Annotated in this window: 105 protein-coding genes and 1 tRNA gene (2 of these 106 running past the window's edge); 42 read left to right on the top strand and 64 right to left on the bottom strand. The window is 68.9% G+C overall.

Features of this window, described 5'->3' with window-relative positions; genetic code table 11:
- Positions 1-452, top strand: partial view of a 1,9-bis(guanidino)-5-aza-nonane synthase gene (locus K8P63_RS03105; RefSeq protein ID WP_223798420.1) — the 3' end only. It extends 598 nt beyond the left edge of the window; the window shows 452 of its 1,050 coding nt (coding positions 599-1,050); its start codon lies off the left edge, out of view; its stop codon occupies positions 450-452.
- A gap of 92 nt (positions 453-544) precedes the next feature.
- On the opposite strand, the gene K8P63_RS03100 is transcribed toward K8P63_RS03105, so the two are convergent.
- The 6 genes from K8P63_RS03100 to xseA all read right to left on the bottom strand — a co-directional run bounded on the left by K8P63_RS03100 (position 545) and on the right by xseA (position 5,539).
- On the bottom strand, positions 545-886 hold the full coding sequence (locus K8P63_RS03100; RefSeq protein ID WP_223798419.1) for a hypothetical protein: 342 nt from the start codon (positions 884-886) through the stop codon (positions 545-547).
- A 125-nt stretch (positions 887-1,011) separates the two neighbouring features.
- Positions 1,012-2,247 (bottom strand): aspartyl/asparaginyl beta-hydroxylase domain-containing protein, encoded by a 1,236-nt coding sequence (locus tag K8P63_RS03095; protein ID WP_223798418.1) that lies wholly within the window; start codon positions 2,245-2,247, stop codon positions 1,012-1,014.
- An 11-nt stretch (positions 2,248-2,258) separates the two neighbouring features.
- The gene (locus K8P63_RS03090; RefSeq protein ID WP_223798417.1) at positions 2,259-2,963 is read right to left on the bottom strand and encodes a 2OG-Fe(II) oxygenase; all 705 of its coding nucleotides are present in this window, start codon (positions 2,961-2,963) and stop codon (positions 2,259-2,261) included.
- Positions 2,964-2,965: 2 nt separating this feature from the next.
- A complete protein-coding gene (locus K8P63_RS03085) occupies positions 2,966-3,904 on the bottom strand; it encodes a M23 family metallopeptidase (protein WP_223798416.1) in 939 nt (312 codons plus the stop codon).
- Positions 3,901-4,098: a DUF2093 domain-containing protein gene (locus K8P63_RS03080; protein ID WP_223798415.1), complete on the bottom strand. Its 198-nt coding sequence runs from the start codon at positions 4,096-4,098 to the stop codon at positions 3,901-3,903. The genes K8P63_RS03085 and K8P63_RS03080 overlap by 4 nt, the downstream gene beginning before the upstream one ends.
- A 25-nt stretch (positions 4,099-4,123) precedes the next feature.
- Positions 4,124-5,539 (bottom strand): exodeoxyribonuclease VII large subunit, encoded by a 1,416-nt coding sequence (gene xseA / locus K8P63_RS03075; RefSeq protein ID WP_223798414.1) that lies wholly within the window; start codon positions 5,537-5,539, stop codon positions 4,124-4,126.
- On the opposite strand from xseA, the gene purD reads away from it, so the two are divergent.
- Entirely contained in the window at positions 5,538-6,803 is a 1,266-nt protein-coding gene (gene purD, locus K8P63_RS03070) for a phosphoribosylamine--glycine ligase (RefSeq protein WP_223798413.1), read from the top strand. The two genes, xseA and purD, sit on opposite strands and share 2 nt — an antisense overlap.
- 17 nt (positions 6,804-6,820) lie before the next feature.
- Positions 6,821-7,381 (top strand): hypothetical protein, encoded by a 561-nt coding sequence (locus tag K8P63_RS03065; protein WP_223798412.1) that lies wholly within the window; start codon positions 6,821-6,823, stop codon positions 7,379-7,381.
- Between the two features lie 100 nt (positions 7,382-7,481).
- Here K8P63_RS03065 and K8P63_RS03060 read toward each other — a convergent pair whose 3' ends face one another.
- From K8P63_RS03060 to dapB, 10 genes are all read right to left on the bottom strand, one after another.
- Complete coding sequence (locus tag K8P63_RS03060; RefSeq protein WP_223798411.1) at positions 7,482-8,774, bottom strand: hemolysin family protein; 1,293 nt, start codon at positions 8,772-8,774, stop codon at positions 7,482-7,484.
- Between the two features lie 143 nt (positions 8,775-8,917).
- Positions 8,918-9,088, bottom strand: a complete 171-nt coding sequence (locus K8P63_RS03055; RefSeq protein ID WP_223798410.1) for a hypothetical protein — start codon at positions 9,086-9,088, stop codon at positions 8,918-8,920.
- Positions 9,089-9,162: 74 nt separating this feature from the next.
- Positions 9,163-11,598, bottom strand: a complete 2,436-nt coding sequence (locus K8P63_RS03050; RefSeq protein WP_223798409.1) for a ligase-associated DNA damage response DEXH box helicase — start codon at positions 11,596-11,598, stop codon at positions 9,163-9,165.
- 112 nt (positions 11,599-11,710) lie between these two features.
- On the bottom strand, positions 11,711-11,989 hold the full coding sequence (locus tag K8P63_RS03045) for a GlsB/YeaQ/YmgE family stress response membrane protein (RefSeq protein ID WP_223798408.1): 279 nt from the start codon (positions 11,987-11,989) through the stop codon (positions 11,711-11,713).
- Positions 11,990-12,118: 129 nt separating this feature from the next.
- Positions 12,119-12,517 (bottom strand): hypothetical protein, encoded by a 399-nt coding sequence (locus K8P63_RS03040; protein WP_223798407.1) that lies wholly within the window; start codon positions 12,515-12,517, stop codon positions 12,119-12,121.
- Positions 12,507-13,304 (bottom strand): DNA/RNA non-specific endonuclease, encoded by a 798-nt coding sequence (locus K8P63_RS03035; RefSeq protein ID WP_223798406.1) that lies wholly within the window; start codon positions 13,302-13,304, stop codon positions 12,507-12,509. Before K8P63_RS03035 ends, K8P63_RS03040 begins: the two co-directional genes overlap by 11 nt.
- A gap of 115 nt (positions 13,305-13,419) precedes the next feature.
- Positions 13,420-13,496, bottom strand: a tRNA-Arg gene (locus tag K8P63_RS03030).
- A 53-nt stretch (positions 13,497-13,549) separates the two neighbouring features.
- Positions 13,550-13,927, bottom strand: a complete 378-nt coding sequence (locus tag K8P63_RS03025; RefSeq protein ID WP_223798405.1) for a hypothetical protein — start codon at positions 13,925-13,927, stop codon at positions 13,550-13,552.
- Positions 13,928-13,935: 8 nt separating this feature from the next.
- Positions 13,936-14,604: an endonuclease III gene (gene nth, locus K8P63_RS03020; RefSeq protein WP_223798404.1), complete on the bottom strand. Its 669-nt coding sequence runs from the start codon at positions 14,602-14,604 to the stop codon at positions 13,936-13,938.
- Between the two features lie 8 nt (positions 14,605-14,612).
- On the bottom strand, positions 14,613-15,329 hold the full coding sequence (gene dapB, locus K8P63_RS03015; RefSeq protein ID WP_263282706.1) for a 4-hydroxy-tetrahydrodipicolinate reductase: 717 nt from the start codon (positions 15,327-15,329) through the stop codon (positions 14,613-14,615).
- Between the two features lie 146 nt (positions 15,330-15,475).
- On the opposite strand from dapB, the gene K8P63_RS03010 reads away from it, so the two are divergent.
- From K8P63_RS03010 to K8P63_RS02990, 5 genes are read left to right on the top strand one after another with little or no spacing between them, the layout of a single operon-like run.
- Positions 15,476-16,372: a hypothetical protein gene (locus K8P63_RS03010; RefSeq protein WP_223798402.1), complete on the top strand. Its 897-nt coding sequence runs from the start codon at positions 15,476-15,478 to the stop codon at positions 16,370-16,372.
- A gap of 59 nt (positions 16,373-16,431) precedes the next feature.
- Positions 16,432-17,427, top strand: coding sequence for a hypothetical protein (locus K8P63_RS03005; protein ID WP_223798401.1), 996 nt, complete (start codon positions 16,432-16,434; stop codon positions 17,425-17,427).
- A 49-nt stretch (positions 17,428-17,476) separates the two neighbouring features.
- Complete coding sequence (locus K8P63_RS03000) at positions 17,477-20,014, top strand: ABC transporter substrate-binding protein (protein ID WP_223798400.1); 2,538 nt, start codon at positions 17,477-17,479, stop codon at positions 20,012-20,014.
- Complete coding sequence (locus K8P63_RS02995) at positions 20,014-20,793, top strand: ABC transporter permease (RefSeq protein WP_223798399.1); 780 nt, start codon at positions 20,014-20,016, stop codon at positions 20,791-20,793. Before K8P63_RS03000 ends, K8P63_RS02995 begins: the two co-directional genes overlap by 1 nt.
- Positions 20,790-22,382: a dipeptide ABC transporter ATP-binding protein gene (locus K8P63_RS02990; RefSeq protein ID WP_223798398.1), complete on the top strand. Its 1,593-nt coding sequence runs from the start codon at positions 20,790-20,792 to the stop codon at positions 22,380-22,382. Before K8P63_RS02995 ends, K8P63_RS02990 begins: the two co-directional genes overlap by 4 nt.
- Here the strand turns inward: K8P63_RS02990 and K8P63_RS02985 are convergent.
- A complete protein-coding gene (locus K8P63_RS02985) occupies positions 22,336-23,130 on the bottom strand; it encodes an inositol monophosphatase family protein (RefSeq protein ID WP_223798397.1) in 795 nt (264 codons plus the stop codon). The genes K8P63_RS02990 and K8P63_RS02985 overlap by 47 nt on opposite strands.
- Positions 23,130-24,350 carry a bifunctional glutamate N-acetyltransferase/amino-acid acetyltransferase ArgJ gene (gene argJ / locus K8P63_RS02980; RefSeq protein WP_223798396.1) on the bottom strand — a complete coding sequence of 407 codons (1,221 nt, stop codon included), beginning with the start codon at positions 24,348-24,350 and terminating at the stop codon, positions 23,130-23,132. The genes K8P63_RS02985 and argJ overlap by 1 nt, the downstream gene beginning before the upstream one ends.
- Positions 24,351-24,425: 75 nt before the next feature.
- On the opposite strand from argJ, the gene K8P63_RS02975 reads away from it, so the two are divergent.
- Together K8P63_RS02975 and K8P63_RS02970 are read left to right on the top strand one after the other, a co-directional pair.
- Positions 24,426-25,277, top strand: coding sequence for a sulfurtransferase (locus tag K8P63_RS02975; RefSeq protein WP_223798395.1), 852 nt, complete (start codon positions 24,426-24,428; stop codon positions 25,275-25,277).
- Between the two features lie 43 nt (positions 25,278-25,320).
- Complete coding sequence (locus K8P63_RS02970) at positions 25,321-26,304, top strand: CorA family divalent cation transporter (protein WP_223798394.1); 984 nt, start codon at positions 25,321-25,323, stop codon at positions 26,302-26,304.
- Positions 26,305-26,426: 122 nt separating this feature from the next.
- On the opposite strand, the gene K8P63_RS02965 is transcribed toward K8P63_RS02970, so the two are convergent.
- On the bottom strand, positions 26,427-27,050 hold the full coding sequence (locus K8P63_RS02965) for a peptidylprolyl isomerase (protein WP_223798393.1): 624 nt from the start codon (positions 27,048-27,050) through the stop codon (positions 26,427-26,429).
- 51 nt (positions 27,051-27,101) lie between these two features.
- Between K8P63_RS02965 and K8P63_RS02960 the strand changes: the two genes are divergently transcribed.
- Positions 27,102-27,746, top strand: coding sequence for a YbhB/YbcL family Raf kinase inhibitor-like protein (locus K8P63_RS02960; protein WP_223798392.1), 645 nt, complete (start codon positions 27,102-27,104; stop codon positions 27,744-27,746).
- 135 nt (positions 27,747-27,881) lie between these two features.
- Entirely contained in the window at positions 27,882-29,546 is a 1,665-nt protein-coding gene (locus K8P63_RS02955; RefSeq protein ID WP_223798391.1) for a hypothetical protein, read from the top strand.
- 248 nt (positions 29,547-29,794) lie between these two features.
- On the opposite strand, the gene K8P63_RS02950 is transcribed toward K8P63_RS02955, so the two are convergent.
- The 3 genes from K8P63_RS02950 to K8P63_RS02940 are packed head-to-tail and all read right to left on the bottom strand — an operon-like array spanning position 29,795 to position 35,688.
- Positions 29,795-31,225 (bottom strand): efflux transporter outer membrane subunit, encoded by a 1,431-nt coding sequence (locus K8P63_RS02950; protein WP_223798390.1) that lies wholly within the window; start codon positions 31,223-31,225, stop codon positions 29,795-29,797.
- Positions 31,222-34,407 carry an efflux RND transporter permease subunit gene (locus K8P63_RS02945; protein ID WP_223798389.1) on the bottom strand — a complete coding sequence of 1,062 codons (3,186 nt, stop codon included), beginning with the start codon at positions 34,405-34,407 and terminating at the stop codon, positions 31,222-31,224. The genes K8P63_RS02950 and K8P63_RS02945 overlap by 4 nt, the downstream gene beginning before the upstream one ends.
- An 18-nt stretch (positions 34,408-34,425) precedes the next feature.
- Positions 34,426-35,688, bottom strand: coding sequence for an efflux RND transporter periplasmic adaptor subunit (locus tag K8P63_RS02940; protein WP_317629342.1), 1,263 nt, complete (start codon positions 35,686-35,688; stop codon positions 34,426-34,428).
- 95 nt (positions 35,689-35,783) lie between these two features.
- Between K8P63_RS02940 and K8P63_RS02935 the strand changes: the two genes are divergently transcribed.
- From K8P63_RS02935 to K8P63_RS02925, 3 genes are read left to right on the top strand one after another with little or no spacing between them, the layout of a single operon-like run.
- Positions 35,784-36,458: a response regulator gene (locus tag K8P63_RS02935; RefSeq protein ID WP_223798388.1), complete on the top strand. Its 675-nt coding sequence runs from the start codon at positions 35,784-35,786 to the stop codon at positions 36,456-36,458.
- Entirely contained in the window at positions 36,455-37,822 is a 1,368-nt protein-coding gene (locus tag K8P63_RS02930) for a sensor histidine kinase (RefSeq protein WP_223798387.1), read from the top strand. Before K8P63_RS02935 ends, K8P63_RS02930 begins: the two co-directional genes overlap by 4 nt.
- A 50-nt stretch (positions 37,823-37,872) precedes the next feature.
- On the top strand, positions 37,873-38,484 hold the full coding sequence (locus K8P63_RS02925) for a TetR/AcrR family transcriptional regulator (RefSeq protein WP_223798386.1): 612 nt from the start codon (positions 37,873-37,875) through the stop codon (positions 38,482-38,484).
- A 66-nt stretch (positions 38,485-38,550) separates the two neighbouring features.
- On the opposite strand, the gene K8P63_RS02920 is transcribed toward K8P63_RS02925, so the two are convergent.
- From K8P63_RS02920 to K8P63_RS02910, 3 genes are read right to left on the bottom strand one after another with little or no spacing between them, the layout of a single operon-like run.
- Positions 38,551-40,722, bottom strand: coding sequence for an RNA degradosome polyphosphate kinase (locus K8P63_RS02920; protein WP_223798385.1), 2,172 nt, complete (start codon positions 40,720-40,722; stop codon positions 38,551-38,553).
- Between the two features lie 10 nt (positions 40,723-40,732).
- Positions 40,733-41,353 (bottom strand): HdaA/DnaA family protein, encoded by a 621-nt coding sequence (locus K8P63_RS02915; protein ID WP_223798384.1) that lies wholly within the window; start codon positions 41,351-41,353, stop codon positions 40,733-40,735.
- Positions 41,350-42,561, bottom strand: coding sequence for a heavy-metal-associated domain-containing protein (locus tag K8P63_RS02910; RefSeq protein ID WP_223798383.1), 1,212 nt, complete (start codon positions 42,559-42,561; stop codon positions 41,350-41,352). The genes K8P63_RS02915 and K8P63_RS02910 overlap by 4 nt, the downstream gene beginning before the upstream one ends.
- A 65-nt stretch (positions 42,562-42,626) precedes the next feature.
- On the opposite strand from K8P63_RS02910, the gene purM reads away from it, so the two are divergent.
- From purM to K8P63_RS02895, 4 genes are read left to right on the top strand one after another with little or no spacing between them, the layout of a single operon-like run.
- A complete protein-coding gene (gene purM / locus K8P63_RS02905; RefSeq protein ID WP_223798382.1) occupies positions 42,627-43,718 on the top strand; it encodes a phosphoribosylformylglycinamidine cyclo-ligase in 1,092 nt (363 codons plus the stop codon).
- Entirely contained in the window at positions 43,711-44,289 is a 579-nt protein-coding gene (gene purN / locus K8P63_RS20835) for a phosphoribosylglycinamide formyltransferase (protein WP_317629341.1), read from the top strand. The genes purM and purN overlap by 8 nt, the downstream gene beginning before the upstream one ends.
- Complete coding sequence (locus K8P63_RS20830; RefSeq protein ID WP_317629340.1) at positions 44,286-44,657, top strand: MmcQ/YjbR family DNA-binding protein; 372 nt, start codon at positions 44,286-44,288, stop codon at positions 44,655-44,657. Before purN ends, K8P63_RS20830 begins: the two co-directional genes overlap by 4 nt.
- On the top strand, positions 44,654-45,274 hold the full coding sequence (locus K8P63_RS02895) for a hypothetical protein (RefSeq protein ID WP_223798381.1): 621 nt from the start codon (positions 44,654-44,656) through the stop codon (positions 45,272-45,274). The genes K8P63_RS20830 and K8P63_RS02895 overlap by 4 nt, the downstream gene beginning before the upstream one ends.
- A 3-nt stretch (positions 45,275-45,277) precedes the next feature.
- Here the strand turns inward: K8P63_RS02895 and K8P63_RS02890 are convergent, their stop codons facing one another.
- From K8P63_RS02890 to ndk, 3 genes are all read right to left on the bottom strand, one after another.
- Positions 45,278-45,883, bottom strand: coding sequence for a TMEM175 family protein (locus K8P63_RS02890; protein ID WP_223798380.1), 606 nt, complete (start codon positions 45,881-45,883; stop codon positions 45,278-45,280).
- A 97-nt stretch (positions 45,884-45,980) separates the two neighbouring features.
- A complete protein-coding gene (locus K8P63_RS02885) occupies positions 45,981-46,301 on the bottom strand; it encodes a hypothetical protein (protein WP_223798379.1) in 321 nt (106 codons plus the stop codon).
- A gap of 88 nt (positions 46,302-46,389) precedes the next feature.
- Positions 46,390-46,812 (bottom strand): nucleoside-diphosphate kinase, encoded by a 423-nt coding sequence (gene ndk / locus K8P63_RS02880; protein ID WP_223798378.1) that lies wholly within the window; start codon positions 46,810-46,812, stop codon positions 46,390-46,392.
- A gap of 123 nt (positions 46,813-46,935) precedes the next feature.
- Between ndk and K8P63_RS02875 the strand changes: the two genes are divergently transcribed.
- Positions 46,936-47,781, top strand: coding sequence for a formate/nitrite transporter family protein (locus K8P63_RS02875; RefSeq protein ID WP_223798377.1), 846 nt, complete (start codon positions 46,936-46,938; stop codon positions 47,779-47,781).
- Positions 47,782-47,801: 20 nt separating this feature from the next.
- Here K8P63_RS02875 and pheT read toward each other — a convergent pair whose 3' ends face one another.
- From pheT to rpmI, 5 genes are all read right to left on the bottom strand, one after another.
- Positions 47,802-50,171, bottom strand: coding sequence for a phenylalanine--tRNA ligase subunit beta (pheT, locus tag K8P63_RS02870; RefSeq protein WP_223798376.1), 2,370 nt, complete (start codon positions 50,169-50,171; stop codon positions 47,802-47,804).
- Positions 50,168-51,265, bottom strand: coding sequence for a phenylalanine--tRNA ligase subunit alpha (pheS, locus tag K8P63_RS02865; protein WP_223798375.1), 1,098 nt, complete (start codon positions 51,263-51,265; stop codon positions 50,168-50,170). The genes pheT and pheS overlap by 4 nt, the downstream gene beginning before the upstream one ends.
- Positions 51,266-51,267: 2 nt before the next feature.
- Complete coding sequence (locus K8P63_RS02860; protein WP_223798374.1) at positions 51,268-51,615, bottom strand: GIY-YIG nuclease family protein; 348 nt, start codon at positions 51,613-51,615, stop codon at positions 51,268-51,270.
- Positions 51,616-51,801: 186 nt separating this feature from the next.
- The gene (gene rplT, locus K8P63_RS02855) at positions 51,802-52,179 is read right to left on the bottom strand and encodes a 50S ribosomal protein L20 (protein ID WP_223798373.1); all 378 of its coding nucleotides are present in this window, start codon (positions 52,177-52,179) and stop codon (positions 51,802-51,804) included.
- Positions 52,180-52,192: 13 nt separating this feature from the next.
- The gene (rpmI, locus tag K8P63_RS02850; RefSeq protein WP_223798372.1) at positions 52,193-52,396 is read right to left on the bottom strand and encodes a 50S ribosomal protein L35; all 204 of its coding nucleotides are present in this window, start codon (positions 52,394-52,396) and stop codon (positions 52,193-52,195) included.
- 155 nt (positions 52,397-52,551) lie between these two features.
- On the opposite strand from rpmI, the gene K8P63_RS02845 reads away from it, so the two are divergent.
- Together K8P63_RS02845 and ykgO are read left to right on the top strand one after the other, a co-directional pair.
- A complete protein-coding gene (locus K8P63_RS02845) occupies positions 52,552-54,705 on the top strand; it encodes an AsmA family protein (protein ID WP_223798371.1) in 2,154 nt (717 codons plus the stop codon).
- A gap of 87 nt (positions 54,706-54,792) precedes the next feature.
- On the top strand, positions 54,793-54,918 hold the full coding sequence (ykgO, locus tag K8P63_RS02840) for a type B 50S ribosomal protein L36 (protein ID WP_003046794.1): 126 nt from the start codon (positions 54,793-54,795) through the stop codon (positions 54,916-54,918).
- Between the two features lie 218 nt (positions 54,919-55,136).
- Here ykgO and pyk read toward each other — a convergent pair whose 3' ends face one another.
- Positions 55,137-56,582 carry a pyruvate kinase gene (gene pyk, locus K8P63_RS02835; protein ID WP_398288829.1) on the bottom strand — a complete coding sequence of 482 codons (1,446 nt, stop codon included), beginning with the start codon at positions 56,580-56,582 and terminating at the stop codon, positions 55,137-55,139.
- Between the two features lie 100 nt (positions 56,583-56,682).
- Positions 56,683-57,324: an alpha/beta hydrolase gene (locus K8P63_RS02830; protein WP_223798369.1), complete on the bottom strand. Its 642-nt coding sequence runs from the start codon at positions 57,322-57,324 to the stop codon at positions 56,683-56,685.
- Between the two features lie 169 nt (positions 57,325-57,493).
- On the opposite strand from K8P63_RS02830, the gene K8P63_RS02825 reads away from it, so the two are divergent.
- The 3 genes from K8P63_RS02825 to K8P63_RS02815 are packed head-to-tail and all read left to right on the top strand — an operon-like array spanning position 57,494 to position 59,924.
- Positions 57,494-58,471, top strand: coding sequence for a cysteine desulfurase family protein (locus tag K8P63_RS02825; RefSeq protein ID WP_263282705.1), 978 nt, complete (start codon positions 57,494-57,496; stop codon positions 58,469-58,471).
- A complete protein-coding gene (locus K8P63_RS02820) occupies positions 58,468-59,589 on the top strand; it encodes a cysteine desulfurase family protein (RefSeq protein WP_223798367.1) in 1,122 nt (373 codons plus the stop codon). Before K8P63_RS02825 ends, K8P63_RS02820 begins: the two co-directional genes overlap by 4 nt.
- Positions 59,586-59,924 (top strand): 2Fe-2S iron-sulfur cluster-binding protein, encoded by a 339-nt coding sequence (locus K8P63_RS02815; RefSeq protein ID WP_223798366.1) that lies wholly within the window; start codon positions 59,586-59,588, stop codon positions 59,922-59,924. Before K8P63_RS02820 ends, K8P63_RS02815 begins: the two co-directional genes overlap by 4 nt.
- Before the next feature lie 2 nt (positions 59,925-59,926).
- Here the strand turns inward: K8P63_RS02815 and K8P63_RS02810 are convergent, their stop codons facing one another.
- From K8P63_RS02810 to petA, 8 genes are all read right to left on the bottom strand, one after another.
- Complete coding sequence (locus tag K8P63_RS02810) at positions 59,927-62,695, bottom strand: [protein-PII] uridylyltransferase (RefSeq protein ID WP_223799702.1); 2,769 nt, start codon at positions 62,693-62,695, stop codon at positions 59,927-59,929.
- A gap of 47 nt (positions 62,696-62,742) precedes the next feature.
- Positions 62,743-63,495: an EF-hand domain-containing protein gene (locus K8P63_RS02805; RefSeq protein ID WP_223798365.1), complete on the bottom strand. Its 753-nt coding sequence runs from the start codon at positions 63,493-63,495 to the stop codon at positions 62,743-62,745.
- Between the two features lie 226 nt (positions 63,496-63,721).
- A complete protein-coding gene (locus K8P63_RS02800; protein WP_223798364.1) occupies positions 63,722-64,039 on the bottom strand; it encodes a hypothetical protein in 318 nt (105 codons plus the stop codon).
- Positions 64,040-64,089: 50 nt separating this feature from the next.
- Positions 64,090-64,770, bottom strand: a complete 681-nt coding sequence (locus K8P63_RS02795; protein WP_223798363.1) for an ion channel — start codon at positions 64,768-64,770, stop codon at positions 64,090-64,092.
- Positions 64,771-64,788: 18 nt separating this feature from the next.
- Positions 64,789-65,211 carry an EF-hand domain-containing protein gene (locus K8P63_RS02790; RefSeq protein WP_223798362.1) on the bottom strand — a complete coding sequence of 141 codons (423 nt, stop codon included), beginning with the start codon at positions 65,209-65,211 and terminating at the stop codon, positions 64,789-64,791.
- 96 nt (positions 65,212-65,307) lie between these two features.
- Positions 65,308-66,138, bottom strand: coding sequence for a cytochrome c1 (locus K8P63_RS02785; RefSeq protein WP_223798361.1), 831 nt, complete (start codon positions 66,136-66,138; stop codon positions 65,308-65,310).
- Positions 66,139-66,162: 24 nt separating this feature from the next.
- The gene (locus K8P63_RS02780) at positions 66,163-67,476 is read right to left on the bottom strand and encodes a cytochrome b (protein WP_223798360.1); all 1,314 of its coding nucleotides are present in this window, start codon (positions 67,474-67,476) and stop codon (positions 66,163-66,165) included.
- 12 nt (positions 67,477-67,488) lie between these two features.
- A complete protein-coding gene (petA, locus tag K8P63_RS02775; protein WP_223798359.1) occupies positions 67,489-68,079 on the bottom strand; it encodes a ubiquinol-cytochrome c reductase iron-sulfur subunit in 591 nt (196 codons plus the stop codon).
- 211 nt (positions 68,080-68,290) lie between these two features.
- On the opposite strand from petA, the gene hemF reads away from it, so the two are divergent.
- On the top strand, positions 68,291-69,136 hold the full coding sequence (hemF, locus tag K8P63_RS02770) for an oxygen-dependent coproporphyrinogen oxidase (RefSeq protein WP_398288318.1): 846 nt from the start codon (positions 68,291-68,293) through the stop codon (positions 69,134-69,136).
- The gene (locus K8P63_RS02765) at positions 69,127-69,720 is read left to right on the top strand and encodes a GNAT family N-acetyltransferase (RefSeq protein WP_223798358.1); all 594 of its coding nucleotides are present in this window, start codon (positions 69,127-69,129) and stop codon (positions 69,718-69,720) included. The genes hemF and K8P63_RS02765 overlap by 10 nt, the downstream gene beginning before the upstream one ends.
- On the opposite strand, the gene K8P63_RS02760 is transcribed toward K8P63_RS02765, so the two are convergent.
- Complete coding sequence (locus K8P63_RS02760; RefSeq protein WP_223798357.1) at positions 69,690-70,514, bottom strand: hypothetical protein; 825 nt, start codon at positions 70,512-70,514, stop codon at positions 69,690-69,692. The genes K8P63_RS02765 and K8P63_RS02760 overlap by 31 nt on opposite strands.
- Before the next feature lie 86 nt (positions 70,515-70,600).
- Between K8P63_RS02760 and lipB the strand changes: the two genes are divergently transcribed.
- Together lipB and K8P63_RS02750 are read left to right on the top strand one after the other, a co-directional pair.
- On the top strand, positions 70,601-71,257 hold the full coding sequence (gene lipB, locus K8P63_RS02755) for a lipoyl(octanoyl) transferase LipB (RefSeq protein ID WP_223799700.1): 657 nt from the start codon (positions 70,601-70,603) through the stop codon (positions 71,255-71,257).
- A gap of 97 nt (positions 71,258-71,354) precedes the next feature.
- On the top strand, positions 71,355-71,585 hold the full coding sequence (locus K8P63_RS02750; RefSeq protein WP_223798356.1) for a hypothetical protein: 231 nt from the start codon (positions 71,355-71,357) through the stop codon (positions 71,583-71,585).
- 198 nt (positions 71,586-71,783) lie between these two features.
- Here the strand turns inward: K8P63_RS02750 and K8P63_RS02745 are convergent, their stop codons facing one another.
- The 8 genes from K8P63_RS02745 to K8P63_RS02710 all read right to left on the bottom strand — a co-directional run bounded on the left by K8P63_RS02745 (position 71,784) and on the right by K8P63_RS02710 (position 84,882).
- Positions 71,784-73,007, bottom strand: a complete 1,224-nt coding sequence (locus tag K8P63_RS02745) for a L,D-transpeptidase family protein (protein WP_223798355.1) — start codon at positions 73,005-73,007, stop codon at positions 71,784-71,786.
- A 142-nt stretch (positions 73,008-73,149) separates the two neighbouring features.
- Positions 73,150-73,470: a thioredoxin TrxA gene (gene trxA / locus K8P63_RS02740; protein ID WP_223798354.1), complete on the bottom strand. Its 321-nt coding sequence runs from the start codon at positions 73,468-73,470 to the stop codon at positions 73,150-73,152.
- A gap of 54 nt (positions 73,471-73,524) precedes the next feature.
- Positions 73,525-76,968 carry a double-strand break repair helicase AddA gene (addA, locus tag K8P63_RS02735; protein ID WP_223798353.1) on the bottom strand — a complete coding sequence of 1,148 codons (3,444 nt, stop codon included), beginning with the start codon at positions 76,966-76,968 and terminating at the stop codon, positions 73,525-73,527.
- Entirely contained in the window at positions 76,965-79,889 is a 2,925-nt protein-coding gene (addB, locus tag K8P63_RS02730; protein ID WP_223798352.1) for a double-strand break repair protein AddB, read from the bottom strand. Before addB ends, addA begins: the two co-directional genes overlap by 4 nt.
- A gap of 47 nt (positions 79,890-79,936) precedes the next feature.
- Positions 79,937-80,830: a bile acid:sodium symporter family protein gene (locus K8P63_RS02725; RefSeq protein WP_223798351.1), complete on the bottom strand. Its 894-nt coding sequence runs from the start codon at positions 80,828-80,830 to the stop codon at positions 79,937-79,939.
- Positions 80,827-82,140, bottom strand: a complete 1,314-nt coding sequence (locus K8P63_RS02720) for an NAD(P)/FAD-dependent oxidoreductase (protein WP_223798350.1) — start codon at positions 82,138-82,140, stop codon at positions 80,827-80,829. Before K8P63_RS02720 ends, K8P63_RS02725 begins: the two co-directional genes overlap by 4 nt.
- Complete coding sequence (locus K8P63_RS02715) at positions 82,137-82,643, bottom strand: DUF3830 family protein (RefSeq protein ID WP_223798349.1); 507 nt, start codon at positions 82,641-82,643, stop codon at positions 82,137-82,139. The genes K8P63_RS02720 and K8P63_RS02715 overlap by 4 nt, the downstream gene beginning before the upstream one ends.
- 76 nt (positions 82,644-82,719) lie before the next feature.
- Positions 82,720-84,882 carry a prolyl oligopeptidase family serine peptidase gene (locus K8P63_RS02710; RefSeq protein WP_223798348.1) on the bottom strand — a complete coding sequence of 721 codons (2,163 nt, stop codon included), beginning with the start codon at positions 84,880-84,882 and terminating at the stop codon, positions 82,720-82,722.
- A 170-nt stretch (positions 84,883-85,052) separates the two neighbouring features.
- On the opposite strand from K8P63_RS02710, the gene K8P63_RS02705 reads away from it, so the two are divergent.
- Both K8P63_RS02705 and K8P63_RS02700 read left to right on the top strand, forming a co-directional pair.
- Entirely contained in the window at positions 85,053-85,526 is a 474-nt protein-coding gene (locus K8P63_RS02705; protein ID WP_223798347.1) for a MarR family winged helix-turn-helix transcriptional regulator, read from the top strand.
- A gap of 5 nt (positions 85,527-85,531) precedes the next feature.
- Entirely contained in the window at positions 85,532-86,839 is a 1,308-nt protein-coding gene (locus K8P63_RS02700; protein WP_223798346.1) for an EAL domain-containing protein, read from the top strand.
- Between the two features lie 3 nt (positions 86,840-86,842).
- Here the strand turns inward: K8P63_RS02700 and K8P63_RS02695 are convergent, their stop codons facing one another.
- Entirely contained in the window at positions 86,843-87,247 is a 405-nt protein-coding gene (locus tag K8P63_RS02695) for a response regulator (RefSeq protein ID WP_223798345.1), read from the bottom strand.
- Between the two features lie 231 nt (positions 87,248-87,478).
- Between K8P63_RS02695 and K8P63_RS02690 the strand changes: the two genes are divergently transcribed.
- Entirely contained in the window at positions 87,479-88,258 is a 780-nt protein-coding gene (locus K8P63_RS02690; protein WP_223798344.1) for an SDR family NAD(P)-dependent oxidoreductase, read from the top strand.
- On the opposite strand, the gene K8P63_RS02685 is transcribed toward K8P63_RS02690, so the two are convergent.
- The 3 genes from K8P63_RS02685 to K8P63_RS02675 form a co-directional block, all read right to left on the bottom strand.
- Positions 88,251-88,526 (bottom strand): hypothetical protein, encoded by a 276-nt coding sequence (locus K8P63_RS02685; protein WP_223798343.1) that lies wholly within the window; start codon positions 88,524-88,526, stop codon positions 88,251-88,253. The two genes, K8P63_RS02690 and K8P63_RS02685, sit on opposite strands and share 8 nt — an antisense overlap.
- A gap of 102 nt (positions 88,527-88,628) precedes the next feature.
- A complete protein-coding gene (locus K8P63_RS02680; RefSeq protein WP_223798342.1) occupies positions 88,629-89,954 on the bottom strand; it encodes an AmpG family muropeptide MFS transporter in 1,326 nt (441 codons plus the stop codon).
- A 60-nt stretch (positions 89,955-90,014) separates the two neighbouring features.
- Entirely contained in the window at positions 90,015-90,446 is a 432-nt protein-coding gene (locus K8P63_RS02675; protein WP_223798341.1) for a response regulator, read from the bottom strand.
- An 87-nt stretch (positions 90,447-90,533) separates the two neighbouring features.
- Here K8P63_RS02675 and K8P63_RS02670 point away from each other — a divergent pair, with 87 nt between their 5' ends.
- The 3 genes from K8P63_RS02670 to rsmD are packed head-to-tail and all read left to right on the top strand — an operon-like array spanning position 90,534 to position 93,042.
- Entirely contained in the window at positions 90,534-91,781 is a 1,248-nt protein-coding gene (locus tag K8P63_RS02670) for a dicarboxylate/amino acid:cation symporter (RefSeq protein ID WP_223798340.1), read from the top strand.
- Positions 91,778-92,506, top strand: a complete 729-nt coding sequence (locus K8P63_RS02665) for a pseudouridine synthase (RefSeq protein ID WP_223798339.1) — start codon at positions 91,778-91,780, stop codon at positions 92,504-92,506. Before K8P63_RS02670 ends, K8P63_RS02665 begins: the two co-directional genes overlap by 4 nt.
- Positions 92,506-93,042, top strand: coding sequence for a 16S rRNA (guanine(966)-N(2))-methyltransferase RsmD (gene rsmD / locus K8P63_RS02660; protein WP_223798338.1), 537 nt, complete (start codon positions 92,506-92,508; stop codon positions 93,040-93,042). Before K8P63_RS02665 ends, rsmD begins: the two co-directional genes overlap by 1 nt.
- Before the next feature lie 104 nt (positions 93,043-93,146).
- On the opposite strand, the gene K8P63_RS02655 is transcribed toward rsmD, so the two are convergent.
- On the bottom strand, positions 93,147-94,421 hold the full coding sequence (locus K8P63_RS02655) for an MFS transporter (RefSeq protein WP_223798337.1): 1,275 nt from the start codon (positions 94,419-94,421) through the stop codon (positions 93,147-93,149).
- Positions 94,422-94,505: 84 nt separating this feature from the next.
- Positions 94,506-94,817: a hypothetical protein gene (locus K8P63_RS02650; protein ID WP_223798336.1), complete on the bottom strand. Its 312-nt coding sequence runs from the start codon at positions 94,815-94,817 to the stop codon at positions 94,506-94,508.
- A 162-nt stretch (positions 94,818-94,979) separates the two neighbouring features.
- Here K8P63_RS02650 and K8P63_RS02645 point away from each other — a divergent pair, with 162 nt between their 5' ends.
- Positions 94,980-97,259: an ATP-dependent helicase gene (locus K8P63_RS02645; RefSeq protein ID WP_223798335.1), complete on the top strand. Its 2,280-nt coding sequence runs from the start codon at positions 94,980-94,982 to the stop codon at positions 97,257-97,259.
- 15 nt (positions 97,260-97,274) lie between these two features.
- On the opposite strand, the gene K8P63_RS02640 is transcribed toward K8P63_RS02645, so the two are convergent.
- Positions 97,275-97,955 (bottom strand): PEPxxWA-CTERM sorting domain-containing protein, encoded by a 681-nt coding sequence (locus K8P63_RS02640; RefSeq protein ID WP_223798334.1) that lies wholly within the window; start codon positions 97,953-97,955, stop codon positions 97,275-97,277.
- A 381-nt stretch (positions 97,956-98,336) separates the two neighbouring features.
- Positions 98,337-100,199, bottom strand: coding sequence for an ABC-F family ATP-binding cassette domain-containing protein (locus K8P63_RS02635; RefSeq protein WP_223798333.1), 1,863 nt, complete (start codon positions 100,197-100,199; stop codon positions 98,337-98,339).
- Between the two features lie 184 nt (positions 100,200-100,383).
- Between K8P63_RS02635 and K8P63_RS02630 the strand changes: the two genes are divergently transcribed.
- Positions 100,384-101,118, top strand: coding sequence for a PEPxxWA-CTERM sorting domain-containing protein (locus tag K8P63_RS02630; RefSeq protein ID WP_223798332.1), 735 nt, complete (start codon positions 100,384-100,386; stop codon positions 101,116-101,118).
- A gap of 43 nt (positions 101,119-101,161) precedes the next feature.
- Here K8P63_RS02630 and K8P63_RS02625 read toward each other — a convergent pair whose 3' ends face one another.
- Genes K8P63_RS02625 through K8P63_RS02615 form a run of 3 tightly spaced genes read right to left on the bottom strand, consistent with a single transcriptional unit; the run spans position 101,162 to position 104,070 of the window.
- Complete coding sequence (locus K8P63_RS02625) at positions 101,162-101,617, bottom strand: YaiI/YqxD family protein (protein WP_223798331.1); 456 nt, start codon at positions 101,615-101,617, stop codon at positions 101,162-101,164.
- Positions 101,614-103,293, bottom strand: coding sequence for a DEAD/DEAH box helicase (locus tag K8P63_RS02620; protein ID WP_223798330.1), 1,680 nt, complete (start codon positions 103,291-103,293; stop codon positions 101,614-101,616). Before K8P63_RS02620 ends, K8P63_RS02625 begins: the two co-directional genes overlap by 4 nt.
- Positions 103,294-103,332: 39 nt before the next feature.
- Positions 103,333-104,070, bottom strand: a complete 738-nt coding sequence (locus K8P63_RS02615; RefSeq protein WP_223798329.1) for a dienelactone hydrolase family protein — start codon at positions 104,068-104,070, stop codon at positions 103,333-103,335.
- Between the two features lie 151 nt (positions 104,071-104,221).
- On the opposite strand from K8P63_RS02615, the gene K8P63_RS02610 reads away from it, so the two are divergent.
- The 5 genes from K8P63_RS02610 to K8P63_RS02590 all read left to right on the top strand — a co-directional run bounded on the left by K8P63_RS02610 (position 104,222) and on the right by K8P63_RS02590 (position 110,351).
- The gene (locus K8P63_RS02610; RefSeq protein WP_223798328.1) at positions 104,222-104,788 is read left to right on the top strand and encodes a carboxymuconolactone decarboxylase family protein; all 567 of its coding nucleotides are present in this window, start codon (positions 104,222-104,224) and stop codon (positions 104,786-104,788) included.
- Positions 104,781-105,992: a DUF3734 domain-containing protein gene (locus K8P63_RS02605; RefSeq protein WP_223798327.1), complete on the top strand. Its 1,212-nt coding sequence runs from the start codon at positions 104,781-104,783 to the stop codon at positions 105,990-105,992. The genes K8P63_RS02610 and K8P63_RS02605 overlap by 8 nt, the downstream gene beginning before the upstream one ends.
- Positions 105,989-106,771, top strand: coding sequence for a 3-hydroxybutyrate dehydrogenase (locus K8P63_RS02600; RefSeq protein WP_223798326.1), 783 nt, complete (start codon positions 105,989-105,991; stop codon positions 106,769-106,771). The genes K8P63_RS02605 and K8P63_RS02600 overlap by 4 nt, the downstream gene beginning before the upstream one ends.
- 204 nt (positions 106,772-106,975) lie before the next feature.
- Positions 106,976-109,264 carry a GH92 family glycosyl hydrolase gene (locus K8P63_RS02595; RefSeq protein ID WP_398288305.1) on the top strand — a complete coding sequence of 763 codons (2,289 nt, stop codon included), beginning with the start codon at positions 106,976-106,978 and terminating at the stop codon, positions 109,262-109,264.
- 208 nt (positions 109,265-109,472) lie between these two features.
- Positions 109,473-110,351 carry an MBL fold metallo-hydrolase gene (locus tag K8P63_RS02590; protein WP_223798325.1) on the top strand — a complete coding sequence of 293 codons (879 nt, stop codon included), beginning with the start codon at positions 109,473-109,475 and terminating at the stop codon, positions 110,349-110,351.
- Positions 110,352-110,372: 21 nt separating this feature from the next.
- On the opposite strand, the gene dnaE is transcribed toward K8P63_RS02590, so the two are convergent.
- On the bottom strand, positions 110,373-113,518 hold the 3' portion of the coding sequence (gene dnaE / locus K8P63_RS02585; protein ID WP_223798324.1) for a DNA polymerase III subunit alpha. 349 nt of this gene lie beyond the right edge of the window; 3,146 of the gene's 3,495 nt are visible here — the last part of the coding sequence; the start codon falls outside the window, past its right edge; the stop codon is at positions 110,373-110,375.

Raw genomic sequence — 113,518 nt, 5'->3', positions numbered from 1 at the left:
TCGTCGACAGCTCGGCCGGCTTCGGGCTGGTCAAGCACCAGGTCGATCGCGCCAAGGAGGGCAAGCCCTACATGGTGCTCGACGCGATCGCCGACTTCCGCGAGCTGACCGACATCAAGATCAAGGCGGGCACCACCGGCCTGCTGATGATCGGCGGCGGCGTGCCGAAGAACTTCATCCAGGACACGGTCGTGTGCGCCGAGATCCTCGGCCACGACGACGTGCAGGTCCACAAATATGCGGTGCAGATCACTGTGGCGGACGTGCGCGACGGCGCCTGCTCGTCCTCGACGCTGCAGGAGGCCGCATCGTGGGGCAAGGTCAACACCGGCATCGAGCAGATGGTGTTCGCCGAGGCGGGCAGCGTGATGCCGCTGCTGGCGTCCGACGCCTATCATCGCGGCCACTGGAAGGATCGTGCGAAGCGCGCCTGGGGCAAGCTCTTCGCCTGATCCGTAACGGTCAGCGGCCATCGGCCGCTCGATCGGAGCCGGATTGACGTCAACGCGGAGGCGCGCGGCGCCCCCGCGTTGACGATCAGGCCCTAGTGGTGATGGCCGCCGCCACCGCCATGCCCGTGGAAGCCGGGGCCGCCGCGGAAATTGCCGGGACCATGGACCGGCTGGAAATTGCCCGGTCGGCCTGCGGGCCGATCGTGGAAGAAGTGGCCGCCGCGATCGCGTACGTAGCGATGGCCCGGCCCGCGCGAATAATAGAAGCTGTCGCCGGGGCCCCAATAGCCGTCGTAGAAGGCGCCATAGCCGCCGTCATAATAAGCATCGTAGCCGATCGGGCCGCCCGGCCCCGGACCCGGCCCATAATAATCGCCGACGCAGCCCGACAGGGACAGCGCAGCGCCGATCCCCAGGATAAGTTTCTTGTTCACGATCATACCTTTCGCGGCCGCTTTGCACGGTCGGAGAGGGAATGCGCGAGGATGGCCGAGGGTTGCGCCTTGCGGGCCTTGACCGCCGGCGGCGTCCCACCGGCACGACAAGCACGCCGCGTGGGTCAGCCCGCCAGCGCCGCCGTCGTCGCGCGGATCACCACCTTCTCGGCGTCGGTCAGATAGGGGTTCCACGCATCGATGATCAGGATGGCGCGCGGCGCGGCGCTGTCGTTCCACGCCTCATGCTCGATCGTGTCGTCGAAGCCCCACGCGACGCCCTCCTGCCATTCGCGCGTCTCGCCGCCGACGCGGAAGCCGCAGCCGGGCGGTACCACCAGAGGCAGGTGGACGGTGGTGCGGACGTTGGTGGTGCCGGTGTGCGCCGGAATGCGCGTGTGCGGCTCCAGCAGCGAGAACATCACGGTCGGCCCGCGCCCGGATATGTCGATCAGCGGCAGCCGCTCCATCACCGCCGCCGTCTGCGGGCACAGGTCGCAATTGGCGTCGAGCCGCGCGCCATCCTTCCACAGGAAGAAGGCGCCCCAATCGGCCGAGTGGTTGAGCGCCGCCCACTGGTTGACCGGCACGCCCGGCGCGAACTGGACGTAGGGGTCGAAGCGCCGGTCGCCCGCCTTGAGCGCGAGAAATTCGGCGCGGATCGCGGACGTCGCCGCCTCCAGCTCCGCGAACCACGGGAACAGCGCGCGATCGAAATATTCGCAGGCCGGCAGGAACGGAAACAGCTCGCCGGTCGGCTCGGGCCAATAGATGCGTCGTCGCCCCGCGATCGCATCGACATAGGCACGCGCGCGCGACGGCACGTCGATCGCGGCGACGGCGCCGTCGAGCACAGCCCCGCGCGCGGCATCGTCTTCCGCGATCAGCGCGCGGCCATGCGCCAGCGCGGCGCGCAGCTCGGGCGGCAGGCCCTCCTCGCTCGGCGTCGTCCGGGCAAGCGCGCGATAGAGCCGCACCGCCGCCGCACGCGCGCCGCGCCGCTCCTCGGCCTGCGCCTTGTGCAGCAGAGCGGGCAGCAGATAGGGATCGAGCGCGATCGCGCGATCGAGGCTGGCAATCTCCGCCGCCGGCCCCGCGCCCGCCGCCAGCTGCGCGCGCGCCAGCGCCAGCCACAAAGGCGGCGCCGCCGGATCAGCCTCGGCGGCCCGCGCCAGCAACGTCACCGCCGCACCGGGGCGGCCCTGCGCGAGATCGAGCTGGGCGAGCGCGTGGAGCGCGTGCGGGTCGCGCGGGCTCTGCGCCACCAGCCGCTCGAGCCGCGCGCGCGCGTCGGCGGCAGCCCCCTGCCGGAACGCTGCCATCGCGCCCGCAATCTCCGCCTTCGCCGCGTTCGTCGCCATGCCCCGCCCGTTCAGTCGCGCGCCGTGCGCAGCCAGCCGGTGATCGCGTAGCGCCGATAGGCGGCGGCCGGCGAAACCAGAGATACGCTGTGCACCTGCGGCACGTCAAAGAGGTCGAGGCAGTTGAAGCCCGGCGCCATGCCCTCGATCGCGCCACCGTCGCGGTGGAACAAGAGCAGCCCGCCCCAGTCGACCCGCCATTCGGCGGTGAGCCCCAGCACGTAGGCGGCGCGCCGATGCTTGCCCGCCACGGCGTCGTCGTGCGCGGTGAGGAAGTCGCCGGGCGCGTAGGCGGTCGCCTGCCCGTCGGCGAAGGCGATGTCGTGATGGCCGGTGATGTCGCGCAGCAGATCGCGCACGGGTCCACCCGACAGCCAGTGCGGCCACGCCGCCAGCCCCTCGCCGCCATCGCCGTCGCCATCGGCAAAGCGGATCGCCTCGTAGCGATGCTGGAAGCCGTCGCGCGCGCCGTTCATCACCGCCTGCTCCAGCGCGGCGGCCTGTTCGGCAGGCATCGAAGCGCGCGCGGCACGATCGAGCTCGAAGATCTTGGCGCCGCTGTTGAGAATCTGGCGCCAATCCTCGCGCCCGCGCAGCTCGGCCACGATCGCCGCGGCGACCGGCTCGGCGAGGAACGGCTGGATGCGAACGTGGCCGGTCTCGGCGAAGCGCCGGCGCAGCGCGACGCGATCGATCGTCGGCGCCAGCGCGAACATCGTCAGCGCGGCGCTGCGGCGGGCATCGGGCCGGCGAGCAGCAGCGGATCGATGCGCTGATCCTTCCACGTCATGCCCCAATGGAGGTGCGGCCCGGTCGCGCGGCCGGTCGCGCCGATCAACCCGATCTCCTGCCCCTGCCGCACATGATCGCCATTGTGCACCTCGATCGCCGACAGGTGCATCAGCGCGCTGATGAGGCCGAAGCCGTGATCGATCATCACCAGATTGCCCTCCAGCGTGAAGGCATGATCGGTCGCCAGCACCACCACGCCATCGGCGGGTGCGCGCGCAGGCGTGCCGGCGATGCTCGGCGCGTCGGGATAGCGGGCGATGTCGAGCCCGCCATGATATTGGCCGCGCACCCCGCCCTTGTAGATGCGTTGCGAGCCGAACAAAGTGCTGATCCGCCCGTAGGCTGGCCACGCGAAATGCTGGCGCCAGCCGTCGCTGTCGGCATTCGCCGCCTTGGCCGCGGCGATCTGTGCGAGCTCGGGCGCGCGCAGCCGCTCGAACGCCGCGCTGGGCGTGCCGCCGCCGAACAATGTGTCGATCGTCGAGATGTCCCACGCGCGCGGCGCGACCGTCAACGGTAGCCGCAGCAGACGCCCGTCCTGCATCCGCGCCTCCAGCAGAGCGGACGGCGCGGCATCGCGACCAAAGCCGATGAGGAAGCGGCCGTCGGCGGCGACGCGCACCGGCTGGCCGTCGAGCAGCAGCAAGGCGGTGCCCTGCGGCGCGAGGCCCGTCAGCAGCGCGCCCTGGCCGGGCGTGCCCTGCAGCCCGAACATCGCCATGCCCACCATTGTCGACGGCGGCGGCGCGATCGGCTGGCCGGGCGCCGGCGGCGGGGTCGGCGGCCCAGGCGGCACGGCACGCCGCGTCGGGGCGACGCAGGCGGTGGCGAGCAGCAGCAATGCCACCGAACGGAGTGGCTTCAACCCTTGCGCTCCGCCTCGGTCGACAGAGCGGCGCTGGAATAGGCCTCCTGCCGCGCGACCGACCAGTAACGCAAATCCTCGAGCGGAATGCGCTCGCCCGACATGCCGCAGACGACATGGTCGCCGGGCGACAGCACGCGGAAGGCGTTGGCCATGAAATGGAGGCGGGCGGGTTTGCCCTGTGCCATCAGCATCGGTGAAGCAGCCTTTTCGTCATATTCAGAGCAGGCTCGGCTGCTCGGGCTTCGTTTTGTCATAAGCCGGGCGGCCCGTCGCCTCAACCCGTGCCGCAACGGATCCATCGGCGAAGACCAACGTCACCGCGCCGGCGGTGCGCGCGGCGGTGGCGCTGGCGACGGTACGACCGGCGCGCGTCTCCACCCGCGCATAGCCGCGCGCGAGCGGCCGATCGGGGTGGAGCTGCTCGGCCAGCCGCCACAGCCGCCCCAGCCGGTCGCGTGCATCGTCGATCCGCACCGTCACCAGAGCGGGGCGGAGCCGCACCGCCGCCAGCCGCTCGCGCCCGCGCGTCACCTTCGCCTGCAGCAAAGCCGGCCGCATCGCGCCCGCCGCCTGCGCCAACTCGCCGCGCGCGACCGCGAGCGAGCGCGACAGCGCGCGCGGCAGCCGGTCGGACAGGTCGTCCAGCCGCTGGCGCTGCGGCCCGAGCAACCGATCGGGGCTCGGCAGATGGCGCGCGACCGCCGCCAGCCGCTCGGCGGCATGCTCGCGATAGCGATTGACACAGCGCGCCGTCCGCGCGCCGAGGGTGCGCACCTGCATCAGCAGCTCGGCGCGGACCGGCACCGCCATCTCGGCGGCGGCGGTCGGCGTCGGCGCGCGCCGGTCGGCGGCGAAATCGCACAACGTGACGTCGGTCTCGTGGCCAACCGCGGAGATCACCGGGATCGGCGAGCCCGCCACCGCGCGCACCACCACATCCTCGTTGAACGCCCACAGATCCTCGATCGAGCCGCCGCCGCGCGCGACGATGATGAGGTCGGGCGGGGTCGGCAACGCCGCAAAGCCCGTCACCGCCGCCGCCACCTGCGCCGCCGCGCCCTCACCCTGCACCGCGACCGGCCAGACGATGACGTGGGTCGGGCAGCGATCCTCCAGCCGGTGGAGGATGTCGCGGATGACCGCGCCGGTGGGCGAGGTGACGACGCCGATCCGCGCCGGCAGGAACGGCAACGGCCGCTTGCGCTCCTCCGCGAACAATCCCTCGGAAGCCAGAGCGCGGCGGCGCTGGTCGAGCAACGCCATCAGCGCGCCCTGCCCCGCCAGCTCCAGCCGCTCGATCACGATCTGGTAGCGCGAGCGGCCGGGATAGGTGGTCAGTCGGCCGGTGGCGATCACCTCGGCGCCATCCTCCGGCCGGAACGCGACCGGCGTGCCCTTCCAGATCACCGCGTCGAGGCAGGCGCGATCATCCTTGAGCGTGAGGTAGGAGTGGCCCGAGCCGACGCGCTTGAACCCCGAAATCTCGCCGCGCACGCGCACGTGCGAAAATGCATCCTCGACCGAGCGCTTGAGCGCGCCCGACAGCTCCGACACTGATAGTGCGGGCGAATTGTCGCCGGCGACATCCTCCGCTAACAGCCGGCCGTCTTCCGGGAGATATGTCGAAGCCATGAAGGTATTGCTCATCGGTTCGGGTGGGCGCGAGCATGCGCTTGCGTGGAAGCTCGCGCAATCGCCGCGACTGACGCAGCTCTACGCCGCCCCGGGCAATCCGGGAATGGCCGCGGTCGCCGAATGCGTCGATCTCGATCCGAACCACGTCGAGGCGATCGTCGCCTTCGCGCGCGACGAGAATGTCGGGCTGGTGGTGGTCGGGCCGGAGGCGCCGCTCGTGGCAGGCCTCGCCGACCAGCTGATCGCCGACGGCGTGCTGGTGTTCGGCCCCACCGCCGCCGCCGCGCGGCTGGAGGGTTCGAAGGGCTTCACCAAGGATCTGTGCGCGCGCACCGGCATCCCGACCGCCGCCTATCAGCGCTTCACCGATCTTGCCGCGGCGCGCGCCGCGCTGCCGCGCTACGGCCTGCCGGTGGTGGTGAAGGCCGACGGGCTCGCCGCCGGCAAGGGCGTGGTCGTCGCCGAGACGACCGACCAGGCCGAGGCCGCGCTCACCGACATGCTGGCGCAGCCCGGCGCCGAGGTTGTGATCGAACAGTTCCTGGTAGGCGAGGAAGCGAGCTTCTTCGCGCTCGCCGACGGGCGCAGCGCGATCGCATTCGGTACCGCGCAGGATCACAAGCGCGTCGGCGACGGCGATGTCGGCCCGAATACCGGCGGCATGGGTGCCTACAGCCCCGCCTCGATCGTCACGCCCGCCATCGCCGAGCGCGTGATGGCGGAGATCATCCGGCCGACGGTCGATGCGCTGGCCGCGGACGGCACGCCTTATTCGGGCGTGCTCTTCGCCGGGCTGATGCTGACCGCCGAGGGCCCCCAGCTGATCGAATATAATTGCCGCTTCGGCGATCCCGAGGCGCAGGTGCTGATGATGCGGCTGGACGGCGATCTGCTCCCTGTCCTGCTCGCGGTCGCAGAGGGGCGGCTGGGCGACGCGGCGGCGCGCTTCGACGACAAAGCGGCGCTGACGGTCGTGATGGCCGCCGACGGTTATCCGGGCACGCCCGCCAAAGGCGGCGCGATCGACGGTATTGCGGCGGCGGAGGCGACCGGCGCGCGCGTGTTCCAGGCGGGCACCGCGCTGGCCGACGGCCGGCTCGTCGCCAATGGCGGCCGCGTGCTGGCGGTCACCGCAACCGGGGACAGCGTGACGGCGGCACGCGAAGCGGCCTATCGCGGGGTGGACGCGATCGACTTCCCCACCGGCTTCTGCCGCCGCGACATCGGCTGGCGCGAAGTGGAGCGCGAGGGCGGCCGCTAACGATCGGAGAGACGAAGATGGACCAGAACCACATATTGCTGATCGTCGGCGCGGCGGTCCTGCTCGCGCTCGTGCTGTTCGTCATCCTGCTGCGGAGCCGCAAGCAGGCGGTACGGCTGAGCGACGTCGCCGCCCCGCCGCCCCCGTCCGCCCGGCCGCGCAGCGCGCTGCCCGAGGAGCGTGCGCCCGATCCGCTGATCGCCGATCCCGAGATCATGGCGGCGTTCGATGCCGAGCCGACGAGCGCCTTCGTCGCGGTCGAGACGCCGATGACGCCGATGCCGGCCCCTGCACCGGCGCTCGCACCTGCCCCCGCCCCCGCCCCCGCCTCGGGTGGCGATCAGCTCACCCTGCTCAAGGGGCTCGGCCCCAAGGCGGCGGCGCGGCTGGCCGAGCTGGGCGTCACGCGCTTCGACCAGATGGCGGCGTGGAGCGACGCCGACATCGCGCGCATCGACGCGCAGATGGGCGCGTTCAAGGGCCGCATCACGCGCGATCGCTGGGTCGAACAGGCGAGCCTGCTTACCAAGGGCGACCGCGAGGCGTTCGAGGCGCAGTTCGGCAAGCTGGGCGGCTGATCCGTTATCCGTGCTCCTGCGGAAGCAGGAGCCCAGGGTTGCCAGCGATGTCCTGTGAAGCTCTGGGCTCCTGCCTCCGCAGGAGCACGGTGAGGGACGCTCAATCGCGCGCGGCGATCAGCTTGTCGATCTTGCGGCCGTCCATGTCGACGATCTCGAAGCGCCAGCCGTCATGCTCGAACAACTCGCCCTCGGCGGGCAGATGCTTCAGCACCGACAGCGCGAAGCCGGCGACGGTCGCGTAATCGCGGTCGTCGGGCAGCGCGATGCCCAGCCGCTCGGCCAGCCGATCGGCCGATAGCGAGCCCGACACCAGCCAGCTGCCGTCGGCGCGCTCGATCAGCGGCGGTTCTTCGTCGGCATCCTGATCCGACGCGAACGCGCCGGCGATCGCGGCGAGCAGGTCGACCGGGGTCACCAGCCCTTCGAAATGGCCATATTCGTCGAGCACGAACGCGACCGGCACGTCCGCCTCGCGCAGCACCTGCAGCGCGTTCATCGCGTCCATGTGATCGGGCACCACCGGCACCGGCCGCATCGCCGTCTCCAGATCGAGCGGCAGGCCCGCCATGCAGCGATCGAGCAGGTCGCGCGCCTGGACGATGCCGACCAGCTCGTCGACCGAGCCCCGCCCCACCGGCATCCGGCTGTGCGGCAGCGAGGCCGGCAAAGGCTGCTCGTCGTCGAGATCGATCCACTCGACCCGCGTGCGCGGCGTCATCACCTCGCGCACCGGCCGGTCGGCCAGCCGCACCACGCCCGATATGATCGCGCGCTCATTCTCCTCGATCACGCCGGCGGTCGATGCCTCGGCGACGACGAGGTGCAGTTCCTCGGCGGTGACATGGTTCTCGGAGGCGCGGCTCAGGCCGAGCAGCCGGAAGAACAAGGCGCTCGATCGATCGAGCAGCCACACGACCGGCGCGGCACTGCGCGCCAGCCACTGCATCGGCCGCGCCATCGCCGCCGCGATCGGCTCGGGCGAGCGCAAGGCCACCTGCTTGGGCACCAGCTCGCCGACGATCAGGCTGAAATAGGTGGTGAGTACGATGACGAGGCCGAAGCCCCAGCGCGCCGCCGATTCGTGCGACAGGCCGGCCAGCTCCAGCCGTTCGCCCACCGGGCCGCCGAGGCTCGCGCCCGAGAAAGCACCCGCCAGCACCCCGATCAGGGTGATGCCGGTCTGCACCGTCGACAGGAACTTGCCCGGATCGGCGGCGAGATCGAGCGCGACCCGCGCACCGCGATAGCCACGCCGTGCCATCGCCTCGAGGCGCGGCTTGCGTGACGACACGATCGACAGCTCCGACATCGCGAAGACGCCGTTCACCAGCATCAAAGCGAGGATGATGGCGAGGTCGATCCAAGGGAACGGGGTGAGGACGTGCGACATCGCGGCCCCCCGCATATCGCGCAGCGACGGCCGCGCGGCAAGCATCATCGGACAGGCGGCCGGTGGATACCACGCGACCGCCCCGATCGTGTCGCCCGATCTCGCGCAGAACGGCGCGATACGGGCGGAAAAGCGACGCTACCTTAAAACGGCTCGGCGTAGAGGAAGATGGTGGCGCACAACCCCAGCAGCGCCACGGCCAGCGCCAGCCAGAACAGCCGCTCGATCGGATGCGCATCGTAGAACAGGCGCATCCGGCCGACGCGCGGCGTTTCGCTCAAGCCGGCGATCACATCGTCGCTGTCGTCCACCATATCCCCGCCAACTCCGTATCAGGAAGACGCTGCCACTGCCGCCGATGCACAGCTAGATAACGGAATCGGCAGACTTATTCCGCCATCGCCTCCGCCGCGAGCGCCTCGGCCTCGATCAGCAGCGCATCGTCGGTCGTCCCTTGCGTCACCCGCTCGCGCCCGATCAGCACCAGCACCGGCACCGCCAGCGGCGACACCCGCTCCAGCGGCACGTGCAGCATCGTCCCAGCCGCGCGATCGAGCAGATCGGCCAGCCGGCCGACATCGGTCATGCGCGCGCGCGCATCGTCCCACGCCGCGCGCAGCAGCAGGTGATCGGGCTCGTGCCGGCGCAGCACGTCGTAGATCAGGTCGGTCGAGAAGGTCACCTGCCGCCCGGTCTTGCGCTTGCCGGGATGATGGCGTTCGACCAGCCCGCCGATCACCGCCACCTCGCGGAAGGCGCGCTTGAGCAGGCTCGACGCCTCGACCCACTCGACGAACTCGTCCTCCAGGATATCCTTGTCGAACAATGCGGCGGGATCGGTGACCGGCTCGAGGCTGTAGGTGGCGATGGCATAATCCGACGCGACGAAGCCGATCGGCTTCAGCCCCGCTGTCTCCATCCGTCGCGTGACGAGCAGGCCGAGCGACTGGTGCGCATTCCACCCCTCGAAGCCGTAGACGACCATGTAATGCCGCCCCTCGCGCGGGAACGTCTCGACCAGCAACTGGCCGGGGCGCGGCAGCACCGAGCGGCGGCCCTGCATCTCCAGCCAGTCGCGCACGTCGTCGGGGAAGCGCAACCATTCCGCCGGCGTCGCGAAGAAGCGCCGCACGCGATCCGCCAGATTGGTCGAGATCGGCATGCGCGCGCCGCCATAAGTGGGGATGCGCGCCGGCCGGCTGGTCGCGCGGACGTACAGATCCTCCGCCTCCTGCCCGGTCACCTCGACCGACAGGCCGGCGAAGAAGAAGGTATCGCCGGGGCGCAACGTGGCGGCGAACCCCTCCTCGACCTTGCCCAGGCTGCGGCCGTTCCGGAAGCGCACGTTGAGCATCGTCGCCTCGACGATGATGCCCGCATTCAGCCGGTGCTGTGCGACGAAGCGCGGATGGCTCACCCGCCACGTCCCGTCGGGATCGCGCGTCAGCCGGCGGAAGCGATCATAGGCCTTCAGCGCGTAGCCGCCGGTGGCGATGAAATCGAGCACCTGCGCGAACAGCTCGGCCTTCAGCGCGCTGTAGGGCAACGCCTCGCGCAATTCGGCGAGCATCGCCTCTTCCGTGAAGGGCGCGGCGCAGGCGCATGCCATCACATGCTGCGCCAGCACGTCGAGCGTGCCGCGGCGGAAGACGTCGCGATCCAGCTCATTCTCGTCGATCGCGTCGAGCGCCGCGCGCGCCTCGAGATATTCGAAGCGGTTGCCCGGCACGACCACCGCCTCGCTCGGCTCGTCGAGCCGGTGATTCGAGCGGCCGATGCGCTGGATCAGCCGCGACGATCCCTTCGGTGCGCCCATCTGGATGACCAGATCGACGTCGCCCCAGTCGACGCCCAGATCGAGGCTGGCGGTGGCGACGATCGCGCGCAGCCGCCCCGCCGCCATCGCCGCCTCCACCTTGCGCCGCGCCTCGACCGACAGCGAGCCGTGATGGATGCCGATCGGCAGCGTCATCGCATTGACCGTCCACAGATCCTGGAAGATCAGCTCGGCAAGGCTGCGCGTGTTGCAGAAGATGATCGTGGTGCGGTGGGTCTCGATCTCCGCCATCACCTGCTGCGCGGCGTAGCGCCCCGAATGGCCCGACCACGGCACGCGATCCTCGGGCAGCAGGATACCGATATTCGCCCGCGCGCCCCGATCGCCCTTCACCAGCCGCACCGCATCGATATCGCCCGCGGGCGCCAGCCATGCGCGATAATCGTCGGGCTCGGCCACCGTCGCCGACAAGGCGACGCGGCGCAAAGCCGGTGCCAGCCGCTGCAGCCGCGCCATGCAGAGCGCGAGCAGATCGCCGCGCTTGCCGGTGGCGAAGGCGTGCACCTCGTCGATCACGATCGTGCGCAGCCCGGCGAACAACGTCGTGCTGTCGGGGTGGCTGAGCAGCAGGCTCAGCGATTCGGGCGTGGTCAGCAGCATGTGCGGCGGCTTGACCCGCTGGCGCGCCTTGCGGTCCGACGGCGTGTCGCCGGTGCGCGTCTCGACCGTGATCGGCAGCCCCATCTCCTCGATCGGGTCGACAAGGTTGCGGCGGATGTCGATCGCCAGCGCCTTGAGCGGCGAGACGTAGAGCGTGTGCAGCCCGGCCGACGGATCCTGCGCGAGTTCGACAAGGCTCGGCAGGAATCCCGCCAGCGTCTTGCCCGCCCCGGTCGGCGCGACCAGCAGCGCATGTTCGCCCGCGCGCGCCGCCTCCAGCATCTCCATCTGGTAGCGCCGCGGCGCCCAGCCGCGCGTGGCGAACCAGCCGGCGATGGCTGGGGGCAGACCCGCGCCCTCCGCCGCGAGGTCGTCCGTCCCGCTCATGCCCGGCATCCCGTCAATGTCGGGCGCAAGGCTGGAGCGGATGGGTGCTGACACCTGCATCAGGTATGGCGCGCCCACCCCACCCGCAAGGCACGCGCGCCGCGGGCGGTGGTTATACCCTGCGCAACAATCGCACCACGACCGCGACGATCACCGCGCCGATCACCGAGGCGAGGATCGAGCCGAGCAGGCCGCCGCCGAGCGAGATGCCGAGCTGCGGGAACAGCCACCCGGCCACCACCGAGCCGAGGATGCCGATCAGCGCATCGACCACGAAGCCGAAGCCGCCGCCCTGCACCAGCAGCCCCGCGAGCCAGCCGATGATCGCGCCGATGACGATCCAGATCAGAAGAGCGATGAGAAAGCTTTCGCCGTAGACGGTCGTATGCATGATGATCTCCACGCCGGTTCACAGCCACAAGACCGGACGAGGCAGTTCGTTCCGCGGGTCGAACAAAGGGTCGTTTCGGACGACCCGTGCCATGTAGTAGCGCGACGTCAGCGGAGTGCGACGGATCAACTATGCGTCCGGGCCTCGACGCCTAAGGGGCGGATAATCGACCCTCTTGTTCCCGTAACGCTGCTGCAGGATGCGGTGGCGGCGATCCAGTGTCGATTCTTCGGGATCAAGTTGACCATGCGTGAACGAAGCCGAAAACGCGCCGCCCTCGATACGATATTGCATCGATGACCAGCGCTTGGCCGGAACCTCCGCCTCCCACAATTCGGCTAAAACGTCAGCCAATCCGTTCATCGGCCACCGCGCCAAAAGGTGGTCGCCGAGATCCTTGAAGATCATCATATCGACCCAGCCCCAATCGGCTTCGACGTACAGAAATGTACCGTCAAGCGGGTAGTCCGCATCTTGCGCGAGGACATTACCTACTTCGTTCAGAAGCGTTCCCACCTCACTTTCCATGAGATTTTCCTTTTGAACTGTTCTGGAACAAGCGCAGGCTAGCTACGCCGTCGACGACAGATTCAACCGCAAGGGTTCTCGGGCGCTTGGATGATCCCATGTAAACAGGAACTATCGCGACATACACCTGCTTGCCTTGCTTGATATCCTTTGCCCACTCACTCTCCAGTACGCGATAGCCACCGCGATTGAAGTTCGCGTCCTGGGCGAAGTGGTTGAACGTATCGCTCGGCCCGTTGAAGCGAACCGCAATGTAGTGGCCGCCATCGTCGGTCGGCAGACGGTCGCTGCCGCCCGCACTGGCCTGCGCGCTGCGCGACCGTTGGCCCGGTGCGAACGTCAACTTTCCGTCGACCAGAATCATCCGGCCGTCGGCGCTGAAGTGATACGAATATCCGTTGCGCACGATGACATGCTCTTGCGCCCGAGTTTGCGCCTGCTCTGCGGCCGACACCGCCGCCGCGGCTTGAACGAGCGCAAGCGCCTGCTGCGGCGCCGGCTGCTTCGCCTGTGTCGAACTTCGCGCCTTCTTGGGCGCCGACAGGGTCCAGCTTCCCGTCGCACCGCCGCCGCCCGTGGAGCCGCCGCCCCCGCCGGTAAAGCCGCCGCCATCCCAGGTGCCCGGCCCCGCCGACGTGAACCGCCCGTTCTTCGGATCGTGCCAGGGGTTGAACTTGAGCTCGATCCCGTCCGCTACTTTCTCCCACGGCGTCGCGCCCGTTCGCAGATATGTGCCGAACCAGGCCTTCGGAATACGTTGACGGCCAGACGCTGCAATCAGCTCCACGCGCACCTCCCCGAATGTTCGCGCGGCTTGTACCACAGAAAACAGAACAAATCAAGAACGCAGTGCGCCAAACGACACCGCATGCGAACGCACGCATTTTCAGTCGGTTGGGAAATGGCGCACCCGAAGGGATTCGAACCCCTGGCCTCTGCCTTCGGAGGGCAGCGCTCTATCCAGCTGAGCTACGGGTGCTTGGGCCGGAGCCGGCGCTTAGCAAAGCCGGGCGGCCGCCGCCACCCCGCAAATCAACGGCGCGGATCGGCGAGCGTCACCGGCTGGAACGTGCCGAGGCCGCAGCTCGCGCCGCGCATCGGCGGGCCGCCGTGATGAAGCACGGTGATGAGGTCGACCGAGCAGAGCTGGCTGAGCGACGTCTCGTAGGCGAACGCCTGCTCGAAGCCGAGCTCGGGGCAGCTGTTGGGCAGGGTGTTGCGATAGACCGTGCGGCCGTTCATCACGAAATCGATCGTGCGATCGTCCCGCACGCGCGTCTCGCGGATCGAGGTGATCGGCACGCAATTCACCGCCGCGCCGATGGGGGTGGCCGCCGGCGGCGCCTTCGGAGGCGCTGCCCCCGCCGCCGTGGCGAGCAATGCGAGCGTGATGACGAAGCGGCGCGACATGGCAGGCCTCATTCCCGATCGGTGACCGGCGATTTCTGCGCCGGCGCAGGTGTCTTCGGCCTGAACGCGCAGAGATCCGCCTCGATGCAGCGCCAGCATTCGGGGCGGCGCGCCTTGCAGACGTAGCGGCCGTGCAGGATCAGCCAGTGGTGCGCGTGCGAGCGGAACGGCTTGGGCGTCACCTTCTCCAGCCCCTGCTCGACCACCACGACATTCTTGCCGGGCGCGAGGCCGGTGCGGTTGGCGACGCGGAAGATATGGGTGTCGACCGCGATCGTCTCCTCGCCGAACGCGACGTTGAGCACGACGTTGGCGGTCTTGCGCCCGACGCCGGGCAGCGCTTCCAGCGCGGCGCGGTCGCGCGGCACCTCGCCGCCATGCTGCTCCACCAGGATGCGCGAGAGGGCGATGACGTTCTTCGCCTTGGTGTTGAACAGGCCGATCGTCTTGATGTGCGCCTTCAGCCCGTCCTCGCCCAGCGCCAGCATCGCCGCGGGCGTCTGCACCTCTTCGAACAGCAAACGGGTCGCCTTGTTGACGCCGACGTCTGTCGCCTGCGCCGACAGCGCGACCGCCACCAGCAAGGTGTAGGGATTGACGTAGGCAAGCTCGGTCTGCGGCGACGGATCGGCCTCGGCCAGCCGCCGGTAGAATTCGAAGATGTCGGCGCGCTTCACCGGATGCGTCAGAAGCCGAGCATGTCGCCCATCGTGTAGCGGCCGGGCGCGCGGCCGGCGAGCCACAACGCGGCGCGCAGCGCGCCGGTGGCGAAGATGCTGCGATTTTCGGCGCGATGGCCGAGCTCGATCCGCTCGCCGTCGGTCGCGAGGATCACCTGATGGTCGCCCGCCACCGATCCGCCGCGCAGCGAGGCGTAATAGATGCCGCCCTCCTCGCGATCGTGCGGCCCGTCCTGCATCCGGTCGAAGCGGCTGAGCCCGGCCAGCGTGCCGCCGCGCCCCTTCGCCGCCGACGCGCCGAGCAGCAAGGCCGTGCCCGAGGGCGTGTCCTTCTTGTGGCGGTGGTGCATCTCGACGATCTCGATGTCCCAGTCGGCCCCCAGCCGCGCCGCCGCCTGCTCGACCAAGGCGCGCAGCAGGTTGACGCCGAGCGAGGTATTGGCGGTCTGCAGCACCGCCACATCGGCCGCTGCCGCGTCGATGCGGGCATGATCGCTCTCGGTGAGGCCTGTGGTGCCGATCACGATCGGCGTCCGCGTCGCCACCGCCGCGGCGAGCGAGCCGGGCAGAGCGTCGGGCGTCGAGAAATCGATCAACACGTCGCACGCGGCGGCCAGCGCCATGGCATCGTCGTACGGGCCTGCGAACGCGCCGTCGCGGCCGATCCCGCCGACGACCTGCGCACCGAGCGCTTCCGCGCGCGCCGCGATCGCCTGCCCCATGCGCCCGCGTGCGCCGACGATCCCGATGCCGAGCGTCACCGTCGATCCTCCGAAAAGCTGCTCATCGGGCGCCCGTCGCACGATCCCCGGCCGATTGCGACGCCAAATCGCTGGACAGGCCCCACCGCTTCTTACATCGTTCCGCCATGCGTGGATCGACCGCCCTCGCCGCGATGCTGCTGGCCGTGGCCCCCGCCGCCGCGCAGACCCCGCCACCGCCGCCGACGGACACCGACAACCAGTCGATCACTGTCAAGGGCCGGCTGCCGGAAGAGACGAAGCGCTTCGTCGAGACGCTGAGCCAGCCGTCCAGCACGTCGCAGCAGCTCGCGCGCTGGAACACGCCGATCTGCGTCGTGACGATGGGCCTCGATGTGCCGCACGGCCGCTTCGTGATCGGGCGCGTCGAGCAGGTCGCCGAACAGCTCGACATTCCGGTGGATCACAAACGCTGCCAGCCCAACGTGGTGATCGTGTCGATCCCCAATGCCGACGATTTCACGCGCAAGCTGGTCAAGAAGCATCCGGCGCTGGGCCGCGTCCACGGCTATAACGGCTATGGCGGCGGCGGCCTCGCCCCGCCCTCGCAGATCCATCAATTGCTCGAGCCGCGCGCGGTCCGCTGGTTTCACGCCAGCATCACCGGGGCGTCGTCCGGGCCGGACAGCTCGGGCTTCGATGCCTCCAGCATCGGCTACATGGCATCGCGCATCCAGCTCACCACGCGCGAAAGCGCGACGCTCGCCTTCATCATCGTCGATCCGGACAAGGTCGTCGGCGCGACATGGGACCAGCTCGCCGATTATCTGACGATGGTCGCGCTCGCCCGGCCCGAGCTGGGCGCGGATTTCGGCCGGGCGCCGTCGATCCTGTCGCTCTACAATGCCGACGGCGCGATGCAGGACAAGGTGCCGTCGCTGACGCGCGAGGACCGCGCCTTCCTGCAGGGGCTGTACGAATCCAATCCTGACCGCGCTGCGGCCAATCAGCGCGCCAACATCGTCGACCGGATGCGCCACCCGGCGGCGAACACCAGCCACTGACGGTGCGCGTGCGGCGGCCAGCCCCGCCCGCGCCGCTCCGGAAGATCACGCGTCGGCATTTGAACTCGTTTGCGCTCGGCGCATTCGCACTCGCTGCTGCCGGCACGGGCGCAGCCCAGGTGCCGCATGATCCGGAGCCCACGATCACCGTGGAGGGACAGCTGCCCGAACGGACGCGGCATTTCGTCGAGACGCTGACGCAGACCTTCGGCTCGGATCAGCAGCTCGCGCGCTGGAACGATCCGGTGTGCGTCGCCACAATGGGAATGGACGGCGCGCGCGTTCCGCTGGCGGACGTGCAGCAGAGCATCGATCGACTGTTCTGGAATGCCCTGGTCGTGCGACGCGACCCACACGTCGCGACGGACGGCACCGACACCATGACGCTCGGCCGCTTCGTCGTCGACCGGATCCGGCAGGTTGCGGAGACGGTCGACATTCCCGTCGCGCACGGGCGCTGCACGCCCGACATCCTCATCGTCTCGGCAAGCGATGCCGATGCGTTCACGCGCACGCTGGTGAAACGGCATCCCGCTTTGGGCCGCCCGCGTGGCTTCAACGGCTTCGGCGGTGCCGGGCTCGCGCCGCCCTCGCAGATCCGGCCATTGCTCGTATCGCGCCCGGTGCGATGGTTTCATACCAGCGCCACCGGCCCGGCAGCCGATGTCGGCGTCGGCAGCGGCGCGCGGAGCGGATGGGGCAGCAGCTTCCAGGCTTCACGGATCAGGCTGGCGACGCGCGAGAATATGGTGCTGGCCATGATCGTCGTTGATCCGGACAGGGTGGTCGGCGCGACGTGGGACCAGCTGGCCGATTATCTGGCGATGGTCGCGCTTGCGCGGCCGCGTCTCGACGCCGATTTCCGCGATGCGCCGTCGATCCTGTCGCTGTTCACGCCGGATGGCGCCATGCAGGATCGCGTCGCGGCGCTGACGCCCGAAGACCGCGCCTTCCTGCGCGCGCTCTACGCATCCGACACCGGCCACACTGCCACCATGCAGCGCGCCAACATCGTCGATCGGATGCGCCGCCCCGCGCCAAGCACCAGCCGCTGACGCGCGCGCTCTGGCGTGCGCTGCCCGATCCCCGTATCGGGCGCGCGTCATGAGGGCTGCGTTCCGTCTCTGGCGCTGGCTGGCGCTGCTGCTGCTGCTGCTGGCGGGGCTGTCCGCGCCTGCGGCCGCGCGCGACCGGCTGGTGGTGGCGCTTCAGCTGGAGCCGCCGACGCTCGACCCTACCGCGGGCGCCGCCGCGGCGATCAAGGAGGTGACCTACCGCACGATCTTCGAGGGGCTGACCACGCTGGACGCGACCGGCGCGGCGGTGCCGCTGCTCGCGACCGGCTGGACGATGGCGCCCGACGCGAAGAGCTACCTCTTCCACCTGCGGCCCGGCGTGCGCTTCCACGACGGCACGCCGTTCGATGCCGACGTGGTGCGCTTCAGCCTGCTGCGCGCGATCCGCCCCGGCTCGACCAATGCCGAGGCGGCGCAGCTGGGCGAGATCGCCGGGGTCGACGCGATCGATCCGCTGACGGTGCGCATCCGCCTGTCGACCGCCGACGCCGCGCTGCCGGTGCTGCTGGCGTGGGGCGACTGCGTGATGGTGGCAGCGCGGTCCGCCGCCGGCAACGCGACCGATCCGATCGGCACCGGCCCGTTCCGTTATGGCGACTGGCGGCGCGGTGATCGGCTGACCTTGGTGCGCAACGACCATTATTGGGGCGCCGCGCCCGCGCTGGCGTCGGTCGAGTTCCGCTTCATCGCCGATCCGGCGGCGGCCTATGCGGCGGTGAAGACGCATGCGGTCGACCTGTTCACCGATTATCCCGCGCCCGAGAATGTCGCGCAGCTCCGCGCCGACCCGACCTTGCGCATCACCACCGCGCCGAGCCAGGGCGAGGTGATCCTCGCGCTCAACCATCGCGTCGCGCCGCTGGCCGATCTGCGCGTGCGGCGTGCCATCTCCTATGCGCTCGATCGGCGCGCGATCATCGACGGGGCGATGTTCGGCTATGGCATCCCGATCGGCAGCCACTTCCCGCCGCAATCGCCCGACCATGTCGACCTGACCGGGCGCTATCCGCACGACGTCGCGCGTGCGCGCGCTTTGCTCGCCGCCGCCGGCTATCCGCGCGGCTTCGCGATCACGCTGAAGCTGCCGCCGCCGGCCTATGCGCGGCGCAGCGGCGAGATCGTCGCGGCCGAGCTGCGCGCGATCGGCCTGTCGGTGACGATCGTGCCGGTCGAATGGGCGCAGTGGCTCGCCGACGTCTATGGCCGCCACCAGTTCGAGGCGACGATCGTCAGCCATGCCGAGCCCGACGATTATGTGATCTACGGGCGGCCCGATTATTATTTCGGCTATGACGGCAAGGCGGTGCGGGGGCTGCTGGCACGGTTGAAAGCCACCGCCGATCCGCGCACGCGCCACGATCTGCTGGTGGCGATCCAGCGGCGGATCGCCGAGGATGCAGTCAACGGCTTCCTCTTCCAATATCCGCATATCGGCGTCGCCGACGCGCATCTCCAAAATGCGTGGGCCAACACGCCGCTGCAGGAGGTCGATTATGGCCGCGCGCGCTTCGACGATGCGGGCGGTGCATCGCCGATCACGGCGGCGCGGGGCGTAGGCGGCATGTGGCTGCCGCTGCTGCTCGGCGCGATCGCGCTGGCGCTGGTGGTGCGCGCGACGGGGCCCGGCTGGGTGCTGCGGCGGCTGGGGGTGCTTGCGCTGACGCTTGCCGGGGCGAGCCTGTTCATCTTCGCCTTGGTGCAGGTGGCGCCCGGTGATCCGGCGCAGTTCATGATGGGGATCGAGGCGAGCCCGCAGGCGGTCGCCAGCCTGCGCGCGGAACTGGGCCTCACCGGGGCACCGCTGCACCGCTATCTCGGCTGGATCGGCGGGCTGCTGCGCGGCGACCTCGGCACGAGCTACACTTATCGCGTGCCGGTGGCAGCGTTGCTGGGGCCGCGGCTGGCATTGTCGCTGCCGCTCGCCGGGCTGGCGATGCTGCTCGCGATCCCGCTGGGCGTGGGCACGGCGCTGGCCGGCGCGCGCCGGCCCGGCCGCATGCTCGACCGGGCGACGGGCGGCCTCACGCGGCTGGGATTGGCGGTCCCCGGCTTCTGGCTCGCAATCCTGCTGGTGCTGTTGTTCGCGGTGCGGCTGCACTGGGTGGCAGCGGGCGGCTTCCCCGGCTGGGGCGAGGGTGCATGGCCGGCCGTGCGCGCGCTGTTGCTGCCCGCGCTCGCGCTCGCGGTGCCGCAGGCGGCAGTGATCGCACGCGTGGCGCGTGGCGCCTTGGCCGAGGAACTGGCGCGCGATTATGTCCGCACCGCGCGCGCCAAGGGGCTCGCGCCGCGCACGATCCTGTGGCGCCATGCCTTGCCCAATGCCGCCCCCGCGATCGTCACGATCGTCGGTCTGCAGGTGCCGTTCCTGATTGCGGGCAGCGTGATCGTCGAGATGGTGTTCGCATTGCCCGGCCTCGGCCAATTGGTGCTGCAGGCGATCGCCGGGCGCGATCTCGTCACGGTGCAGGCGGTGGCATTGCTGATGGTGGCGGCGACGGTGCTGGCGAGCTTCCTCGCCGATGTCGGCCAGCGCCTCGCCGATCCGCGCCTGCGGGGCCGCGCCTGATGCGTGCCGCCGCCATCGCGCTGCTGGCGCTGATCGTCGCGGGCGCCGCCTTGTCGCTCGTCTGGACGCCGTGGGACGTCGGCCAGATCGACGTCGCGCACCGGCTTGCGCCCGCCAGCCTCGCGCACCCGCTCGGCACCGATCAACTCGGACGCGATTTGCTGTCGATGCTGATGGCGGGCGGCGTGCCGTCGCTGGGCGTGGGCGTGCTGGCGGTCGCGATCGGGCTCGGCGTCGGCGTGCCGCTCGGCCTGCTCGCGGCGGCATGGCCCGGCTGGCTGGACGAGACGATCGCGCGCGCCAGCGACGTGCTGTTCGCTTTTCCGGCCTTGGTGCTGGCCTTGCTGATCGTCGCGGTGTTCGGGCCGGGCGCGAGCCATGCGGCGCTGGCGATCGGGCTGTACAACATCCCGGTCTTCGTGCGGGTGACGCGGGCGGCGGCGCGCGGCATCTGGGCGCGCGATTTCATCCTCGCGGCGCGGCTGGCGGGCAAGGGGCGCTCGCATATCTCGATCGAGCATATGCTGCCGAACATCGCCGGCACATTGCTGGTGCAGGCGGCGGTACAGCTCTCGCTCGGCGTGATCGCGGAGGCCGGCCTGTCGTTCCTCGGCCTCGGCGCGCAACCGCCGGCGGCGAGCTGGGGACGGATGCTGGCGGATGCGCAGACGTTGATCGGCATCGCCCCGCGCCTCGCTCTGCTGCCGGGCCTCGCGATCGTCGCCACCGTGCTCGGCATAAACGCGCTCGCCGAACATATCGAGGCGCGCCGCGCATGACCCTGCTCGCGATCGAGCACCTGTCGGTTCGCTACGGCGCGCGCACGGCTTTGGAGGATGCGACGCTGAGCGTCAGCGCAGGCGAGATCGTCGCGCTGGTCGGCGCATCGGGATCGGGCAAGTCGACGCTCGCTGCGGCGATCCCGGCTTTGCTGCCGCGCGACGCGCATGCCGATGGGCGGATCGCATTGGACGGCGTCGACCTCGCCACGCTCGACGAGCGGGGGCTGGAGGCGGTGCGCGGCGCGCGCATCGGCATGGTGTTCCAGGAACCGGCGACCGCGCTCAACCCGGCGCTCACCATCGGCCGCCAGATCGGCGAGGTGCTGGAACGGCACACCGATCTGGGCCGGGCCGCCATCGCCGCCGAGGTGCGCGCGCTGCTCGATCGGGTCGGGCTCGATGTCGCGCCGGATCGTCATCCGCACATGTTGTCGGGCGGCCAGCGCCAGCGCGTCGCGATCGCGATGGCGATCGCGGCCGGCCCAGCGCTGCTGATCGCCGACGAACCCACCGCCGCGCTCGACCCGATCGCGCAGGCGGGTGTCATGGCATTGCTGGTGCGGCTGGTGCGCGAGCGGGGGATGGGCCTGCTGCTCGTCGCGCACGATCTCGCGCTCGTCGCGGGCGTCGCCGACCGGATCGTGGTGCTGGATGGCGGCCGCGTCGTCGAACAGGGTGCGACCGCCGCTTTGCTCGACGCACCCGCCTCCGCCCCGCTCGCGCGGATGGTCGCGGCGATGCAGCTGCCGCCGCGCATGCCCAATCCGATCGGCAAGACGGTCATCGCCGCCGCGCAAGTGAGCCGCGCCTATCCGATCGGCCCCGGCCTGTTCGCGCGCGCGCGCCACGTCGCGCTGGCGGGGGTCAGCCTCTCGATCGCGACCGGCGAAACGCTGGCGGTGATCGGCGCGTCGGGATCGGGCAAGTCGACGCTCGCACGGCTGCTGCTGGGGCTCGACCGGCCCGATACCGGCGTGGTGCGGATCGACGGGCAATCATGGCAGGCGGTGCATGGCCGCGAACGACGCGCGCTGCAGGCCGGCGTCGGCGCGGTGTTCCAGGATCCGGCGGCGAGCTTCGATCCGCGCCAGACGGTCGCGCAGATCGTCGCCGAGCCGCTCCATCTCGCCACCCCCCGCCCCACGGCGGATGCACGCGCGGCCATGGTCGCGGCGGCGCTGGCGGAGGTCGGGCTGCCGGCCGACGCCGCCGACCGGCTGCCGGCGCAATTCTCAGGCGGCCAGAGGCAGCGCATCGCCATCGCCCGCGCGCTGATCCTGCGCCCGCGCCTGATCGTGTTCGACGAGGCGCTGAGCGCGCTCGACGCCGCGATCCGTGCCGACATCGTCGCTCTGCTGCTGCGGCTGCAGGTTGAGCGCGGGCTTGCCTACCTGTTTGTCAGCCACGATCCGGCACTGGTGCGCGCGATGGCCGATCGGGTGATGGTGCTGCACGACGGCCGCGTGGCGGAAGAGGGCACGGTCGCGCAGGTGCTCGACACCCCGCGCGATCCGCACACCGCCGCACTGGTCGGGACGGTCAGCCCAGCAGGATCGCGGCCGCCGCGTCCCACAGGTCCGGCGTAGCGGCGACGAGCAGCCCCTTGCCGTCCTGCGACGGCGCATAAGGCGTACCGTCAAGCCGCGCGACCCGGCCGCCCGCTTCCTCGACCATCAGCGCGCCCGGCGCATGATCCCATGGGAAGGTGCGCCAGAACAATGCGACGTCGTTCACGCCGAGGATCAGGCGCGGATATTGCTCGGCGGCGCAGCGCGGAATCGGCACGCAGGCGAGCTTGCCCTCGGCGCGCGCCTCGACATCGGCGCGGAAATCGTCGGGCAGATATTTGGTCGAGAGGCCGGCGATCGGCGGCACCTGCCCGGTCGGTCGCGACCGGATCGGCGCACCGTCGACGAAGAAGCCCTGCCCGCGCGCCGCATGGCACATCCGCCCGGCGATCGGATCGAAGATCCACCCGGCCTGGGTGACGCCGTCGGCGGCGAGCGCGATCATGATGCCGAACGGCGGCTGGCCGTGCGCGAAATTGTGGGTGCCGTCGATCGGATCGACGATCCACACCTCGCCCGCGCCGATCGTGCCCATCAGGCTTTCGTCGGCGGCGCACGCCTCCTCGCCCACCACGCGCGAGCCGGGGAGCAGGCGCAGCAGGGCCTCGGTCAGCGCCGCCTCGCTCTCCGTGTCGGCGATCGTGACGAGCTCGTCGGGGGCCTTCTCCTCGATCTGGCCGGGATCGAGCATGCGAAAGCGCGGCATGACGATGCGCTGGGCGACATCGCGGATCAGCGCCGAGACGGGGGCGTCGAGCTTATGCATCAGCTGCGATAATCCGCGTTGATCGAGATGTAGCCGTGGGTGAGATCGCAGGTCCACACGGTCGCGCGGCCGTCGCCCATGCCGAGGTCGACGCCGATCTCGATCTCCTGCCCCTTGAGGTGGGCGGCGACCGGCGCCTCGTCATAGCCCTCGGTCGCCAGCCCGTCGCGCGCGACCTGGGTCGCGCCGAAGCGGATGGCGAGGCGGTCGCGCTCGGCCGGCTCGCCCGCCTTGCCCACCGCCATGACGACACGGCCCCAATTGGCGTCCTCGCCGGCGATGGCGGTCTTCACCAATGGCGAGTTGGCGATCGACATCGCCACGCGATGCGCGCTGCCGTCCGAGACGGCGCCGTCGACGCGCACCTCGATGAATTTCGAGGCGCCCTCGCCGTCGCGCACGACCAGCTGCGCGAGCTGGCGGCAGAGATCGGCGAGCGCCGCCTGGAAGGCGTCCGCACCGGCATCGTCCATTGTCGCGAGCGGCACGTTGCCCGCCCTGCCGGTCGCGAAGGCGAGCACGGTGTCGGAGGTCGAGGTGTCGCCGTCGACGGTGATGCACGAAAAGGTCGCGCGATTGGCGCGATCGAGCATCTGCTGGAGCAGGGCCGGCTCGATCGCGACGTCGGTGAACAGGAAGCCGAGCATCGTCGCCATGTCGGGCGCGATCATGCCCGATCCCTTGATGATGCCGACGAGGGTCACCCGCCGCCCGTCGACGATCGCGGTGGCGGATGCGCCCTTGGCGAAGGTGTCGGTGGTGCCGATCGTGTCGGCCGCCTGCTTCCAGTCGGCCTCGGGCGCAACGACAACCGCGTCAATCCCCGCCTCGGCCTTGTCGATCGGCAGCGGTACGCCGATCACGCCGGTAGAGGCGACGAACACGTCGGACGGCTGGCAGGCAAGCGCCGCCGCCACCCGCGCCGCGATCGCCTCGACCGCCGCGCGGCCGCGCTGGCCGGTGAAGGCGTTCGAATTGCCGGCATTGACGACCAGGGCGCGCGCATGGCCGAGGCCGAGCGCCTTCTGGCACCATTCCACCTCGGGCGAGGGGCAGCGGCTCCTGGTGGTCACGCCGGCGACGACGGTGCCCGGATCGAGCGTGACGAAGGTGAGGTCGGTCCGCTCCCACGCTTTGTAACCTGCGCGCGTCACGGCGAGCCGCACGCCCGCCACCGGCGGGAGGGGCGGAAACGGGACGGCGAGCGGCGATACGGTCATGCCCGCCGAATAGCCGCCCCGCCGCGCACGCGCCAGCCTGCTTGACCCGCATCGGCCGACGCGGGAGAGGATGGCATGACCTTTACGACCCTGATCGATCCCGCAGCACTCGACCGCCTGATCGCCGACGGCACGGTCGCCTTGTTCGACTGCCGCTTCGATCTCGCCGATCCGGCAGCGGGGCGCGCGCGCTATGATGCGGGGCGGATTCCCGGTGCCGCCTATCTCCACCTCGATGATGATCTGTCGGGCCTGCCGACCGGTGCCAACGGCCGCCATCCCTTGCCCGACCCGCACGCCTTCGCCGCGCGGCTTGCCGCCGCCGGGGTGCAGGCGGGCCAGCAGATCGTTGCCTATGACGATGCAGGCGGTGCGTTCGCTGCACGCTTGTGGTGGCTAGCCAAATGGATCGGGCACGAGGCGGTCGCGGTGCTCGACGGCGGCCTGCAGGCGTGGGCGCAGGCCAGCCTGTCGCTGGAGCAGGGATTGCCCGCGGCCCGCGCGCCCGGCGACTTCGCGGTCGGCGCGATGCCCGGCCGCGGCATCGCCGGCGCCGACGACATCCTGCGCAGCCTGTCCGGCAACGCGCTGCTGGTGATCGACGCGCGCACGCCCGAGCGGTTCGCCGGCCAGCCCAACGCGCTCGATCCTGTCGCCGGCCACATTCCCGGCGCGCGCAACCGCTTCTATCGCGACAATCTGACGGCGGAGGGCCGCTTCCGCCCGGCGGAGACGCTGGCGGCGGATTATGCCGCTTTGATCGGCGACCGGCCGCTCGACCAGGTGGTGCTGCAATGCGGTTCGGGCGTTACCGCTGCGCACGATCTGCTGGCGATGGAGCATGCCGGGCTGGCCGGCGCGCGCCTCTATCCGGGATCGTGGAGCGAGTGGATCGCCGACCCCGCCCGGCCGGTCGCGCGCGATTGAAACGTAACCCGGCGGTCATGCCGCCGTCATAGAGGGAGGAGCAATGCCCGAAACGCCCGCCCCCTCCCCCCTCGCCGATCTCGGGCTGGTATGGACGTGCTGGGAAGCGCCCGACGGCCATGTCGTGGTCGGCGACGAGCAGCCGCCCGCCGACAGCCCGTTCCGCTGGCTGCATCTCGATCTGTGGGATCAGCGCAGCGCGCGCTGGATTGCGCAGCGTTCGGTCCTGCCGCCCGAGGTGCTGGCGGTGTTCATGGGCGAGCAGGCGGACGCCGCGATCGCGCAGAACGGCGCGCTCGCGCTGACCCTGCCCGATTTCGAGCGCGACTTCGATCGCGAGGATACCGGGCGGATCGGCACGCTCCACGTCGCGCTGCGCCCGGGCCTGATGCTCACGGGGCGCAACCGGCCGCTCCACACCCCAGACATCATCCGCCACCGCGCGGCTCAGGCCGCCGCGATCGACACCGCCGCGGCATTGGAGATCGTGCTCGCCAGCATCGCCGACACGATCGCCCGGCGCACGCAGCAGGTCGCGGCCGAGGTGCTGGGGCTGGAGGACGATCTGCTCGCCGACGAACAGGCGCCCGACACGCGTACCTTGGTGACGATGCGCCGGCTGGCGGCGCGGCTGCATCGCATGGCCGCCGGCATGCGCTCCACCTTGGGCCGGCTCGGCGCGCAGCCCGGCATCGAGCCCGACGTGCGCGCGGTGATCAGCCGCATGCTCCAGCGCGCGCAGGGGGTGGAGCAGGACGTCATCGCCGCGCAGGGGCAACTGCGGCTGCTGCGCGACGAACTCGACCTGCGCGCTGCGCAGCAGACCAACGAGAACGTCTATCTGCTCTCGGTCGTCACCGTGCTCATCATGCCAGCGACGCTCGTCACGGGCTTCTTCGGGATGAACACCAGCGGCATGCCGATGACGCAAGGATGGCATGGCACGCTGATCGCCACCATCGTCGGCATCGGCTCCTCGGCGCTCACCTGGTGGGTTCTGCGCCGGGTGGGGCTGGTACGGCGGTAGCGCGACCTATTGCACCGCACTGCTCTCCTGCGCAGGCAGGAGCCCAGAGTTTCACAAGACGACGCTTGCAGCTCTAGGCTCCTGCCTGCGCAGGAGCACGAGGGAAGGTCTCGACCGACGGTCTAGGGCACGCGCCGCGCGGTGACGATCTTCACCGGCGCGGCCAGCATCTGTCCCTTCATCGCGCCCTCGCCCGCAGTTGGCGAGGTCGGCGCGTCGAGCAAATGATGCACCACGTCCATGCCCTCGACGACATGGCCGAAGGCGGCGAAGCCCAGATTGTCGCCGGGCTGCGTCGGATCGGCATTCATCGACGGCTGATCGCCGACGGTGATGAAGAAGTCGGCGGTCGCACTACCCGGCGCCGCGCGCGCCATCGAGATCGTGCCGTCGGTGTGCGACAGGCCAGTCTTGCTGGTAGGCTCGTGCGGTATCGGCTTCAGCACGCGCTTGGGATCATTGCGCAGCCCGCCCTGGATCAGGCCGAAATTGTCCTGCACCTTCACCACGCGATAAAAAGTCGTGCCGTCGAGCCGTTTCTGGTCGACGTAGCGCAGGAAATTGCCCGCGGTGATCGGCGCGCGATCCTTTTCCACCGCCAGCACGATCGTGCCCTCGCTCGTCTGCAGCGCGACCTTCACCGTCGCCGGAACGGGCGCGGGGGGCGGCGGCGTCACGAGCGCAGGGGCCTGGGCAAGGAGGGGCGCGGCGATGGCGGCGAGCGCGAGCACGAATCGGCGGTTCATGCGACCAGCCTAGCCCCTCGCGCGTTCGCCTCGCAAATCGGAGGCATGAACATGCTCGAACATGTACCGGCCTGGCTCGGCTCGTTGCTGAAGGGCGTCCGTGCCGGCGCCGACAAGCTGGTCATCCTGCAGCCCGATCTCGCCATCACCGACGCGCGGATCGATCTGTCGAGCCCGGCCTTCGCCGACGGCGCGCGCTTGCCGGTGCGCTTCACCGGCGATGGCGAGGGCGTGTCTCCGCCGCTCGTCTGGGGCGAGCCGCCAGCGGGCACTGCAGGGTTCGCGTTGCTGGTCGAGGATGCCGACGCGCCCGCGCCCTCGCCCTTGGTCCATGCGCTCGTGTGGGGGCTTCCGGCCGACGAGCGGCGGCTGGCCGAGGGCGCGATCGCGCGCGACGGCCACGGCGGGCCGGATGGGCGCGATGTCGGTCGCAACAGCTTCCTCGGCGAGGGCTGGTTGCCCCCCGATCCGCCGACCGGCCACGGCGTCCACGTCTACGCCTTCCAATTGTTCGCGCTGGCCGAGGTGCCGGCGATCGGCGCCAATCCCGGCCGGGGCGAGCTGATCCGCGCGATGGCTGGCCGCGTGCTGGCGGCGGGGCTGCTTCGCGGCACCTATGATCGCGGCGAGGCCGAGTCGATCGGCCGCGCGCGCACGGCAGCGGCCCCCTTGGGAACGCTCGCCGCCCAGCAATGATTCGTCACTTAACAGCGATGACATATTGATGCAGGTCTGAGATAATCGGCCATCTTCCGGCGAGTCACATATCTGTCATCGCCCGGGGGTAGGCCGCGCCCCGACATTGTTGTCAAAGGCAAAAGGGGCCTTCAGATGTATCTCCGTACCAAATTGCTCGCGGCGGCCGCCGCGACGGCCGCGATCGCGGCTGGCGCTCAGGCCGCTCCGGCCAAGAAGCACCACGTCACCACCAACGCCAATGCGGCGCTGATGGAGCAGCTCAAGGCGCTGCGCGAGGAGGTTTCGACGCTCCGCCAGCAGGTCAATTCGCAGCAGATGAACCAGGCTGAGGCGACCGCCAAGATCAACGTGGCGCAGGTCCAGGCGCAGCAGGCGCAGGCGAAGGCAGAGCAGGCCCAGACGCAGGTCGCCGCCGTGGCCGCGATGCCGGCGCCCGTGTCGAAGGAGCAGGTGAACACGCAGATCGCGACCGCCTTCGACAAGGAACATCATAACGACAAGTTCTACTTCAAGGGCATCACGATCACGCCGGGCGGCTTCCTCGAACTCGCCGGCATCTATCGCGATCACTTCCAGGGCAACGACATCGCCTCGAGCTTCTCGAGCAACTTCCCGAACGCGCGCCAGTACGCCCAGCATGAAGGCCGCTTCACGGCCCGCCAGAGCCGCGTGTCGTTCCTCGCCGAGGGCAACGTCAACAAGGCGACCAAGCTGTCCATGTACGGCGAGTTCGACTTCCAGGGCGCGGCGCAGACCGCCAACTCGAACCAGTCGGACAGCTACAATCCGCGCATCCGCGTGCTGTACGGCACGATCGACTGGAACCGCGGCGATTACGGCCTGCACCTGCTGGCCGGTCAGAACTGGTCGCTGCTGACGATCCAGTCGAAGGGCATCAGCCCCCGTGCCGAGGTTCCGCCGTCGGTGGTCGATGCGCAGTACGTTCCGGGCTTCGCCTGGGCGCGTCAGCCGGGCGTTCGCCTGACCGGCGACTTCCTCGATCACAAGCTGTGGCTGGCGGTCGCGGCTGAGAACCCGCAGAACAACACCACCACCCCGGTCGGCACCGCCGGCGCGACGCAGGTCTCCAGCGTCACCGGTGGTTCGGGCTTCAACAGCCTGAACAACAACTCGTTCAACGACGTGCCGGACTTCATCGGCAAGGCAGCCTACGAGGACATGATCGCCGGCCACGCGGTCCACGTCGAAGGCTTCGGCATCGTCCGCACCTTCAACGAGCGCCTGATCACCGGTGCCACCTCGGGCGCCAACAACAGCGCGACCACCTTCGGCTACGGCGGCAGCGCAACGCTGAACATCGTGCCCAAGATCCTCGACGTCCAGATTTCGGGCTTCGGCGGCAAGGGCATCGGTCGCTACGGCTCGGCGGGCCTGCCCGACGTCGCCTTCTCCAGCGACGGCCGCATCCATCCGATCGACGAGTTCATGCTCCTGGCCGGCGCGACCGTGCATGCCAGCAAGCAGCTCGACGTCTACGGCTATGCCGGCGAAGAGCAGGAAATGCTGACCAAATACTCGCCGAACTTCGGTTCGATCGCGACCAGCAACGCCGGCTGCTTCGTCGAGGGCGGCGCCTGCGGCCAGAACACCCGCCGCATCCGCCAGGTGACCGTCGGCTTCTGGGACAAGTTCTACCAGGGCTCGTTCGGTCGCGCCCAGGTCGGCATCCAATACAGCTACAACCAGCGCGAGCTGTTCCCCGGTGCCGGTTATTCGGGCTACCCGCAGATCAGCAACAGCACGGGCTTCCTGTCCTTCCGCTACTATCCGTTCTGATCTCCGGATCGGACGTGCGACGAAAGGCGGCGTCTCCCTTCGGGGAGGCGCCGTTTTTCTTTGGGCGAAAGTCATCGTGCCGGATGTGATCCGGTATGGCGTTTCTTGCTTCGCTACGCCCTACGCCAAAGCGACGTCATCCCCGCGCAGGCGGGGATCCATATGCCGCGCAGTCGCGCAAAACGCGCACCGGCTGTGGGAATGGATTCCCGCCTCCGCGGGAATGACGATCGGAACGGCTGAGCCGTCTACCAGCCGCCGCCAAGTGCCTGGAACAGCGCCACGCTGTCCGACAGCCGCGCCGCGCGCGCCTGGGTCAGCTGGAGCCCCGCCTGTGCGCGCGCCGCGCTGGCGTTGAGCAGGTTGAGCGTGCCCGCGCTGCCGAGCTGAAGCTGGCGCGTGATGAAGGTCAGCTCGCGCGCCGCCGCCGTGTCGGCGCGGCTCGCCGCGTCGAGTGCGACGCCGTCGGTCTGGAGACCCGTCAGCGCATCCGACACGTCGACGAACGCCTGCACCACCGCCGCGCGATATTGCGACTTGGCGCCGTCGAGCGCCGCCTGCGCCGCGCGCTGCTGGTGGAGCAGCTGGCCGCCGTGGAACAGCGGCTGGGTGATGCCGCCGGCGAGCGTCCAGAACGGATTGCCGCTGGCGAACATCTGGCCGAACTGATCGGCGACGCCGCCCGCGCTCGCGCTGAGCTGGATATTGGGCAACCGCGCCGCGATCGCCGCGCCGACATCGGCACCGGCACCGATCATCTGCGACTCGGCCGCGCGCACGTCGGGGCGATGGCGCACCAGATCGGCCGGCAGCGACAGCGGCAGCTCGGTCGGCACGCCGAGCTCGGCCAGCGTGGGCAAAGCCGGGAGCGTATTGCCGGGCGCCTGGCCGATCAGCGCGCTGATCACCGCCTGCTGATGCACCAGCGCGCGCTGCAAAGGCGGCAGCACGCCTTCGGCGGTGGCGAGCGCGGTTTCCTGCGCGGCAACGTCGGCGGCGCCGATCGCGCCCAATTGCTCGCGGCGTTGGAGCAATGTCAGGATGTCGCGGTTCGCGCGCACGCTCTCGGTGGCGCTGGCGATCTGCTCCTGCAGCGAGGCCTGCTGGATCACCGCCAGCACCAGATTGGCGACGACGCTGGTCTTGGCCGCCTCGAGCCGGTGGCGCTGCACCTCGGCGGCCGCGCGTGCCGAGCGCACGCGGTTGCGGCCGGCGCCGAACAGATCGAGCGGATAGGCGACCGTCACCTGCGCGGTGTGCAGCGTGTAGCGGTAATTGTCCGGATCCTGCAGCGGATTGGAGAAGATGCGCGAGGTGCGGATGCGCTGCGCCTGATAGCTCGCGTCGATCTGCGGCAAGGTGCTGCCGAACGCCGCGGCCGCCTGCTGGCGCGCCTGGCGCAAGGCGGCATCGGCGGTGGCGATGTCGTTGTTCGACGCCAGTGCGCGCGCGACCAGCGCGTTCAGCGTCGGGCTGCCGAAGCGCGTCCACCAGTCGGCCGGCACCACGGCGCCGGGAACGATCGTCTGGGTCGGGCCGGCGGCGGGCGCGATCGGCGCGGCCGAGGCATTGGCGGCGGCGGTCGGCGGCAGCGACGTCTGCGTCGTGACGTTGTGGGGGCCGACGGTGCAGCCGGCGAGCAACGCCGCTGCGCCGAAGGGAAGGACGGCGCGCTTCATGCCGGTTCCTCCGGCGTGTGCGGATGATGATCGGTGTGCGGCACCTTGCGCCCGTGCGCGCCGCGATCGTCGGGGCCGACATGGCGCGAGAAGCGGTCGATCAGCACCGGCAGCACCAGCAGGATCAGCACCGGCGCCAGCGTCATGCCGCCGACGACGACCAGCGCCAGCGGCTTCTGCACCTGGCTGCCGATGCCGTTCGAAAGGGCCGCGGGCAGCAGGCCGATCGCGGCGACGAGGCAGGTCATGATGACCGGCCGCAGGCCGGTGCGCACGGTGTGCACCAGCGCGTCGGCGCGTTCCATGCTCTGGTCCATCGCCTGGTTGAAGGTCGTCACGAGCAGGATGCCGTCCATCACCGCGATGCCGAACAAAGCGACGAAGCCGATCGCGGCCGAGATGCTGAACGCGGTGCCGGTCAGCACCAAGGCCGCAACGCCGCCGACGATCGCCATCGGGATCACGCTGAACGCCAGCACCGTGTCGCGGATCGAGCCGAAGTTCGCGTAGAGCAGGATCAGGATCAGGACCAAGCTGATCGGCACCACGATCTCCAGCCGGTTCACGGCATTGGTCAGGTTGCCGAGCTCGCCCGCCCATTCGAGATGATAGCCCGGCGGCAGGATTACGTTGCGCGCGATCCGGTGCTGCGCCTCGCCCACCGCACCGCCAAGATCGCGTCCGCGGACGCTGAACTTGATCGGGATGTAGCGTTCCTGATGCTCGCGATAGATGAACGATGCGCCCGAGGTGAGCTTGACCGTCGCCACTTCGGAAAGCGGCACTTGGATCGTGCCGCCATTGGCGCTCGGCGCGCCGATGGTGATGCGGCGGATCGCCTCGAGGCTGTCGCGCTGTTCGGGCTTCAGCCGCACGACGATCGAGAAGTGGCGGTCGGTGCCCGGCTCGTACAGGTCGCCCGGCGACTGGCCGCCGATCGCTGCCGCCACCGTCTGGGTGATGTCGTCGGCATTGAGGCCGTAGCGCGAGGCGCGGATGCGATCGACGTCGACGCGCACCGTCGGCTGGCCGAGCGACTGGAACACGCCGAGATCGGCGATGCCCTGCGTCTTGGCCATCTGGTCCTTGATCTGGTCGGCCAATTTCTCGAGCGTCGGCAGATCGGGGCCGTAGAGCTTGATCGAGTTCGCACCCTTCACGCCCGATGCGGCTTCCTCGACATTGTCCTCGATCGCCTGGCTGAACGAGAAATCGACGCCGGGGAAACGCTGCGCGAAGCGGTCGGACAGTTCGGCGACCAATTTGTCCTTGGTCATGCCCTTCGGCCACTCGTCATAGGGCTTGAGCGGCGTGAAGAATTCGGCGTTGAAGAAGCCGGTCGCGTCGGTGCCGTCGTCGGGCCGGCCATGCTGCGACACCACGGCGGCGACCTCGGGATAGCTTGCGAGGATGCGGCGGATCGCGTTGACGGTCGGCTGGCCAGCGTCGAGCGAGATTGACGGCGGCAGGCTGGCGCGAATGTAGAGGTTGCCCTCTTCAAGGTGCGGCAGGAACTCGACGCCAAGCGAGCGGATGCCCAGCACCGCGCCGATGATGAGCAACAGCGCGCCGCCCAGCGCGACGATGCGGTTGGCGAAGGCGAAGGCGATCGTGGGCTCGTAGATGCGCCGCAGCCAACCGACCAGCTTCGTCTCGACCTCGCTCAGCCGGTCGGGCAGCAGATAGGCGGCGAGCACCGGCGAGACGGTGAAGGTCGCGATCAGACCGCCGCCGATGGCGAAGGCGTAGGTCTTGGCCATCGGGCCGAAGATGTGGCCCTCGACGCCGGTCAGCGTGAACAAGGGCAGGAAGCTCGCGATGATGATCGCCGCGGCGAAGAAGATGCCGCGCGACACTTCGGAGGTGGCGTGCAGGATCGCCGACAGGCGCGTGGCGTAGGAGAAATGCCCATGCCCCTGCTCCACGTGCACCGATCGCTCGACCATGTGGCGGAAGATGTTCTCGACCATGATGACCGAGGCGTCGACCACGAGCCCGAAGTCGATTGCGCCGAGCGACAGCAGGTTGGCGCTCTCGCCCTCGATCGTCAGGATCAGCACCGCGAAGGCGAGCGCGAACGGGATCGTCACCGCCACGATCACCGCGCTGCGCAGGTCGCCGAGGAAGATCCACTGCAGCAGGAAGATCAGGACGATACCCGCGACCAGATTTTCCATCACGGTATGCGTCGTGACGCCGATCAGCGCCGAGCGGTCGTAGACGCGCTCGAGCGTGACGCCCGGCGGCAGCACGCCGCCGGCATTGATGAGCGCGACCTGCTCCTCGACATTCTTGATCGTCGGCATCGACTTGGCGCCGCGCTGCATCAGCACGATGCCCTCGACGACGTCGTCCTCATTATTCTCGCCGACGATGCCGAGGCGGGGCTCGTTACCGATCTGGACGCGCGCGACATCCTTCACGAGCACCGGATTGCCGCCGTTGGAGGTGACGAGGACGTTCTCGATCTGCGTCGGCGACTGGATCAGGCCGACGCCGCGCACGATCGCCGATTGCGGGCCGAAGTTGATCGTCTGGCCGCCGACATTGGCATTGCCCTTGCCGATCGCGGCGATCACCTGCGCAACGGTGGCGCCGTGCGCGACCATCCGGTCGTTATCGGCCACCACCTCGTAGGTGCGGACCTTGCCGCCATAGCCGGTGACGTCGATCACGCCCGGCAGCGCCTTGAAGCGGCGCTGCAGCACCCAATCCTGCAGCGTCTTGAGATCCATCACCGAATAGCCGGCGGGCGCCTTGATGCGATAGCGATAGATCTCGCCGATCGGGCTGGTCGGCGACAGCTGCGCCTGCACCCCGCCCGGGAAAGGCGGCAGCTGCGACAGGCGGTTGATGACGCGCTGCTGCGCCTCGACGAAGCTGGCATTGTAGGTGAACTGGATCTTGATGTCGGACAGGCCGAACAGGCTGATCGAGCGGACGACGTTGAGATCGGGCACGCCCGACATCGCCACCTCGATCGGCACGGTGACGTTGCGCTCCATCTCCTCGGCCGACAGACCGGGGCTCTGGGTCAGCACCTCGACCATCGGCGGGACCGGATCGGGATAGGCCTCGATATTAAGATTGTAGAAAGCGATGCCGCCGGCGAGCAACAGCCCGCTCAGCAGCAGCACGATCAACATGCGCTGGCGCAGCGCGAAGCGAACAAGGCCGTTCATGCGATTGGTCCGGTCCGCTTACTGGCCGATGCCGGCTTCGTTGACGAAGATCGCGCCCGAGGTGACGACGCGCTCGCCCGGCCGCAGCCCGCCGACGATGCGCACCATCCCGTTCTCGGCATCGCCGAGCTGGACGTCGCGCGATGCCAGCAGCCCGTCGGGCCGCGCCACCCACACCCGCGCCGAATCGCCTTCGTGGATCACCGCCCCGGCCGGCACCGCGAGCGTCTGGCCATGCACCGGGCGCAGGATAGTGAAGCTGGCGAACATCTGCGGCTTCAGCGACCGGGTCGCGTCGAAGATCGAGGCTCGCACCGGCAGGCGGTGCGTCACCGGATCGAGCGCGGCCGCGATATTGTCGATCACCGCGCGGAAGGTGCGGCCGGGAAATGCCGGAGTCGTGACCTCCACCGGATCGCCGACATGGACCTGCGCCGCGTCGCTTTCGGCAAGCTGTGCGACCAGCCAGAGATGGGTCGGATCGGCGATCGTCATCACCGGCTTGTCGCCGCCCGCGCCGACATATTCGCCGGGAGAGATCGAGCGATCGGCGACGATGCCCGAAATGGGCGCGCGCAGCACGGTCGACACGTCAATGCCACCAACCGCCGAGGAACGCTCGAATGCGGAGATTTCCGCCGGCGACTTGCCGAAGATCGCCAGCTTGTCGCGCGCGGCGCCCAGCGCCGCCTCGGCACTGCGCGCGGCCGCCTGCGCCGCGACCAGGTCGTTCTGCGCCTGCTGATAGTCGCGCAGTGCGCCGCCCGCGGTGCGGTAAATCTCTTCCTGGCGCTTCACGTTGGTCTGCGCGGTACGCAGCTGCGAGGCGGCATTCGCCTGCGCCGCGGCGGCGGCAAGCAATGCGTTGCGCGCATCGACCACGTCACCGGTGCGAATCGTCAGCAGCGCCTGGCCCTGGCGGACCATCTCGCCCGCCTCGACCGCGACCGACACGACCTGGCCGCCATAGGGCATCACCACCGGGGTCGAGCGATCCTGATCGATGCCGATCGTGCCGCTGGCGCCGATCACGTCCATCGCATCGCCGTTGCCGACGGTCTTGATCGCGAACGTGGCGCGCTGCTCGGCGGTCGGACGGAAGGTGCCCGGCGGGGTGGTCTCGACCGGCGGCGGCGGCGTGGCCGTCGCCCAGCGGATCAGCGCGATCACGGCGAACAGCGCCACCACCGCTAGCAAAGCGAGGGCGAGCAGCCGATATTGCGCGGACGACGGCATACGGCGCGTCGCCGGCAGCGCGTCAGGAGGCGAATGTTCCATCATGATGGGTGCAGCGGCTATCCGGAGGGGAAGGTGATCTCTAGGGGCGCGGTCTTACAGAGTGCTTACAACAAACGTCACGGCATGACAGGCTCCGCATGCGGCTGTTGATCGTCGAGGACGATTTCGAGATCGCACAGGCACTTGCCGATGGTTTCGCCCGACGCGGCGTGGCGAGCGACCGCGCCCAGAGCGCCGGCGATGCCGCGCTGATGCTGGAAGCCGCATTCTATGCGGCAGCGATCCTCGACCTTGGCTTGCCCGACGGCGACGGGCTCGAGCTGCTGCGCAAGACGCGCGCGCGCGGTGATGCGGTGCCGGTGCTGATCCTGACGGCGCGCGGCGACGTCCAGCAGCGGATCGCCGGGCTCAACGCCGGGGCCGACGATTATCTGGTCAAGCCTTTCGACATGGACGAGCTGCAGGCGCGGCTGGAGGCGGTGCTGCGCCGGCGCGACGGCTATTCGGGACGCACGCTCTCGCTGGGGCGGCTGACGCTCGACCCTTCGACCCGCGAGGTGACGGTCGCCGGCCAGGGCGTGGCACTGTCGGCGCGCGAGATCGAGTTGCTCGAGCTGCTCCTGCGCCGCGCCGGGCGCGTCGTGCTGAAGCGTATCGCCGAGGATCAGTTGTTCGGGCTCGACGACGGGCTCGGCTCGAACGCGATCGAGGTCTATGTCCACCGCCTGCGCCGGCGGATCGAGAAGCTCGACGCGGGCCTGCGGATCGAGACGGTGCGCGGCGTCGGCTACATGCTGCGCGCGGAGGCATGAGGCTGCGGCCGCCACGCTCGCTGTTCGGCCAGATCGCGCTGGTCCACTGCGTGACGATCCTTGCCTTCGCGCTGACCCTGCCCATCGCGATCGCGCGGGAATTGCGCGCGACCGCCGGGGCCTATCAGCGCCAGTTGCTCGAACATCAGGCGACGGCGATCGAGCGGCGGCTGCGCGCCGACGCCGCCGGCTGGCACATCGCGCCGGACCCGGTGCAGGATGCGCTCTACACCGCCGGGCAGGCGGGCCGCGCCTTCGCCGTGCTGGATGAAGGGGGTGCGGTCGCGATCGCCAGCCCGCGCTTCCGCCCGGCGACGCGCGATGCTGCGTTGCACGCCGCCGCGCCCGCCTTTTTCAACAATGAAGGCGATCGCGGGCTGGTGCGGGCCATGACGCTCGGCGGACGCCAGGCGCGCGTGATCGTCTCGCAGGACATCAACGATCCCGAGGTGCTGACCGACGATGTGGTGCGCGCCTTCCTGCACCGCTTCCTGTGGGTGCTGCTCCCGCTGCTGGCGCTGCTGCCATTCGCCAACCTCGCGCTGATCCGGCTGTTGACCCAGCGCGTCCGCGCCGTTTCGATCCGTGCCGCCACGATCGGGCCGGCCCGGCTCGACGTGCGGCTCGATGCGCGCGACCTGCCGACGGAGATCGTGCCGCTCGCCGCCGCGACCAACCATGCGCTCGATCGCCTGCAGCAGGGTTTTCAGACCCAGGGCGAATTCGTCGCCGATGTCGCGCACGAGTTGCGCACGCCGCTCGCCTCGCTGCGGCTGCGGCTCGACGCGCTTGTCGATCGCGACGCGGCGGCGGGGATGCGGGCGACGCTCGACCGCGCGGCGCACGTGATCGCGCAATTGCTCGATCTCGCCTCGCTCGAACGGCTCGACATCGGCCCGCGCGAGCGGTTCGACCTTGCCGCCGCCGCGCGCGGCGCGGTGGAAGAGGCGGCGCCGGGAATCTATGCGGGTGGCCGCACGATCGCGCTCGTAGGGGGCGAGCGGCCGGTGATGGTCGAAGGACGCGCGCCGCTGATCGGCCTCGCGCTCGCCAATCTGATCGACAATGCCGCGCGCCACACACCGCCCGCCACCCATATCGAGGTGACCGTGGAGGCCGATGGCACGCTGCGCGTCGAGGATGACGGGCCGGGGATCGCCACCGCCAGCCTTGCGTCGGTCACGCACCGCTTCTGGCGCGGCGATCGGGCGCGATCGGATGGCGCCGGCATCGGCCTGTCGATCGTCGAGCGCGTGCTCGCGGCGCATCACAGCCGCCTGTCGGTCGGAAATCGCGCGACCGGCGGCGCGCGCTTCGCGTTCACATTGCCGCCGCGCGGCGCCCCGAACAATCGAGACCGTTAAGCTTCTTTCGGACTGGACGAATTTCCAAGCCGCCTTATATACCGAGCGTTATGGAAAATGCCCTAGTTTTGCCCACGAAAGGTCGACCGCGCGAGTTTTGCGTCGATCTGGCCCTCACGGCGGCGTTGCGTGTCTTCTGGACCAAGGGGTTCGACGGCGCGTCGATGACCGACCTGACCGAGGCGATGGGCATCACGCGTCCCAGCCTGTACGCCGCGTTCGGCAACAAGGAAGCCTTGTTCCGCAAGGCACTCGACCTCTACGAGCGTGAGAAACTGGCTTATGTCGGGCAGGCGCTGGAAGCGCCGACCGCGCGCGGCGTGGCGGAGCGGCTGCTGGAGGGCGCGCTCGCGATCCAGACCAACAGCTGCGACCCCAAGGGTTGCCTCGGCGTGATGGCGTCGATCGGCTGCAGCGAGCATGCGGCCTCGATCAAGGAAGAGGTGATCGCACGCCGCGCCTCGACGGAGCGGGCATTGGTCGCGCGATTCGAGCAAGCGCAGCTGGCTGGCGACTTGCCTGCCAACATCGAACCGAAAGGCCTGGCCCACCTGCTGTTCGCGGTGCTGCAGGGCCTTACCGTGCAAGCCGGTGCCGGCGCCTCGGCCAGCGACCTGCGCCGCCTGATCGACACCAGCCTGCAGCTCTGGCCGGGCCGGTAATCGGATAGCATCTGCCCCGGCAGATCGGCGCCGGAGTGGCTCGACCACGCCGGAAGGCGTGGCCGATCAGGTTCGCCGCAGCGTCAGCGTCGGCACCGAGCCCGAATGCTTCAACGCCGCGCCGCGCCCCGACAGCGACGGGTTGGTCATGAAGTAGCGGTGCAGGTTGAAGGGGCGCTTGCCCGGCTCGATCCGCTCGTAGGTGCCGTCGGAGTTGAGCCGCCAGCTCTGCTCGTCGTCGATCAGATTGGCGACCATCACCTGATCGAGAATCTGCGCATGCACGGTCGGATTCTCGATCGGCATGAGATATTCGACCCGGCGGTCGAAATTGCGCGGCATCCAGTCTGCCGAGGAAATGAACACCTTGGCATCCGCGTTGGGCAGCGCCGCGCCGTTGCCGAAGCACATGATGCGGCTATGCTCGAGGAAGCGGCCGACCACCGACTTGACCCGGATATTCTCGGATAGCCCGGCCACGCCGGGCCGCAGGCAGCAGATGCCACGCACGACCAGATCGATCTGCACCCCCGCCGCGCTCGCGCGGTAGAGCTTCTCGATGATCTGCGGATCGACGAGGCTGTTGACCTTGGCCCAGATCGCCGCCTCGCGCCCGGCGCGGGCATGGTCGATCTCGGCGTCGATCATGTCCGACAGCTTTTCGCGCAAGCCATGCGGCGAGAGCGTCAGCAGCTCCAGCGCCTGCGGCTCGACATAGCCGGTGACGTAGTTGAACAATTGCGCCGCATCGCGCCCCGCGCGGGGATCAGCGGTGAAGAAGCTCAGGTCGGTATAGATGCGCGCCGTGATCGGGTGATAATTGCCCGTGCCGAAATGGCAGTAGGTGCGGAACTGCTCGCCCTCGCGCCGCACGACCATCGACACCTTGGCGTGCGTCTTCCAGTCGATGAAGCCGTATACCACCTGCACGCCCGCACGCTCGAGCTGCGAAGCCCAGTTGATGTTCTGCTCCTCGTCGAACCGCGCCTTCAGCTCGACCACCGCGGTCACCGACTTGCCCGCCTCGGCAGCGTCGATCAGCGCGCGGATCACCGCCGATTGCTTGCCTGCGCGATAGAGCGTCTGCTTGATCGCCACCACGTCCGGGTCGGTCGCCGCCTGCTTGAGGAAGGCGATGACGACGTCGAACGATTCGTACGGGTGATGGACGACGATGTCCTTCGAGCGGATCGCCGCGAAACAGTCGCCGCCATGCTCGCGGATCCGCTCCGGAAAGCGCGCGGTGAACGGCGTGAACTTCAGGTCCGGCCGATCCTCGTCGACCAAGTCGGCGAGATCGGCGACGCCCAGCAATTCCTGCGTGTCGACGATCACCTCTTCGGCGTCGCCAATCTCCTCCACCACCAGCGCCTTCAGCGCCTCGGGCATGTCGGGGCGCGGCTCGAGCCGGATGATGCGGCCGCGGCGGCGGCGCTTGATCGCCGACTTGAAGTAGAGAACGAGATCCTCCGCCTCTTCCTCGACCTCGAGGTCGCTGTCGCGGATCACGCGGAAGGCGCCGTCGCCCTTCACCGCATAACCGGGGAACAGGATGTTGGTGAAGCGGCGGATAAGCGTCTCTGCCGCGACGTAGCAGGCGTGGACGCCCGGCAGGCGCACGAAGCGCTTCAGCGTCGTCGGCAGCATGATGAGCTCGCGCGTCACCTCGCCGTCCGACAGACGGCGGAGATCGAACAGCAGCGTGAAGCCCTTGTTCGGGATGAACGGGAAGGGATGCGCCGGATCGAGCGCTTGCGGCGTCAGGATCGGGAAGATCTGCTCGCGGAAATGCTTCTCGCACCATTCGGCGCGCTCGCCGACAATGTCGTCGTCGCCCAGCACTTCGATACCCGCATCGGCCAGTTGCGCGCGCAGGCTGAGCCACACCTCCTGCTGGACGTCGGTCAGATGGTCGGCCCGCGCGGCGATCGCGGTCAGCTGCTGGCTGGCGGTGAGCCCGTCGGGCGAGCGATCCTCGATCCCCTCGACCTGCTGGCCCTTGAGGCCGGCGACGCGGACCATGAAAAATTCGTCGAGATTGTTGCCCGAGATCGACAGGAAGCGCACCCGCTCCAGCAGCGGATGGGCGGGGTTGCACGCCTCGTCCAGCACGCGCTCGTTGAACGCGATCCACGACAGTTCGCGGTTGAAGTAGCGATCCCTGGGCGCGATCTGGACGTTGGGGCTGTCGGCGACGAGCGGTTCCGCGACTTCGGCTTCGGTGCTGACTTGATCCATGGCCACGATCCTACTCTTCGCTCCGTGACTCGTCGATGACTCCGACGGCGGCGAGCGCACGCCGCGCCAGCGGCACGGTCAACCGCTGGCGTCGCTCGAATGCCAATGAATCGAGCGCATCCACCGCGCGCGTCACGCCCAGATAGGAACGCTCGATCCGCGGCACGAGGTAGCGCACCAGCTCGGGCGGCGCCGCCAGCCCGCGCGCATGGCAGAGCTTCTCGATCAAAGCCGCGGCGAGCGCGTCGTCGGGCTCGGCGATGCGGACATGCGGGCTGGCGGCGAGGCGTGAGCGCAGATCGGGCAGGCGGATACGCCATGTGGGCGGCGGCGCATCGGCGATCACGATCAGCGGTCGCCGTCGTTCCTGTGCCCGGTTCCAGGCGTGGAACAACGCCTCCTCGTCGCTTCGCTCGGCATCGTCGATCAACTCGCCGCCACTCTTGGCGGCGTAGATGCGGCCGAGCAGCGAGCGGCCCGATTTGCGCGGACCGGTCAGCACCGTCGCCATCACCGGCCACAGCGACCAATGCTCGAAATGGCGGACGAGCGCCTGGTTGGCGTCGGAGACGATATAGTCGCGTTCCTGCGCCCCCGCCGGCCAGTCGAGCGGGAGCGCGATCTGGCTCACCGCGGCGTACCCCGTCGGATGCGCAGCCCGCCGCCCGAATCCTCGGCCTGATAGCCCGCCGCCCCCAGCGCGGTGCGGAAGGCATCGGGCGCGCCGTCATAAGCCACCCGCATCACCGAAACGCCGCCCAGCGCCACGCTGTCGACATTGACCGTGCGCACCCCCGGTATCCCACGCAGCACGCCCTGAACCTGCAACAACGCCGGATCGTCGGGCGTATCGACCTGCAGCAGGAAGGTGGAGGTCGCCCCCGGCAAGGCCGCCGCCGGCTGCGCGTCGGCGACCGGCGCCTCCTCGGGCAATTCGGGCACCGCCGCCGGCACCGCACTGAGCGACGAATCGCCGTGCAGCCGTCCGTCGCGCAGCGCCTGCGCATAGGCATCATCGATTCGCCGCACGCCCTCGTCCAGCAATTTGGGCAAGGCGTCGCCGTCGGTCGCGGTCAGGTCGAAGCGCGCGATCACCTCGGCATCCGCGCCGTGCAGCGCGATAAAATGCGCCTCGATCGGGCCGCCCGGATAGCGGCGGACGATCTGCACCACCGGCGAAACGATGTCCGACGCGCCATAGCGATCGAGGATGCTGCGCCACTGGCCGCGCCCCGGCCGCCCGACCTGCGCCATGTTGAGCACGAGGGGATCGATCCCCGATCCGTCGGGCCGCACATAATCGATCGGGCTGCCGCCGGAGCGGAAGCGCGCCCACGCCTTCTGCCATTCGGTGCGATGTTCGAAGCTCTGCGGCGCCCCGCCCGACCACATCACGGGCACGACTAGCATCGGCACCGATCGCTCGCCCGCCTCCGCCACGCCCAGCAGCGGGCCGGCGCGCACGCGATCGAACAGCACGCCCAGATGCGCGATGTAGCGGGTCGGGCCGATCTGCTCGTCCTCGACCGACACACCGGCGACGATCGCGTCGAGCTGGCCGTCGGACAGATTGGGCGCCTGATCGATGGGCGCGTTGCGCACCTTGGCCCACAACATGCGGAAGCCGCGCCGTTCCGCCAGCCGCCAGCCGAACATGCGCGCGAGATCGGCGGTCTTGGCCGACGTGTCGACAGCGACGCCGCCCACCTCGTAATTGGCGGAGCTGTCGATCGCCGGCACGCCGCGATCCTTGCCCTCGATCTGGGCATAAGCCAGCGCCGCGAGGCCGAGCCCCGCGATCGAACCGAGGGCAAGCGAGATGCGGCGGGTGGGCGTCACGCGCTGCCTTGTGGCGAAACGGCGGTGGAAATCCAAGCGCGATATGGATAGGCGCCTAGGCTGACATGAGCGACGAACCTTATAGCTACGCCAAAGCCGGCGTCTCGATCGCCGCGGGCAACGCGCTGGTCGACGCGATCAAGCCGTTGGTGCGCGCCACCCGCCGACCCGGCGCCGATGCCGAGATTGGCGGCTTCGGCGGCTTCTTCGACCTGAAGGCGGCGGGCTATGACGATCCGCTGCTGGTCGCCGCCAATGACGGCGTCGGCACCAAGCTGAAGCTGGCGATCGACAGCAATCGCCACGATACGGTCGGCATCGATCTGGTCGCGATGTGCGTCAACGACCTGATCGTGCAGGGCGCCGAGCCGTTGTTCTTCCTCGATTATTTCGCGACGGGCACGCTGGTGGGCGATACCGCGCGCCAGGTGATCACCGGCATCGCCGACGGCTGCCGTATCGCCGGCTGCGCGCTGATCGGCGGCGAGACCGCCGAGATGCCGGGCATGTATGCCGCGGGCGATTACGATCTCGCCGGCTTCGCGGTCGGCGCGGTCGAGCGCGCGCAGGCGCTGACCGGCACCAAGGTGCGCGAGGGCGACGTGCTGCTTGGCCTCGCCTCGTCGGGCGTGCATTCCAACGGCTATTCGCTCGTTCGTCGCCTCGCCGCGGACAAAGGGTGGAAGCTCGACCGCCCGGCTTTGTTCGATCCCGAGCGGCTGCTGATCGACTGGCTGATGGAGCCGACGCGCATCTATGTGCGCGCGCTGCTGCCGCTGGTGCGCGCCGGCAAGGTTTCGGCGCTCGCCCATATCACCGGCGGCGGCCTGCTGGAGAATGTGCCGCGCGTGCTGCCCGACGGGCTCCACGCCACGATCGACGCCGCTTCCTGGCCGCAGCCCCGCCTGATGGCGTTCCTGCAGGCGCAGGGCAATATCGAGCCCGGCGAGATGGCGCGCACCTTCAACTGCGGCGTTGGCATGGTCGCCGCCGTGCGCCCCGACGAGGTCGACGCGGTGACAGCCGCGCTGGAAGCCGCGGACGAGACGGTGTTCCGCATCGGCGCGATCGGCGCAGGCCCGCGCGGCTGCACCGTGCGCGGATCGGCCGAGGCGTGGAGCGCGCGGACGCCGTGGAGCGCCACGCACAATGCCTAGAGCGCGCGTCGGCATCCTCATCTCGGGCCGCGGATCGAACATGGCGGCCCTGATCGAGGCGACGCGCGATCCCGCCTGCCCCTACGAGGTCGTGCTGATCATCTCCAACGTGGCGGATGCCGATGGCCTCGCCTTCGCCGCCGCCGAGGGCATTCCCCAGTTCGCGCACAGCCATGTCGGCCTGACGAAAGCCGAGTTCGAGGCGCTCATCGACGGTGCGCTGCGCGATGCGGGCGTCGACTATGTGGCACTCGCGGGTTTCATGCGCGTGCTGTCCCCCGATTTCGTGGCGCGGTGGGACGGGCGGATCGTCAACATCCACCCCTCGCTGCTGCCGCTCTATCGCGGGCTCGACACGCACCAGCGCGCGCTGGATGCGGGCGACACGCGCCATGGCGCGAGCGTGCATCTCGTGACGGCGGCGCTCGACGGCGGCCCCGTCCTCGCGCAGGCCGAGGTGCCGATCCTCGAGGGGGACGATGCCGAGGCGCTGGCGCGGCGCGTCCTGATCGAGGAGCATATGCTCTATCCGGCGGCGCTGGCGGAGCTGATCCGCAGCCGCGGCGCATGAGCCCCGACCCGGAAGCCGATGTCGCGCGGCTGCGCGCGATCGCCTTCGCCTTCCCGCGCACGGCGGAGAAACTGTCGCACGGTATGCCGGTCTTCTTCGTGGAGAAGGGCAAGACCTTCGCCTGGTACACGCACGACCATCATCGCGACGGCCGCAGCGCCGTGCTGGTCAAGACCAGCGGCGCGGACGAGCAGGACATGCTCGTCGCGCGCGACGCCGACCTCTTCTTCCGCCCAGCCTACATGGCGCATGCCGGGTGGATCGCCATCCGCACCGACCTACCCGCGACCGACTGGGAGTTGATCGCCACACGGGTCGCACAAAGCTGGCATATGATCGCGCCCAAGAAACTGGTGGAGACCCTGTGAGCGACCCGCGCCAACGCCGTATCCGCTGGATCACGCTCGCCGAACTGCTGGCGATCGTCGCGGTGGTGATCTCGGCCCTGACCTTCTGGAACGGCTATCGCGAGCGCACCAATGCCGAGGTGCAGCGCGGCGCGGACAACCGCGATGCAGCACGGCGCGCGGTGATCCTGGTGCTGAAGGCCACCGCCGATGCGCAGGGGCATCTGCTGTCGCTGACGCCGCGATCCGACGCGCAGGCCATCCAGGGCCAGACGATCGCCTTTCCCAGCGCGCTCGGCTTGGCCTCGGCCGAGACGACCAGCGACGCGCGGATCGAGCGCGGCTGGTTCGAGGGGGCGCTGATACGCGCGCGCAAGGATGCGGGCGCGGCCGACAAGACGCCGGGCGACGCGCACATGCCGGTGCTGATCGTCACCCGCTACCTTGCCGACGGCGATCCGCATGTCGACCGCGCCGTCTACCAGCTGGGCTATGCGACCGACCACAGCTTCATCGGCGGCACCAGCGTGCGGTTGCGCGGCCTGTCGCGCGAGGAAGCGGTGACGAGTGAGGCCGCCGGGCAGAAACGGGTCGATGCGCTGTGGAAGACAGCGCTGCCGCACGCAGCGGAGAAGTGACCGTCAGCCGATGAAGCGCAGGCGCGGCATCAGTCGCGCCAGCAGTGGCACGGCGAACAAGGTCGTGTTGGCGAGGCCCGGCGACAGCGGCACCAGCAGCAATGCGATCACGACCGCCGCCGGCAGCGCCCAGACGCGACGGCGCACGATCAGCAGTTCCTCGGCCGCCACGCCCGCGGCCGCATGTTCGGGCCGCAGCACGCGATAGATCAGCCGCGCCTGCAGCAGCGCCGCCGCGAGCAGGGTGAGCAGGTAGAAGAGATGCGGGACGGTCTGCCCCATATTCTCGCTCATGAAGGCGGTCGAGAAGGGCACGAACGCGATCGCCATCAGCAGCAACAAGTTCGGCCAGAGGAAGGCGCGATCATGCCCCTCGACCAGCCCGAAGGCGCGATGATGCAGCGCCCAGAACGACCCCACCACCCAAAAGCTGAGCACGAAGCCGACGAACTTCGGCAGCCGCTCGCCGAGCGCTTCCCACGCCGCATGCGTGGCATCGGGGCCGAGCGGGATGCGCGGCGCGTCGATCTCGATCACCAGCAGGGTGATGACGATCGCGAACACCGCGTCGGAAAAGAAGACCAGCCGTTCGAGCAGCCTGTGGTTCATTGCGCCCCCGCACCCCCGCGTTCCTGCGGAAGGGGCCGTGCTTAGCGCGCCCTCCTCTACCCGTCACCCCGGCGCCGGCCGGGGTGACGGGCGGGATTCAGCCCGGGCGGTGGGCGCGGTTATACTTCTTGCGGATGATGTTGCGGTCGGCGCGGTGCTGGCGCGCGTGGAGCGCTGCCTTGTCGCCGCGGCTCAGGTGGCCGCCATTGGCAGCGCGCATCGCATCCGATTCGTGCCGGATCGAGCGCTGCTGGGCGTGCAGACGCCCCGCCTCGTTGTTGGTCAGCTTGCCCGAGCGCACGCCGGCATCGATCCGACGCTCCTGGTTGAGCTGGCGCGCATTGATCGGGTTCTGCGCCGCGGCGGCGCCGCCGAGGGCGAGTGCACCCAGCATGACGGCGGTGGTGATGATCTTCATGGTCGTCCTCTAGATGGCGGCGCCGTACCGGCCGCGCGTCGATGCAACGCGCGACCGGCAACAAAGGCTCAGCCGAGGACGCGGGACGTCAGCCGACGATCTCTTCCGGCTTGAAGAAATAGTCGATCTCGATCTTGGCATTCTCGGCGCTGTCCGAGCCGTGGACCGAGTTCGCTTCGATCGACTCCGCCAGTTCCTTGCGGATCGTGCCTGCGTCGGCATTGGCGGGGTTGGTCGCGCCCATCACCTTGCGGTTGGCGGCGACGGCATCTTCGCCCTCCAGCACCTGCACGACCACCGGTCCGGAGATCATGAAGGCGACGAGATCGTTGAAGAAGGGCCGCTCGCTGTGGACGGCGTAGAAGCCCTCGGCCTGCTCCTTCGTCATGTGGATGCGCTTGGACGCGACGACGCGCAGGCCGGCCTCCTCGAGCATCTTGGTGACGGCGCCGGTCAGGTTGCGGCGCGTGGCATCGGGCTTGATGATGGAAAAGGTGCGTTCGGTCGTCATGGCCGAGCGGTCTCCGTATTCGAGGATGGGGAAGATGGCGCGCATCTACCCGTGGCGTTGTCCGCGCGCAATGGTCGGAACGTCGGTGGTGACGGGGGGTTCGACCCCCCGGAAGGAGCGCCAATGGACGCCGAAGACCCCCGGATCGAAGAAGAGGCCGCACCCTCCCGCCATTTGTCGCAGGAGGAAGTGGAGACCGTCGCCGGGATGAAAGCCGGCTCCGCGCGCGTCGTGCACGAGGCGATCCGCCTGCAGGGCAATGACGAGCTCAGCCGGCCGCTCGCGTCGTTGTTGTTCTCCGCCTTCGCGGCGGGCCTCGCAATATCGGTCTCGGTGCTGGCCGAAAGCTTCCTGAGCATGCGCCTGCCCGCGACGCCGGCGTTCGAGCTGGTCAGCAGCTTCGGCTATTCGATCGGCTTCGTGATCGTGATCCTCGGCAACCTTCAGCTGTTCACCGAGAACACCGTGACCGCCGTGCTGCCGCTCGCGTCGCATCCCACCGCGCGCAATTTCGGGCGGCTGCTGCGGCTGTGGGCGATCGTGTTCGCGGGCAACATGCTCGGTACGTTGTTCGTGGCGGTGCTGATGGCGCACGACGTGATCCTGTCGCCCGAACAGCGCGAGGCAGCGCTGGCGCTGGCGTCCAAGCTGCTCGCGCACGATGCCGGCACGACGTTGCTGCTGGGCGTGCCCTCGGGCTTCCTCGTCGGCGCGATCGCGTGGATCCTGCCGAGCGCGCGCTCCAGCGAATTCTGGATCGTGACGGCGATCACCTACGTGATCGCGATCGGCGGCTTCAGCCACGTCGTCGCCGGCTCGGCCGAGGCATGGCTGCTGTGGCTGAGCGGCCGCGCTTCGCTCGGCTGGGCAGTGTTCGGCTTCATCCTGCCCGCGCTGGTGGGCAACATCATCGGCGGGACGGGGCTGTTCGCCGTCCTCGCCCACGGCCAGGTGCGCGGGGAGTTGTAGCCCCTGCGATCTCCGTCGGCCTACCCCCGCAGCCGCGCGCCGAGCTTGGCCGCCGCGGCGACGACCCGGTCGGAGATCGCCTGCAATTCGGCGTCGGTGAAGCTCTTCTCGACCGGCTGGAGCGTGACCGCGATCGCGAGGCTCTTCTCGTCCTCAGCCAGCCCCGTGCCCTCGAACAGATCGAACAACGCGACATCGACGATCGCCGCCTTGTCGGCACCACGCACCGCGCGCAGCAGCGCGTCGGCCGGCTGGTCGCGGCCAACGACGAAGGCGAAGTCGCGCGTCACCGGCTGGAGCATTGGCGGCGCATAGGCGCTGCGCATCCGCCCCGCCTCGCGCCGCGCCGGCACCGCGTCGAGATAGAGCTCGGCCGCCACGGTGGTGCGCTCGAGCCCGAATGCCTTGAGCGTCGCGGGGTGGAGTTCGCCGAACTCGGCCAGCACCGTCTTCGGCCCCAGCCGCAGCGTGCCCGAACGGCCGGGATGCCATGCGGCCGAAACCGGCTCCATCACCTGCAGCCGATCGATCGGCGCGCCGGCAGCGGCGAGCAGCGCCAGCGCCTCGGCCTTGGCGTCGAACGCGTCGAACGATCCCTTGCGCCGGGTCAGCCATTCGCGCGGCGCGGCCTCGCCCGCCAGCAGCAGGCCGAGCGTCGCGCGCTCGCCGTCCGCCAGATAGCGCCGGCCGATCTCGAACAGGCGGATCGTATCGGCACCGCGATCGGCGTTGCGCCGTGCGGCTGCCAGCAGCCCGGGCAGCAGCGAGGGCCGCATCACCTTCATGTCCTCGCTGATCGGATTGGCGAGCGTCCACGCGCCACCGCCGAAGCGCTCCGCCTCGGCGGCGGGCAGGAAGCTCCACGTCACGGCCTCGTTCAGCCCGCGCGCGGCGGCGGTGCGGCGCACCAGCCGTTCGATCCGCTGGCCCGGCGTGGCGGTCGGCTTCGCGACGCCAGCCGAACGCGGCAGCGCGACCGCGGGCACCGTATCCAGCCCGACGATGCGCACGATCTCCTCGACGATATCGGGCGTGCCCTCGACGTCGCGGCGCCAGCTCGGCACGCGCACCGTCCAGCTCCCGTCGATGCCGAAGCCGAGCCGCGCGAGGATCGCGCGCTGCGTGTCGGCCGCCACCTCGATCCCGCCCAGTTTCTGCGTCGCGAGCGGATCGTAGCTGAAGGTCGGATGGCCGGTGGGCGCCTTGCCCGCCTCGACCGCATCGGTCGGCGTGCCGCCGCACAGATCGATCACCAGCGCGGTGGCGATGGCGAGGCCGTCATGCAGGAAGGCGGGATCGACGCCGCGCTCGAACCGCTGGCGCGCATCGCTCGTCAGGCCGAGCTTCTGGCCGGTGCGCGCGATCGTCTCGGGGGTGAAATAGGCACATTCGATCAGCACGTCGGTGGTCGTCTCCGACACACCCGATTCAATGCCGCCCATGATGCCACCGATATCGTGGACGTGCGCCGCATCCGCGATCACCGTCATCTCGGGATCGAGCGCATAGCTCTTGCCGTTGAGCGCGACGAGCGTCTCGCCGGCCAACGCCTTGCGCGCGACGAGCCCGCCCTGCAGCTTCGCCACGTCGTAGACGTGAAGCGGGCGTCCCAGATCGAACATCACATAATTGGTGATGTCGACCAGGGCCGAGATCGGCCGCTGGCCGATCGCCGTCAGCCGCCGCTGCATCCAGTCGGGCGAGGTGCCATTGGCGACGCCGTTGACCACCCGCCCGAAGAAGGCCGGGCAGCCCTCCGGATCCAGCGTGGCGATCGCGACCGGGCACGGCTCGCTCGCGCGGATCGAGGGCACGGCCAGCGGCTTCAGCGTGCCGATGCCCGCCGCCGCCAGATCGCGCGCGATCCCGCGTACGCCCATGCAATCCTGCCGGTTGGGCGTGATCGCCACGTCGATCACCGGATCGGACAGGCCGGCATAATCGGCGTAGGACGTGCCGACCGGTGCGTCTGCCGGCAGCTCGATGATGCCTTCATGCGCGTCGGACAGTTCCAGCTCGCGCATCGAACACATCATGCCGTTCGATTCGACCCCGCGGATCGCGGCGACCTTCAGCGTGATGCCGCTGCCGGGGACGTAGGTGCCCGGCGCGCCGAACACGCCGACCAGCCCGGCACGCGCATTGGGCGCGCCGCACACGACCTGCAGCGCATCGCCGTCGCCGGTGTCGACCGTCAGCACCTGCAACTTGTCGGCCTGCGGATGCGGCGCGGCGGTCAGCACCTTCGCCACGGTGAAGCCGGCGAGCTTGGCGGCGGGATCGTCGACCCCTTCCACCTCTAGCCCGAGCTTCGTCAACGCCTCGACGATCGCGGGCAGCGCGGCGTCGGTCTGGAGATGCTCCTTCAGCCACGAAAATGTGAACTTCATGCGCCGACTCCCCCGGAGAGCGTGGGCACGTCGAGCGCGCGGAAGCCGTAGTGGCGCAGCCAGCGCAGGTCGCCGTCGAAGAAGGCGCGCAGATCGTCCATCCCGTATTTGAGCATCGCCAGCCGATCGACGCCGGTGCCGAAGGCGAAACCCTGCCATTCGGCCGGATCGAGCCCGACCGCCGCGATCACCTTGGGGTGGACCATGCCCGAGCCGAGCACCTCCATCCAGCCGCCATTGGGGCCGGTCGGATCGCCGCCGATCACACGCCGCCCCTTCTCGACCGTATAGCCGACGTCGACCTCGACCGACGGCTCGGTGAAGGGGAAGTAGGAGGGGCGCAGGCGGAGCACGATGTCGTCGCGTTCGAAGAAGGCCTTGAGGAAGGTCTCGAGCGTCCAGCGCAGATGGCCGAGATGGATGTCGCGATCGATCACCAGACCCTCGATCTGGTGGAACATCGGCGTGTGGGTGGCGTCCGAATCGGAACGATAGACGCGGCCGGGCGCGATGATGCGGATCGGCGGCGGCGTCTGCGTCATCGTCCGGATCTGCACCGGCGAGGTGTGGGTGCGCAGCAGCATCCGCCGCCCCTCGCCGTCACGGTCGCCCTCACCGAAATAGAAGGTGTCGTGCATCGCGCGCGCCGGATGCGTCTCCGGAATGTTGAGCGCGGTGAAATTGTGCCAGTCGTCCTCGATCTCGGGGCCGGTCGCGACCGCGAAGCCCAGATCGGCGAAGATCTCGGCCAGCTCGTCCATCACCTGGCTGACCGGATGGACCGATCCTTCGGCCCCGATCCCCACCGGCAGCGTCATGTCGAGCCGCTCGTCGACGAGCCGAGCCTCGAGCGCGGTGGCATCGAGCGCCGCCTTGCGCGCGGCGATGGCGTCGGCGACGGCGGTACGCAGCCCTTGGATCGCAGGCGCCTGTGCCTGCCGCTCGTCGGGCGACATGCCGCCGAGCGTCTTCAGGAGCAACGTGACCGTGCCGCTCTTGCCCAGCGCACCGACGCGAATCGCCTCCAGCGCATTGGCGTCGGCCTCTGCGATCCGCGCGAGTAGCTCGGCCTGCTGCTGATCCAATCCGTCCACCTTCACCCCATCACCCCCGCCATGACGGGACTTCCGCAATCCACGATCGGCCCAAAACCGAATCCGATCGCGAGATCATTCCAATGCTCGTTCGTCCGCTCGACGAGCGCGACCTTCCACGCGCGACGCCATTCCTTCAGCTGCCGCTCGCGACGGATCGCTTCGTCGATCGTGTCGAACGTCTCGCAGTAGGCGAGACGCCGGACCCCGTAGCGGCGGGTGAAGCTCGGGATCAAGCCTTCGCGATGCTGATGCATCCGCTGCATCAGGTTCGACGTGCAACCGATGTAGAGTGTGCCGCGAAAGCCGCTGGCGAGAATGTCTATCGCCGGCTGAAAGGTTTCGCGCACCCGCCAACCATACCCCCTCCGTCATCCCGACGAAAGTCGGGATCCAGGTTGTGGACCCACTTGAGGCTGCCGCCGTCCTGGATCCCGGCCTGCGCCGGGATGACGATGTGGCGTAAGCCCCAAAAAGAAAAGGGCGCGGAGGCATCGTGCCGCCGCGCCCTGTTCGAAGGCAGTCGGGAAGAGGCGTTACGCCGCGACCCGGGCTCCCTCGGGCAGTGCCGCCTTGGCCTGCGCGACGATCGCCGAGAAGGCTGCGCCCTCGTTCATCGCGAGGTCGGCGAGGATCTTGCGGTCGAGCTGGACGCCCGCGAGCTTCAGGCCGTGCATGAACACGCCGTAGGTGAGGCCCTCGGTGCGCACTGCCGCATTGATGCGCTGGATCCAGAGCGCGCGGAACGAGCGCTTCTTAACCTTGCGATCGCGGTAGGCGTACTGCCCTGCCTTCTCCACCGCCTGGCGGGCGATGCGGATCGTGTTCTTACGACGGCCGTAATAACCCTTCGCATCCTCGAGGATGCGCTTGTGCTTTGCGTGCGTGGTTACGCCGCGCTTGACGCGTGCCATGTGCCGCTACTCCTTAATTGAGGCCGTAGGGCGCCCACAGCTTGATGCGGCCGGTATCGGCATCAGCAAGCACGTCGGTGCGGCGGTTCTGGCGGATATACTTGGAATTGTGGCTGATGAGGCGGTGGCGCTTGCCGGCGACACCATGCTTCACCTTGCCGGTGGCCGTGAGCTTGAAGCGCTTCTTCACGCCGCTCTTGGTCTTGAGCTTGGGCATTTTCGTCTCCTTATCCAGGGCGATCACAAACGGCCACGGCAGCCCATACCGGCCGGGCAGTTCCCTCTAATCGCGGAAGCGGGGGCCTATAGGCAAGTCGCCCCGGCTTTGCAACCGTTGCGGAACTGGGCCGATCGGCGGGGGTTGAAATGCCCATGGCCGATGCATCCACCGCCGAACCGGGGATCGTATCCCCCCGCCACCCAGCCCCGCGGGATCCGCGCCGGCGCGATGCCGCGACGACCGCGCTCGCCTCGGTCATCGGCGTGCTCACAACCCTGATCGGGTTGATTTTCCTGGCATGGTTCATCCTGTTCGTCACGAAGGGCCGCTTCCTGAAGCACACTTTCGAGCGGATCGCCTCCAGCCAGAGCGGCCGATCGGTGCGCGTGGCGGGCGACTTCAATTTCTACTTCGACCCGATCGCGACCAAGTTTCTGGCCGAGGGGCTGACCGTTTCCAATCCCGATTGGGCGACCAAGCCGAACCTGTTTTCGTCGACCCTAATCGATACGCGGATCGACACGCTGTCGCTGATCTTCGGCAGCCAGCGCCGGGTGAGTTGGATCAACCTCGTCAACGGCGCCGCCGATCTCGAATGGGATCCGGCGCACAAGCGCAACACGTGGACCTTCAGCATCGAGGGCAAGCCGTTCCAGATCCCGCTGATCGAGCGTGCCGCCGTCGACGGCACGACGTTGCGCTATCGCGATCCGGCGATGAAGCTGTCGGCCGATATCGCGTTCAAGTCGGTCGACGCCAGCAACAACCGCGTCGACAATGCGATCCGCTTCACCGGCACCGGCACCGCGCGCGGCACGCCCTTCACCTTGTCGGGCGCGCAGACATCGCCCAACCAGCTGATCGCGGGCGGCAAGAACCAGTTCGAGCTGCACGCCGATGCGGTCCACAGCCATGTCGACGTCAGCGGCACGCTGCCGGGCGCGACCGTTATCGAGGGTGCCGACCTCGCAGTCGCGGTGCGCGGCCAAAATCTGCGCAACCTGTTCGATCTCGCCGGCATCGCCGTGCCCGATACGCGCGCCTATCGCATCCGCGGGCACCTGACCAAGCAGGGCAACGACTACCGCTTCACCAAGCTGGTGGGTGCCTATGGCAATAGCGACATTGCCGGCGCGCTGAGCGTGGCGGTGCCGCCCGCCAACGACCCGCAGGCGCGGATGAAGCTCACCGCCGATCTGTCGTCGCGGCTGGTCGACATGATCGATATCGGGCCGTTCGTCGGCTACAATCCGAACACGCTCGCGACCAAGGGCGCGACCGCCGCCGCGACGACCCAGCACAAGAGCGACGGCGTGCCGCGCATCCTGCCCGACGCGCCGCTGCGCATCGATGCGATCAAGACGTTCGACGCCGACGTGAAATATCGCATCGCCGATATCCGCCAGCCGTTCATCCCGGTCTCCAACATCGTGCTGGGGCTGACGCTCGACCACTCGCTGCTGCAGATTCAGCCGCTCGATTTCGACATGGCGGGCGGCCATGTCACCTCGGTGATCGCGATCAATGCGCGTGGCCCGGCGGTGGTGACCGACACCGATATCCGCATGTCGCCGACGCCGATGGGCAATCTGCTCGCCCGCTTCGGGGTGAGCCAGTCGGGCACCACCGGCACAATCAAGGCGCGCATCCAGATGCACGGCATCGGCGACACGGTGCGCAAGAGCCTCGCGACGTCGAACGGGCGCATCGCGGTGATCCTGCCGCGCGGCACCTTCTGGACCAGCTACACCCAGCTGTCCGAGTTCGACATCGGCACGTTCGTCCAGCGCATGTTCCAGAAGAAGCTGAAGGAGCCGGTGCAGATCAATTGCGGGCTGATCGGCTTCACCGTGCGCGACGGCATCGCGGCGGCGGACCCGGTGCTGATCGACACCAGCAAGAACGTGATGACCTCGAAGGGCGGTTTCAGCTTCCGCGACGAATCACTCAACCTGCTGTTCCGCGCCGACGCGAAGAAGATCAGCCTGTTCTCGGCACAGTCGCCGGTCGGGATCACCGGCCACTTCGCCCAGCCCGGCATCCAGATCATCACGCCGCAGCTGCTGGCGCGTGTCGGCGCGAGCGTGGCGCTGGGCGTGGTCGCGACGCCGGTGGCGGCGCTGGCCGCCTTCGTCGACCCGGGCGATGCCAAGGCGGCAGCGTGCGGCCCGGTGCTGGCGGGCGCCGACGCCGCGGCCCAGCGCACCGACAAGGGCAAGGCGCGCAAGGACGTCGGCAATGGCCAGACCGCCGACGAGCAGAAGCAGGCCGCGCCCAAGAAGGTTCTGGGCGTGAAGCTGAAATAGGCACCACGCCTTGACTCACCGCGCGCGCCTGCTTAAGCGGGCCGCTCTTTTCGACACCACAAGATTTAGAAAGACCGGGCGTTCGTCATGAAGATCCGCAATTCGCTGAAGTCGCTCAAGGACCGCCATCGCGACAATCGCGTGATCCGTCGCCGTGGCCGCACCTACGTCATCAACAAGACCAACCGCCGCTTCAAAGCCCGCCAGGGCTGATCCGGCTTTAGTCGAACACGAACGGCCGCGTGGGCAACCACGCGGCCATTTTGTCGTGTCCGGCGGATGTGGCCCGGCGGAGTTTTCTCGCCCCCTCCCGTCACCCCGGACTTGTTCCGGGGTCCACCGCGCGGCACTCCCTCAGCGCACCGGAGCCCCGGACCGTGGATGCCGGAACAAGTCCGGCATGACGGGGAAAGCGTAAGCGACGACGCGCCCTATTCGTCGTAGCCCTCGAGCTCGCGGCCGGTCAGGCGTTGGACGTGGATCACGTTGGTCGAGCCCGGCGTCCCGAACGGCACGCCCGCCATGATGATGATCCGGTCGCCCGCCTCGGCCAGCTGATGGCGCATAGCCATCCGCCGCGCCTTGGCGACCATCTCCTCGAAGTTCGCCACATCCTTGGTCCGCACCGCATGCGCACCCCACAGCAGGCCGACGCGGCGTGCCGTCTCCAGCTTCGGCGTCAGCACGAGGATCGGCGCCGACGGCCGGTCGCGCGCGATCCGGCGTGACGACGAGCCCGAGAGGGTGAAGCAGATGATCGCCTTGGCTGAGATCGTGTCGGCGATGCTGCGCGCGCTCTGGCTGAGCGCATCGGCGGTGGTGGGATCGGGCAGCGTCTCGGTGAAGTGCAGCCGCGCGGTATAGCCCGGATCGTTCTCGACCGAGACCGCGATGCGATCCATCATCGCCACCGCTTCCTCGGGCCACGCGCCCGCGGCGCTCTCGGCCGAGAGCATCACCGCGTCGGCGCCGTCATAGATCGCGGTGGCGACGTCGGACACCTCCGCGCGCGTTGGCGTCGGCGCCTGGATCATCGATTCGAGCATCTGGGTCGCGACCACGACCGGCCGGCCCATGCGACGCGCGGTGGCGACGATGCGCTTCTGCACGATCGGCACGCGCTGCGGCGGCAGTTCGACGCCCAGGTCGCCGCGCGCGACCATAACGCCGTCGGCCAGCTCGAGGATTTCCTCCAGCCGCTCGACCGCCGCCGGCTTTTCGATCTTCGCCAGCACGGCCGCCTTGCCGCCGATCAGCTTCTTAGCTTCGGCGACGTCCTCGGGCCGCTGCACGAACGAGAGCGCGATCCAGTCCGCGCCCTGCTCCAGCGCGAACGTCAGGTCGGCGCGGTCCTTTTCGGTCAGCGCCGCCATCGGCACGACCACGTCGGGCACGTTGAGGCCCTTGTTGTTCGACAGCGCGCCGCCGACCTCGACGATCGTCTCGACGCGATCGGGCGCGACCGCGAGCACACGCAGCACCAGCTTGCCGTCGTCCAGCAGCAGGCGCGCACCGACCTCCAGCGCCTCGAAAATCTCGCGGTGGGGCAGTTCGACGCGGGTCGCGTCACCCGGCTCGGGCGAGCGATCGAGCACGAATGGCGCGCCGGTTTCCAGCATCACCTTGCCGTCGGCGAACTTGCCGACGCGCAGCTTCGGCCCCTGCAGGTCGAACAGGATCGTGGTCGCGCGGCCGAGTTCTTCCTCCAGCGCGCGGATTGCCACGACCAGCGGCACCTTGTCGGCATGCGCGCCGTGGCTCATGTTGATGCGAAACGCGTCCGCGCCCGCCAGGAACAGCTTGCGGATCATCTCCGGCGTGCTCGATGCGGGGCCGAGCGTCGCCAGCACGCGGACCTTGCGGCTGCGGGGTGCCATTTTGGTGGACACTAGGGGGGTGACCTCTTGGTTGTGGGTTCCACCCGCCCCCTACCCTGCTCGGCGGAGATGTCGAGCCGAGACCTGCCCGTCTAAGACCTTAGCCCTTGAGCCGCATGTCCAGATAATTGTCCACCGACGTCATCAGCTCGGGCATTTCATGCTCGAAGAAGTGGTTCGCCTTCGGGATGGTATCGTGGTGGATCGTGATGTGCCGCTGGGTGCGCAGCTTATCGACCAGCTTCTGCGTGGCGGCCGGCGTCGCCACCTCGTCACCCTCGCCCTGGATGATGATGCCCGACGACGGGCATGGCGCAAGAAACGTGAAATCGTAGAGGTTTGCGGGTGGCGCGATCGAGATGAAGCCCTTGATCTCCGGCCGGCGCATCAGCAATTGCATGCCGATCCACGCCCCGAACGAAAAGCCGGCGATCCACGTCGTCTGCGCTTCGGCATGGATCGATTGGACCCAGTCGAGCGCCGAGGCAGCGTCGGAAAGCTCGCCCACGCCATTGTCGAACACGCCCTGGCTCTTTCCCACTCCGCGGAAATTGAAGCGGAGCGTGGCGAAGCCGCGCTTGACGAACGTCTGGTACAGCGACTGGACGATGCGGTTGTTCATCGTGCCGCCCGCCTGCGGATGCGGATGGAGAATCATCGCAACGGGTGCGCGCGGGCGCGGACCGGGCTGGAAGCGGCCTTCGAGACGGCCCTCGGGGCCGGGAAAAATGACGTCGGGCATGGGCCTCGCAGAAACTAAAGAACATCCGCCCTCTTGGGACGGACGCGGTCGCGCGCCTATATAGGGCCAGCGCGGTCACGCGCAATCACCGGGAACAGTCCGCCTCACCGTGACCGACCATATCTATCTCGATCATGCCGCGACCACGCCCGTGCTGCCCGCGGCGCGGATGGCGATGGCCGAGGCGCTGGCGCACTGGGCAAATCCGTCGAGCCCGCACGCCGGCGGCCGTGCAGCACGGGCAGCGCTGGAGGGCGCGCGCACGCGGATCAAGGCGGCGCTCGACTGGCCGCATCACCTGATCTTCACCAGCGGTGCGAGCGAGGCGCTCGGCCTCGCGCTCGGCCGCGCCGCGCTGCCGGCACGCGCGATCGGCGCGACCGAGCATGACGCGGTGCGACGCGCGGCGCCCGACGCGACCGTGCTGCCCGCGGATCCGGCTGGCCTGATCGACATCGGCGCGAGCCCGGAGTGCGCCCTCGTCGCCGTGCAGACCGCCAATAGCGAGACCGGCGTGATCCAGCCCGATATCGGCGATGCGATCCGCGCGCGCGGCGGCGCATGGCTTGCCGACGCCGCGCAATCGGCCGGCAAGCTGCCGCTGCCCGACGCCGACCTGATCGTGGTCTCGGCGCACAAGCTCGGCGGGCCGCCGGGGATCGGCGCGCTGCTGGTGCGCGATCTTGCTTTGCTGCGCCCGACCGGCGGACAGGAGCAGGGCTATCGCGGCGGCACCGAGAATGTGCCGGCGGCGCTCGGCTTCGCCGCTGCATTGGAGACGCGTGGCAGCCGCGCCCACCTGCCCGCCCTGCGGATGCGTCTGGATGAGGCGGTGCGCGCGCTCGGCGGCACGATCGTCGCCGAGGCGAGCCCGCGCCTGCCCGAGATCGCATCCTATCGCCTGCCCGGCGTCGCGGCGGCCGCCCAGTTGATCGCGCTCGATCTGGCGGGGATCGCCGTTTCGGCGGGCAGCGCCTGTTCGTCGGGCAGCCTGCGGCCGAGCGCCGTGCTGACCGCGATGGGATGGAACGAGGCGGAGGCGCGCGAGGTGATCCGCGTCAGCCTCGCGCCCGAGACCGGCGACGGCGAGATCGCGCGCTTCATCGATGCCTATGCGCGGCTGGCATCGCGGCGGGCGGCGGCATGATCTATCTCGACTATCAAGCGACCACCCCGCTCGCCCCCGAGGCGCGCGAAGCGATGCTGCCGTGGCTCGGCACCGATTCGGGCTTCGCCAATCCGCATTCGGCGCACAAGCTCGGCCGGCAGGCGGCGGCAGCGGTCGAGCATGCCCGCGCGCAGATCACCGCACCGTTCGGCGACGGCGGCCGCCTGCTCTTCACCAGCGGCGCCACCGAGGCGGCCAATTGGGCGATCAAGGGCATCATGGCCGATGCGCTGCCGGAGCGCCGCAAGCTGGTGACGATCGCGACCGAGCATGCCTGCGTGCTCGACAGCGCGCGCTGGCTGGAGCGGATGGGGTGCGAGCTGGTGGTGCTGCCGGTCGATGCCGGCGGGCTGGTCGATCTCGACGCGGCGGCGGCGGCGATCGACGCGCGCACCACGCTCGTCGCGGCGATGCTCGTCAACAACGAGATCGGGGTGATCCAGCCGATCGGCGCGCTTGGCGCGCTCGCCCGCGCGGTCGGCGCGGTGATGTTCTGCGACGCGGTGCAGGGCTATGGCCGCGTGCCGCTCCCGACCGCGGCGTGCGACCTGATCGCCATCTCCGCGCACAAGATCCACGGCCCGAAGGGCGTGGGCGCACTGTGGCTGCGCGACGGCATCGCGCCGGCGCCCTTGCTCCACGGCGGCGCGCAGGAGGGCGGGCTGCGCTCGGGCACCTTGTCGCCCGCGCTCTGTGCCGGCTTCGGCGCCGCCGCCGCGCTGGCGGACGCGCAGCGCGCGACCGATCGTCGCCACGTCGCCGCACTGGCGGCGCAGGCACGTGCCGCGTTCGGCCCCGAGTGGGCGCTGAACGGCGACGCGACCGCGCGCTACCTGGGCAATCTCAACCTGCGCCGCGACGGGCTCGATGCCGGCCGGCTGATCTCCGAGGTGCGCGAGGTCGCCTTTTCCGCCGGATCGGCCTGCGCCAGCGGCTCGGGCCGGCCGAGCCACGTATTGCGCGCGATCGGGCTGGACGATCGCGCGGCGCGCGGCTCGATTCGGCTCGGCTTCGGCCGCTACACGACGGCGGAAGAGGTGGCGGACGCCGCCGCCTTGCTCAACGCCGCCGCAGCGCGACAGATGGAGTGGGCATGAGCGTCACGGTGCGGTTCCTGCGGCATGACGGATCGCCCGCGCGCACGGTCGAGGCGCCCGCGGGCGAGCGCCTGCTCGACGTGGCGCAGGCGGCGGATCAGCCGCTGGAGGGGACGTGCGAGGGGCAGATGGCCTGCTCGACCTGCCACGTGATCGTCGCGCCCGAGGATTTCGATCGCCTGCCGCCCGCCAGCGCCGACGAGGACGACCTGCTCGACCTCGCCGCGCATGTCACCCGCACCAGCCGTCTCGCCTGCCAGATCTGGCTGGACGAAGGATTGGGCCAGCTCACCGTGCGCATCCCGCCCGGTGCGCACGACATGCAGGGCAGATAGGCTCAGGCGACCGCGCGCGCCTCTTCCGCCGCCGCATCGCCGGCCGCCGCCAGCAGCAGCCGCTCCAGCGTGCGCAGCCGCGCGGCGCTCTCAATCTTGTCGCCCAGCAGATCGGTCACATAGAAGACGTCGACCGCGCGCTCGCCATAGGTGGCGATGTGCGCCGAGTGGATCGTCACCTTCGCCTGGAACAACGCATAAGCGAGCGCATGCAGCAGCGCCGGCCGGTCGCCTGCATTCACCTCTACCACCGTGTAGCGGTTGGAGGCGTGGTTATCGATCAGCACGTTCGGCACCACCTCGAAGGCGTGCGCGCGGGTGCGCGGCGGCGGCTTGGCGGCGAGGCGCGCCGCCATCTGCCCGCGCGCGGCGAGCGAATCCTCGATCGTCTGGGTGAGCCGGCGCAGACGATCGGGATCGTCGAACGCGTGGCCGAACGGATCCTGCACCAGGAAATTGTCGATCGCCATGCCGTCGCGCGTCGTGTGGATGCGCGCGTCGATGATGTTGCCGCCGGCGAGCGCGATCGCGCCGGCGATGCGATAGAACAGGCCGGGATGATCGCCGGCATAGATGCTGACGAGCGTCGCGCCGCGCTGCGTATCGGCCTGCGCCGCGATCGACAGCGGCTTGTGCCCGGCATCCGCCGCCGCGATCAACCGGGCGTTACGTTCCAATATGTCGACGCCCTCCGACACCCAATAGCTGTCGGGAAAGCGCTCGGCATGGGCCTCGAAGCGGGTGCGGCTCCAGCCGAGCTCGACCGCCAGCTCGGCGCGCTTGAGCGCGATCCGCTCGCCGCGCCCGCGCTGTTTGTGGCCGAGCCGTAGTACCTCCTCGGCGGCGGCGTAAAGATCGCACAGCAACTGGCGCTTCCAGCCGTTCCACACGCCGGGGCCGACCGCACGGATGTCGACGATCGTCAGCACCAGCAGCAGGCGCAGCCGCTCGGGGCTCTGCACCACCTCGGCAAAGTCCAGCACGGTCTTGAAGTCCGACAGGTCGCGCTTGAACGCGGTTGCCGACATCAGCAGGTGGTAGCGCACCAGCCACGCGACCGTGTCGGTCTCGGCGGCGGTCATGCCGAAGCGCGGGCATAGCCGCTCGGCGATCTCGGCGCCGAGGATCGAATGGTCGCCGCCGCGCCCCTTGGCGATGTCGTGCAGCAGTACCGCGACGTAGAGCGCGCGGCGCGAGGCGATCTGCTTGAACATCCCGCTCGCCAGCGGATGATCGGCCTCAAGCTCGCCTTTCTCGATCCGCGCCAGCAGGCCGATCGCGTGGAGCGTATGCTCGTCGACCGTATAGTGATGGTACATGTCGAACTGCATCTGCGCGACGACGCGGCCGAAGTCGGGCACGAAGCGGCCGAACACGCCCGCCTCGTTCATCCAGCGCAGCACCCGCTCGGGATCGCGCGGCGAGGCGAGCACGTCGAGGAATAGAGCGTTGGCGGTCTTGTCCTCGCGCACGCGGGCATCGATCAGGCGGGCATCGCGGCCGGCGCAGCGCATCGTCTGCGGATGGATCTCCAGCCCGTGTCGGTCGGCCAGCGCGAACAGTCGCAGCAGCCGCACCGGATCCTCGGCGAAGAAATCGTCGCTTGGCACTGACAGGCGCCCGCGATCGAGCAGGAAGCCGTCGAGGTCGCGCGGGCGCCGCCGGCCGATCGTCGGCAGGCCGAAGCGTCGCCCGCGCGCGGCAAACGTCTCGTCGATATGCGCGAGGAAGATGGCGGTGAGATCGCCCACCTCCTTCGCCGTTAGGAAATAATGGCGCATGAAGCGCTCGACCGCGGTCCGCCCGGGCCGATCGGCATAATGCATCCGCGAGGCGATCTCCGACTGGACGTCGAAGGTCAGCCGATCCTCGGCGCGCCGCGCGATGATGTGGAGGTGGCAGCGCACCGCCCACAGGAAGTTTTCGGCGCGGCGGAAACGCCGCAGCTCGGCCGCGCTCAACAGCCCCTTGTCGACCAATTCGCCGACATGACGGACATTGTAGGCATATTTGCCGATCCAGAAGAGCGCGTGGAGATCGCGCAGCCCGCCCTTGCCCTCCTTCAGATTGGGCTCGACCACGTAGCGGCTGTCGCCCATCCGCTCGTGGCGCTGGTTGCGCTCGGCCAGCTTGTCGGCGACGAACGCGCGGGCAGTGCCGGCCACCACGTCGCGCTCGAACCGACGCGCGGCCTCGTCGTAGAGCGGCTGGTCGCCCCACACGTAGCGCGCCTCGAGCAGCGCGGTGCGGATGGTGAGGTCGCTCTTGGCCATGCGCACCATCTCGTCGAGCGAGCGGCTGGAATGACCGACCTTCAGCCCGAGATCCCACAAGGTGTAGAGCATCGATTCGATGACCTGCTCGCCCCAGCCGGTCTGCTTCCACGGGCTGATGAAGGCGATGTCGACGTCCGAATGGAGCGCCATCTCGCCGCGCCCGTATCCGCCGACCGCCACCAGCGCGAGCCGCTGCGCCGCGCTGGGGTTTGGATTGGGGAACAACGCCTGCGTGGTGAAATCGTAGGTCAGCCGCAGGATCTGATCGGTCAGGAAGGCATAAGCGGCGGCGATGTCGCTGCCCTGCGTCGGGGCGGCGGTCAGCCGTCGCGCGATCTCCCCCCGCCCGGCATCGAGCGCGGCACGCAGGATGGCGGTTGCGCGGGCACGCCGCTCGGCCGGATCGCCGGCGTCGATCGCGCCGAGCGCGTCGGCCGCACGCCGCCGGTCGATGATCGCGCGGCGCTGCGGCAGGGCATCGAAGCGGGTCGCCATATCCTGCAGATAGGGCGCGCGCAGCGGTTCGTCACGCACCGCGCGTGCTATTGCTGCTCCGGTTCGATCGGCATCCGATCGCCAGCCGGCCGTCCCCCGCCCCGACGACCGCCGGGGCCGCCGAGGCGCGGCAGTTCCGCCTGCGTCAGCACGCCGTCGCCATTGACGTCGAGCAACCCGAAGCGGCGTTGCGCCGCCGCCTGGAACTCGCGCATCGTCACCGCGCGATTCATATCGGTATCCGCCGCGATTACCGGCTCGGGCAAAGCGAGATAGCCGAAGCGCGCCGCGCCGCGGAGCGACGGTCCGCCCTCGCCGCCGGGGCTGCCACCGCTGGGGCCGCCACGGCCGCCGCCATGGCGACCACCGCCGCCCATACCGCCCATTCCTCCACCCATGCCGCCGCCGGGACCGCCCATCCCGCCGCCCATGCCGCCACCCTCCATGCCGCCGCCGCCCATGCCGCCACCGGGGCCACCCATTCCACCGCGACCGCCGCCGTGGCGACCGCCGCTCTGGCCCTGGCTGCCGCTTTCACCGGCGCCACCGCCGCCGAAGCTCTCGCCCGACTGGACTTCGGGTAGGATCTCGGTTTCGTAGCGGTCGATCTCCTGCGGCCCGATCTCGCCGTTGCCGTCGACGTCGAGCGTGCGGAAGAAGCGGGCTGCATCCAGCATCATCTCGGTCAGCGTGATCTGGCCGTCGCCGTTGCGGTCGGCGCCCTTGAACCACGCGTCGGCCGGCGCCGGCGCGTCGGGCCCGCCGCCGCGGAACGGCTCGCCCATCGGGCTGACGAACAATCGCGCGCCACCCGGCGGACCACGGAAGCTGCCGGGGCCTCCGGGTGGTCCACGATGACCGTCATGGGGCGGCCGATGCGGCTCGGTCGCGCACGCCGTCAATGCGAGCAGGGAAGAGACAAGCAGAACGGATCGCATCGACACCCCTTGGGAAAGCCGACGACTTTAGCTCTGCCGCCTTGCGCCGATGTTGCCGCGCATTGCGACGCCGTCATGCGCCTGCGGTCTAGCGGCGCCAGTAATTGTTGTTGAAGCGCGTGCTTTCGAAGCCGATCACGGCGGTGCCGTTCTGGCCGAGCGGGATGGCGGTGACGCCGTAAATGCCACGTGCGCCGCCGGTGCCGATCATCATGCCGACCTCGCCATGCACCTTGCGCCCGTCGGTGCCGCCGCCGAGCGCCGCATCGGCGCCGCTGCCGTCGGCATTGTTGATCGCCTCCAGCCGTTGCTCGGGCGACAGGCTGACCACGCCCGGCGGCGTCTCGGCGACGGCGAGCGTCGGCAGCAAGGCTGCAGCGAGGAAGAGGGCGGGCAAGCGGACCATGATTCGATAATGTATAGCGCCGCCTTGCGGATCCATGAACCCATGCGCGTTCAAGCTTTTGTCTCCCCCGCCGCGTGCAATGTCACCAGCCGCGCGAGCAAGGTCGCCGGAAACAGCTGGCCGATCACGGACTCGAGGCTGGCGATGGAGCGCACGATCGGGTGGAGCGGCACCAGATCGCCCGTGCCGCCGGTCGTCAGCGTGCCGAGGCTGAAATAGAGCAGGCTGGCGAACCGCCCGCGCTGATCGGGCGCGAGCCCGCTGAACGCCGGATGCAGCGTCACCGACGCCATGCCGAAGATGCCGGCGAAGATCAGGGCGACGTAGAGATAGAGGATCACCGCGCCGAGGATGCGGTGGACGGTCACCCGCCCCTCCTTGAACACCACCAGCGCCACCATCGCGGCGACGACGAGGTCGAACACGATCGTCACGAGGATCTTGACCGCGGTAACCACCGCCGCCGGTTCGCCCAGCCGCCATTGCAGCGATGCCGCGACCGTCGCCAGCGACGCCACGCCGATGATCGCGCGCGACCGCACGCTCCGCGCGACGATGAGGATCGTCACGACGGCGAGGCCGAGCCGCAGCAATTCGATCACCTGCAGCGGCAGCGACGCGATCGCCTCGAGCGGGGCGACGACGAAGATAGTGACGAACTGGATCGCGAAGATCGCGCCGAGTGCGCTCTCCCCCCGCACCCGATCGAGCTTGTCCGCGCGCTCCGTCACCTTCGACCCCCCCGGTCCTCAATGCCCTCCGAGCGACATCATCATCGTCGCGACCTTGCGCTCCTGCGCGCTGATGACGCCGTCATGGTCGACGTCGGCCATGTCGAACAGCTGCAGCGGGCGCGCCTCGGCTTCGGCCAAGGTGACGCGGCCGTCACCCTTGGCGTCGGCACGCTCGAACCAGTGGCCGCCGACATGGCCGAACGGCCCCGCCGCAACCTCGGCCTTGCCCGCCGCCTGCTTCGCGCGGAACGCGTCGAATTCGGCCGAGGTCACCACCCCATCGTGATTGGCATCGAGCGCGGCGAACTGGCGCTTGACCACGTCGATCACCTCGGCGCGGCGGATCGGCCGGTCGGGCAGATCGGCGGCGCCTTGCGCGACGGCGACGGTGGCGATGGCCGTGGCAGCCAGCGCGGCGAGCGGGACACGCATCTTCATCGGAACTCCATGGGCTTGCGGAAGCAGCCGGCTAGCCGGCCGCCGCTGTACCGCCCTTGAACATGCCCGCGCCGCGATCGCGCGCGGCGCACCCGATCAATGCTTCTTGCCGCGCCAGATGTTGCGATAGGCGCCGTAGGCCAGCCCGGTCGCGATCAGCAGGTAGATCAGCACCGCCGTGCCGACGCGATGGCGGTTTTCCAGCTTGGGCTCTGCCGCCCACATCAGGAAGGCGGAGACGTCCTGTGCCATCTGGTCGACGTTCGCCTTGGTGCCGTCGGAATAGCTGACCTGCCCGTCGGCCACGAGCGGCGGCGGCATCGCGATGTTGAGGTTCGCGAAATACGGATTGTAATACAGGCTCGGCGGCGTCTTCGCGTCGGGGAACGCCTTCAGCAGGTCGGCCGGCTGCGGCTGATAGCCGGTGACGAGCGAATAGATATAGTGCGGGCCGCCCTCGCGCGCCTTGGCGAGCAGACTCATGTCGGGCGGTAGCGCATTGTTGTTGGCGGCGCGCGCGGCGACCTCGTTGGCGAAGGGCGACGGGAAATAGTCGCTCGGGATCGCCTTGCGCGTCGTCGCCTCGCCGGTGTCGGGATTGATCGTCGGCACTTCGACCGACCATTGCTTGGCGATGGCCTTCACCTCGGGCTTGGTGAAGCCGATCTCCTCGAGATCGCGGAACGCCACCAATTTCATCGAGTGGCAGGCCGAGCAGACCTCCTTGTAGACTTGGAAGCCGCGCTGGAGTTGCCGGCGATCATACCGGCCGAGCGGGCCGTCGAACGAGAAGGACACCTCCTTCTCGCCCTTGTGATAGACCGACGCGGCGGTCGGCTCGGTCTTCTCGCGCGGGATCACGAAGGCGACGGCGAGCGCCGAGACGAAACCAAGTCCGACCAGACCGGCAATGGGTTTGACGAGCATTGCTGTATTTCCCCCTTGCCCGGTTCAGTGCGCGTGGCCGGCGGCGGCCGGGCCAGGCTCGACGCCGTAGGGGGCGGCCTCCGCCTCCTCCCCGTGCAGCACCGATTCCGAGATCGAGTTCGGCAGCGGCTTCGTTTTCTCAAACGCCGCGATGCAGGGCACGATCAGCAGGAAGTGCGCGAAATAATAGGCCGCCGCGAACTGGCCGATGCGGACATAGGGCTCCGCCGCCGGGCTCTTGCCGATGAAACCGAGCAGCAGCACGTCGGCCACCAGGATCCAGAAGGCGATGCGGTAGGCCGGCCGGTAATTGGCCGAGCGCACCGGCGAATTGTCGAGCCACGGCAGGAAGAACAGCAGGGCGATCGCCGAGAACATCGCGATCACGCCCCACAGCTTGGCCGGGATCCACAGCCAGTTGACCGTGAAGGCACGCAGGATCGCGTAGAAGGGCCAGAAATACCATTCGGGCACGATATGCGCCGGCGTCGAGAGCGGGTTGGCCGGGATGTAATTGTCCGGATGGCCGAGCGCGTTCGGGTAGAAGAACATCAGGAACGCGAACACGATCGCGAAGATGCCGACGCCGAACCCGTCCTTGGCAGTGTAATAAGGATGGAACGGAACCGTATCCTGCGGCCCCTTCACGTCGACGCCGGTCGGGTTGTTCGAACCCGGAATGTGCAGCGCCCAGATGTGCAGGATGATGACTCCGGCGATCACGAACGGCAGCAGATAATGGAGCGAGAAGAAGCGGTTGAGCGCGGCATTGTCGGGCGCGAAGCCGCCGAGCAGCCAGGTGTGGATCGGATCGCCGAGGATCGGGATCGCCGAGAAGAAGCCGGTGATGACCTGCGCGCCCCAGAAGCTCATCTGCCCCCACGGCAGAACGTAGCCCATGAACGCGGTCGCCATCATCAGCAGGAAGATGACGACGCCGAGCAGCCACACCATCTCGCGCGGGGCCTTGTACGATCCGTAATAGAGGCCGCGGAAGATGTGGATGTAGACCACGATGAAGAACATGCTCGCGCCGTTCATGTGGGCGTAGCGCAGCAGCCAGCCCTGATTGACGTCGCGCATGATGCCTTCGACCGAATTGAAGGCGACGTCGGCATTGGCGGCATAATGCATCGCCAGGATGACGCCGGTGACGATCTGGATGGCGAGCGCGAGGCCGGCCAGCACGCCGAAATTCCAGAAATAATTCAGGTTGCGCGGCACCGGATAGCCGGCGCCGACCGCATTGTAGACCAGCCGCGGCAGCGGCAGTTTCTCGTCCACCCACTTCATCAGCGGATGCTTCGGCGTGTAATGTGCGGCCCAGGGGAAGCTCATCGCGGCTTTACCTCAACCAATCTGGACGACAGAGGGCGACTTGAAGTCGTATTCCGGCACGGCGAGGTTCTTCGGCGCCGGCCCCTTTCGGATGCGCGCCGCCGTATCGTATTGCGATCCGTGGCAGGGGCAGAAGTAGCCGCCGAAATCACCGCGGCTCTCGGCCGGCGTGATACCCAGCGGCACGCAGCCGAGGTGGGTACACACTGCCAGCGTGACGAGGATATTCTCGTGACCGGGCTTGGTGCGCTGCGCCAGGGTCTGCGGATCGCGCAGATCGGAAATCGCGACGGCGTTGGCCTCGCTGATCTCCTTCTTGGTCAGGCTGCGGATGAAGACCGGCTGCTTGCGCCACGAAACCTTGATGCCCGATCCTTCGGCCACCTTGGAGATGTCGACCTCGATCGAGGCGAGTGCCAGCACGTCGGCGGACGGGTTCATCTGGTTGACCAGCGGCACCACCACGCTCGCCGCGCCCACGCCGGCGAAACTGACGGCGGCGATGTTGATGAAATCGCGGCGGCGGGGCCCGGCCCCCTGCTCTTCAGACGCGCCGATCACCGGCGGATGCTGGTTGGGATCGGCATAATCTGACGTCGCCATTCGCAAACCCTTCTTCGGTTGCACCCCTTGCCGTGCCGGTTAAACCCGGCTTCGACACCTCTCCCGCTGGGCGGCGGTTCATTCGCTGATAGCCGCCGCGTCGCGGCTTTGCCAATCCCTTTCGGCTTTTGCGAAGCGCTCTCAACAAGCTGCGCCATACTTGCCTTGCGGATGGCTTCGGCGCATCGCGCGCGGCGATGAGGACCGCATCTTGATCGCGCTCGATGCCGAGCAGCAGGCCGCTCGCGACTGGTTCGAAGGATTGCGCGACCGCATCTGCGCCGCGTTCGAGGCAATCGAGCGCGAGGCCGGCAGCGACGCGCGCTTCGCCTACACCCCCTCGCAGCGGATCGATGCCGACGGCACCGATGGCGGCGGTGGCATGAAAGGCCTGATGAAGGGCCGCGTGTTCGAGAAGGTCGGCGTCAACGTCTCGACCGTCGCCGGCCGCTTCGCCCCCGATTTCGCGCGCACGATTAACGGCGCGGCGGAGGATCCACGATTTTTCGCGACCGGCATCAGCCTCGTCGCGCACATGGCCAATCCGCACGTGCCGGCGGTGCACATGAATTGCCGCTTCCTGGTGACGACCAAGCGCTGGTTCGGCGGGGGGGCCGATCTCAACCCGCCTCTGCCCTATGCCGAGGATACCGAGGACTTTCACACCGCGCTGCGTGCCGCATGCGAAGCGCATCCCGACGCGGGCGACTATCCGCGCATGAAGACGTGGGCCGACGATTATTTCTGGATCCCGCACCGCAAGGCCCATCGCGGCGTCGGCGGTATCTTCTTCGACCATCTGGAGGGCGATTTCGCCAGCAACTTCGCGTTCGTGCGCGACGTCGGTGACGCCTTCCTCGACGTCTTCCCGCGGATCGTGCGGCGGCGGATGGGCATGGCTGCCGACGACGCGGCGCGCGCGGCGATGCTCGCCTATCGCGGGCGCTATGCCGAGTTCAACCTCGTCTACGATCGCGGCACGTTGTTCGGCCTCAAGACCGGCCACGATCCCGAGGCGATCCTGATGAGCCTGCCGCCCGTCGCGACGTGGGCCTGATCCCGGTAGGCGCGGACCAACTCGCCACGGTCGTCACCACGCTGGCGATGACCGAGCGGCCCCGCCCGCGCCCGCTCCCCGCCGCGCCGTTGCGACTGGTCCATTGGCGGCAGCCGACGGCCGACGCCTATCGTGCGCTGTTCCGCCGCGTCGGGCAGAGGTGGCTCTGGTTCTCGCGCCTGCTGCTGGACGACGCAGCCTTGTGCGCGGTGATCCACGATCCAGCGGTGGCGGTGCATGCCGTGCTCGACCGGCAGGGGATCGAAGTCGGCCTGCTCGAGCTCGACTTTCGCCAGAGCGACGTGTGCGCGATCGCCTATCTGGCGCTGGTGCCCGAGCTGACCGGGCGCGGCCACGGCCGCTGGCTGATGGCGCACGCGCTGGCGCTTGGCTGGCGCGCGGGCGTCACGCAATTATCGGTGCGCACCGGCTCGCTCGACCATCCGTCGGCGCTCGGCTTCTACCGCGCGCAGGGCTTCGTGCCGGCGCGGCGCCATGTCGAGACCTTCCCCGACCCGCGCCTGCTCGGCGTGCTGCCGCGCGATGCGGCGCCTCAGATCCCCCTGCTCGCCACCGCGAGCTGACGGTAGAGCGACACCACCAGCAGGTGGAAGCCCGCGCTGATGACCGAACGCCCGGCGCTGATGAGAATGGCGGCGATCAACGTGCCCGTAGCCGCCGATCCCGCCGCGCCGCCGAGGATGACGAGGGTCGCGCTGATCGCAGTGCCGAGCGCCAGCACGACGATCCCGCCGCCGACGAGATAGAGCAGCAAGGCCAGCAGGATCCGCCAGAAGGCGCCTTGCGTCAGCGCCCAGCTCAGCCGCAACGCCGCGATCGGCCCGATCTGCCGCTCCACCAGCAACGGCATCAGCGGCACCAGCCGCACCGACAGGAACAGGCCCGCGCCGAGGATCACGCCGACCAGCAGGCCCTGCATCGCCATGACATCGACGCGCGCAAGGCCGATCAGCACCGCCGCCACCGTGGCGACCAGGATAACGACGACCGCCGCCAGCAGCATCGCCACCACCAGCAACGGCAGGCGGCGAAAGGCGAGCACGATCGCTTCCTGCACGCTGATGCGCGGCACGAGCCCGATCGCGGTGACGACGAGCCCGCCGAACACCCAGATCAGCGTCGCGAGCAGCGACAGCGGCATCAGCCACGGCGCCGCCGCCAGCATTGGCCGCAGATCCGCCGACGGCCCCGCCGCGAGCGTGCGCCACGCCCCATCGGGCACGATCGCGTCGAACAGCAAAGGCGGCAGCGCGATGAAGGCGAACGCCACCGGCACGAGCAGCCGCCACTCCCGCGCGGAGAAGCGCTGGACCCACTGGAAAGCCTGTTCGATCGAGATACGGGAGGTGACGGGCAACATCGGCGCGTTATCGCGGGGCCGGCCGCCAAACGCAATCGAGCGCTTGCTTGCGTCGTCACGCCGCAATCCGCACATGGGCGATCATGGCTCCCCCGCTCTCCAGCATCGAATGGCGCGTCTCGCCCGGCCTCACCGATTATGCCGCGGCGCTGGCGGCGATGGAGGCACGCGCCGCCGCGATCCGCGACGACGGCGCGCCCGAGCTCGTCTGGCTGCTCGAGCATCCGCCGGTGCTGACCGCCGGCACCAGCGCGGTTTCCGACGAACTGATCGAGCCCGGCCGCTTCCCGGTGCACATGAGCGGCCGTGGCGGCCGCTATACCTATCACGGCCCCGGCCAGCGCGTCGGCTATGTGCTGCTCGACCTCGCCGCGCGCGGGCGCGATGTGCGCTGCTACGTCGCGCGGCTGGAGGACTGGCTGATCGGCACGCTGGCGACGCTCGGCGTCGACGCGCGCAAGGCGCTGGGCCGGATCGGCATCTGGGTCGACGACGCACAGGGGCGCGAGGCGAAGATCGGCGCGATCGGCGTGAGGGTACGCCGCTGGGTGACGCTGCACGGCTTCGCGCTCAACGTCGCGCCCGATTTGACGCATTTCGACGCGATCGTGCCGTGCGGAATCGCCGATTATCCGGTCACGAGCCTCGCCGCGCTTGCGCGCGGAGCCGCGATGAACGATGTCGATCAGGCCCTTGCCGAAGGATTCGGCACCTTTATCCAGTCACTTGGCGAAACGTGATCGGCCCTTGAGGCGTTCACGCGATGTGGTAAGGTCACCACCGATTTGGGACATGGTAAAGCAAGCCCCACCAAATCATACACTAGGGAGTCAGAACATGCGTCACATCATCAAGAAGACCAGCGCTGCGGCGATGGTCGTGGCCGCCGCGCTGGCCGTTTCGGCTTGCGGCAAGAGCGAGACGACGAACGTCAGCGAGAACGTCTCGATGACTGACATGAACGCCGAAGGCAGCATGAACGACATGTCGGCCACGGACATGAACGCCACGGACACCAACATGGCGGACAACAGCATGATGGGCAGCAACACCTCCAACATGGAGTAAGCTGCGCCTTCTCAGAGGTGCTTGGAGGGCCGTCCGGATCGTCCGGGCGGCCCTTTTCACGTGTGCCGGAGCCGCCGCCGCTTCCCACATCCGTCATGCCAGCGAACGCTGGCATCTCCCGCTATCGGGCGCGACGCGCGCCGCACGAGACCCCAGCCTACGCTGGGGTGACGGCATATATTTGAATTTGATTGGCGCCTAACGCGACGCGATCTCCAGCGGCCGTCCATCGAGCGCCGCAATGATCCGCGCATCATAGCCATACGGATCGCCGTAGCTCACCAGATCGCCGCCGGCGGGATCGGCGTCCATCGTGAAATAAACGATATAGACCTGCCACGTGCGCGGCAGCGGCAGCGTTTCGGTCGACGTGTTCGCCAGCGCCTCGTCCAGTCGCGCGCCGCCGTCGCCATCCTGCATCAGCTGCGCGGCGAGCTGGTCGATATCCTTCACCCGGATGCAGCCGTGGCTGAGCGCGCGCTCGTCGCGGCCGAAGGCGCGCTTGGCGGGCGTGTCGTGCAGGTAGATCGCCTGATCGTTGATCAGGTTGAACTTGATCCGGCCGAGCGCATTGCGCGGCCCCGGCGGCTGGCGCACCGCCCAGCCGTCGGACGTGCGCTTAAACTGGAAGCCGGCCGCGCCCGGACGCAGGTTGGAGCGCTTGACGATGCTCGCCGGGACGTTCCACCAGGGATTGACCACCAGCGACGAGGTCGGCGACGCGAGCAGAGGCGTCGGCATGTCCTTGGCACCGACCACGACGTCGTAGCTCGCCAGCGACGTGCCGTGATCGATCACCTGCAGCCGGTAGCTCGGCACATTGACGTAGAGATAGTCGTCGCCGAGCCGGCGCGGCATCCACCGCCACCGCTCCATGTTCGCGCGGATGCGGTCGCGCGCGCCCGCATCGGGCGCGCTCGCCAGCGCATCGCGGAGCGCGCCGTAGCGGGCATCGGCGGGCAGCAGAGCTTTGTAGAAATCCTTGATCGAGCCGTCGCGCACGGCAGCAGCGAGCCGCTCGGGCAATTGCGCCGCCTCATATTGCGGACGCTGGATCATCCAGCCCATCGCCGAACGATCGCTCACCCGGCCGAAATAATAATCGTGGGCGAGCGTCAGCGCCGCCGCGTCCGCCAGCGTATCGAGCGCCGGCCCGGTGCCGCCCGACATCGCCTGCCGCAGCGCCGCCAGATTGTAATCCTGGGGGTTGAGCCCCTCGTCGCGGGCATGCTCGATCACCTTGACGAGCTTGGCGAGCGCATCGGAATTCCAGCGCGCCTCGACCGGTGCCGCAGCAGGAGCGAGCGTCACGTCGCTCGGCGTCGCGCCGATCGCCGCCACATCCACGGTCACGGCAGCAAGCGCGCCACCGACCATCAATCCTAGCCGCGCAAGAGCGGCAAAACGCGCTGGGCCGGCCATCGAACGCTCCCTGACATCTGCCAGACACAACGTCCGATGCCGGGGGCCGATCCTGTTTGGCGCTTTGTCAACAGCAAAAATTAAAACGGCCGACGGTCTGGAAACCGCCGGCCGCTCGTGCGTTGGGTCGCGCCGTCGGGTTTTAGAGCGCGCCTTCCAGCCAGCCCTTGAGCTGGCTCTTCGGCGCCGCGCCGACCTTGGTCGCTGCCGGCGCGCCGTCCTTGAACAGGATCATCGTCGGGATGCCGCGCACGCCGTAGCGGCCGGGCGCATCGGGATTCTCGTCGATGTTGAGCTTGACGATGGTGACCTTCTCACCCAGCTCGTCGGACAATTCCTCGAGCGCCGGCCCGATCATCCGGCACGGCCCGCACCATTCCGCCCAGAAATCGACGAGCACCGGCCCATCGGCCTTCAGCACGTCATTGTCCCACGAGGTGTCGGTGATCTTCTTGGTCGCCATCACGCAATCTCCGTAAAAACCTGACCTCGGATGTAGGCAGCGCGCGGCGCGCACTCAACCGTCTGCGCCCAGCTTTTGCTCTGCGAGGCCCAAGCCGGGCTTGTGCGCCGCCAGCAGCTCGGGCGCGAGCGGGATCAGCCGCGGGCCGGCGGTGTAGAGCAACGCCGGCTCGATCGCGCGTCCGGGAAAGATCACCGCCAGCGCCTCGGCATAGGCCGCCATCTGGCGAAGGTGATGCGTCGGCGCATCCGCGGCGTCGAGCGGCACGCGCCGCCCCGTCTTGAAATCGACCAGCAGCACGCGATCCTCGGTCACCAGCAATCGGTCGACCGTACCGGCGACGACGATGCCGTTCGCCAGCACCGCCGCGATCGGCGCCTCGGCGAGCGCGTCGGGCGCAAACAGTTCGGCGAAGCGCGGCTCGGCGATGATCGCGCAGGCATCCGTCACCAATCGCTCGCGCAAGGCGGCATCGGCGATGCCTGCCGATCGCTCGAGCCAGCGTTGACCCGCTGCCGCACGTTCGGCCGAAGGGAATGCGGGCAGCCGTTCGAACAGCGCATGGAGCAGCCGGCCGCGCTCGGCGGCGGCGCGCGCGGCGGGGCCGGGCGGCGGATCGGCGACATCGTCCTCGCCCAGCGACGAGGGCGCCAGTGGGCGTGGCGGGCGTTGCTCGACCGGCGCGGGCGCGCGCAGCCAGTCGGGCACGGTCGACGCTGCGGCGACGGCGGCGGGCGCCGCGCGACGCGTGGTCGGCACTGCGGCGACGCCATGATCGCGGCGCGCGCCCCAGCGCGGATCGGCCAGCGGCTCCGCTCCCAGCGCCGCCATCGACTGCTCGACCTCGGCATACCAGCTTTCCGCCGGTGCGACCCCGCGCGCACGCGGCCCGAGCGCGCCGCCGATCACCAGCCGCTCCTCGGCGCGGGTCAGCGCCACGTAGAGCAATCGCCAATGCTCGGCGCGCTCGCGTGCCTGCGCCGCCGCCAGCGCATCGGCCAGCGTGCCGTGAAGCTCGGCCTTGCGCGGGCGGAACACCGGCACCGGCCCATCGTCGTCCGCCATCGGCCAGTCGATCGTGCCGGCGCGCGCCATATCCGGATCGCCGGTCGCGTCGGCGAGGATGACGAGCGGCGCCTGCAGCCCCTTCGCGCCATGCACCGTCATCACCCGCACCGCATCGAGCGGCGCCGACGGATCGCGCGTCACCTCGATCTCGTCGCGATCGAACCAGTCGAGGAAGCGCTGCAGCGTCGGCGTCGCCTCGCGCTCGAACGTCAGCGCGGCGTTGAGCAATTCCTCGATCGGGTCGCGCGCCTCCGGCCCGAGCCGGCGCATCAGCCGCCGACGCCCGTCGCGCGCGCCCGAGAGGATCTCTTCGAGGAAGCGATAGGGCGTGGTCAGATCGGCGCGCGCGAGCAGCAGGCGCAGGCCGCTTGCCGCCTCGGCGCAGGCCGGATCGTCGGCGACCGCGCTCCACAGGCTGCCCGGCCGCCGGAACGCCACCGCGTAGAGCGCGTCCTGGTCCAGCCCGAACAAGGGCGAGACCAGCAGGCCGGCGAGGTTGAGATCGTCCTCGGGCTGGAGCACAAAGCGGATCGTCGCCATCAGATCCTTCACCGCCAGCGGCGCATCCAGCCGCAGGCGGTCAACGCCCGCCACCGGCACGCCCTCGGCATGCAGCCGCGCGACGATCAGCGAGGCGAGCGCGCCGCGCTTGCGCACCAGCACCAGCACATCCTCGGGCCGGAGTGCCCGTTCGCGCCCGGCGAGCCACAAGGGCGCGTCGAGCCAGTCGCGCACCTGCTCGGCCAGTTTCTGCGCGAACAAGCGCTGCGCATCGTCGATCCAGCCTTCCTCGCCGACATCGTCCGCATCCTCGGCGATGTCGAGCGAGACCGGCTGCCACAGGCTCACCATGCCCGGCAGATGCGCCTTGGCGCTGCGGTGCGGCTCGGCGGCGTCGAGCAGGCCCAGCCGGTCGGCCCCGACCCGCGCGATCAAAGTGTCGACCAGCTCCAGCACCGGCGGGGTCGAGCGGAACGAGCGATCGAGGCTCAACCGCTCCATCGTCCGCCGGCCCGCCTCGGCGGCGCGTGCGAAATGCTCGCGTGCGCGGGCGAAGGCATAGGGATTCGTGCCCTGGAAGCCGAAGATCGCCTGCTTGAAATCGCCGACCGAAAAGATTGTCCGCACCGCGCGGCTCAATTCGTCCGGATCCTCGCTGAAGAATTCGTCGGCGAGCGCATCGACGATCTTCCACTGCGCGACATTGGTGTCCTGCCCCTCGTCGACGAGGATATGATCGGTGCGCCGGTCGAGCTTGAAGCGGATCCACGCGCCGATGCCCGGCTGGTCGAGCAACGCCACCGTCAGCCGGATCAGATCATCGAAATCGACCGCGCCTTGCGCGCGCTTGGCGACGGCGTAGGCTGCGGCATAGGTCTGGCCGGCGCGCAGCCCGGCGGCCAGATCGGCCGCCAGCGCGGCGCGGCTGCGCAGCGACAGCAATCGATCGATCGCCTCGGCCAGCCGTTCGCAATTGCCGCCATGATCGGGGTCGCAACCGAGCAGTTTCGCGCCGAACGAACGCGGTTCGCCTTGTTTGGTGCGGGCAAGACCGATCAGATCGCCCAGCATCGCCGCGCGCGCAGGCGCATCGGCGGCGAGGAATGCCGCGCCGAGATCGGCATGCTCCAGCCCGGTCTTGGTGCCCCACGTCCGGTTCGCGCCGACGATCCGGTGCAAGGTCGCGCAATCGAACGCGTCGTCGGCGCAGGAGGCCTCGATCGCCGCCTCGACGTCGCCCAGCGGCACGTCCAGCGCGGTCCGCGTCCGCGCCTCGATCCCCTCGCGCATGCCCAGCGCCGCCAGCGCATCGGGCGCACGCGCGCACAGCCGCAGATAGCGCTCGGCCGCCTGCTCACCGAGCCGCCGGCTGAGCACGGCGACGTCGCGGCCGAGGCCGAGATCGCCATTCCGCTCGGCATCGGCCAGCAGCTCGGCCAGCGTGGCGCGCGCCAGCGCCGCCTCGGCACGCCCCTCCAGCGGACGGAAGCCGGGCGTCAGCCCCGCCTCGGCCGGAAAGCCCGCGAGCAAGGTCTGGCAGAAGGCATGGATCGTCTGGATGCGCAGCCCGCCGCCCGGCGCATCCAGCACGCGCGCGAACAGCCGCCGTGCGCGCGCCACCGCATCGTCGTTGCGTGGCTCGTCGAGCGCCCATAATTCCTTGCGCAATTTGACGTCGGGCAGCCGCACCCAGCGCGCCAGTCGCGCCTGGATGCGCTCGGCCATTTCGGCAGCACCAGCCTTGGTGAAGGTCAGGCACAGGATGCTCTCGGGCGGCGCGCCGTTGAGCAGCAGCCGCAGCACGCGCGCGGTCAGCACGTGCGTCTTGCCGGTCCCGGCCGAGGCGGACAACCACACCTGTGCATCGGGCCGCGACGCCGCCGCCTGATGCCCCTCCAGCCGCTGGAGCGGGGACAGCCGGCCGCTCATGGCTGCGGCTCCGCGCGTGCGAGGCGGCCATACCATTCGTCGAGCCGCATCAACTGGTCATAGTCGCCATAAGGCGAATATTCGGGGTGCAGCTTGGCGACGAACGGGGCGTCGCCGGTCAGATATTCGGCCACCGCGCCGGCGAGCACGCGCGCGGCGAGCGTCGTGAACTCGGCCGGATCAATCCCCTCGCCGCGCGTGTTCAGGCCGACCGGGCTTTCGCGATAGCCGAGCGTGCGATCCTTGCCCGCACCCATCGACCAATATTCAAACGCCTCGGGCCGCCCCGCCACGTCGTCCCCGAAGCCGCCATGCTCGGCGATCAGCCCCAGCAGCCCGAGCTGCATCGAATAGCCCCCCGCCACCGCGCGCTTGGTCGGCGGCTTGCCGGTCTTCCAGTCGACGATGGCGATGCCGCCGCCGGGCAGGCGATCGACGCGGTCGACCGTGCCGTAAAGCTCGACCTCGCCGAGCGTCAGCGCGCCCTTGCGCTCGGCCGCGATCGGGGTGCGGCCCGCGGCCCGATCGGTCGTGACCTGCGCCCCGACCCATTCGATCGCCTCGATCAGGCGCGGCGCCCACAAAGCGCGCAGCACCGGATGGACCGCGCCTTCGCGCAGCAAAGCCTCGGCGCGGGGAAGCAGGCGCGTTGGGTCACAGCCATCCTCGCCGATCCAAGCCTCGAACACGCGATGCACCGCGCTGCCGCGCCACGCCGCGCTGGGATCGGCATCGACCCCGTCCCAGCGGCGCAGGCGCAGCATCGCATCGGCGTAGAAAGCGAAGGGATCGGCCTTCAGCCGGTCGAGCTTGGTGACGGCGATGCGGCGCGGCCGATCGGCGGCGGGCGGCGCGGGCCGGGGGCGTTCGGCGGGCGCGAGTTCGCCCGGATGATCGAGCAGCTCCGCCCAGCGGGCGAGCATGCGCGCCGGGGTGATGCCGCCGGTCATCGCCTGCAGCCGCAGCCAGAAGCGCGAGGCGACCGCCGGCGCCCGCGCATCGCGGCGGGCGCGGGTCAGCAGCACCTCGCGCGCACCCAGAGCGGCGGCGAATTGCTGTGCCTCGACACCGATGCGGCGCTCCAGCCCCGGCAAAGCGAGCGCGGCGCGGATCGCGGGGGCGAGCCACGGGTCGGGCGCGGGCAACGACGGCCACACGCCTTCGTTGAGCCCGCCCAGCACCACCAGGTCGGCCTGCGCCAGCCGCGCCTCGATGAGGCCGAGGATGGCGACGCGCGGATGGCCGCCCTGCGGCGGACGCACCGCCACCTGCTCCAGCATCGTGCGCAGCAGGGTGGGAAAGCCCGCCACGGTCACCAGCGCCGGCCCGTCGGGTGCGGCCGCCTCGAGGCTTTCGAGCAAGGCGGCGGCGGCACGCCCCGCCGGCTTTGCCCAAGCGGCATCGCCGGCGAGCCGCCCGGCCGCCTCGCGCACCGCCGCCAGCAGCGCGGCGAGCGGCGCACGCGCCTCGGCGAACGCTGCCGCCAGCGGCTCCAGCAGCGGGCGTACATCCTCCCAAACGGCGGCGGCGCGGCGGTGCGTGCCGAGCAGGCGGCTGAGTTCGTCCAGCCCCGGTGCCGCGCGCGGCCCGCGCAGCGCTGCATCCAGCGTGCGCATCCGGCCGAGCCAGTCGATCCGCGCGCCGCCCCCCGCCACCAGCGGATGCTTGAGCAAGGCGAGCAACGCCACCGGTGCGAACCGTTCGACCCCCGCCTCGGCGATCGCGAGCAGCAACGTGCCCGCCGGCGTCTGCGCAAGCGGCCGGCCGGCGCTGTCGTCGGCGGCGATGCCCCAGCGCGCGAGATGCGCCGCCACCCGCGTCGCCAGCGCGCGATCGGGCGTCACGAGTGCTGCGGTGCAGCCCGGCGTCTCGATCGCCTGCCGCAGCGCGATCGCGATCGCCTGCGCCTCGGCGGCAGGATTGGCGAGCTCCAGCGCGCGGACGCCCGACAGGCGGCGCGCGCGCGGCGGCAGCCCCTCCCATTTGTCGGTGAAGGCGGCGGGCGCCATCGCATTGTGGATCGCGCGGCCACGTGCCGCCGATGCGCCGCCGCCCCCGCCGAAGCGCCACGGCAGCACCTCGCCGCGCGCGACGCCCATCCGGTCGAGCAGCAGGCGCAGCGCATGCTGGGGATGCGTCTCGATCGGCCGCATGCCCTCGCCCGCCGGGGCAAGCGCCTCCCACTCCGCGTCGGGCATCGCGCGATCGAGGCCGGGCAGCACCACCATCCCCTGCGGCAATCGCGCGATCCGCCGCAGCAGTCGCGCCACTGCCGGCGCGGCGACGGTGATGCCGGCGGCCACCAGCGGCGCCTGCGGCGGCGATGCCGCCCACGCCGCCTCGGTCGCGACCAGCAGTCGGTTGCGTCGTTCCGACAGATCGATGCGTCCGCGTAGTGCCAGCTCCGCCGGCCAGCGATCGAGCACCAGCCGCAGCCGCGCGAACGCGCCCTGCCAATGTTCGGCCAGCGCCTCGGGCACCGCGTCGGCCAAAGCGTGCGGCGCCACTTCCTCGACCACCATCTGGTCGATCGTGCGCGCGAGGTCGGCGGCGAGCCGCACAGCCTCGGCTGCCTCGACCGCCGGATCGGCATCGACGATTAGCCGCGCGAGAATCAGCTGGCGCGCGACCGGATCGATGGCGGGCGGAATATCCGCGCCGACGGGCTCCAGCAGTGGGCCGACGCGGTCGTCCAGCTCCGGGTCGCCGATCGAGGCCATGCGCGGCAACAACAGCCCACCGCCCGCACGCCGCACGAACGCATCGGTGACCGTGCGGATCGCGCGTGCATTGGGCAGCAGCAAGGTCGTGCGGGCGAGTGCCATGCGATCGCCGCCCGCGCGCGCCAGCAATCCCGCCGCCAGCGCATCGGCGAACGGGCGATGGATCGGGATGGTGTAGACGCGGGGCGCTGCGGACACGGGCGCAGGCCTAGCGGATCGGCGGCGTTATTTGAAACGCGTTATCGTCAGGATGCCGTTGCGGGCTCCGCGCTGCCGAAGCGCGCGCGCAGCCACGCGACCAGCGGCACACCCACCGCCATGCCGACGAAGGTGTTGACGATCATCGGCAGCGACATGTCCTCGTGGTGCAGCAGGGTGACCGCGACGAAGATCGCTGTCGCCTCCTGCCGCACGATATGCTCCATCGTGATCGCCACCCGGTCGCCGCGCGGCAGCCCGCCCAGGCGCGACACGAGCAAGGCCAGGCCGACATTGGTGACGTTCATCAGCACGACCACGGTCAGCACGACGCCGAGCGATCGGGTGAGCGTCGCCCATTGCTGGACGACGATCATCAGGAACACGATCACCAGCACCGTGGTCGCGAGCGTCTTGACCGGCGGCCCGAAGCGCAGCGCCAGACGCGGCAGAACCGCACGCACGATCATGCCCGTCGCGACCGGCACCACCGTCACCATCATGATGCGCGACAGCGAATCGAGGATCGGCACCGGCACGACGTGGGCCGCGCCATAGACGAACGTCAGCCCGAACGCCGCGATGAACGGCAAGGTGAACACATAGATCACGCTGACGAACAGGCTCATCGACACCGACAGCGCGACGTTGCCGCGCGCGAGATCGGTCAGCAGGTTCGACAGGATACCACCCGGACAGGTGGCAAGCAGGATCAGCCCCATCGTCAGCGCCGGGCCGGGCGCCAGCAGGACCGCGTAGAGAATGCCGGCCGCCGGCACCAATAGCAGCATGCTGCCGACGCCGAGCAGGAACGACCGGCTGTTGGTGACGATGTGGCGGAAGTCGGCGGCGACGAGCCCGGTGCCCATCGCAAACATGATGAGCCACAAGGCGATAGGCAGGAGCGTGCCGCCCGCAATCGCCATCGCCGCGTCGATCATCGGCCGATGGCGCTCCGGATGCGCTTGGCGACCAAAGCCGACGACATCAGCAATCGCGGCAGGTGCCGCGCCAGCACGAAGCCCGCGACCGGACGCGGCGGCTCGAGCGCGAGCAAAGGCTCGGCACCGCGCGTCAGCGTCCGCGCCACTTCGCGCCCCAGCACGGTATTGATCGCGAGGCCGCGCCCGTTGCACGCCTGGATCGCGATCATGCCGCGATCGACCCGCACCAGCCGCGGCATCAGGCTGCCATTGACCCACGCCGTCCCCTGCCAGACATGGTCGAGCCGGAGCGGACGGTAGCTCGCCAGCATCGCCTTCAGCCGGCGGTTGACGCGCGCGGCGATCACCTCGGGATCGAGCGTCTTGCCGCCGGGCAGCGCGGTGATGAGACGGCCGTCGGCAGTGTAGCGGATCGAGAAGACGTCGGGCTCCTGATCGGTCATGCTGTGCCCTCCCGGCAGCACGACGGCGCGCATCTCCGGCGGCAAGGGCTCGGTCGCGACCTCGATCACCGGCAGCGGCAATACCGTGCCCGCCAGTTCGGCGCGCAACGCCATGTTGCCGCCGTTCGCCGCCAGCACGACCTGATCGGCGAGCAGCGAATAGGATCCGGTCCACAGCCGCCAGCCGCGCCCAGCACGCTCGATTCCGATCACGGGGCTGCGCTCGTGGATCTGCACTCCCGCCGCCTCCGCCCGATCGGCGAGGCCGCGCAGGTACAGCACCGGATCGAGCGCGCCGCCGGTCGGATCGAGCAGGGCCGCGCGATAGCCGCGACACCCCGTCAGCGCAGCGGTTTCGGCAGCATCGCACACGCGCAGGTCGGTGCGGATCGAGCCCCATGCCGCGACGCGACGCTCCAGCGTCTGCGCCGCCGAGGATGCCGTCATCGGCGCGAGGAAGCCCGCCTGCACCGCGTCGCAGGCGATGCCCTGGCGCGCAATAAGATCGAACAGATAGGTGCCGCTGCCGCCGATCAGCTGCAGCATCGCCGCGCCCGCCTCTGGCCCCAGCCGGCGCAGGATCGCGTCGGGCGCGGCGCGCGCGGGCTGCGGCGCGACGATGCCGGCGCTGCTGCCGGCAGCACCCGCGCCGATGCACTCGGCCTCCAGCAGGACCGTCGACAGGCCAGCCCCGCCGAGGTGGAGCGCGGTGGACAGGCCCGCCACGCCGCCGCCGATGATCGCCACGGTCGCGCGGCCATGTTCGCGCAGCGGCGCACGCTCCGGCGCCAGCATCCGCGCGCCCCAGGGCGGGGCGAGTTCCGGCCCCGCATTCCGATCCGGTCGGAGCGGCTCCAGCTTCACGAAGCTCGCGCGATCGTGATCTGGCAGCCACCCTGCGCGCGGATGGCGCGGCAGGCGGTGGCGGCGGCATCGAGATCCTCGTCGAGGATGCGGGCGCAGATGCTGCCCATGATCCAGCCCATCGGCATCAGCAGCCGGCCGCCGGATGCGTAGAACAAGCCGACGTCGAGCAGGTCGAAGGGCGGCCCGTCGCGCCACGTCCCGCGTTTCGCGCACACCAGAGCGATGTCGCCCGCCTGCGGAAAACTGGTGGCGTTTTCCAGCGGCACGGCGGCGAGATCGCGATCGGGCAACACAGCATCGCCCGCAATCGGCAACGAGATTTCCGGGCCGGTCCACATTGCATGGATCCCGGCATGCGCCGCATCCAATCCGGCGAGCGCCCACAGCAGTTCGGCGTTATGCGGCGCCAGATCGTCGAGCAGCCGCACGCGCACGTCGAGACCGGAGCGCGGCTCGCTCAGGCGCACGAGGCGCGTCGTGGCTCCGTCGCTGGCGTCCATCTGCTTCCCCCGAGGCGCGGCCGATACGACCATATTCACGCGATAATGCTCGGGGTAAGCGAAGCCCGCATGAGCGTCAATGCGCCGCCTGCGGCATCAGATGGCGGTCGAAAAAGTCGACGATCTTCTTGTAGGTGAAGCGCGTCTGGACAAGATTTTCCATGTCCCATGGATGGTTGGAACCGGGCACGGTCACCAGCTCGAACATCTTCTCCTTCGCGATCAGCCGCTGGGCGAGCGCGATCGTATCGGCATAGAGCACCACCTGATCGCGCGTGCCGTGGATGATCATCAGCGGATCGGCGAGGCCATCGCTATGATAAAGCGGCGATTCCTTTTGATAGAGCGCCGGCTGCGACGGGCCGTCGGGCGCACCCGCGATCCATTCCTGCTCGGGGAAGGCATGGCCGACATTGGTCGCGGGCGCACCCGCGATACCGGCGGCGTAGAATCCCGGCTTGGTGAACAGCGACATCGTCGTCATCAGCCCGCCATAGCTCGATCCCCACAGGCCGATGCGCTTGGGATCGGCGATGCCGCGATCGATCAGGTAGCGCGCGCTATCCTGGATGTCGTCGATATCGAGATTGCCGTAGCTCTCGTTCATCGGCCGGTTCCATTCCTTGCCGCGACCGAAGCTGCCACGGATGCCCGGATTGATGACGACATAACCGTGATCGACGAGGAACTGGTCGAGCCCCCACGTGGCATGCGCGACGCGACCGCCCCACTGATTGTGGACCGCGTCCGAATAGACCGAGCCGACGATGACCGGATAGAGGCGGCCGGGCCGATAGTCCGCCGGCAGCATCAGCCGCGCGGTGAGCGGCGCGCCATCGACGTGGCTCTGGAAGTCGACGTAGCGCACCGTCGCCCAGCGCTGCTGCGCGAAGGCGGGCAGCGGCGAGTGCGTGACGCGCGCGAACGTCGCGTGCGCGGCGACCGGCGCGACATAGAGTTCGGGCGGGGTCAGGTCGTCGCTGAAGCGATCGGCGACATGGCCGAAGTCGGGCGAATAGACCGGCGCGTGCGTGCCCGGCGCGCTCGTCAGCCGCTCGACCGCACCGCCCGCGATCGGCACGCGATAGGCCTGCCGCTCCTGGAAGGCCGCCTGATCGGAGGTGAAATAGAGCATGCGGCGCTTGGCATCGACCGTAAAGCTCTCAATCTCCCACGGCCCGCGCGTGATCTGGCGCGGTGCCGCACCGGCCGCGGGCAGGCTGTAAAGATGATTGTAGCCGTCGCGGTTGCTGAGCAGGATCAGCCCCTTGTCGCCCGGCGCCCACGCCACCTGCCAGTCGGGCCGGATCTGGATCGGATCGGCGAAGCTGTAGAAGGTCGCCCGCTGCCCGCTCGCGACGTCGTACGTGTAGATGTAGTGATGCTTGATGCGGAAATCGCTGGTGCTGACGAACAGCCGGCTCCCGTCGTCGGACAGGCCGTAATCCCATACGGGATCCTGATCGTTGAGTCGCGCGAACCAGTGCGGCGCGCCGCCCTCCGCCGCGATCACGCCGATCTTGACGATCTGCAAATGCGGGTCGCCGGGGAAGGCGCGGGTCACGGTGTCGTGATGCGTCGTGCCGCCGGCATCGTAATCGATCTCGACCTGGCGCACCGCGCGATCGTCGGTCTGGACGAAGGCGAGCCGGTCGCCCCTGGCATTCCAGCGGAAGCTCTCGACCGCGATCTTGTCGGCGCCGGGCACGATCAGTCGCGCGGGCGCGGCCCCCGCCACATCCTTGACCCACAGGCCGCCGGCCGCGCGGAATGCGAGCCGGTCACCCGAGCCGGACAGCGCGATCTGCGACACGCCGTGCCGATCGGGCTCCCACGCGGTCACCTGCCCGGCGGCATCGACTACCGACAGGACGCCCCCCGCCACGAATGCGATCCGACCATCCGCCAGCCACACCGCCTGCGTGACGCCGGCATGTCCCTGCCCGCGCACATCGTCGCCGAGATGGGTGAGCTGGCGCTTGGCGCCATCGGCCGCCGCGATCCAGATGTCGCGGAACCCCTCGCCATGATCGTTCCACAGGAACGCCAGCTTCGCGCCGTCGCGCGACCAGGCATAGCCTTCGGGTGAGGTGCCGATGATGCTGCGATCGGCATAGAGCATGTCGATCGACAGAAGACCTGCGGGCGCGAGAGCGGGGACCGCAGGCTGTGCTGCCGCCGGTGCCGCGCCGCCAAGGGCCAATGCCAGCGCCCCAGCGACGATCCCGCCATACCGCATATGCCTTGCCCCCAAAAATGTGTTCCGTGGATCGACCGCCGATCCTGCATGATCGACGCCAGTTCCAACCATTTTCACATGATATCGGCCATTCCCTCGCGGTCAATCGACCGCCATGACATGAGGCGGTGGACGGTTGCTGACGCGGCCGAAGTGAAGCAGGATACGGCATGCCAGACAGCAGGACGTTCGATCCGAGCAGTGCCAACTTCCGCCTGGGGCACTCGCCCTTTTATTTGATCGCGCATGCGGATTTCAAATATCACGAGGATATGAGCCTGGTGCTCGCCAAGAACGGCGTCACCAAATCGATCTATCGGCTGATGACGGTTTTGCGCGAAGGGGCGCCGATGAGCATTGGGGCATTGGCCGCAAGCGCGCTCATCAAGCGCTCGACGGCGAGCCGCATCGTCGAACGCATGCTGGATCAGGGCCTGGTCGCGACCGAGCTCAATCGCGAGGATAATCGCGTGACCGAGGTCGCGCTCACCGCCAGCGGCACGGCATTGCTTGCGCGGCTCACCCCGGTGGTCAATCGCCAGTTGAAGCGTGCGATCGAAGGCGTGCCCGAGACCGATCTGGATGCGCTGGTGCGCACGCTCCAGCAGATGGTCGCCAATCTGAGCAAGCTGCCGATCGAATAATCATATTGTACGCAAAATTAACGGGATCGAAGGGTCCGCCAACTAGGTCGCTGAGGATGCGACGGTCACCTTCAACCCGCGCGGCCGATGACACGGCATCGGCAGGTGCGTCGCGGCCCTATCTGGCGATGGTGGACGTCGATCGGTTCGACGTGCTCGACGAATTGGTCGGCTACACCGCCGCGCGTCGAATGCTGGCGGGGCTGGCCGAAGAGATCGCCCGCACGCTGCCCCAATGCGGGCGCACCCGCTTGGGGCGCGGCGCCGTCGTCGTCGATTGGGAATCGACCCCCGCCGCCGCCGAAGCCGCCGCCGAGGCGCTCGCCCGCGCGCTGGGCCGCCCTGTCGAAGTTGCGGACTATCGCTTCGATCTCGCGGTGACGATCGGCGTGGTCGAGGCAGGCATAGGCAACCGCGCCGAGCAGCTTTCGGCCGCCGATCGCGCGGTGACGACGGCCCGTCGCCGCCATGCGCGCGTCCAGATCGGCGCCGGCGACGGCGTGATGCCGGCGACCGACCGCCTGTCGCTGATGCGCGACCTCCAGAAAGCGATCCGCGACGACACGCTGGAGCTGCATTACCAGCCGAAGGTGCGCGCGCGCTCCGGCGAGACCGTCGCGGCCGAAGCGCTGCTGCGGTGGAATCATCCCCAGCGCGGCTACGTGCCGCCCGCAATGTTCGTGCCGATCGCCGAGCGCACCGGCGACATCGCCGCGCTCACCGAATGGGTGGTCGGGCGCGCCATCGCCGATCAGGCCCGCCTGCTGCGCATGGGCCATACGCTCACCTTCGATCTCAACATTTCGGGCGGATTGCTGGCCGATCCCGGTTATGGCTGGCGGCTGCTGCACCACTTCACCGCGCTGCAGGGGCTGATCGGCTTCGAGATCACCGAGACCGCGATGATCGGCGATCCGGAGCGCGCGCTCAGCAACCTCCAGATCTTTGCCGAGGCCGGCATCCGCCTTGCCATCGACGATTATGGATCGGGCTTCTCGTCGCTCGCTTACCTGCGGCAATTGCCGATCACCGAGCTCAAGATCGACCGCATGTTCGTCGCGAACCTGACGACCAGCCAGCGCGATCCGTTGCTGATCCGCTCGACCATCGACCTTGCCCACGCGCTCGGCATGGAGGTGACTGCGGAAGGCGTCGATTCGCCGACGACATTGGCGCTGCTGCAGGTGATGGGCTGCGATCAGGTGCAGGGCTATCTGCTCTCGCGCCCGCTGCCGCTCGATCGGCTCGCCACGTATCTGACGGCGCAACGCACGCCCGAAGCCATCGCCCATCAGCGACGGATCAGCGGCTGACGATCAGTGGCTTTGCACCGGCCGCGCCTGTTCGAGCATGATGCGCACCTCGCTCGCGAGGCGCAGCGGATCGAACGGCTTGGCGATCACCCCGATCGCGCCGAGCCCAAGATAGCGCATGATGTCGCCCGAGCGCACATTGGCGGTCAGCAGGATGACCGGCAGGTCGACCGCGCGCGGCACGCTGCGGATCGCGCTCAGCACCTTGTCGCCGCTGACATCCGGCATCTGCACGTCGAGCAGGATGCATTCGGGCTGCCAGCGCCGATCCTCGAGCATGCGCAGCGCCTCGTAACCGCCGCTCGCCCAGCGCACCTCGAGCGCGCCGTCGAGGCCCAACGCCATGCCGATGATCGCGCGGATATCCTCATCGTCGTCAACGAACAGGAGTCGGAGCGGATCGGTCATGCTGTTGTTATCTAACCTCATGAATTGCTTATAACCTGAGCCGAAGCACGCCAACGGCCAAAAGCCTCCGGATCGACGTACGTCCTCCAAAAAAAGCGGCGCATCCGCGCGGTTCCTTCGCCGCATACGAGCGACAGGCCGCTATGTTCCGGATGATATGGCCGCGGCCCGCGAACCTCCGCGTCGATCGCGCGTTTCCGCGCATTCTGTCTGTCTCGAACGAGGAACATCATGGACATCAATTGCTCGGGCAAGCTCGCGCTGGTCACCGGCTCCACCGACGGGATCGGATTCGCCGCCGCGCGCGCCTTGCTCGCGACCGGCGCCCGCGTGATCGTCAACGGCCGTACGCAGGCGAAGGTCGACGCCGCCGTCGCGAAGCTGGGGGACGGCGCACATGGCGTCGCCGCCGATCTCGCCACCGCCGAGGGTTGCGCGGCGTTGGTCGCCGCGGCGCCGCAGGTCGATATCCTCGTCAACAACGCCGGCGTGTTCCAGCCCGCCGACTTCTTCGACACCGACGATGCGACCTGGGATCGCCACTGGCAGATCAACGTGATGTCCGGCGTGCGGCTGGCGCGCGCCTATCTGCCGGCGATGGAGCGCGCCGGCTGGGGCCGGGTGATCTTCATCGGTTCCGAATCCGCGTTCAACATCCCGGTGGAGATGATCCACTACGGCGTCAGCAAGACCGCCGACGTCGCGGTCGCGCGTGGGCTCGCCAAGCGCATGGCGGGCACCGGCGTCACGGTCAATTCGGTGCTGCCCGGCCCGACTTTGTCGGAAGGCGTCGCCGCCATGCTGGCCGACGAACAGGCGAAAACCGGCAAACCGCTGGAAGAGGTCGCCGCCGACTTCGTCACCGCGCACCGGCCGAGTTCGATCCTGCGCCGCGCCGCGACCACCGAGGAGGTCGCCAACATGATCGCCTACGTCGCCTCGCCGCTCGCCTCCGCCACCACCGGCGCGGCGCTGCGCGTCGACGGCGGCACGATCGACACGATCATGTGACCGGCAGATCGCCGGCGTCGATCACGATCAGCTCGGGCATTTCCAGGCTGCTCGCCTTCGCGCCGGCGATCTCCACCAATGTCGAGACCATCGTCAGCACCACCCGCATCCGCGCGCGATCGTCGGGCGCATCGGGCGCCAGTCGCGCGAGCGCCGCATCGGTGATGCAGACGGTGCGCTGCAGATCGTGCACGTCCATCGTAAACAGGATGCCGCCGTCCACCACCCGCGGCGGATCGACCAGATGCGAGAAAGTCATGCGCGCCATTTAGGCGTTCGGCAGGCGTTTGCAGCAGGTTATCGAGCAGTGCGCCATTCGTTTCGGCGCACGCGAAAGCGCTTGCGTCGCAGAGGCCCGCGGGGGCGGGATTCAGGCGCCCGGCTCGACCTCTGCGGCGGTGCGCGTTCCGGCGCTGCCGATCGCGTCGTCCGCCAGGCCGAGGCGCACGAGCAGCCAGAACAGCAGGATGCCGGGCAGCGCGACCACCGTCGTCAAAATATAGAAATCGACATAGCCGAACGCATCGATCAGGCGCCCCGCGCTCGTTCCTGTGACCACGCGCCCGAGCACGCTCGCGCCCGCCGAGATCAGCGCATATTGCGCGGCGGTGAAACGCAGGTCGCACAGCGCCGAGAAATAAGCGACCACCGTGACGCCGCCGATGCCGCTCGCGATATTCTCGAACCCGATCGCGCCCGCCATCGCCGCATTGTCGTGGCCGATCGCGGCGAGCCCGGCAAAACTGAGATTGGATACCGCCATCAGCCACAGGCTGATCGTCACCGAACGCTTGAGGCCGAGCCGGGCGTAGAGCATGCCGCCGATGAAGATGCCGACCAGATAGGCCCAGAAGCCGACACCGACGTCGTACAATGCGATCTCGTCATTGGTGAAGCCCAGACTGTTGAACAGCAGGCGGAAGGTGAGATTGGCGAGCGTGTCGCCGATCTTGTGGAACAGGATGAAGGCCAGGATCAGCAGCGCCGCGCCGGCGCCCTGACGGGTGAAGAACTCGACGAACGGGCCGATGATCGCAGCCAAAGCGGCGCGTGCACCACGACGGACCGTAGGTTCGCGGTGGCGCGCGGGCTCTCCGACGGCGAGCGCGACGATCATCGCCGGCAGCGCGAACAGCATCGTCGCGGCATAGGCGCCGGCCCAGCCGATCCGCCCCGCGAGCACGAGAGCCAGCGCGCCCGCCGCCGTGCTGCCGATGCGATAGCCATATTGCGACATGCCCGCACCGACGCCGAGCTGACGCGGCTCGAGCAATTCGATGCGATACGCGTCGATCACGATGTCGAAGGTCGCGCCCGCCAAACCCACAAGGATCGCGGCATAAGCGGTGCGAGCGAGGCTGTCTGCCGGATCGACGAGAGCGAGGTTGAGTACCGCCGCCATCACCAGCACGCCGGCCAACAGCATCCACGACACACGCTGCCCGAGGCGGCCGATCAGCGGCAACCGCACGCCATCGACCATCCACGCCCACAGCGGTTTGAGATTATAGACGAGAATCGCCAGCGCGAAGAGCGTCACGCTTTTCTTGTCGATGCCGGCTTGCGCGAGCCGCGTCGTCAGCGTCGCGGCGATCATCGCAAACGGAAAGCCCGACGAAATGCCGAGGAACAAAGCGGCGAGCGGCGCGCGTTCGAAATAGGGCGCGATCGGCGAACGAACGGGAAGCGAGGTCATCGCGCCGACGATAGCGCCATCCTCGCCCTTGCCAACCGCCGCCTGCTTCGTCTGGCCGCGCTACTGCGCCTGCCCGAACAATGTGAAGCTGCGCGGGACGCGCTTGGGCTTGCGGCCGGCGATCGTCGCTTCGACCGCCTCGATCGCGGAGAGCAAGTCGCGCTGGCTGTAGGGCTTCGCGAGACAGCCGAAGGCGAGCGAGCGCGCGTCATCCGGGCACGCGCCCGTCACGAACACCAGCGGGATGTTGCGATCCTTCGCGGCGCGGGCGACGTCGCGGCCATTGCCGCCATCCGAAAGGTTGACGTCGGCCAGCACGAGATCCACCCGGCCGCCGCCAATCTCGGCGATCGCGGCGTTGACCGTATCGACCGTGGCCACGACCTCGTAGCCGGCATCGCGCAGCGAATGCTCGTTGTCGAACGCCACCAATGGCTCGTCCTCGGCGATCAGAATTCGCTTGATCGAGCGTTCACGCTTTCCGAACAACATCCACCTGCCTCTTGCACGCTCGACCTGTGGGCTTGACGGCCCGACGCTTTGCCCCGACCACCCGCGTCTCCAACAAGAGAGACCTGCGTGGCCAGCCGACTTACATTCCTCATCCTGATTGCGATGATCCTAGGAATCATCGTCGGTTACGCCATTAACCAAACCATTACCGATGCCAACGCCATCGTAACGATCAGCGACGGTCTTTCGATCCTGACCGATCTTTTCCTGCGCCTCATCAAGATGATCATCGCGCCGCTGGTGTTCGCGACCCTCGTCGGTGGCATCGCGCACATGGGCGAAGGCTCGGCGCTCGGGCGGATCGGGCTGCGCACGATCGGCTGGTTCATCACGGCAAGCCTGGTGTCGCTTACCCTCGGCCTGGTGTTCGTCAACGTGCTGCGGCCGGGCGTCGGCCTCGCCCTGCCGTTGCCGCCGGTCGATGCCGCGAGCGGCATTTCGAGCAAGGCGTTCAACCTGCACGATTTCGTGATCCACATCGTGCCCGCCTCGCCGATCCAGGCGATGGCGGACAATGAAATCCTGCAGATCGTGGTCTTCTCCGCCTTCGTCGGCGTCGCCTGCACCGCGATCGGTGCGCGCGCGGCGCCGATCGTGCGCGGGGTCGAGGCGCTGGCGCAGCTGATGCTGACCGTGACCGGCTATGTCATGCGGCTTGCGCCGATCGCGGTGTTCGCCGCGGTGACGGGCGCGATCGCCAAGCAGGGCATCGGCATCCTCGCCACGTTCGGTTACTTCATGGGCGGCTTCTACATGGCGCTGATCGTGCTGTGGCTGTTCCTGCTCGGCGTCGCCACGCTCGCCACCGGCGGCCGCGCGCGCGAATTGTGGGGCTATGTCCGCGATCCGTTCCTGCTCGCCTTCACCACCGCCTCGTCCGAGGCCGCCTTTCCGCGCACGCTGGAGGCACTGGAGAAGTTTGGCGTGCCCGAGCGGATCGCGGGCTTCGTCCTGCCGCTCGGTTATTCGTTCAACCTCGACGGCACGATGATGTATTGCAGCTTCGCGACGATCTTCATCGCCGAAGCCTATGGTATCCACCTGTCGATCGGGCAGCAGATCACGATGCTGCTGCTGCTGATGGTGACGTCCAAGGGCGTGGCCGGCGTGCCGCGGGCAAGCCTGGTGGTGATCGCCTCGACCCTGTCTTTCTTTCACATTCCGGAGGCAGGATTGCTGCTGATTCTCGCGGTCGATCATTTCCTCGACATGGGCCGCTCCGCCACCAACGTCATCGGCAACGCCGTCGCCGCGACGCTCGTCGCCAAGTGGGAAGGCGTGCTGCTGCCGCCCCAGCCGGAGCCCGTACCATGAGCCGCGAACCGCAACGCATCGCCAAATTGCTGGCGCGCGCCGGCATCGCCTCGCGCCGCGAGATCGAGCGGATGATCGAGGCGCGCCGCATCGCGATCGACGGCAAGGCGCTGGAGACGCCGGCGACGATCGTCACCTCGCTCCACGGCGTTACGGTCGACGGCAAGCCGGTCGCCGCCCCCGCGCCGGCGCGGCTGTTCCGCTTCCACAAGCCCGCCGGCCTGCTGACCACGGAGCGCGATCCGAAGGGCCGCCCGACCATCTACGACAAATTGCCGCCCGATCTGCCGCGCGTCATCCCGGTCGGCCGTCTCGATCTCAATACCGAGGGGCTGTTGCTGCTCACCACCGACGGCGAGTTGAAGCGCCAGCTCGAACTGCCGCGCACCGGCGTCGAGCGCAGCTATCGCGCGCGCGCCTTCGGCGAGGTGAGCCAGGCGCAGCTCGAGGATCTGATCGAAGGGGTCGAGATCGACGGCGTGCGCTACGGCCAGATCGACGCGAACCTCGAACGCCGCACCGGCGCCAATACGTGGATCGAGCTGCGGCTGGCCGAGGGCAAGAATCGCGAGGTGCGGCGCGTGCTCGAATATCTCGGCCTGCAGGTCAGCCGCCTGATCCGCACCGCTTACGGCCCCTTCCCGCTCGACGATCTACCCGTCGGCGCGGTGGACGAGATCCGCCAGCACGACCTCGTCGCCTTCCGCAAGACCCTGAAGAGCTGATGCGGATCATATCCGGCCAGTGGCGCGGGCGCGTGCTGAAGGCGCCCAAGGGCGACGCGACGCGCCCGACCGCGGACCGCACGCGCGAGGCCCTGTTCTCGATGCTGGCGAGCCGGGTCGGGTCGTTCGACGGCCTCGTCGTCGCCGACATCTTCGCCGGCACCGGCGCGCTGGGGCTCGAGGCGCTGTCGCGCGGCGCCGCGCGTGCCCTGTTCGTGGAGCAGGACAAGGATGCGGTGACCGCCTTGCGCGCCAACATCGCGATGCTCGGCGCCGAGGCCGACGTGATCCCGGGCAGCGTCGCGGCGCTCGGCCCCGCGCGGCGGCCGTGCGACCTGCTGCTGTTCGATCCGCCCTACGGCAGCGGTGGCGCGGGCGCGCTGCTGGAGCGCCTAACCCGCCTGGGCTGGGCCGCGCCCGGCGCGTGGGCGAGCGTGGAAACGAGCCGCGAGGAGACGGTCTCGGCCGCCGGCTGGACGGCGGAGGAACCGCGCATGGTCGGCAAGGCCAAGCTCAGCCTGCTGCGGCTGGACTGAAAACTTCCCTGACCGTTCGTGCTGAGGAGAGGCTGAGCGAAGCCGAAGCCTCGTCTCGAAGCATCTGCCCTTCGAGACGCCACTTCGACAGGCTCAGTGGCTCCTCAGGACGAACGGGGGGGCGTTGATTTTAGCAACGCCAGCGCCGCCAGGCTCAGCACCGCCGCTGCGCTGGTGTAGAGCCCGACCCAGGTCAGCCCGCCCTTGGTCGCCAGCCATTGCGACAGCAAAGGCGTCAGCCCGCCGCCGAGCACGCCCGCCACGTTGAAGGTCATCGACGCGCCGGTATAGCGTACGCGCGCCGGGAACAGGCCGGGCAGCCACGCACCCAGCGGCCCGTAGACGAAGCCCATCAGCGTGAGCGAAAGCGCGAGGAACAGGAAAACCAGCGCGAGCGAGCCTGAGCCCATCAGCGGCGCCATCAACAGCCCCGACACGATCGTACCGATGCAGCCCGCCATCAGCACGCGCCGCTCGTCATAATGCATGTCGGCCAGCCACGCAGCGGCATAGATGCCGATCGCCATGAACAGGATCGCGCCGAGCTGGACGCCGAGGAATTGCTGCATCCCGTAGCCGAGCGTCTTGGTGCCGTAGCCGAGCGCGAAGGCGGTCGCGACGTAATAGAGCGCGAAGCAGGCGATGGTCGCGATCGTGCCGCCGATCAGCGGCCCGGCATGGCGCGCCACCACCTCGCCCAGTGGCACCGCCGGCGGCGGCGCTTCCCGCAGCGACGCGGCGAATTCGGGCGTCTCGGCCAGCCGCAGCCGGATCCACATGCCGACCACCACCAGCAAGGCCGACAGCGCGAACGGCACGCGCCAGCCCCAATCGTGGAACTGCGCCTTGGTGAGCGTCGCGCCGAGGATCAGGAACAGGCCGTTGGCGGCGATGAAGCCCGCAGGCGCGCCCAATTGCGGGAACATGCCGTAGCGCGCGCGCTTGCCCGGCGGCGCATGTTCGACCGCGAGCAACGCCGCCCCGCCCCACTCGCCGCCAAGGCCGAAGCCCTGGCCGAAGCGCAGCACGCACAGCAGCAATGCCGCCACCCAGCCGGCGTCGGCATAGGTCGGCAGCACCGCAACCAGGGTGGTCGACAGGCCCATCGTGAGCAAGGAGGCGACGAGCGTCGACTTGCGGCCGACACGGTCACCGAAATGGCCGAAGAAGATCGATCCGAGCGGCCGCGCGACGAACGCCACGCCAATCGTGGCGAACGACAGCAATTGCTGGGCCTGCGGTGATGTCTTCGGGAAGAACAGCTCGCCGAACACCAATGCGGCGGCGGTGGTGTAGACGTAGAAATCGTAGAATTCGATGCCGGTGCCGATCAGGCTCGCCGCCAGCACGCGCCGTGTCGACGGTCCGGTCTTGGTCATGCGCAAACTCCCTCGCGCACGGACATTGCGCGCGAGGGAGTGGCGTTGAAACAATCGGGCGCGGCGGTCAATCGCCGCGCGCGCTTACTTCTTCTTGTGCCACGCCTTGTGGCCCATGCCGCCCTTCTGGACGCACTTGTCGGTCATGCCCTTGCCGCAGGGCGGATAGCTGCTGGTGTCGGTCGGCGCGGCGGCCGGCGCGGCGCTGCTGTCGGCCGGCGCGGGCGTCGGTGCCGGCATGGCCGAGGCGTCGGGCGTGGCGGGCGCTGCGGCCGGGGCCGCCTGCATGTCGGGGCTGGTCGACGCCGGCGGGGTCTGCGCGGGCATGTCCTGCGCGACGGCAACGGTGCCCAGCGTGAGAGCGGCGGCAGCGGCGATCAGAAATGTCTTCTTCATTGACAACCTCCATTTTGCCAGAACCGTAACGGCTCCGTCGAAGCGACCGAACACCCGAGGGCGCTTCTGGTTGCGTCCGCCAAATGGCTCCGGCGGCGCGGTATCCCGTATCGAACGGTTGCCCGGCGGGCATGCGTTCCCTACCTGTTCGGGGTGACCCAGATGCCCGCGACCACCAACGAGCCCGCTTACCTGCGCGGCCTCAACCCGCCGCAGCGCGAGGCGGTGCTGACCACCGAGGGGCCGGTGTTGGTGCTGGCGGGCGCGGGCACGGGCAAGACGGCGGCGCTCACCGCGCGCCTCGCCCACCTGATCGCCACGCGCCGCGCCTGGCCGAGCGAGATCCTCGCGGTCACCTTCACAAACAAGGCCGCGCGCGAGATGCGCGAGCGCGTCGGCCGAATGATGGGCGATGCGGTCGAGGGGATGCCGTGGCTCGGCACCTTCCATTCGATCGCGGCCAAGATGCTGCGTCGGCATGCCGAACTGGTGGGGCTGCAATCCAACTTCACGATCCTCGACACCGACGACCAGTTGCGCCTGCTCAAGCAGCTCATCCAGGCGGCCGATCTCGACGAGAAACGCTGGACCGCGCGCGCGCTGGCGGGCCTGATCGACCGCTGGAAGAATCGCGGCTGGACGCCTGCCGAGATCGACGCCGCCGAGAGCGAGGCCTTCGCCAACGGGCGCGGCCAGGAATTGTACGCCGCCTATCAGGCGCGGCTGAAGGCGGTGAACGCCTGCGATTTCGGCGACCTGCTGCTGCACATGCTCGTCATTCTGAAGACGCATCGCGACGTGCTGCAATCCTACCAGCAGCGCTTCCGCTACATCATGGTGGACGAATATCAGGACACCAACGCCAGCCAATATCTATGGCTGCGGCTGCTGGCGCAGGAGCGCAAGAACATCGCCTGCGTCGGCGACGACGACCAGTCGATCTATTCGTGGCGCGGCGCCGAGGTCGCCAACATCCTGCGCTTCGAACGCGACTTTCCCGGCGCGACGGTGATCCGACTGGAGCAGAATTACCGATCGACCCCGCACATCCTCGGCGCGGCATCGGGCGTGATCGATCATAATGGCGGCCGCCTCGGCAAGACCCTGTGGACCGAGCTCGATGCGGGCGAGAAGGTGCGCGTCGTCGGTGTGTGGGACGGGCCGGAGGAGGCGCGCCGCGTCGGCGAGGAGATTGAGAGCGCGCAGCGCGGCGGCACCACGCTCGACAAGATCGCGATCCTCGTCCGCGCCCAGTTCCAGACGCGCGAGTTCGAGGACCGCTTCATCGCGATCGGCATGCCGTACCGAATCGTCGGCGGCTTCCGCTTCTACGAGCGCGCCGAGATTCGCGACGCGCTCGCTTACCTGCGCGTCATCGCCCAGCCGAGCGACGACCTCGCGTTCGAGCGCATCGTCAACGTCCCCAAGCGCGGCCTCGGCGACAAGGCGGTGCAGAAGATCCACCAGCTCGCACGCGCGGGCGACCTGCCGCTGACGACCGCCGCCGCGCGCATCCTCGACACCGACGAACTGACGCCGCAGGCGCGCCGCGCGCTCGGCAACCTGATCGGCGATATCGCGCGCTGGCGGACGAAATTGTCCGAGCTGCCGCATGCCGAGCTTGCGCGGCTGATGCTGGACGAGAGCGGCTATACCGCGATGCTCCAGGCCGAGCGCTCGACCGAGGCGAGCGGCCGGCTCGAAAACCTCACCGAGCTCGCCCGCGCGATGGAGGATTATGAAACGCTCGGCGCCTTTCTCGAGCATGTCAGCCTCGTCATGGACAATGACGCGACCGCGGACGACGCCAAGGTGACGATCATGACGATCCACGCCGCCAAGGGGCTGGAGTTCGACACGGTCTTCCTCGTCGGCTGGGAGGAAGGCGTCTTCCCGTCGCAGCGTGCGGTTGACGAAGGCGGCACCGCCAGCCTCGAGGAGGAGCGCCGCCTCGCCTACGTCGCGATCACACGGGCGCGGCGGCGGGCGCACATCCTCCACGCCGCCAATCGCCGCATCTATGGCCAGTGGACGAGCTCCATTCCTTCACGCTTCGTCGGCGAGCTGCCGGCAGAGCATATCGAGAGCGAGACCACCATGTCCGGCGGCGAGAGCCTGTGGCGCGCGCAATGGAGCGAGCAGGGCGACCCGTTCGCCCACGTCCATCGCGAGGCGCCGTCGCGCGCCGAGCATCGCGGCCCCGGCTGGCAGCGCGCGGCGCAGAAGCCGCTCGACATGAGCCCGATGCGGCTGGCCGAGGCGAAGGCGTCCGCCGCCAGCTTCGCCGCCAAGCCGCGCGCCGACATCGGCCTCGGCCAGCGCGTGTTCCACGCCAAGTTCGGCTACGGCACGATCGCCGAAATCGAGGGCAACAAGCTCGAGGTCGAGTTCGAGCATGCCGGGCGCAAGCGCGTGCTCGACAGCTTCGTCACGCTTGGCTGAGAATAGAAACCGGCCTCACGCCGCTTGGGGGCGGACGCGGCGCGCACGGCGGAGCGCCGTGCCGGCCATGCCGAACCCTACGATCATCATGCCCCAGGTCGTCGCCTCGGGCACCGGGCCGATCTGATCGGCCGAGAGAATCGAGATATTGCGCAGGCCGATATATTCGTTGGCGAAGGTGATCCGACTGATCTCGGCCGTGGCGTAGCTGAAGCCCATATAGCCGGGTTCGACCTGATAGCCGTTATGTTCGAACAGGATGCTGTCCAGCACGTCACCCGCAAGATCGTAAGCGGTGATGATCGCATCGGAAGTAGAGGCATATTGGGTCGAATCGATTTCCGCGAGGAAGCCCGACAGCGGCGTCGCGAAGCTCAGCGTCACCGTCCCCCTGCCTGCATTCAGTCCGATCATCGGCGTCCCGCTCCACAGGATGTCGGGCGTGAAGCCGTAGCTGTCGGTATAGCCGAACAGCGAATTGCCGCTCGTGGACGTGTAGGTCATACCCGGACCGAATATGATCGGCCCCTTGGTCGACGCATCGTCATCGTTGAGCGCCGCCGGAATGTCGACCGCCGTCGCGCCATTTAGCGACGTGACCACCGTTGCAGTCGCCGGCGACTGCAGCGCGATCGGCAAGGCAAGCCCGGCAACGAGCGCGACCTTGTTTACAAAACGCACCGTTGCGACCGTCATCACCCTTATGCCTCCACTCGATTCTCTTAACCTATGTTATCAATTCACACGCTGGCAGAGAAGGGAGAATCGTTTCGGCTCGATCTCAATCGTGCCTGCGCGCCGCAAATCGAGGTGCAGCTCCGCGTCAGGAAGACCCTCGCCGTTCGCGGCCGGATCGGCCCCGCCGGACGATCGGCCGGCTTGACGGGTTGGAACATATCAAGTACAATACGCGCGTGAAAAGCTATCCCGCCGCTGCTCTTTCTCAGTGTCGATCAGCCCGCATGGCCAAGGCGGCCGCATCGCGGAAGGGGGACCGACCGCTGACGTAGCGTCACCTTTGTCACCTTCTGCGACGCTTGGACGCGCGAATCGCGCCGTTGCGGGCGGCGGTCGAGCTCAGGCCGAAACGCTGTCCAGCGCCTCGCTCGCCTCCATCCAGCGCGCCTCGGCCGCATCGTAGGCGGTGTTGAGGTCGGCACGGCGCTTCATCAGGTCGCTCATCGACAAGCGGGTGAGCGCGGCGTCGGCGCCCTTGGGGTCGAACATCGCGCGCTCGATCTTCGCGCGTTGCTCGCCCAGCTGCGCCAGTTCCTTCTCCGCCTCCGACACCGCCTTGCGCAGCGCCTGCTGCTTCTCGCGCGCCTCGGCGGCGGCGCGCTTGTCCTTCGCCTTGCCCTTGCCCGCGCCCTTGCCGCCTCCCTCCTTGGAGAGGATGAAGGCGGTATAATCCTCCAGGCTGCCGTCGAATTCGTTGGCGCGGCCGGCATCGACCAGCACCAGCCGGTCGGCGGTCAGCTCGACCATGTGGCGATCGTGGCTGACGAGGATGACCGCGCCCGAATAGCCGTTGAGCGCCTGCACCAACGCCTCGCGCGCATCGACGTCGAGGTGGTTGGTCGGCTCGTCGAGGATCAGCAGATGCGGCGCGTCGCGGGTGATGAGCGCCAGCGCGAGCCGCGCTTTCTCGCCGCCCGACATCTTGCCGACCTTGCCCGTCGCGCGATCGCCCGAGAAACCGAAGCGGCCGAGCTGCGCGCGCACCGCCGCGGGCGACTTGCCCGGCATCACGCGCGTCATGTGCGCCAGCGGCGTATCGTCGCCGTCGAGCTCCTCCACCTGATATTGGGTGAAATAGCCGACCTTCATCTTGCCCGACGCGTTCATCGCGCCGTCCATCGGCGTCAGCTGCGCCGCGAGCAGGCGGGCGAGCGTCGTCTTGCCGTTGCCGTTGCGGCCGAGCAAAGCCAGCCGGTCGTCGGGATCGATGCGCAGGTTGAGCCGCTCGAGGATCGGCGTCGCGCCATAGCCGACGCTGGCCAGATCCAGCGTGATGAGCGGCGGCCGCAATTCCTCGGGATCGGGGAAGTCGAACGAGAGCGAGGGATCGTCGACCAGTTCGGCGATCGGCTGCATCTTCGCCAGCATCTTCTGGCGCGACTGGGCCTGCTTGGCGGTCGAGGCGCGGGCCGAGTTGCGCGCGATATAATCCTGCAGCTTGGCGCGCTGCGTCTCCTGATTGGCCTTGGCGGCGGCGGCCTGCGCGGCGCGTTCGGCGCGCTGGCGCTCGAACGCGTCATAGCCGCCCTGGTACAGCATCACCTTGCCGCCCTGCAGGTGCAGGATGCAGTCGACGACGTTGTTGAGCAGGTCGCGCTCGTGGCTGATGACGACCATCATCGCCGGATAGCTCTTGAGGAAATTCTCGAGCCACAGCGTCGCCTCCAGATCGAGGTGGTTCGACGGCTCGTCGAGCAGCAGCAGATCGGGCTGCGAGAACAGCAAAGCGGCGAGCGCCACGCGCATCTTCCAGCCGCCCGAGAAGCTGTCGAGCGGGCGGTTCTGCATCTCCTCGTCGAAGCCCAGCCCGACGAGGATGCCCGCGGCACGCGACGGGGCGGTGTAGGCGTCGATCGCGATCAGCCGCTCATAGACGTCGCCGAGCCGGTCGGGATCCTCGCACGTCTCGGATTCGGCGAGCAGGGTCGCGCGCTCGGTATCGGCGGCGAGCACGGTGTCGATCGGGGTGGAGGTGCCGTGCGGGGCTTCCTGCGCGATATAGCCGATGCGCGTGCCGCGCGGCATCTCGACCGCGCCGCCATCGGGATCCAGCATCCCCATCATGACCTTCATCAGCGTCGACTTGCCGGCGCCGTTGCGGCCGATCAGGCCAACGCGGGCCCGCGGGGGGAGCGCGGCGGTCGCGCCGTCGAGGATCGTGCGGCCGCCGAGCCGCACGGTGATACCGTTCAGATTGAGCATGGCGCGCGCCTTAGCAGACGCAGCGAAGTTGCGGAAGTTGGACGCGCGCCGGTCGCGAAACCGCGATCGCCGACGCGTTTCGGCGCGCCGTTTTTTTGAGCGCACCCCTTCAATCGGAGGGTTTTCCGGTCGCGGGATATCGCGGACGCATCGTGAAGATCCATTAAGGATCAAGGGGATTGTGATGCGTATCTTGCCTGTATTCGTCGTCGCCGCGCTCTCGCTCGCGTCTGCGGCTCATGCCACGCTGATCGCCGACTTCGAGTTGAACGGTTCGCTCGACAACAGCGCCGGCACCGCCGTCACGCTCGCCAACAATGCCGGCACCGGCTCGCTCGGCAGCACCGGCATCACATTCGGGATCAATCAGGGGCCGACGATCACAGGCCTCGCGCCCACGACCAGCTACACGATCGACATGACCTTCACGCTGGATGCGCTGAACGGCCCGCGCGGCAATGGCTACATCAAGCTGGTCGACTTCAGCAATCTCGCCAGCGACAGCGGCTTCTACAGCCACAACGCCCATTTCAGCATCTATCCGTTCGGCGACTCGACCGATCCCGTCTTCACCGCCGGCGTGCCGGTGAGGCTGACGCTCTCCCATGCGTCGGACGGTACGGTGGCCGGCTATATCGACGGCGTGCAGCTGTTCGGCATCTCCGATCCGACCAACCGGTCGGAGACGGCGATCACCGCCGCGCTCAACTTCTTCATCGACGATACGGCGACCGCGAGCGGAGAGGCGTCCAGCGGGTTCGTCGATTATATCCGCATCTACGATACCCCGATCACGCCCGGCGAGGCGACGCCCGCCGCCGTACCGGAACCGGCGAGCTGGGCGCTGATGGTCGGCGGGTTCGGCCTAGTCGGCGGTGCGATGCGGCGGCGCACGCACGCGGCGCGTGTCACCGCTTGACGGCGAGCGATCGGCGTCGTCGGCGTCAGCTCCGGCGACGCCATCAGGCCGTCCGCAGGATCCGCCCCAGCGCCTCGTCCAGCGCGGACAGGAAGCGCGAGCGATCCGATTTTGCGAACGGCGCAGGCCCGCCGAGCTGGTCGCCGCCGGCGCGCAGATCCGCCATGATCGCGCGGGTGGCGATCGCGCTGCCGATCGACGCGGTGGTGAAGGGCCTGCCGGTCGGCGCAAGCACGGTCGCCCCTGCCTTCAGGCAACGATCGGCGAGCAATATATCCGCGGTGACCACCACCGCGTCGCGGCCGGCCTCGGCCGCGATCCAGTCGTCGGCGGCGTCGAAGCCGTCGCTCACCACCACGCGGCTCACCAGCGGATGCTGGGGGACGCGCAAATGGCTGTTGCTGACGATCGTGACCGCCGCCTCGCGCCGCCACGCGACCTTGTAGATCTCGTCCTTGACCGGGCAGGCGTCGGCATCGACCAGGATGCGCGGGATCATCGCCGGCCGCGCGGACCCCGGTTGGTCGGGCGGGGCGTCAGGCGCGCGCGCGGCGGCGGACCGCCACCACGCTCGGGCGGGCCGGCCATCGGCACGATCATCAGCTCGCTTTCCTGGTCGCTCGCGGCGGTGCGCTTCAACGCGGCGGCGAACTTGCCCGCAACCGCGCGCGGAATCTCGAACGCCGTCTCGTCATTGGCGATGCGGATCGCGCCGATATCCTGCTTGGTGATGTGGCCGCGGCGGCACAGCAACGGCAACAGCCAGCGCGGATCGGCATTGTGGCGACGGCCGACATTCATGCGGAACCAGACCGTATCTTCGAAGCCGGCACGCGGCCCCTCGTCGCGCTGGCGAACCGAGGACGGCCCGCCCTCCAGCAGCTCCTCGGCGGCGGGCAGGCGCGCACGGTGCGCGCGCACCAGCATCGCCGCCACCTCTTCCGGGCTGCGCTCGGCGAGGAGGCGGGCGCCCAGCGCGCGATCCTCGTCGTCCAGCTCCTGCGGCTGGGAGAGCGTGACAATCAACCGCTCGCGATCCGCGTCCTGCACCTCGGCTGGGGTCGGCACGCCGCGCCACTCGGCCTGGATGCGCGCGTCGCGCAGCATGCCCTCGGTCCGGCGACGGCGCGGATAGGGGACAATCAGCACGGCGGTGCCCTTCTTGCCCGCGCGCCCGGTGCGGCCCGAACGGTGCTGCAATGCCTCCGCATCGCGCGGCAGCTCGGCGTGGATCACCAGGCTCAGCGACGGCAGATCGATGCCGCGCGCCGCCACGTCGGTCGCGACGCAGACGCGCGCCCGGCGGTCGCGCAACGCCTGCAGCGCATGGTTGCGCTCGGACTGCGAATGCTCGCCCGACAGCGCCACCGCGGCAAAACCGCGCTCGACGAGGCTTGCATGCAGGCGGTTGACCGCCTCGCGCGTCGCGCAGAACAGAATCGCGGTATCCGGCTCGTAGAAGCGCAGCAGGTTGACGCAGGCATTCTCGATATCCGACGGCGCGACTGTCACCGCCTGATAGGAAATGTCGCCATGGCCACGCTCGGCGCCGATGGTCGAGATGGCCAGCGCGTCGCGCTGATAGCGCTTGGCCAAGGCGACGATCGGCTTGGGCATCGTCGCGGAGAACAGCAGGGTCCGCCGCGCGGACGGCGTCGCGTCGAGGATCTGCTCCAGATCCTCGCGGAAGCCCATGTCGAGCATCTCGTCCGCTTCGTCGAGCACGGCGACGCGCAGCGACGACAGGACGAGCGCACCGCGCTCCAGATGGTCGCGCAAACGACCCGGCGTGCCGACGACGATGTGCGTGCCGTGGCTGAGCGTGCGGCGCTCGCGGCTGGGATCCATGCCGCCGACGCACGACGTGATGCGCGCACCGACCTTGGCGTAGAGCCACTCGAGCTCGCGTGCGACCTGCAGCGCCAGCTCGCGGGTCGGCGCGATCACCAGCACCTGCGGCAGGCCGGGCGCGGGCAGCGCGCCGTCGCGCATCAGGTCGGCGGCCATGGCCAGCCCGAACGCGACGGTCTTGCCCGATCCGGTCTGGGCGGAGACGATCATGTCACGACCCTCCGCTGCCGGCTCGATGACGGCGGCCTGGACGGCGGTGGGCGCGGCATAGCCGCGTTCGGTCAACGCCTCGGCGAGAGGCGTGGGTAATCGACTGAAAGGCATAGCCCGCCAGATGGGACCGGCGGGCCCATTACGCCAGAACTATTTCAGGATGCGGTCGAACAGATCGAATGTCGCCGCCCACGATCGCTCGGCTGCGGGCGGATCGTAGACCGGGAAATCGGGCATCGTCCAGCCGTGATGCGATCCCTTATACCATTCGTGGACGTAGCTGACGCCCGCGTCGGTCAGCGCCGCCTCGAGCTTCTCGGCCATCTCCGGCGAATAGGCATGATCCTCGTCGGCAGCACCGACATAGAGCTCGGCCTCGATCTTCGGCGCCAGCAGATGCGGGCTGTCGGGCGCGTCGTTCGCAAGGTTGCCGCCGTGGAGGCTCACCGCCGCCGCGACGCGATCGGAAAAGATGCCCGCAACGTAAAGCGCCATCCGCCCGCCCATGCAGAAGCCGAGCACGCCGATCTTCTCGCCGGCAACGTCGGTGCGGCTCTCCAGCCAGCCAAGCAAAGCGCGCGTGTCTTCGGCGGCCTTCGCGTTGCCGGTCGTCGCCATGAAGGGACCGATGAGTTCGCGGAAATCGCCTGCGAACACCGCCTTGGGATCGAACGGCGGATACGGGCCGTGACGGTAGAAGAGATCGGGCAGCAGCACGAGATAACCCTCGTCCGCCAGCTTCTGCGCCATTCCAAGCAGAGCCGGACGGATCGCCAGCGCGTCCATATAGATGATCGCCGCAGGCCACGGCCCGTCGCCCGTCGGGGTGAAGACGTGCGTCGGCATCTCGCCGTCGGAGGTGGTGACGGTGACGTTTTCCTGGCCCATGTGGGCACTCCTTCATGCTGGTTGGTCGATCGCCGCAACGGGCGGGCGCGGCTCTAAACCCGCCGTCCTGTAAACATGTTGCAGCCGCGAACCAAGCTGTCACACGGGGGATGTAGCCTGCCGTTCGACTCGTTCGTGAAGGAGGACCAACATGCGCCTGCCGCTGATCCCACCCGCCGAGCTCTCTGCCGACCAGAAGCCGCTCTATGACGATATGCGCAAGGGCATCGCCAGCAACTTCAATGACTTCAAGGTCGAAAACGACGACGGCGCGCTGATGGGGCCGTGGAATCCGTGGCTGCACGAGCCGCGCATCGGCAAGGCGATCTGGGATCTGACCATGGCGATGACTGCCGAGGCGACGCTGCCCGACAACATCCGCCAGATCGCGATTCTGGTGGTCGGCGCACGGTTTGACGCCGCCTACGAAATCTATGCGCACATCGCGGTGGCCGAGCGCGAGGGCATGACGCAGCAACGGCTGGCGACCTTGGTGGCCGACGTGAACCCGGTCGATTTCTCGCCCGAGGAGAGCATCGCCTACGATTTCTCCTTCGCTTTGGCGCGCGGCGGTATCCTGCCCGAGCCGATCTATCGCCTTGCAGTCGAGACGTTCGGCCAGCACGGCACCAACGAGCTGATCTATCTTGTCGGGCTCTACGCGCTCGTCTCGACCACGCTCAACGGCTTCAACGTGCCGGTGCCGGAGCGTGAGTAAGACGCCGCGCGCGCAGGCGCCCGCCGCCGCCCCGCAGGCGACGGCGACGCCGTTCGAGAGCATCGCGCTGCTGCTGCAGGGCGGCGGTGCGCTCGGCGCCTATCAGGCGGGCGTCTACGAGGCGATGGCCGAGCACGGGATCGAGCCGACCTGGATCGCCGGCATCTCGATCGGCGCAATCAACAGCGCGATCATCGCTGGCAACGCACCGGCGGATCGCGTCGCCAAGCTGCGCAGCTTCTGGGAAGGGGTGTCGGCCGGGTCGGTCGGCTGGGCGAGCTGGCTGCCTTTCCTTGCCGACCACAACGAATTTCGCAGCACGCTCAACCAGTTCGCTGCCGGCAGCGTGCTGGTGGCCGGCGTGCCCGGCTTCTTCAGCCCGCGCTTCCCGCCGCCGCCGCTCCAGCCGAACGGCGCGACCGCGGCGACGAGCTGGTACGACACGTCGGCGCTGCGCGGCACGCTGGAGACGCTCGTCGATTTCGATCGGATCAATGCGCGCGAACTGCGCTTCAGCATCGGCGCGGTGAACGTCCGCACCGGCAACTTCGCGTATTTCGACAATGCGGTCGACACGATCCGGCCCGAGCATGTGATGGCATCGGGCGCGCTGCCGCCGGGCTTCGCCGCGGTGGAGATTGACGGCGAGCATTATTGGGACGGCGGCATGGTCTCGAACACGCCGCTCGACTGGGTGCTGTCGGCGCCGTCGGATCTCGACACGCTTGTCTTCCAGGTCGATCTGTGGAGCGCCGACGGACCGTTGCCGACCGACCTGTCGACCGTCGGCGTGCGCATGAAGGAGGTCCAGTTTTCCAGCCGCACCCGTGCCGCCACCGACGAGTTCCGCTCACGGCAGAAATTGCGCGCCGCGTTCAATAGCCTGTACCAGCAGCTTCCCGACGCGCTGAAAGCCACCCCCGAGGCGATCCTGCTCGAGGCTGCATCCGATCCGGCGGTCTACAACATCGTCCAGCTCGTCTACAAATCGCCGACTTACGAGGGCCAGTCGAAGGACTATGAATTCTCGCGGCAGACGATGCTCGACCATTGGCGCACCGGCTATGAGAATGCGCGCACGACGCTCGCCCATCCCGAGGTGTTGACCAAGCCGACCGAGCCATCGGGCGTCGCTGTCTACGATTTCGTCCACCCGCGGCACGAGCCCAAGGCTCCCGCCAAGTCACAGAAGGAACGCGCATGAGCCTCACCGACAAGGTCGCGGTCGTCACCGGCGCTGCCAGCGGCATCGGCAAGGATATCGCCAAGCAGTTCCTCGCCGCCGGTGCGAAGGTGGCGATCGCCGATCTCAACATCGACGCCGCCAATGCCACCGCCGCCGAGTTCGATCCCAGCGGCGCGCGCGCGATGGGCGTGGCGATGGACGTGACCAACGAGGATCAGGTCAATGCCGGGATCGAGGCGGTCGCGGCCAAATTCGGCGGCATCGACGTGCTCGTCTCCAACGCCGGAATCCAGATCGTCGCACCGATCCAGGACTTCGCTTTCGCCGACTGGAAGAAATTGCTCGCGATCCACCTCGACGGCGCCTTCCTGACGACCAAGGCGTGCCTCAAGCATATGTATGCGCAGGGTCGCGGCGGCAGCGTGATCTATATGGGCTCGGTCCATTCGAAGGAGGCGTCGAAGCTGAAGGCGCCCTACGTCACCGCCAAGCACGGCCTGATCGGGCTCGCCAAGGTGGTCGCGAAGGAGGGCGCAGAGCATGGCGTGCGCTCCAACGTGATCTGCCCCGGCTTCGTGCGCACACCGCTGGTCGACAAGCAGATCCCCGAGCAGGCCAAGGAGCTCGGCATCAGCGAGGACGACGTGATCCACAAGGTGATGCTGGCCGACACGGTCGACGGCGAATTCACCACCGTCGACGACGTGGCGCAGACGGCCGTGTTCCTCGCCGGCTTCCCCACCAACGCGCTCACCGGCCAGTCGATCGTGGTGAGCCACGGCTGGTTCATGCAGTGACGGCGGCGGGCAACTGATCGGCATATCATCTCGCGATGCAGGCGCACGTCAGGGCAAGCGTGAACCACCGTTCGTCCTGAGGAGGCGCTGAGCCTGTCGAAGTGCCGTCTCGAAGGACATCTGCTTCGAGACGAGGCTTGGACTTCGCTCGGCCTCTCCTCAGCACGAACGGGGATGATCTCGCCATGTCCTTTCGGATAGGACATGCAGATGCATCTCCTCCCTTCAATTGCTCTCCTCCTCGCCACCCCCGCCGTCGCGGCGTCGACCTACGACAAGGTCGATCCGTTCATCGGCACCGGCGGCGAGGGTCATACCTTTCCTGGCGCTGTGGCGCCGTTCGGGATGGTGCAGCTTTCGCCCGACACCAACACCGCCTGCGTGATCCGTGCCTGCTACAAATGGGCGGCGGGCTATCGCCACGAAGACCGCACGATCGACGGCTTCAGCCACACGCATTTCTCGGGCGCCGGCCATTCCGACCTCGGCGATTTCCTCGTCATGCCGGTGGCGGGGTCCAACGTGCCGCTGGATCGCGACCATTATCGCGCGCCGTTCGACCATGCGAGCGAGATGGCGCAGCCAGGCTATTATGCCGTGACGCTGGCCGATCGGCAGGTGCGCGCCGAGCTGACCGCCGGCACGCGCGTCGGCGTCCACCGCTACACCTTCCAGCAGGGCAGCGAAGCGCATCTGCTGCTCGATCTGCGCACCTCGCTCTACGATTATCCGGGCAAGACCTTGTGGTCGTCGATCCGCCAGCGCGAGGACGGCATCGTCACCGGCTGTCGCCAGACGCGCGGCTGGGCGCCCGACCGCATCCTGTGCTTCGCGATGCGGTTCGACACCGCGCCGACAGGCCACGCCTTCGTCAACACCGAAAGCGATGTGCCCTATAAGGGCTTCCAGGGACCCGGGCGCGGCACCGATAATGTCGCCGAACGGCAGGGCCGCGCGATCGTCGCGCGCTTCGATTTCGGCCGGGAGACGCGGCCGATCGAGGTGAAGGTCGCACTCTCCTCGGTCGACGAAGCCGGCGCGATCGCCAATCTGGCGAGCGAGCCGGGCGACTTCGACGCGATCCGCGCCAGGACACGCAGCGCATGGGAGCAGGCGCTCGGCGCGATCGACGTCACCGCGCCCCCGGCGATGGAGCGCAGCGTCGCCACCGCGCTCTACCACACGTTGCTGGCGCCGTCGGTGGCGAGCGACAGCGACGGGCGCTGGCGCGGGCCCGACAATCAGGTGCATCAGGCGCAGGGCTTCACCGTGCGCTCCAGCTTTTCGCTGTGGGACACGTTCCGCGCCGAGCATCCGCTGCTGACGCTTATCCAGCCGGCGCAGACCACCACCGACGTCGTCCGCTCGCTGATCGAGAGCCGCAAGGCGAGCCCGTTCGGCATCCTGCCGGTTTGGCAGTTTCAGGGCCGCGAGACGTGGACGATGATCGGCTATCACGCCGTGCCGGTGATCGCCGACGCCTATCTGAAGGGCATTGGCGGCTTCGACCCGAAGGAGGCACTGGACGCGATGGTCGCGAGCGCGACCTACGCGCCCTATGGCGGCCTGGGCGATTATATGAAGCTGGGCTATGTGGCCGTGGACCACGAGCCGGAGGCGGCATCCAAGACGGTCGAATATGCCTATGACGACTGGACCATCGCGCGCATGGCGCAGGCGATGGGGCGCAGCGACGTGGCGGCGACCTTTACGAAGCGCGCCGGCAACTGGCGCAACGGCTTCGATGCCAAGAGCGGCTGGGTGCGCGCGCGGCTGGCCGACGGCGCATTTCGCGCACCGTTCGACCCAGTCTCGATCAAATATGGCTCGGATTATACCGAGGGCAATGCCTGGCAATATAGCTGGTTCATGCCGCAGGACGAGGCCGGCCTCGTCCGCGCGCTCGGCGGCGATGCACGCACCGTCGCCAAGCTCGACGCGATGTTCGACTATGACAACAGCAAGGTCGATTATTCGGACTCGGAGGATATCGCCGGGCTGATCGGGCAATATATTCACGGCAACGAACCGAGCCACCACGTCGCCTATCTCTACGATTATGCTGGCGCGCCGTGGCGGACGCAGGCGCGGCTGAAGCAGATCGTCGACAGCCAATACAAGCCGACGCCCGACGGCCTCGCCGGCAATGACGATCTCGGCCAGATGTCGGCGTGGCTGGTCTTCACCGCGCTGGGTTTCTACCCGGTCACGCCGGGCAGCCTCGAATATGTGATCGGCCGCCCGTTCGTCGCGCACGCCACGCTTCATTTGCCGAACGGGCGCACGTTCGACGTGGTCGCCGACGCGCTGGACGACGCACATCCTTATATCGGGCGGGTGACGTTGAACGGACGGCCGCTCGACCGCCTTTATCTGCGTCACGACGAGATCATGGCGGGCGGCGAACTCCGCTTCTCCATGCAGGCGACGCCGAACCGCAAATGGGGCACGGCCCCCATCGCACGCCCCTTCTCGATGAGCGCCGCACGATAAAATCGCTCCGCTTTCGAACGGTCGGAACCATACCGCGCCAACACGGTTCTTTCCCACGAGATCGAGCCCTTTGCCCCCCCGCTCGCTCGATCTCGCCAACACCGCCCCGCCTGCCCCTCCCCCCCGGCAGGCGGGGCAACTTGTTTGTGGCTGGACGCGATCGCCGCTTTGCGCGACATGGCGCGCCTTATCGAGCGAGGTGATCCCGATGCGCCGGTCGTTTGCGATCTTCCTGTTGGCCGGCTCCGCGGCGATTGCCGCGCATGCCGCGCCCGTCGCCGCACCGCCGGGCGCTCAATCCTTCGCGCTGGGCGCGGTCGAGATCGTGGCGCTGCGTGACGCCCTCAACGTCGTGCCCAATGACGGCACGGTCTTCGGGGCCGATACCAATCCTGCCGCGGTGGCGGCGGTGTTGCGCGATGCGGGCGCGGCGGACGACAAGGTCACGCTCGGCGTCGACGCTTTGCTGGTGAAGGGCAATGGCCGCATCGTCCTGATCGACACCGGGCTCGGCCCGCGCGCCACCGGCATGCTGCCGGCCAGCCTCGCTGCAGCGAAAGTGATGCCGCCGCAGGTGACCGACATCTTTATCACCCACGGCCATGGCGACCATGTCGGCGGCCTGCTGGCGGGGCCGGGCAAGCTCGCTTTCCCCAACGCGACGATCCGCATGGCCGAGGCCGAATGGGCGTTCGTGAAGAACAACCCCGCCAATGCGGCGCTGGTGGCGACGATCGCCGACAAGGTGCAGACCTTCGCGGCCGGCACCGAGCCCGTGCCCGGCATCCTCGCCATCGCCGCGCCGGGGCACACGCCCGGCCATACGCTCTACGAAATCCGCTCGGGCGGCCGCCGGCTGCTCGACATCGGCGACAGCGCGCACAGCAGCATCGTCAGCCTCGCCCGGCCCGATTGGGCGATCGGCTATGATAGCGACAAGGCCGAAGGCAAGGCGCAGCGCATGGCGCTGCTCGCCAAGCTCGCCGCCAGCCACGAACTGGTGTTCGCGCCGCATTTCCCGTTCCCGGGCATCGGCCGCATCACCGGCGCGGATGGCCGCTATCGCTGGGAGCCGGGCGTTCCGTAACTCGCCCGGCGCGCGGCTTTTTCAGCTGACCAGCGCGAGACGCGGCGGCTCGATCGGTTCGAGCGTCACCGTGCTGACACCGCCCAGCCGCTCGATCGCCTCGACCACGTCGCCGTCGAGCGCATAACCCCGGCCGATCCGCAGCCGCGCCGGCGCCGCGCCCGCCGGCACCACCAACACCACCTCGCCGCGCCCGCCGCCGGGCTGGCCAAGGATCGCCGCGAGCGACCCTACCGCCGCCTCGCTCTCCAGCGTGATCTCCATCAGCAGCCGCGCATTGGCGGTCATGCCATCGAGCGGGCGGGCGCCGCGCACCGTCACGCGCGGCGTCTCCTCGCCGGGCCGCCGATCGAGCTCGACGGTCAGCAGCATGCAGTCGCCGGTACGCGCTGCCGCCTCCAGTGCCTCCGACGCATCGTCGTCGAAGCTTGAGGCCACGAACTGCCCGGTCGCATCCGAGCAGGTGGCGAGCATGTAGCGGTTGCCGCGCGCCGAGGTGCGCCAGCGCGCCTCTTCGACCAAAGCCGCCATCCGCAGCGTCGGGCGCGGCACCGGCCGCCCGCGCTCGTCGCGCGACGGCTCGGACGAAACCGGGATGCGGCACAATTGCTCGAAGCTGCGCGCACCTTCGCTGCGCGCGACGTGGCGATAGCGATCGGTCGGGTGCGCCGAGAAATAGAAGCCGAACGCCTCCTTCTCCTGCGCCATCCGCTCCGCCACCGACCAGCGCGACTGCGCGACGAGGCGGATCGGCGGCGCGCCGGCATCCTTGCCGCCGAACAGCCCGCCCTGCCCGCTGTGACGCCCGTCATGCGCGACGGCGGCATGGGCGAGGATCGTCTCGGCCGCCGCGAATACCGCCGCACGATCGGGCGCCAGCGCGTCGAACGCCCCGCCACCGGCGAGGCTTTCGAGCTGACGGCGGTTGAGCAGGCGCGGATCGACCCGGTCGGCGAAATCGTCGAGGCTCTTGAACGGGCCGTTGGTGCGTCGCTCGACGATGAGCTGCTCCATCGCCTTCTCGCCCACGCCCTTGAGCGCGCCGAGGCCGTAGCGCACCGCGCCATTCTCGACCGTGAACTCGGCATCGCTCGCATTGACGCAGGGTGCCAGCAGTTCGACGCCCGAGCGGCGCATATCGTCGGCCCAGATCGCCAATTTGTCGGTCAGGCTGATGTCGTAGCACATCGACGCCGCGTAGAATTCCGGCCGGTGGTGCGCCTTCACCCACGCCGTGTGATAGGAGACGAGCGCGTAGGCAGCAGCGTGGCTCTTGTTGAAGCCGTAGCCGGCAAACTTGTCGATCAAATCGAACAGCTCGTTGGCCTTGGCGGCGGCGATATCGTTGGTCGACGCGCAACCGTCGACGAAGCGCTGGCGCTGCGCATCCATCTCGGCCTGGATCTTCTTGCCCATCGCGCGACGCAGCAGATCGGCATCACCGAGCGAATAGCCGGCGAGGATCTGCGCCGCCTGCATAACCTGTTCCTGATAGACGAAGATGCCGTACGTCTCGGCGAGGATCGTCTCGAGCAGAGCGTGCGGATATTCGATTTCGGCGCGGCCGTTCTTGCGGTCGCCGAACATCGGGATGTTGTCCATCGGACCCGGCCGGTAGAGCGAGACGAGCGCGATGATGTCGCCGAAATTGGTCGGTCGCACCGCCGCAAGCGTGCGCCGCATGCCTTCAGATTCGAGCTGGAACACCCCGACCGTGTCGGCGCGCTGGAGCAGAGCGTAGACGTCTTCATCGTCCCACTCCAACGCCGGGAGATCGAGCGCGACGCCCTGCAGCGCGATCATCTCGACCGCCTTCTGCAGCACGGACAGCGTCTTCAGGCCGAGGAAGTCGAACTTCACGAGGCCCGCACCCTCGACATATTTCATGTCGAACTGGGTCACCGGGAAATCCGAGCGCGGATCGCGATAGAGCGGGACGAGCTGGTCGAGCGGCCGATCGCCGATCACCACGCCCGCCGCATGGGTCGAGCTGTGGCGCGGCAGGCCTTCCAGCTTCATCGCCAGATCGAACAGCCTTTTGACCTGCTTGTCGGCCTTTATCTCGGCGGCAAGCTCGGACACGCCGTTGAGCGCGCGTCCCAGCGTCCACGGATCGGTCGGATGGTTGGGGACGAGCTTGGCGAGCCGATCGACATGGCCGTAGCTCATCTGCAGCACGCGGCCGGTATCCTTCAACACCGCCCGGGCCTTCAGGCGGCCGAAGGTGATGATCTGCGCGACATGGTCGCGGCCATATTTGGCCTGCACGTACGAGATCACCTCGCCGCGCCGCGTTTCGCAGAAGTCGATGTCGAAGTCGGGCATCGACACGCGCTCGGGGTTGAGGAAGCGCTCGAACAGCAGGCCGAGCGCCAGCGGATCGAGATCGGTGATCGTGAGCGCCCACGCGACGACCGAGCCCGCACCCGACCCACGGCCGGGGCCGACCGGGATGCCCTGTTCCTTCGCCCACTTGATGAAATCGGCGACGATCAGGAAGTAACCGGGGAAGCCCATCTGGACGATGACATCCAGCTCGAACTCCAGCCGCGTGAAATAGGCGTCGCGATCGGCGGCGAGGTGCGCGAGCTTGGCCAGCCGCGCCTCCAGCCCAGCCTGCGCGTCGCGGCGGAGCATCGCCGCCTCGCCGTCGCGATCGCCGGCGAGGCTCGGCAGAATCGGCTTGCGGCTCGGCGCGGCGACGGCGCAGCGCTGCGCCACCACCAAAGTGTTGGCGAGCGCCTCGGGCAGGTCGGCGAACAGGTCCGCCATCGTATCGGCCGGCTTCATCCACGCCTCGGGCGAGGAGCGGACACGCTCGGCGACCTCCAGATAGGAGGAACTGGCGATGCACAGCATCACGTCGTGCGCGGGGTGGAAATCGGCCTCGGCGAAGCTGGCGGGATTGGTCGCCACCAGCGGCAGGTCGCGGGCATAAGCGAGGTCGATCAGCGCCGCCTCGGCCGCCTCCTCAACCGCGTCGCCGCGCCGGGCCAGTTCGATATAGAGCCGGCCGGGGAAGGCGGCCTCCAGCCCGGCACAGTAACGCTGCGCCGCCTCGACCTGTTCGGCCGCCAGCAATCGGGCGAGCGCGCCGTCGCCGGCGCCGGTCAGCGCGATCAGGCCATCGCTGCGCCGGGTGAGCAGATCGAGCGAAACGTGGGGAT

The organism is Sphingomonas nostoxanthinifaciens (genome assembly GCF_019930585.1).
In the GTDB taxonomy this organism is placed as follows: domain Bacteria; phylum Pseudomonadota; class Alphaproteobacteria; order Sphingomonadales; family Sphingomonadaceae; genus Sphingomonas_I; species Sphingomonas_I nostoxanthinifaciens.
This window is presented reverse-complemented; position numbering and strand designations above follow the sequence as displayed.

Excerpts from the sequence above, each read along its gene's own strand:
- K8P63_RS02600 (WP_223798326.1), top strand. The coding sequence starts at position 105,989 with ATGAGCCTCACCGACAAGGTCGCGGTCGTCACCGGCGCTGCCAGCGGC.
- K8P63_RS02680 (WP_223798342.1), bottom strand. The coding sequence starts at position 89,954 with ATGACCTCGCTTCCCGTTCGTTCGCCGATCGCGCCCTATTTCGAACGC.
- purM (WP_223798382.1), top strand. The coding sequence starts at position 42,627 with ATGAGCGACGAACCTTATAGCTACGCCAAAGCCGGCGTCTCGATCGCC.
- K8P63_RS02665 (WP_223798339.1), top strand. The coding sequence starts at position 91,778 with ATGAGCCGCGAACCGCAACGCATCGCCAAATTGCTGGCGCGCGCCGGC.
- trxA (WP_223798354.1), bottom strand. The coding sequence starts at position 73,470 with ATGGCGACCAAGAAGATCACCGACACCTCGTGGGACAATGACGTGCTG.
- K8P63_RS02655 (WP_223798337.1), bottom strand. The coding sequence starts at position 94,421 with ATGACCAAGACCGGACCGTCGACACGGCGCGTGCTGGCGGCGAGCCTG.
- K8P63_RS03025 (WP_223798405.1), bottom strand. The coding sequence starts at position 13,927 with ATGTCGCGCCGCTTCGTCATCACGCTCGCATTGCTCGCCACGGCGGCG.
- K8P63_RS02945 (WP_223798389.1), bottom strand. The coding sequence starts at position 34,407 with ATGAACGGCCTTGTTCGCTTCGCGCTGCGCCAGCGCATGTTGATCGTG.
- K8P63_RS02930 (WP_223798387.1), top strand. The coding sequence starts at position 36,455 with ATGAGGCTGCGGCCGCCACGCTCGCTGTTCGGCCAGATCGCGCTGGTC.
- K8P63_RS02995 (WP_223798399.1), top strand. The coding sequence starts at position 20,014 with ATGCGTGCCGCCGCCATCGCGCTGCTGGCGCTGATCGTCGCGGGCGCC.
- K8P63_RS02590 (WP_223798325.1), top strand. The coding sequence starts at position 109,473 with ATGCGCCGGTCGTTTGCGATCTTCCTGTTGGCCGGCTCCGCGGCGATT.
- K8P63_RS02970 (WP_223798394.1), top strand. The coding sequence starts at position 25,321 with ATGCCCGAAACGCCCGCCCCCTCCCCCCTCGCCGATCTCGGGCTGGTA.
- K8P63_RS03055 (WP_223798410.1), bottom strand. The coding sequence starts at position 9,088 with ATGGTGGACGACAGCGACGATGTGATCGCCGGCTTGAGCGAAACGCCG.
- K8P63_RS02810 (WP_223799702.1), bottom strand. The coding sequence starts at position 62,695 with ATGGCGACCCGCTTCGATGCCCTGCCGCAGCGCCGCGCGATCATCGAC.
- K8P63_RS02725 (WP_223798351.1), bottom strand. The coding sequence starts at position 80,830 with ATGATCGACGCGGCGATGGCGATTGCGGGCGGCACGCTCCTGCCTATC.
- K8P63_RS03095 (WP_223798418.1), bottom strand. The coding sequence starts at position 2,247 with ATGGCGACGAACGCGGCGAAGGCGGAGATTGCGGGCGCGATGGCAGCG.
- K8P63_RS02610 (WP_223798328.1), top strand. The coding sequence starts at position 104,222 with ATGCGCCTGCCGCTGATCCCACCCGCCGAGCTCTCTGCCGACCAGAAG.
- lipB (WP_223799700.1), top strand. The coding sequence starts at position 70,601 with ATGGCTCCCCCGCTCTCCAGCATCGAATGGCGCGTCTCGCCCGGCCTC.
- pheT (WP_223798376.1), bottom strand. The coding sequence starts at position 50,171 with ATGAAGTTCACATTTTCGTGGCTGAAGGAGCATCTCCAGACCGACGCC.
- K8P63_RS02925 (WP_223798386.1), top strand. The coding sequence starts at position 37,873 with ATGGAAAATGCCCTAGTTTTGCCCACGAAAGGTCGACCGCGCGAGTTT.
- K8P63_RS02965 (WP_223798393.1), bottom strand. The coding sequence starts at position 27,050 with ATGAACCGCCGATTCGTGCTCGCGCTCGCCGCCATCGCCGCGCCCCTC.
- K8P63_RS02815 (WP_223798366.1), top strand. The coding sequence starts at position 59,586 with ATGAGCGTCACGGTGCGGTTCCTGCGGCATGACGGATCGCCCGCGCGC.
- K8P63_RS02710 (WP_223798348.1), bottom strand. The coding sequence starts at position 84,882 with ATGCGGTATGGCGGGATCGTCGCTGGGGCGCTGGCATTGGCCCTTGGC.
- addA (WP_223798353.1), bottom strand. The coding sequence starts at position 76,968 with ATGAGCGGCCGGCTGTCCCCGCTCCAGCGGCTGGAGGGGCATCAGGCG.
- xseA (WP_223798414.1), bottom strand. The coding sequence starts at position 5,539 with ATGGCTTCGACATATCTCCCGGAAGACGGCCGGCTGTTAGCGGAGGAT.
- K8P63_RS03040 (WP_223798407.1), bottom strand. The coding sequence starts at position 12,517 with ATGGAAAGTGAGGTGGGAACGCTTCTGAACGAAGTAGGTAATGTCCTC.
- K8P63_RS03050 (WP_223798409.1), bottom strand. The coding sequence starts at position 11,598 with ATGAGCGGGACGGACGACCTCGCGGCGGAGGGCGCGGGTCTGCCCCCA.
- K8P63_RS02920 (WP_223798385.1), bottom strand. The coding sequence starts at position 40,722 with ATGGATCAAGTCAGCACCGAAGCCGAAGTCGCGGAACCGCTCGTCGCC.
- K8P63_RS02780 (WP_223798360.1), bottom strand. The coding sequence starts at position 67,476 with ATGAGCTTCCCCTGGGCCGCACATTACACGCCGAAGCATCCGCTGATG.
- K8P63_RS02685 (WP_223798343.1), bottom strand. The coding sequence starts at position 88,526 with ATGGCGCGCATGACTTTCTCGCATCTGGTCGATCCGCCGCGGGTGGTG.
- K8P63_RS02940 (WP_317629342.1), bottom strand. The coding sequence starts at position 35,688 with ATGATGGAACATTCGCCTCCTGACGCGCTGCCGGCGACGCGCCGTATG.
- K8P63_RS02935 (WP_223798388.1), top strand. The coding sequence starts at position 35,784 with ATGCGGCTGTTGATCGTCGAGGACGATTTCGAGATCGCACAGGCACTT.
- K8P63_RS02890 (WP_223798380.1), bottom strand. The coding sequence starts at position 45,883 with ATGAACCACAGGCTGCTCGAACGGCTGGTCTTCTTTTCCGACGCGGTG.
- dapB (WP_263282706.1), bottom strand. The coding sequence starts at position 15,329 with ATGGGGCAGGCGATCGCGGCGCGCGCGGAAGCGCTCGGTGCGCAGGTC.
- K8P63_RS03080 (WP_223798415.1), bottom strand. The coding sequence starts at position 4,098 with ATGCTGATGGCACAGGGCAAACCCGCCCGCCTCCATTTCATGGCCAAC.
- K8P63_RS02635 (WP_223798333.1), bottom strand. The coding sequence starts at position 100,199 with ATGCTCAATCTGAACGGTATCACCGTGCGGCTCGGCGGCCGCACGATC.
- K8P63_RS03090 (WP_223798417.1), bottom strand. The coding sequence starts at position 2,963 with ATGTTCGCGCTGGCGCCGACGATCGATCGCGTCGCGCTGCGCCGGCGC.
- K8P63_RS03045 (WP_223798408.1), bottom strand. The coding sequence starts at position 11,989 with ATGCATACGACCGTCTACGGCGAAAGCTTTCTCATCGCTCTTCTGATC.
- K8P63_RS02625 (WP_223798331.1), bottom strand. The coding sequence starts at position 101,617 with ATGATCCCGCGCATCCTGGTCGATGCCGACGCCTGCCCGGTCAAGGAC.
- K8P63_RS03065 (WP_223798412.1), top strand. The coding sequence starts at position 6,821 with ATGGACCAGAACCACATATTGCTGATCGTCGGCGCGGCGGTCCTGCTC.
- K8P63_RS02705 (WP_223798347.1), top strand. The coding sequence starts at position 85,053 with ATGCCAGACAGCAGGACGTTCGATCCGAGCAGTGCCAACTTCCGCCTG.
- K8P63_RS02950 (WP_223798390.1), bottom strand. The coding sequence starts at position 31,225 with ATGAAGCGCGCCGTCCTTCCCTTCGGCGCAGCGGCGTTGCTCGCCGGC.
- K8P63_RS03000 (WP_223798400.1), top strand. The coding sequence starts at position 17,477 with ATGAGGGCTGCGTTCCGTCTCTGGCGCTGGCTGGCGCTGCTGCTGCTG.
- rpmI (WP_223798372.1), bottom strand. The coding sequence starts at position 52,396 with ATGCCCAAGCTCAAGACCAAGAGCGGCGTGAAGAAGCGCTTCAAGCTC.
- rplT (WP_223798373.1), bottom strand. The coding sequence starts at position 52,179 with ATGGCACGCGTCAAGCGCGGCGTAACCACGCACGCAAAGCACAAGCGC.
- K8P63_RS03010 (WP_223798402.1), top strand. The coding sequence starts at position 15,476 with ATGCGTGGATCGACCGCCCTCGCCGCGATGCTGCTGGCCGTGGCCCCC.
- K8P63_RS02645 (WP_223798335.1), top strand. The coding sequence starts at position 94,980 with ATGCCCGCGACCACCAACGAGCCCGCTTACCTGCGCGGCCTCAACCCG.
- K8P63_RS02955 (WP_223798391.1), top strand. The coding sequence starts at position 27,882 with ATGTATCTCCGTACCAAATTGCTCGCGGCGGCCGCCGCGACGGCCGCG.
- K8P63_RS02800 (WP_223798364.1), bottom strand. The coding sequence starts at position 64,039 with ATGGTCCGCTTGCCCGCCCTCTTCCTCGCTGCAGCCTTGCTGCCGACG.
- K8P63_RS02630 (WP_223798332.1), top strand. The coding sequence starts at position 100,384 with ATGCGTATCTTGCCTGTATTCGTCGTCGCCGCGCTCTCGCTCGCGTCT.
- K8P63_RS02640 (WP_223798334.1), bottom strand. The coding sequence starts at position 97,955 with ATGACGGTCGCAACGGTGCGTTTTGTAAACAAGGTCGCGCTCGTTGCC.
- ykgO (WP_003046794.1), top strand. The coding sequence starts at position 54,793 with ATGAAGATCCGCAATTCGCTGAAGTCGCTCAAGGACCGCCATCGCGAC.
- K8P63_RS02695 (WP_223798345.1), bottom strand. The coding sequence starts at position 87,247 with ATGACCGATCCGCTCCGACTCCTGTTCGTTGACGACGATGAGGATATC.
- K8P63_RS02975 (WP_223798395.1), top strand. The coding sequence starts at position 24,426 with ATGACCTTTACGACCCTGATCGATCCCGCAGCACTCGACCGCCTGATC.
- K8P63_RS02615 (WP_223798329.1), bottom strand. The coding sequence starts at position 104,070 with ATGGGCCAGGAAAACGTCACCGTCACCACCTCCGACGGCGAGATGCCG.
- purN (WP_317629341.1), top strand. The coding sequence starts at position 43,711 with ATGCCTAGAGCGCGCGTCGGCATCCTCATCTCGGGCCGCGGATCGAAC.
- K8P63_RS02745 (WP_223798355.1), bottom strand. The coding sequence starts at position 73,007 with ATGGCCGGCCCAGCGCGTTTTGCCGCTCTTGCGCGGCTAGGATTGATG.
- purD (WP_223798413.1), top strand. The coding sequence starts at position 5,538 with ATGAAGGTATTGCTCATCGGTTCGGGTGGGCGCGAGCATGCGCTTGCG.
- rsmD (WP_223798338.1), top strand. The coding sequence starts at position 92,506 with ATGCGGATCATATCCGGCCAGTGGCGCGGGCGCGTGCTGAAGGCGCCC.
- K8P63_RS02675 (WP_223798341.1), bottom strand. The coding sequence starts at position 90,446 with ATGTTGTTCGGAAAGCGTGAACGCTCGATCAAGCGAATTCTGATCGCC.
- K8P63_RS02960 (WP_223798392.1), top strand. The coding sequence starts at position 27,102 with ATGCTCGAACATGTACCGGCCTGGCTCGGCTCGTTGCTGAAGGGCGTC.
- K8P63_RS02820 (WP_223798367.1), top strand. The coding sequence starts at position 58,468 with ATGATCTATCTCGACTATCAAGCGACCACCCCGCTCGCCCCCGAGGCG.
- K8P63_RS02790 (WP_223798362.1), bottom strand. The coding sequence starts at position 65,211 with ATGAAGATGCGTGTCCCGCTCGCCGCGCTGGCTGCCACGGCCATCGCC.
- K8P63_RS03060 (WP_223798411.1), bottom strand. The coding sequence starts at position 8,774 with ATGTCGCACGTCCTCACCCCGTTCCCTTGGATCGACCTCGCCATCATC.
- pyk (WP_398288829.1), bottom strand. The coding sequence starts at position 56,582 with ATGGCACCCCGCAGCCGCAAGGTCCGCGTGCTGGCGACGCTCGGCCCC.
- K8P63_RS02785 (WP_223798361.1), bottom strand. The coding sequence starts at position 66,138 with ATGCTCGTCAAACCCATTGCCGGTCTGGTCGGACTTGGTTTCGTCTCG.
- K8P63_RS02620 (WP_223798330.1), bottom strand. The coding sequence starts at position 103,293 with ATGCCTTTCAGTCGATTACCCACGCCTCTCGCCGAGGCGTTGACCGAA.
- K8P63_RS02715 (WP_223798349.1), bottom strand. The coding sequence starts at position 82,643 with ATGGACGCCAGCGACGGAGCCACGACGCGCCTCGTGCGCCTGAGCGAG.
- K8P63_RS02830 (WP_223798369.1), bottom strand. The coding sequence starts at position 57,324 with ATGCCCGACGTCATTTTTCCCGGCCCCGAGGGCCGTCTCGAAGGCCGC.
- ndk (WP_223798378.1), bottom strand. The coding sequence starts at position 46,812 with ATGACGACCGAACGCACCTTTTCCATCATCAAGCCCGATGCCACGCGC.
- petA (WP_223798359.1), bottom strand. The coding sequence starts at position 68,079 with ATGGCGACGTCAGATTATGCCGATCCCAACCAGCATCCGCCGGTGATC.
- K8P63_RS02650 (WP_223798336.1), bottom strand. The coding sequence starts at position 94,817 with ATGAAGAAGACATTTCTGATCGCCGCTGCCGCCGCTCTCACGCTGGGC.
- K8P63_RS02825 (WP_263282705.1), top strand. The coding sequence starts at position 57,494 with ATGGCGATGGCCGAGGCGCTGGCGCACTGGGCAAATCCGTCGAGCCCG.
- K8P63_RS02875 (WP_223798377.1), top strand. The coding sequence starts at position 46,936 with ATGGACGCCGAAGACCCCCGGATCGAAGAAGAGGCCGCACCCTCCCGC.
- K8P63_RS02985 (WP_223798397.1), bottom strand. The coding sequence starts at position 23,130 with ATGCATAAGCTCGACGCCCCCGTCTCGGCGCTGATCCGCGATGTCGCC.
- K8P63_RS20830 (WP_317629340.1), top strand. The coding sequence starts at position 44,286 with ATGAGCCCCGACCCGGAAGCCGATGTCGCGCGGCTGCGCGCGATCGCC.
- K8P63_RS02595 (WP_398288305.1), top strand. The coding sequence starts at position 106,976 with ATGCAGATGCATCTCCTCCCTTCAATTGCTCTCCTCCTCGCCACCCCC.
- K8P63_RS02750 (WP_223798356.1), top strand. The coding sequence starts at position 71,355 with ATGCGTCACATCATCAAGAAGACCAGCGCTGCGGCGATGGTCGTGGCC.
- K8P63_RS02845 (WP_223798371.1), top strand. The coding sequence starts at position 52,552 with ATGGCCGATGCATCCACCGCCGAACCGGGGATCGTATCCCCCCGCCAC.
- K8P63_RS02885 (WP_223798379.1), bottom strand. The coding sequence starts at position 46,301 with ATGAAGATCATCACCACCGCCGTCATGCTGGGTGCACTCGCCCTCGGC.
- K8P63_RS02990 (WP_223798398.1), top strand. The coding sequence starts at position 20,790 with ATGACCCTGCTCGCGATCGAGCACCTGTCGGTTCGCTACGGCGCGCGC.
- argJ (WP_223798396.1), bottom strand. The coding sequence starts at position 24,350 with ATGACCGTATCGCCGCTCGCCGTCCCGTTTCCGCCCCTCCCGCCGGTG.
- K8P63_RS02690 (WP_223798344.1), top strand. The coding sequence starts at position 87,479 with ATGGACATCAATTGCTCGGGCAAGCTCGCGCTGGTCACCGGCTCCACC.